The organism is Mycolicibacterium holsaticum DSM 44478 = JCM 12374, assembly GCF_019645835.1.
Taxonomy (GTDB): Bacteria; Actinomycetota; Actinomycetes; order Mycobacteriales; family Mycobacteriaceae; genus Mycobacterium; species Mycobacterium holsaticum.
This window is the reverse complement of record NZ_CP080998.1, coordinates 1,134,915-1,249,723: the sequence shown is the minus strand read 5'-3', so window position 1 is coordinate 1,249,723 and position 114,809 is coordinate 1,134,915. Positions and strand designations below refer to the sequence as shown.

The 114,809-nt window shown below is 66.2% G+C and carries 104 protein-coding genes and 1 tRNA gene (2 of these 105 cut by a window edge); 51 read left to right on the top strand and 54 right to left on the bottom strand.

Annotation, left to right across the window (positions count from 1 at the left end):
• Together K3U96_RS06060 and K3U96_RS06055 are read right to left on the bottom strand one after the other, a co-directional pair.
• On the bottom strand, positions 1–1,423 hold the 5' portion of the coding sequence (locus K3U96_RS06060; RefSeq protein ID WP_230982381.1) for a penicillin-binding transpeptidase domain-containing protein. It extends 305 nt beyond the left edge of the window; only the first 1,423 of its 1,728 coding nucleotides appear in the window; the start codon lies at positions 1,421–1,423; the stop codon falls past the left edge of the window.
• A gap of 85 nt (positions 1,424–1,508) precedes the next feature.
• Positions 1,509–2,522 (bottom strand): 4-hydroxy-3-methylbut-2-enyl diphosphate reductase, encoded by a 1,014-nt coding sequence (locus K3U96_RS06055; protein ID WP_220692402.1) that lies wholly within the window; start codon positions 2,520–2,522, stop codon positions 1,509–1,511.
• A 66-nt stretch (positions 2,523–2,588) separates the two neighbouring features.
• Between K3U96_RS06055 and K3U96_RS06050 the strand changes: the two genes are divergently transcribed.
• The 4 genes from K3U96_RS06050 to K3U96_RS06035 all read left to right on the top strand — a co-directional run bounded on the left by K3U96_RS06050 (position 2,589) and on the right by K3U96_RS06035 (position 5,789).
• Positions 2,589–3,149, top strand: coding sequence for a lipid droplet-associated protein (locus K3U96_RS06050; protein ID WP_069407326.1), 561 nt, complete (start codon positions 2,589–2,591; stop codon positions 3,147–3,149).
• 39 nt (positions 3,150–3,188) lie between these two features.
• On the top strand, positions 3,189–4,427 hold the full coding sequence (gene xseA, locus K3U96_RS06045) for an exodeoxyribonuclease VII large subunit (RefSeq protein WP_220692401.1): 1,239 nt from the start codon (positions 3,189–3,191) through the stop codon (positions 4,425–4,427).
• Positions 4,427–4,639 (top strand): exodeoxyribonuclease VII small subunit, encoded by a 213-nt coding sequence (locus K3U96_RS06040; protein ID WP_220692400.1) that lies wholly within the window; start codon positions 4,427–4,429, stop codon positions 4,637–4,639. The genes xseA and K3U96_RS06040 overlap by 1 nt, the downstream gene beginning before the upstream one ends.
• 64 nt (positions 4,640–4,703) lie before the next feature.
• Positions 4,704–5,789 carry a 3-beta-hydroxysteroid dehydrogenase gene (locus K3U96_RS06035; protein ID WP_220692399.1) on the top strand — a complete coding sequence of 362 codons (1,086 nt, stop codon included), beginning with the start codon at positions 4,704–4,706 and terminating at the stop codon, positions 5,787–5,789.
• A 60-nt stretch (positions 5,790–5,849) separates the two neighbouring features.
• Here K3U96_RS06035 and K3U96_RS06030 read toward each other — a convergent pair whose 3' ends face one another.
• Positions 5,850–7,493, bottom strand: a complete 1,644-nt coding sequence (locus K3U96_RS06030; RefSeq protein ID WP_220692398.1) for a fatty acyl-AMP ligase — start codon at positions 7,491–7,493, stop codon at positions 5,850–5,852.
• Positions 7,490–7,969, bottom strand: a complete 480-nt coding sequence (locus tag K3U96_RS06025) for a DUF5994 family protein (RefSeq protein WP_220692397.1) — start codon at positions 7,967–7,969, stop codon at positions 7,490–7,492. Before K3U96_RS06025 ends, K3U96_RS06030 begins: the two co-directional genes overlap by 4 nt.
• A gap of 244 nt (positions 7,970–8,213) precedes the next feature.
• Between K3U96_RS06025 and K3U96_RS06020 the strand changes: the two genes are divergently transcribed.
• The 4 genes from K3U96_RS06020 to K3U96_RS06005 all read left to right on the top strand — a co-directional run bounded on the left by K3U96_RS06020 (position 8,214) and on the right by K3U96_RS06005 (position 12,812).
• Positions 8,214–9,755: an arylsulfatase gene (locus K3U96_RS06020; protein ID WP_220692396.1), complete on the top strand. Its 1,542-nt coding sequence runs from the start codon at positions 8,214–8,216 to the stop codon at positions 9,753–9,755.
• Positions 9,756–10,649, top strand: coding sequence for an HAD family hydrolase (locus tag K3U96_RS06015; RefSeq protein WP_220692395.1), 894 nt, complete (start codon positions 9,756–9,758; stop codon positions 10,647–10,649). It abuts the gene before it with no gap.
• A 69-nt stretch (positions 10,650–10,718) separates the two neighbouring features.
• Positions 10,719–11,600 (top strand): formylglycine-generating enzyme family protein, encoded by an 882-nt coding sequence (locus K3U96_RS06010; RefSeq protein ID WP_220692394.1) that lies wholly within the window; start codon positions 10,719–10,721, stop codon positions 11,598–11,600.
• Positions 11,601–11,765: 165 nt separating this feature from the next.
• A complete protein-coding gene (locus tag K3U96_RS06005; RefSeq protein ID WP_220692393.1) occupies positions 11,766–12,812 on the top strand; it encodes an NAD(P)-dependent alcohol dehydrogenase in 1,047 nt (348 codons plus the stop codon).
• A 13-nt stretch (positions 12,813–12,825) separates the two neighbouring features.
• Here the strand turns inward: K3U96_RS06005 and K3U96_RS06000 are convergent, their stop codons facing one another.
• A complete protein-coding gene (locus tag K3U96_RS06000) occupies positions 12,826–13,290 on the bottom strand; it encodes an SRPBCC family protein (RefSeq protein WP_220692392.1) in 465 nt (154 codons plus the stop codon).
• 64 nt (positions 13,291–13,354) lie between these two features.
• On the opposite strand from K3U96_RS06000, the gene K3U96_RS05995 reads away from it, so the two are divergent.
• Genes K3U96_RS05995 through K3U96_RS05985 form a run of 3 tightly spaced genes read left to right on the top strand, consistent with a single transcriptional unit; the run spans position 13,355 to position 16,167 of the window.
• Positions 13,355–14,134, top strand: a complete 780-nt coding sequence (locus K3U96_RS05995) for an SDR family NAD(P)-dependent oxidoreductase (RefSeq protein ID WP_069406095.1) — start codon at positions 13,355–13,357, stop codon at positions 14,132–14,134.
• Positions 14,131–14,946, top strand: coding sequence for an SDR family NAD(P)-dependent oxidoreductase (locus K3U96_RS05990; RefSeq protein ID WP_220692391.1), 816 nt, complete (start codon positions 14,131–14,133; stop codon positions 14,944–14,946). The genes K3U96_RS05995 and K3U96_RS05990 overlap by 4 nt, the downstream gene beginning before the upstream one ends.
• A 48-nt stretch (positions 14,947–14,994) precedes the next feature.
• The gene (locus K3U96_RS05985; protein ID WP_220692390.1) at positions 14,995–16,167 is read left to right on the top strand and encodes an AI-2E family transporter; all 1,173 of its coding nucleotides are present in this window, start codon (positions 14,995–14,997) and stop codon (positions 16,165–16,167) included.
• Here the strand turns inward: K3U96_RS05985 and K3U96_RS05980 are convergent.
• Together K3U96_RS05980 and K3U96_RS05975 are read right to left on the bottom strand one after the other, a co-directional pair.
• Entirely contained in the window at positions 16,148–16,960 is an 813-nt protein-coding gene (locus K3U96_RS05980; RefSeq protein WP_220692389.1) for a dienelactone hydrolase family protein, read from the bottom strand. The genes K3U96_RS05985 and K3U96_RS05980 overlap by 20 nt on opposite strands.
• Before the next feature lie 13 nt (positions 16,961–16,973).
• Positions 16,974–17,621: a DUF4245 domain-containing protein gene (locus K3U96_RS05975; RefSeq protein WP_220692388.1), complete on the bottom strand. Its 648-nt coding sequence runs from the start codon at positions 17,619–17,621 to the stop codon at positions 16,974–16,976.
• A gap of 55 nt (positions 17,622–17,676) precedes the next feature.
• Between K3U96_RS05975 and glpX the strand changes: the two genes are divergently transcribed.
• Together glpX and K3U96_RS05965 are read left to right on the top strand one after the other, a co-directional pair.
• Complete coding sequence (gene glpX / locus K3U96_RS05970) at positions 17,677–18,705, top strand: class II fructose-bisphosphatase (RefSeq protein WP_069406090.1); 1,029 nt, start codon at positions 17,677–17,679, stop codon at positions 18,703–18,705.
• A gap of 23 nt (positions 18,706–18,728) precedes the next feature.
• Positions 18,729–20,141, top strand: coding sequence for a class II fumarate hydratase (locus K3U96_RS05965; RefSeq protein WP_220692387.1), 1,413 nt, complete (start codon positions 18,729–18,731; stop codon positions 20,139–20,141).
• A 13-nt stretch (positions 20,142–20,154) separates the two neighbouring features.
• On the opposite strand, the gene K3U96_RS05960 is transcribed toward K3U96_RS05965, so the two are convergent.
• Positions 20,155–20,349: an excalibur calcium-binding domain-containing protein gene (locus K3U96_RS05960; RefSeq protein ID WP_230982380.1), complete on the bottom strand. Its 195-nt coding sequence runs from the start codon at positions 20,347–20,349 to the stop codon at positions 20,155–20,157.
• 212 nt (positions 20,350–20,561) lie between these two features.
• Between K3U96_RS05960 and K3U96_RS05955 the strand changes: the two genes are divergently transcribed.
• The gene (locus K3U96_RS05955; RefSeq protein ID WP_220692386.1) at positions 20,562–21,446 is read left to right on the top strand and encodes a universal stress protein; all 885 of its coding nucleotides are present in this window, start codon (positions 20,562–20,564) and stop codon (positions 21,444–21,446) included.
• A gap of 11 nt (positions 21,447–21,457) precedes the next feature.
• Positions 21,458–22,345: a universal stress protein gene (locus tag K3U96_RS05950; protein ID WP_220692385.1), complete on the top strand. Its 888-nt coding sequence runs from the start codon at positions 21,458–21,460 to the stop codon at positions 22,343–22,345.
• A 117-nt stretch (positions 22,346–22,462) separates the two neighbouring features.
• Here the strand turns inward: K3U96_RS05950 and fdxA are convergent, their stop codons facing one another.
• Together fdxA and K3U96_RS05940 are read right to left on the bottom strand one after the other, a co-directional pair.
• On the bottom strand, positions 22,463–22,825 hold the full coding sequence (gene fdxA, locus K3U96_RS05945; protein ID WP_069403938.1) for a ferredoxin: 363 nt from the start codon (positions 22,823–22,825) through the stop codon (positions 22,463–22,465).
• 71 nt (positions 22,826–22,896) lie between these two features.
• The gene (locus tag K3U96_RS05940) at positions 22,897–24,366 is read right to left on the bottom strand and encodes a bifunctional aminoglycoside phosphotransferase/ATP-binding protein (RefSeq protein WP_220692384.1); all 1,470 of its coding nucleotides are present in this window, start codon (positions 24,364–24,366) and stop codon (positions 22,897–22,899) included.
• Positions 24,367–24,499: 133 nt separating this feature from the next.
• On the opposite strand from K3U96_RS05940, the gene K3U96_RS05935 reads away from it, so the two are divergent.
• On the top strand, positions 24,500–25,495 hold the full coding sequence (locus K3U96_RS05935; protein WP_220692383.1) for an Acg family FMN-binding oxidoreductase: 996 nt from the start codon (positions 24,500–24,502) through the stop codon (positions 25,493–25,495).
• 11 nt (positions 25,496–25,506) lie between these two features.
• Here K3U96_RS05935 and K3U96_RS05930 read toward each other — a convergent pair whose 3' ends face one another.
• Positions 25,507–26,388 carry a universal stress protein gene (locus K3U96_RS05930; RefSeq protein ID WP_220692382.1) on the bottom strand — a complete coding sequence of 294 codons (882 nt, stop codon included), beginning with the start codon at positions 26,386–26,388 and terminating at the stop codon, positions 25,507–25,509.
• Positions 26,389–26,612: 224 nt separating this feature from the next.
• On the opposite strand from K3U96_RS05930, the gene K3U96_RS05925 reads away from it, so the two are divergent.
• From K3U96_RS05925 to K3U96_RS05915, 3 genes are all read left to right on the top strand, one after another.
• The gene (locus K3U96_RS05925) at positions 26,613–29,372 is read left to right on the top strand and encodes an AAA family ATPase (protein ID WP_220692381.1); all 2,760 of its coding nucleotides are present in this window, start codon (positions 26,613–26,615) and stop codon (positions 29,370–29,372) included.
• Between the two features lie 30 nt (positions 29,373–29,402).
• Positions 29,403–32,189 carry a helix-turn-helix transcriptional regulator gene (locus K3U96_RS05920; RefSeq protein WP_220692380.1) on the top strand — a complete coding sequence of 929 codons (2,787 nt, stop codon included), beginning with the start codon at positions 29,403–29,405 and terminating at the stop codon, positions 32,187–32,189.
• 79 nt (positions 32,190–32,268) lie between these two features.
• Positions 32,269–32,475: a hypothetical protein gene (locus K3U96_RS05915; RefSeq protein WP_069403904.1), complete on the top strand. Its 207-nt coding sequence runs from the start codon at positions 32,269–32,271 to the stop codon at positions 32,473–32,475.
• 51 nt (positions 32,476–32,526) lie between these two features.
• Here K3U96_RS05915 and phoH2 read toward each other — a convergent pair whose 3' ends face one another.
• From phoH2 to K3U96_RS05895, 4 genes are all read right to left on the bottom strand, one after another.
• On the bottom strand, positions 32,527–33,840 hold the full coding sequence (gene phoH2, locus K3U96_RS05910; protein WP_220692379.1) for an RNA 5'-3' helicase PhoH2: 1,314 nt from the start codon (positions 33,838–33,840) through the stop codon (positions 32,527–32,529).
• 191 nt (positions 33,841–34,031) lie between these two features.
• Positions 34,032–34,859, bottom strand: a complete 828-nt coding sequence (locus K3U96_RS05905) for an acyl-ACP desaturase (protein ID WP_220692378.1) — start codon at positions 34,857–34,859, stop codon at positions 34,032–34,034.
• Between the two features lie 137 nt (positions 34,860–34,996).
• Entirely contained in the window at positions 34,997–36,475 is a 1,479-nt protein-coding gene (locus tag K3U96_RS05900; protein WP_220692377.1) for a glycine hydroxymethyltransferase, read from the bottom strand.
• Positions 36,476–36,580: 105 nt separating this feature from the next.
• Positions 36,581–37,786 (bottom strand): DUF885 domain-containing protein, encoded by a 1,206-nt coding sequence (locus K3U96_RS05895; RefSeq protein WP_220692376.1) that lies wholly within the window; start codon positions 37,784–37,786, stop codon positions 36,581–36,583.
• Positions 37,787–37,816: 30 nt separating this feature from the next.
• Here K3U96_RS05895 and coaA point away from each other — a divergent pair, with 30 nt between their 5' ends.
• Entirely contained in the window at positions 37,817–38,755 is a 939-nt protein-coding gene (coaA, locus tag K3U96_RS05890) for a type I pantothenate kinase (RefSeq protein WP_069403908.1), read from the top strand.
• 21 nt (positions 38,756–38,776) lie between these two features.
• Here coaA and K3U96_RS05885 read toward each other — a convergent pair whose 3' ends face one another.
• The 4 genes from K3U96_RS05885 to K3U96_RS05870 form a co-directional block, all read right to left on the bottom strand.
• Positions 38,777–39,187, bottom strand: a complete 411-nt coding sequence (locus K3U96_RS05885) for a hypothetical protein (protein WP_205870945.1) — start codon at positions 39,185–39,187, stop codon at positions 38,777–38,779.
• 80 nt (positions 39,188–39,267) lie between these two features.
• A complete protein-coding gene (locus K3U96_RS05880; protein WP_220692375.1) occupies positions 39,268–39,714 on the bottom strand; it encodes a hypothetical protein in 447 nt (148 codons plus the stop codon).
• An 84-nt stretch (positions 39,715–39,798) separates the two neighbouring features.
• On the bottom strand, positions 39,799–41,151 hold the full coding sequence (locus K3U96_RS05875) for a hypothetical protein (RefSeq protein WP_220692374.1): 1,353 nt from the start codon (positions 41,149–41,151) through the stop codon (positions 39,799–39,801).
• A gap of 14 nt (positions 41,152–41,165) precedes the next feature.
• Positions 41,166–41,954 carry a (2Z,6E)-farnesyl diphosphate synthase gene (locus tag K3U96_RS05870; RefSeq protein ID WP_069403910.1) on the bottom strand — a complete coding sequence of 263 codons (789 nt, stop codon included), beginning with the start codon at positions 41,952–41,954 and terminating at the stop codon, positions 41,166–41,168.
• 57 nt (positions 41,955–42,011) lie between these two features.
• Here K3U96_RS05870 and trhA point away from each other — a divergent pair, with 57 nt between their 5' ends.
• Positions 42,012–42,773, top strand: a complete 762-nt coding sequence (trhA, locus tag K3U96_RS05865) for a PAQR family membrane homeostasis protein TrhA (RefSeq protein ID WP_230982379.1) — start codon at positions 42,012–42,014, stop codon at positions 42,771–42,773.
• On the opposite strand, the gene K3U96_RS05860 is transcribed toward trhA, so the two are convergent.
• The 4 genes from K3U96_RS05860 to mca are packed head-to-tail and all read right to left on the bottom strand — an operon-like array spanning position 42,770 to position 46,340.
• Positions 42,770–43,141 carry a nuclear transport factor 2 family protein gene (locus K3U96_RS05860; protein ID WP_069403912.1) on the bottom strand — a complete coding sequence of 124 codons (372 nt, stop codon included), beginning with the start codon at positions 43,139–43,141 and terminating at the stop codon, positions 42,770–42,772. The genes trhA and K3U96_RS05860 overlap by 4 nt on opposite strands.
• Before the next feature lie 10 nt (positions 43,142–43,151).
• Entirely contained in the window at positions 43,152–45,155 is a 2,004-nt protein-coding gene (locus K3U96_RS05855) for a thioredoxin domain-containing protein (RefSeq protein WP_220692373.1), read from the bottom strand.
• Between the two features lie 46 nt (positions 45,156–45,201).
• Positions 45,202–45,474 (bottom strand): hypothetical protein, encoded by a 273-nt coding sequence (locus K3U96_RS05850; protein ID WP_220692372.1) that lies wholly within the window; start codon positions 45,472–45,474, stop codon positions 45,202–45,204.
• A complete protein-coding gene (mca, locus tag K3U96_RS05845; RefSeq protein WP_069403915.1) occupies positions 45,471–46,340 on the bottom strand; it encodes a mycothiol conjugate amidase Mca in 870 nt (289 codons plus the stop codon). Before mca ends, K3U96_RS05850 begins: the two co-directional genes overlap by 4 nt.
• 127 nt (positions 46,341–46,467) lie before the next feature.
• Here mca and K3U96_RS05840 point away from each other — a divergent pair, with 127 nt between their 5' ends.
• The 3 genes from K3U96_RS05840 to K3U96_RS05830 all read left to right on the top strand — a co-directional run bounded on the left by K3U96_RS05840 (position 46,468) and on the right by K3U96_RS05830 (position 48,304).
• Positions 46,468–46,890 (top strand): DUF4307 domain-containing protein, encoded by a 423-nt coding sequence (locus K3U96_RS05840; RefSeq protein WP_069403916.1) that lies wholly within the window; start codon positions 46,468–46,470, stop codon positions 46,888–46,890.
• Positions 46,891–47,120: 230 nt separating this feature from the next.
• The gene (gene greA / locus K3U96_RS05835; RefSeq protein WP_069403917.1) at positions 47,121–47,615 is read left to right on the top strand and encodes a transcription elongation factor GreA; all 495 of its coding nucleotides are present in this window, start codon (positions 47,121–47,123) and stop codon (positions 47,613–47,615) included.
• Between the two features lie 35 nt (positions 47,616–47,650).
• Entirely contained in the window at positions 47,651–48,304 is a 654-nt protein-coding gene (locus tag K3U96_RS05830; protein WP_220692371.1) for a GOLPH3/VPS74 family protein, read from the top strand.
• Here K3U96_RS05830 and K3U96_RS05825 read toward each other — a convergent pair.
• Positions 48,301–49,464, bottom strand: coding sequence for a cystathionine gamma-synthase (locus tag K3U96_RS05825; RefSeq protein ID WP_220692370.1), 1,164 nt, complete (start codon positions 49,462–49,464; stop codon positions 48,301–48,303). The genes K3U96_RS05830 and K3U96_RS05825 overlap by 4 nt on opposite strands.
• Before the next feature lie 56 nt (positions 49,465–49,520).
• Between K3U96_RS05825 and K3U96_RS05820 the strand changes: the two genes are divergently transcribed.
• On the top strand, positions 49,521–50,693 hold the full coding sequence (locus K3U96_RS05820; protein WP_220692369.1) for an acyl-CoA dehydrogenase family protein: 1,173 nt from the start codon (positions 49,521–49,523) through the stop codon (positions 50,691–50,693).
• 6 nt (positions 50,694–50,699) lie between these two features.
• On the opposite strand, the gene K3U96_RS05815 is transcribed toward K3U96_RS05820, so the two are convergent.
• The 4 genes from K3U96_RS05815 to K3U96_RS05800 form a co-directional block, all read right to left on the bottom strand.
• Entirely contained in the window at positions 50,700–51,752 is a 1,053-nt protein-coding gene (locus tag K3U96_RS05815) for a DUF2189 domain-containing protein (RefSeq protein ID WP_220692368.1), read from the bottom strand.
• Positions 51,753–51,782: 30 nt separating this feature from the next.
• A complete protein-coding gene (locus tag K3U96_RS05810) occupies positions 51,783–52,367 on the bottom strand; it encodes an Rv1078 family RDD domain-containing protein (RefSeq protein ID WP_220692367.1) in 585 nt (194 codons plus the stop codon).
• Between the two features lie 104 nt (positions 52,368–52,471).
• Positions 52,472–53,866 (bottom strand): cystathionine beta-synthase, encoded by a 1,395-nt coding sequence (locus K3U96_RS05805; RefSeq protein ID WP_069403923.1) that lies wholly within the window; start codon positions 53,864–53,866, stop codon positions 52,472–52,474.
• Positions 53,867–53,907: 41 nt separating this feature from the next.
• Entirely contained in the window at positions 53,908–54,969 is a 1,062-nt protein-coding gene (locus tag K3U96_RS05800; RefSeq protein WP_220692366.1) for an alpha/beta hydrolase, read from the bottom strand.
• Between the two features lie 197 nt (positions 54,970–55,166).
• Here K3U96_RS05800 and K3U96_RS05795 point away from each other — a divergent pair, with 197 nt between their 5' ends.
• Positions 55,167–56,135, top strand: coding sequence for an SGNH/GDSL hydrolase family protein (locus K3U96_RS05795; protein WP_220692365.1), 969 nt, complete (start codon positions 55,167–55,169; stop codon positions 56,133–56,135).
• Between the two features lie 44 nt (positions 56,136–56,179).
• Positions 56,180–57,397: an acetyl-CoA C-acetyltransferase gene (locus tag K3U96_RS05790; RefSeq protein ID WP_220692364.1), complete on the top strand. Its 1,218-nt coding sequence runs from the start codon at positions 56,180–56,182 to the stop codon at positions 57,395–57,397.
• Positions 57,398–57,444: 47 nt separating this feature from the next.
• On the opposite strand, the gene K3U96_RS05785 is transcribed toward K3U96_RS05790, so the two are convergent.
• Both K3U96_RS05785 and K3U96_RS05780 read right to left on the bottom strand, forming a co-directional pair.
• Entirely contained in the window at positions 57,445–58,308 is an 864-nt protein-coding gene (locus K3U96_RS05785) for a type IV toxin-antitoxin system AbiEi family antitoxin (RefSeq protein WP_220693409.1), read from the bottom strand.
• Positions 58,309–58,447: 139 nt separating this feature from the next.
• Entirely contained in the window at positions 58,448–59,296 is an 849-nt protein-coding gene (locus K3U96_RS05780) for a Bax inhibitor-1/YccA family protein (RefSeq protein WP_220692363.1), read from the bottom strand.
• A gap of 156 nt (positions 59,297–59,452) precedes the next feature.
• Here K3U96_RS05780 and K3U96_RS05775 point away from each other — a divergent pair, with 156 nt between their 5' ends.
• Genes K3U96_RS05775 through K3U96_RS05765 form a run of 3 tightly spaced genes read left to right on the top strand, consistent with a single transcriptional unit; the run spans position 59,453 to position 62,985 of the window.
• Entirely contained in the window at positions 59,453–60,499 is a 1,047-nt protein-coding gene (locus K3U96_RS05775; protein ID WP_220692362.1) for an enoyl-CoA hydratase/isomerase family protein, read from the top strand.
• Positions 60,496–61,269 carry an enoyl-CoA hydratase gene (locus K3U96_RS05770; RefSeq protein WP_220692361.1) on the top strand — a complete coding sequence of 258 codons (774 nt, stop codon included), beginning with the start codon at positions 60,496–60,498 and terminating at the stop codon, positions 61,267–61,269. The genes K3U96_RS05775 and K3U96_RS05770 overlap by 4 nt, the downstream gene beginning before the upstream one ends.
• 9 nt (positions 61,270–61,278) lie before the next feature.
• Entirely contained in the window at positions 61,279–62,985 is a 1,707-nt protein-coding gene (locus K3U96_RS05765; protein WP_220692360.1) for an alpha/beta hydrolase, read from the top strand.
• On the opposite strand, the gene K3U96_RS05760 is transcribed toward K3U96_RS05765, so the two are convergent.
• A complete protein-coding gene (locus K3U96_RS05760; protein ID WP_220692359.1) occupies positions 62,982–63,365 on the bottom strand; it encodes a rhodanese-like domain-containing protein in 384 nt (127 codons plus the stop codon). The two genes, K3U96_RS05765 and K3U96_RS05760, sit on opposite strands and share 4 nt — an antisense overlap.
• The gene (locus tag K3U96_RS05755) at positions 63,362–63,898 is read right to left on the bottom strand and encodes a cysteine dioxygenase (protein WP_220692358.1); all 537 of its coding nucleotides are present in this window, start codon (positions 63,896–63,898) and stop codon (positions 63,362–63,364) included. The genes K3U96_RS05760 and K3U96_RS05755 overlap by 4 nt, the downstream gene beginning before the upstream one ends.
• A gap of 73 nt (positions 63,899–63,971) precedes the next feature.
• Here K3U96_RS05755 and K3U96_RS05750 point away from each other — a divergent pair, with 73 nt between their 5' ends.
• From K3U96_RS05750 to K3U96_RS05735, 4 genes are all read left to right on the top strand, one after another.
• Complete coding sequence (locus tag K3U96_RS05750; protein ID WP_220692357.1) at positions 63,972–64,187, top strand: hypothetical protein; 216 nt, start codon at positions 63,972–63,974, stop codon at positions 64,185–64,187.
• A 349-nt stretch (positions 64,188–64,536) separates the two neighbouring features.
• The gene (locus K3U96_RS27035) at positions 64,537–66,261 is read left to right on the top strand and encodes a hypothetical protein (RefSeq protein ID WP_268928470.1); all 1,725 of its coding nucleotides are present in this window, start codon (positions 64,537–64,539) and stop codon (positions 66,259–66,261) included.
• A 21-nt stretch (positions 66,262–66,282) separates the two neighbouring features.
• Entirely contained in the window at positions 66,283–66,717 is a 435-nt protein-coding gene (lpqV, locus tag K3U96_RS05740; RefSeq protein ID WP_220692356.1) for a lipoprotein LpqV, read from the top strand.
• A 26-nt stretch (positions 66,718–66,743) separates the two neighbouring features.
• Positions 66,744–67,694: a patatin-like phospholipase family protein gene (locus K3U96_RS05735; protein ID WP_220692355.1), complete on the top strand. Its 951-nt coding sequence runs from the start codon at positions 66,744–66,746 to the stop codon at positions 67,692–67,694.
• A gap of 1 nt (position 67,695) precedes the next feature.
• Here K3U96_RS05735 and K3U96_RS05730 read toward each other — a convergent pair whose 3' ends face one another.
• Entirely contained in the window at positions 67,696–68,574 is an 879-nt protein-coding gene (locus K3U96_RS05730) for a patatin-like phospholipase family protein (RefSeq protein WP_069407196.1), read from the bottom strand.
• A 130-nt stretch (positions 68,575–68,704) separates the two neighbouring features.
• Between K3U96_RS05730 and K3U96_RS05725 the strand changes: the two genes are divergently transcribed.
• Positions 68,705–69,943: an MFS transporter gene (locus tag K3U96_RS05725; protein ID WP_220692354.1), complete on the top strand. Its 1,239-nt coding sequence runs from the start codon at positions 68,705–68,707 to the stop codon at positions 69,941–69,943.
• 5 nt (positions 69,944–69,948) lie between these two features.
• On the opposite strand, the gene K3U96_RS05720 is transcribed toward K3U96_RS05725, so the two are convergent.
• Positions 69,949–70,998, bottom strand: coding sequence for an NAD(P)H-dependent amine dehydrogenase family protein (locus K3U96_RS05720; RefSeq protein ID WP_220692353.1), 1,050 nt, complete (start codon positions 70,996–70,998; stop codon positions 69,949–69,951).
• A gap of 160 nt (positions 70,999–71,158) precedes the next feature.
• Between K3U96_RS05720 and K3U96_RS05715 the strand changes: the two genes are divergently transcribed.
• Together K3U96_RS05715 and K3U96_RS05710 are read left to right on the top strand one after the other, a co-directional pair.
• Positions 71,159–72,349, top strand: a complete 1,191-nt coding sequence (locus tag K3U96_RS05715) for a lipid-transfer protein (RefSeq protein ID WP_220692352.1) — start codon at positions 71,159–71,161, stop codon at positions 72,347–72,349.
• 18 nt (positions 72,350–72,367) lie between these two features.
• Positions 72,368–72,682, top strand: a complete 315-nt coding sequence (locus tag K3U96_RS05710; RefSeq protein ID WP_069406264.1) for a hypothetical protein — start codon at positions 72,368–72,370, stop codon at positions 72,680–72,682.
• A gap of 13 nt (positions 72,683–72,695) precedes the next feature.
• Here K3U96_RS05710 and K3U96_RS05705 read toward each other — a convergent pair whose 3' ends face one another.
• The 3 genes from K3U96_RS05705 to K3U96_RS05695 form a co-directional block, all read right to left on the bottom strand.
• Entirely contained in the window at positions 72,696–73,706 is a 1,011-nt protein-coding gene (locus K3U96_RS05705; RefSeq protein ID WP_230982378.1) for an MmpL3/TtfA transport complex stabilizer, read from the bottom strand.
• A 443-nt stretch (positions 73,707–74,149) separates the two neighbouring features.
• Positions 74,150–74,611, bottom strand: a complete 462-nt coding sequence (locus K3U96_RS05700) for an ATP-binding protein (RefSeq protein WP_220692351.1) — start codon at positions 74,609–74,611, stop codon at positions 74,150–74,152.
• A 32-nt stretch (positions 74,612–74,643) separates the two neighbouring features.
• Positions 74,644–74,991: an STAS domain-containing protein gene (locus K3U96_RS05695; RefSeq protein WP_069406267.1), complete on the bottom strand. Its 348-nt coding sequence runs from the start codon at positions 74,989–74,991 to the stop codon at positions 74,644–74,646.
• A 250-nt stretch (positions 74,992–75,241) separates the two neighbouring features.
• Between K3U96_RS05695 and K3U96_RS05690 the strand changes: the two genes are divergently transcribed.
• The gene (locus tag K3U96_RS05690; RefSeq protein ID WP_230982377.1) at positions 75,242–75,649 is read left to right on the top strand and encodes a hypothetical protein; all 408 of its coding nucleotides are present in this window, start codon (positions 75,242–75,244) and stop codon (positions 75,647–75,649) included.
• Between the two features lie 108 nt (positions 75,650–75,757).
• Here K3U96_RS05690 and K3U96_RS05685 read toward each other — a convergent pair whose 3' ends face one another.
• Positions 75,758–75,985, bottom strand: coding sequence for a hypothetical protein (locus K3U96_RS05685; protein WP_220692350.1), 228 nt, complete (start codon positions 75,983–75,985; stop codon positions 75,758–75,760).
• Between the two features lie 91 nt (positions 75,986–76,076).
• Here K3U96_RS05685 and K3U96_RS27030 point away from each other — a divergent pair, with 91 nt between their 5' ends.
• On the top strand, positions 76,077–77,909 hold the full coding sequence (locus K3U96_RS27030; protein WP_268928469.1) for a PE family protein: 1,833 nt from the start codon (positions 76,077–76,079) through the stop codon (positions 77,907–77,909).
• Between the two features lie 102 nt (positions 77,910–78,011).
• On the opposite strand, the gene K3U96_RS05675 is transcribed toward K3U96_RS27030, so the two are convergent.
• The 3 genes from K3U96_RS05675 to K3U96_RS05665 all read right to left on the bottom strand — a co-directional run bounded on the left by K3U96_RS05675 (position 78,012) and on the right by K3U96_RS05665 (position 80,746).
• Positions 78,012–78,236 (bottom strand): DUF732 domain-containing protein, encoded by a 225-nt coding sequence (locus K3U96_RS05675; protein WP_230982376.1) that lies wholly within the window; start codon positions 78,234–78,236, stop codon positions 78,012–78,014.
• 410 nt (positions 78,237–78,646) lie between these two features.
• On the bottom strand, positions 78,647–78,898 hold the full coding sequence (locus K3U96_RS05670; RefSeq protein ID WP_220692349.1) for a hypothetical protein: 252 nt from the start codon (positions 78,896–78,898) through the stop codon (positions 78,647–78,649).
• Between the two features lie 45 nt (positions 78,899–78,943).
• Positions 78,944–80,746, bottom strand: coding sequence for a molybdopterin-dependent oxidoreductase (locus K3U96_RS05665; protein WP_220692348.1), 1,803 nt, complete (start codon positions 80,744–80,746; stop codon positions 78,944–78,946).
• A 304-nt stretch (positions 80,747–81,050) separates the two neighbouring features.
• On the opposite strand from K3U96_RS05665, the gene K3U96_RS05660 reads away from it, so the two are divergent.
• Complete coding sequence (locus K3U96_RS05660; RefSeq protein ID WP_220692347.1) at positions 81,051–82,442, top strand: HNH endonuclease signature motif containing protein; 1,392 nt, start codon at positions 81,051–81,053, stop codon at positions 82,440–82,442.
• A 164-nt stretch (positions 82,443–82,606) separates the two neighbouring features.
• Entirely contained in the window at positions 82,607–83,464 is an 858-nt protein-coding gene (locus K3U96_RS05655) for a class II glutamine amidotransferase (RefSeq protein ID WP_220693408.1), read from the top strand.
• A gap of 37 nt (positions 83,465–83,501) precedes the next feature.
• Here the strand turns inward: K3U96_RS05655 and K3U96_RS05650 are convergent, their stop codons facing one another.
• The 3 genes from K3U96_RS05650 to K3U96_RS05640 all read right to left on the bottom strand — a co-directional run bounded on the left by K3U96_RS05650 (position 83,502) and on the right by K3U96_RS05640 (position 87,312).
• On the bottom strand, positions 83,502–85,235 hold the full coding sequence (locus tag K3U96_RS05650; protein ID WP_220692346.1) for a M4 family metallopeptidase: 1,734 nt from the start codon (positions 85,233–85,235) through the stop codon (positions 83,502–83,504).
• Between the two features lie 216 nt (positions 85,236–85,451).
• Entirely contained in the window at positions 85,452–86,066 is a 615-nt protein-coding gene (locus K3U96_RS05645) for a TetR/AcrR family transcriptional regulator (RefSeq protein WP_220692345.1), read from the bottom strand.
• The gene (locus K3U96_RS05640; protein WP_220693407.1) at positions 86,059–87,312 is read right to left on the bottom strand and encodes a cytochrome P450; all 1,254 of its coding nucleotides are present in this window, start codon (positions 87,310–87,312) and stop codon (positions 86,059–86,061) included. Before K3U96_RS05640 ends, K3U96_RS05645 begins: the two co-directional genes overlap by 8 nt.
• A gap of 401 nt (positions 87,313–87,713) precedes the next feature.
• On the opposite strand from K3U96_RS05640, the gene K3U96_RS05635 reads away from it, so the two are divergent.
• On the top strand, positions 87,714–88,976 hold the full coding sequence (locus K3U96_RS05635) for an amidohydrolase (RefSeq protein WP_220692344.1): 1,263 nt from the start codon (positions 87,714–87,716) through the stop codon (positions 88,974–88,976).
• Between the two features lie 159 nt (positions 88,977–89,135).
• On the opposite strand, the gene K3U96_RS26845 is transcribed toward K3U96_RS05635, so the two are convergent.
• Positions 89,136–89,279 (bottom strand): acyl-CoA dehydrogenase family protein, encoded by a 144-nt coding sequence (locus K3U96_RS26845; protein WP_230982375.1) that lies wholly within the window; start codon positions 89,277–89,279, stop codon positions 89,136–89,138.
• Between the two features lie 649 nt (positions 89,280–89,928).
• Here K3U96_RS26845 and K3U96_RS05625 point away from each other — a divergent pair.
• A complete protein-coding gene (locus K3U96_RS05625; protein ID WP_230982374.1) occupies positions 89,929–91,167 on the top strand; it encodes an autoinducer 2 ABC transporter substrate-binding protein in 1,239 nt (412 codons plus the stop codon).
• Between the two features lie 312 nt (positions 91,168–91,479).
• Here the strand turns inward: K3U96_RS05625 and K3U96_RS05620 are convergent, their stop codons facing one another.
• Both K3U96_RS05620 and K3U96_RS05615 read right to left on the bottom strand, forming a co-directional pair.
• Complete coding sequence (locus tag K3U96_RS05620; protein ID WP_220692343.1) at positions 91,480–91,989, bottom strand: GNAT family N-acetyltransferase; 510 nt, start codon at positions 91,987–91,989, stop codon at positions 91,480–91,482.
• Between the two features lie 26 nt (positions 91,990–92,015).
• Entirely contained in the window at positions 92,016–94,352 is a 2,337-nt protein-coding gene (locus K3U96_RS05615) for a P-loop ATPase, Sll1717 family (RefSeq protein WP_220692342.1), read from the bottom strand.
• Positions 94,353–94,691: 339 nt separating this feature from the next.
• On the opposite strand from K3U96_RS05615, the gene K3U96_RS05610 reads away from it, so the two are divergent.
• From K3U96_RS05610 to K3U96_RS05600, 3 genes are all read left to right on the top strand, one after another.
• Positions 94,692–97,439 (top strand): AAA family ATPase, encoded by a 2,748-nt coding sequence (locus K3U96_RS05610; RefSeq protein WP_220692341.1) that lies wholly within the window; start codon positions 94,692–94,694, stop codon positions 97,437–97,439.
• Positions 97,440–97,561: 122 nt separating this feature from the next.
• Positions 97,562–98,650 carry a hypothetical protein gene (locus K3U96_RS05605; protein WP_220692340.1) on the top strand — a complete coding sequence of 363 codons (1,089 nt, stop codon included), beginning with the start codon at positions 97,562–97,564 and terminating at the stop codon, positions 98,648–98,650.
• A 27-nt stretch (positions 98,651–98,677) separates the two neighbouring features.
• Entirely contained in the window at positions 98,678–98,890 is a 213-nt protein-coding gene (locus tag K3U96_RS05600) for a helix-turn-helix domain-containing protein (RefSeq protein WP_350355535.1), read from the top strand.
• Between the two features lie 60 nt (positions 98,891–98,950).
• Here K3U96_RS05600 and K3U96_RS05595 read toward each other — a convergent pair whose 3' ends face one another.
• The 3 genes from K3U96_RS05595 to K3U96_RS05585 all read right to left on the bottom strand — a co-directional run bounded on the left by K3U96_RS05595 (position 98,951) and on the right by K3U96_RS05585 (position 102,047).
• Positions 98,951–100,228, bottom strand: coding sequence for a DUF3631 domain-containing protein (locus K3U96_RS05595; RefSeq protein WP_220692339.1), 1,278 nt, complete (start codon positions 100,226–100,228; stop codon positions 98,951–98,953).
• A gap of 380 nt (positions 100,229–100,608) precedes the next feature.
• A complete protein-coding gene (locus K3U96_RS05590) occupies positions 100,609–101,550 on the bottom strand; it encodes a tyrosine-type recombinase/integrase (protein WP_230982373.1) in 942 nt (313 codons plus the stop codon).
• A 423-nt stretch (positions 101,551–101,973) separates the two neighbouring features.
• Positions 101,974–102,047 (bottom strand) — tRNA-Leu (locus K3U96_RS05585).
• 135 nt (positions 102,048–102,182) lie between these two features.
• Here K3U96_RS05585 and K3U96_RS05580 point away from each other — a divergent pair.
• Positions 102,183–104,696 carry an ATP-binding protein gene (locus tag K3U96_RS05580; protein WP_220692337.1) on the top strand — a complete coding sequence of 838 codons (2,514 nt, stop codon included), beginning with the start codon at positions 102,183–102,185 and terminating at the stop codon, positions 104,694–104,696.
• Positions 104,697–104,718: 22 nt separating this feature from the next.
• Here the strand turns inward: K3U96_RS05580 and K3U96_RS05575 are convergent, their stop codons facing one another.
• Positions 104,719–105,198 carry a DUF309 domain-containing protein gene (locus tag K3U96_RS05575; RefSeq protein WP_220692336.1) on the bottom strand — a complete coding sequence of 160 codons (480 nt, stop codon included), beginning with the start codon at positions 105,196–105,198 and terminating at the stop codon, positions 104,719–104,721.
• Between the two features lie 55 nt (positions 105,199–105,253).
• A complete protein-coding gene (locus tag K3U96_RS05570) occupies positions 105,254–106,117 on the bottom strand; it encodes an alpha/beta fold hydrolase (RefSeq protein ID WP_220692335.1) in 864 nt (287 codons plus the stop codon).
• 40 nt (positions 106,118–106,157) lie between these two features.
• Here K3U96_RS05570 and K3U96_RS05565 point away from each other — a divergent pair, with 40 nt between their 5' ends.
• A complete protein-coding gene (locus K3U96_RS05565; protein WP_220692334.1) occupies positions 106,158–108,029 on the top strand; it encodes a propionyl-CoA synthetase in 1,872 nt (623 codons plus the stop codon).
• 84 nt (positions 108,030–108,113) lie between these two features.
• Positions 108,114–109,646 (top strand): GMC family oxidoreductase, encoded by a 1,533-nt coding sequence (locus tag K3U96_RS05560; protein WP_220692333.1) that lies wholly within the window; start codon positions 108,114–108,116, stop codon positions 109,644–109,646.
• Between the two features lie 28 nt (positions 109,647–109,674).
• Here K3U96_RS05560 and K3U96_RS05555 read toward each other — a convergent pair whose 3' ends face one another.
• Positions 109,675–111,210: a class I adenylate-forming enzyme family protein gene (locus K3U96_RS05555; protein WP_069405733.1), complete on the bottom strand. Its 1,536-nt coding sequence runs from the start codon at positions 111,208–111,210 to the stop codon at positions 109,675–109,677.
• A 15-nt stretch (positions 111,211–111,225) separates the two neighbouring features.
• Positions 111,226–112,059, bottom strand: a complete 834-nt coding sequence (locus K3U96_RS05550) for a fumarylacetoacetate hydrolase family protein (protein WP_220692332.1) — start codon at positions 112,057–112,059, stop codon at positions 111,226–111,228.
• 54 nt (positions 112,060–112,113) lie between these two features.
• Here K3U96_RS05550 and K3U96_RS05545 point away from each other — a divergent pair, with 54 nt between their 5' ends.
• Together K3U96_RS05545 and K3U96_RS05540 are read left to right on the top strand one after the other, a co-directional pair.
• Complete coding sequence (locus K3U96_RS05545; protein ID WP_220692331.1) at positions 112,114–113,724, top strand: aldehyde dehydrogenase family protein; 1,611 nt, start codon at positions 112,114–112,116, stop codon at positions 113,722–113,724.
• Positions 113,724–114,809: the 5' portion of a hydantoinase/oxoprolinase family protein gene (locus tag K3U96_RS05540; RefSeq protein ID WP_220692330.1), read on the top strand. The gene runs 957 nt beyond the window's last position; only the first 1,086 of its 2,043 coding nucleotides appear in the window; its start codon is at positions 113,724–113,726; its stop codon lies off the right edge, out of view. The genes K3U96_RS05545 and K3U96_RS05540 overlap by 1 nt, the downstream gene beginning before the upstream one ends.

Here is a 114,809-nt window from a genome sequence, read left to right as displayed (position 1 = left end):
GCGCCGGCACCGAGCCTTTCGCCAGCGAGGCGGCCACCAGGGCCATGCCGAACGGGGACGCGGTGACCTGCCCCTGACCGATGCCTTCCTCGACGCGCAACGCCGCGGTGTCGGCGACGGGCACCTTGCCGGTGACCGTCGTCATACCCGGGGCCGTGAAGTCGATGCCCAGACCCAGCTGCTCTGCGGCCTTCGTCAACGCATCCGGGGGCAGGTTCACCGCCAGCCGGCCCATCGTGGTGTTGCAGGACCGCGCGAACGCGGTGTGCAACGGCACCTGTCCGAGGTCGAAGTTGTCGTCGTTGGGGATCTGGCGGCCTTCGATGTTCTCGGTGCCCGGACAGGCGACGACGCTGTCCGGGCTCACCTGGCCGGCCTGCAGCGCGGCCGAGACGGTGACGGTCTTGAACGTCGAGCCGGGCGGGTAAAGCCCGGTCAGCGCGATGGGGCCCTGCGCGTCGGCGGCCGCGTTCTGCGCGACGGCCAGCAGGTCGCCGGTCGACGGCTGGATCGCCACGATCGCCGCCGGGGTCTGCAGGCCTGCCAGCGCCTGCTCCCCCGCGCGCAGCATGCCGATGTCCAGGGTGCTGCTGATGTCGCCGACGGGTGCCGGGTCCTGTCCGCCGACCCGGCGCACGCCCGCGCTGGTCTGCGCGTTCACCGCCCATCCGGCGGCGGCGTCGGTGCGTTGCTGCCACAGGTCAGCCAGCCCGGACAGCGCCGGCGAGGTCAGCGTCTTGTCGGTGGCCAGCAGCCGGGTCTGCGGGGCCAGCGTGACGTTCGACAGTGCGGACAGTTGCGCCTCGATCGGCGCGAAATCCTCCTGGCGCAACGTGATTGCGGTGATCGGTCGGCCACCGGCCTCGTTCAGGTCGTGTTGCAGCGACTGCGCGGTGATCCCGGGCGCGAGCGGGTTCAGCAGCGCGGCCAACGCCCCCAGGTCCGCGGCCGGTGACACGTTGACCAGCGTGACGACATGCTGGGTCAACAGCTCCGCGCCGGTGCGGTCGAGCACGCGCGCGGCGGGATCCGGGGTGAGCGTGCTGTAGGACAGCGGCCCGGCGTCAAGACCGGGCGCGACGGTGGCCGGGGCCCAGTCAATCGTCCATTTGTCACCCGACTCGGCGGCGGTGCCGTTCGTGGTGTAGCTCCACTGGGTCTGGCCGTCTCGGAACTTCCACGTCGTGTCGAGGGTGAACGTCGCGCCGCCGTCTTCGCGGCGCTCCGCGGATTGGGCCTGGACCTGCACGTCGGTGCCCAGGCTGGCGAACAGCTCCCCCAGCGCGCGTGAGGCCTGCGTCGGGTCGGTGGTGAGCGCCGCGGCCGCCGACGCGTCACCTCGGGAGAGGGCCTCGGCGAACGCGTTGACCGTGTCGGTCAGCCGGTCCTGGGCATTCGAGCAGCCGGCGAAGGTGAGCGCCACCACCACTGCTGCGGCGAGCAGACGTGTACACCCCCTAAACAGGGCAATTTTGGGGGATTTCACGTCTGTTGGGCGAAAAAAGGGGTCAGGTGCGCGCGGGCCGGATCTCGCGAGGAAGGGCGAACACCAGCGTCTCGTTGGCCGTCGTGACCGGTTGCACGGTGTCGTAGCCGTACTCGGCGAGCCGCTCCAGCACACCGCGCACCAGCACCTCGGGCACCGAGGCACCGGAGGTCACCCCGATCGTCGTCACCCCGTCGAGCCAGGCGGGATCGACGTCGTCGGCGTAGTCGACCAAGTGGGCGGCCGCCGAACCGGCCCCCAGGGCGACCTCGACCAACCGCACGGAGTTCGACGAGTTGCGCGACCCGACAACGATGACCAGCTGGCATTCCGGCGCCATGGCCTTCACCGCGACCTGGCGGTTCTGGGTGGCGTAGCAGATGTCGTCGCTGGGCGGATCCTGGAGCTTGGGGAAGCGCTCGCGCAGCCGCTGCACGGTCTCCATCGTCTCGTCGACCGACAGCGTGGTCTGCGACAGCCAGATCACCTTGTCCTCGTCGCGCACGGTCACCTGGTCGACCGCGTCGGGCCCGTCGACCAACTGCACGTGGTCGGGTGCCTCACCCGCGGTGCCGATGACCTCTTCGTGGCCTTCGTGACCGATGAGCAGGATGTCGTAGTCGTCGCGGGCGAACCGCTTGGCCTCGTTGTGCACCTTGGTGACCAGCGGGCAGGTGGCGTCGATGACCTTGAGGTCGCGCTCTTTGGCGTTGACGTGCACGGTCGGTGCGACGCCGTGTGCGGAGAACACCACGATGGCGCCCTCGGGCACCTCGTCGGTCTCGTCGACGAACACCGCGCCGGCCTTGGCGAGCGTGTCGACGACGTGGCGGTTGTGCACGATCTCGTGGCGCACGTAAACCGGTGCGCCGTGCTTTTCCAGCGCGCGCTCCACGGTCTCCACGGCACGGTCTACACCGGCGCAGTAACCTCGCGGCTCGGCGAGCAACACCCGTTTGCCGGTCACGCCGCCCGGCACCGGGCCTGCTGCCGTCTGGCTGACGCCCGGAATCCCCATGTCAATTGTCGGCGGCATGGCACCCAGGGTACGCATCGGCAGCCTTCCCCGACCAGCGCAGCTGCCAGCCGTAGGCTGGGGCCCATGGCAACTGCACCGTATGGGGTCCGTCTGCTCGTTGGGGCAGCGGTCACCGCCATCGAGGAAACCCGCAAGCTTCCGCAGACCATCCTGATGTATCCGATGACGGTCGCCAGTCAGGTCGCGCACCTTGTGATGAAGATGCAGCAGGACGTGGCCGACCTTGTCATCAAGGGTGACGAGACCCTTGAGGCGATGTTCCCGCCGAAGGATGAGCAACCGGAGTGGGCGACGTTCGACGAGGACCTTGAGGATGCGCCGGCGGCGGGCACCGACGGCGAGCGCCGCACCGAGGGCCGGTTTGCGCTGTTCAGCGGCGGCGAACCGGACACGTCCGAGCGCGAGGCCGCGGTCAACAACTCGTCGGTGGCGACCGCCGAGGCGCCCGAGATCGTCACCGAGCTCGATTACGAGTCGTTGACGCTGGCCCAGCTGCGCGCCCGGTTGGCGTCGCTGCGGGTGGCCGACCTGGAGGCCCTGCTGGCCTACGAGGAGGCCACCAAGGCGCGCGCCCCGTTCCAGACACTGCTGGCCAACAGGATCACCCGCGCGACCGCCAAGTGAGCACGTGAACGTTCGGCAGACTGCAGCGGGCCGGCGGCGATGACCGACGCCGAGCCGGGCAAATCGCCCGACAACCCCTGGCCGGTGCGTGCGGTGGCCACCCGGGTCGCGAAGTACATCGACCGGCTGGGCACGGTGTGGGTGGAGGGCCAGATCGCCCAGCTGAACGTCCGTCCCACCGTGGTGTTCATCATGCTGCGCGATCCGGCCGCCGACATGTCGCTGTCGGTGGTCTGCCCGCGCGACCTGGTGGCCAACGCCCCGGTGAAGCTGACCGAGGGCGTGCAGGTGGTGATGCACGGCAAGCCGCAGTTCCACACCGGCCGCGGCACGTTCTCGTTGCGGGTCAGCGAGATCCGGGCGGTCGGCCTCGGCGAGCTGCTCGAGCGCATCGAACGCCTCCGCAAGCTGCTGGAGGCCGAAGGGCTCTTCGACCCGCGCCTCAAGCGCCCGCTGCCGTTTCTGCCGAACACCGTCGGGTTGATCACCGGACGTGCGTCGGCCGCTGAGCACGACGTGGTGTCCGTAGCGCAAAACCGTTGGCCTGCAGTGCGCTTCGCGATCCGCAACACCGCAGTGCAGGGACCCAACACCGTTCCCCAGATCGTCGATGCGTTACGTGAGCTCGACGCGGATCCCGGCGTCGACGTGATCGTGATCGCCCGCGGCGGCGGTGACATCGATGCGCTGCTGCCGTTCTACGACGAGACGCTGTGCCGGGAGATCGCCAAGTGCACGACGCCGGTGGTGAGCGCGATCGGCCACGAACCCGACAACCCGATATGCGACCTGGTGGCCGATCTGCGCGCCGCCACCCCCACCGACGCGGCCAAGCGCATCGTGCCCGACGCCGCCGCCGAGCAGGCGCTCATCACCGATCTGTGCCGGCGTGGCGGGCGCGCGCTGCGCAACTGGGTGCACCGCGAACAGCACACGCTGGACCAGTTGCGCAGCCGCCCGGTGCTGGCCCAGCCGCTGGCCGCGCTCAGCGCCCGCGCCGACGAGGTGCACCGCGCCCGCACCGCCGCCCGACGCGACATCACCCGGCTGATCAATGTGGAGAGCGACCGCATCGGGCACCTGTCGGCGCGCCTGTCCACACTGGGGCCGGCGGCGACGCTGGCGCGTGGTTACGCCGTCGTGCAGACCATGCCCGACGGGCAGGTGCTGCGCACGACGGCCGACGCGCCGGCCGGTGCCCGGTTGCGGGTGCGCGTGGCAGACGGCGCGATATCGGCGGTCAGCGACGGTCCAGAAGGTCCGGAAGGGACGGATTAGTGAAGCCCATTAGTGAGCTGGGGTACGAGGAAGCCCGCGATGAACTGATCGCCGTCGTGCAGCAACTCGAGCAGGGCGGCCTGGACCTCGATGCGTCGCTGAAGCTATGGGAGCGAGGCGAAGAACTCGCTAAACGCTGCGAAGAGCACTTAGCTGGAGCCCGCCAGCGGGTAGCCGACGCACTGGCCGCCCAGGACCAAGAAGAAAGTTGAGAATTCAAGCGTTCTGCCCAAAAGGGCTCGAAACTGTAACACGTTTCAGTTAGTCTCTTGCGCTATGGGCGATGCAAATCTGACCACCGAACTCGGCCGCGTGCTCGTCACTGGCGGGTCGGGGTTCGTCGGCGCCAACCTGGTGACCGAACTACTCAGCCGGGGACACCAGGTGCGATCGTTTGATCGCGCACCGTCGCCGCTGACCCCCCATCCGCATCTGGAGGTGCTCGAGGGCGACATCTGCGACCCCGACACCGTGACGGCGGCGGTGGCCGGTGTCGACACCGTCTTCCACACCGCCGCGATCATCGACCTGATGGGCGGAGCGTCGGTCACCCCGGAGTACCGGCAGCGCAGCTTCGCGGTGAACGTGCACGGTACGGAGAACCTCGTGCGCGCGGCCCAGGCCGCCGGGGTGAAGCGCTTCGTCTACACCGCGTCGAACAGCGTGGTGATGGGCGGCAAGAGGCTCTCCGGCGCAGACGAAACCCTGCCCTACACCGAACGGTTCAACGACCTCTACACCGAGACCAAGGTCGTCGCCGAGAAGTTCGTATTGACCCAGAACGGCGTCGGCGGTCTGCTCACGTGTTCAATCCGGCCCAGCGGGATCTGGGGACGCGGCGACCAGACCATGTTCCGCAAGGTGTTCGAAAGCGTGCTGGCCGGTCACGTCAAGGTGCTGGTCGGCGGCAAGAACGTCAAGCTGGATAACTCCTACGTACACAACCTGATTCACGGTTTCATCCTGGCGGCCCAGCACCTGGTCCCCGGTGGAACGGCGCCGGGTCAGGCGTACTTCGTCAACGACGGGGAGCCGGTCAACATGTTCGAGTTCTCCCGGCCGGTGGTGGAGGCCTGCGGCGAGCGCTACCCCAGAATCCGGGTCCCCGGTCGGCTGGTGTGGTTGGCGATGACGGGGTGGCAGTGGCTGCACTTCCGGTTCGGGCTGCCCAAGCCGATGATCGAACCCCTTGGCGTGGAACGTCTCTACCTCGACAACTACTTCTCGATCGCCAAGGCCGAGCGCGACCTGGGCTACCGCCCGCTGTTCACCACGGCGCAGGCGATGACCGACTGCCTGCCCTACTACGTCGACCTGTTCAACCAGATGAAAACCGGGGCACCCCAGCGCGTCTCGGCGTAACCCGTCGCGCGCCGAACGTGAACTCATTCACGACATCTCGGCGATTTTTCGAGCACAAGCTCACGTTGGACGCCCGACGAGGGACAGCGCGTGGGCCCGCCGCAGCTTGCCCGACGGTGTCTTGGGGATGGTGCCCGGACCGAGCACCGCGACGTTGCGCGGGCGCATGTCGACCTCGGCGAACACCTCGTGGGCGACCTGATTCTGAATGCGTCGCACGTCGCTACCGTCCTCGAACGCGTTGGACTCCACCGCGACCGCGAAGCCTTCCCGCGAGTGGCCGGCGTCAAGGCGAACCGCGACGGCGCAACCCGGTCGCACACCCTCGACGCGGCAGGCCGCCCGTTCGACGTCGGTCGGATAGATGTTGCGGCCCGCCATGATGATGACGTCTTTGAGCCGGCCGCACACGACGATGCGGCCGTGCTCCGTCACGTAGCCCAGATCCCCGGTGTCATACCAGCCCTGCTCGTCCTGGGCCGGAATGAAACCACCCGCGGTGATGTAGCCCGGTGTGACCGATTCGCCGCGTACCTGGATCACGCCGACGCCACGGGTCGGCAGGAGATTGTCGAATTCGTCGACGATCCTGGCCTCCAGGCCGTCCAGCAACGGGCCGAGCACCGCCAGACGCCGGGTGTGCCCCTTCGTCGCCGGTATCGCGCGGTGCAGCACGGAAAGTAGGTCGGCGTCGACCTCGTCCACCATCAAGCCGGCGCCGCACTCGGAAAACGACACGGCCACAGTGGTTTCCGCCATCCCGTAGGCGGGCAGGATCGCTTCGGGCCGCAGCCCGAACGGCGCTCCGGCTTCGCACAGGTCCTCGACGTCGGCGGGTTCGACCTGCTCGGCGCCCGAGAGCGCCCACCGCAGCGAGGACAGGTCGAACTCGCCGGGTTTGGCCTGCCGACGTAGCCGCTTGGCGAACATCGAGTAGGCGAAGTTCGGCGCGGCGGTCATGGTGCCCTGGTACTTGTCGATGAGCCTGGCCCACAGCAAGGTGTCCCGAAGGAAGTCCATCGGGGTCACCTTGACCAACTCGGCGCCGAAGTACATCGGCACCACGAGGAAACCGGTCATGCCCATGTCGTGGAACAGCGGCAGCCAGCTGACGATGACGTCGGTGTCCAAGTCGTATTCGGCGCCGACGAACATCGCCTCGGCATTGGCGACCAGGTTGCGGTGGGTGATCTGCACGGCCCTCGGCGATCCGGTCGAGCCGGACGTCAGCTGCAACAGCGCGATATCGTCCTCGCCCGCGTCCAACGGGTCGATCTCCTCGCCGGCCAGCAGTTCGGCGATGGTCACGACGGTAAATCCGCTGTCAGCCAGCACCGGAGCGGCCGCCAGGAACGGTTCGGAGACGACGACGATCTTGGCGTCGATGACGTCGACCACCGCATGCGTTTCCGAGGCCCACAGCACCAGATCGGTACGCGGCGTCGGTTGGTGCAGCATCGTCAGATGGGCGCCGCGCATCCAGACGGCCTGCGCGGTCGGCGCAATCTCCACCGGAGCGCCTGCCAGCACCGCTACGGCGTCGCCATGCCCCACCCCCAGCGCGGCGAGGCCACCGGCGATACGGCGTGCGCGCTGGTGAACCTGCTGCCACGTGTGCCGGACCGGCGCAAACGGTTCCCCGGTGACCAGGCCCTTGGTACTGGTTCGGGCGTTGGCGTACATCGTGTCGCAGAATCTGCTCACCGCTCCTCCTGGAGCGAATTCACCGTATCGACGCCGGGAGCGACATTGGAGATGTCATCGGTCAACTGTCTGAGCATGTCGGCGCTCATCGGCCCGTTGGCATCAGCGACCGCGCGGAACAGGCGGCCGACTACGTCTTTGCGGCTCGAGGGCGCCACCACGTAGAGCACGGCGTCGCGGGAATGAGTGCCCATCAAATAGATCGTCTCGGGCGCGACCAGCGCATAAGGGTCCACCGAAACCTGGGTGTTACCCCGAATGATTCGCGACGGAGCATGCGGCCAGACCGTCGGGTCGTAGACCACGCGGTGCACCGTTCCGATCAGCCGCGAAAGCACGGTGACCAGATCGGGGAGAACTTTTCGCAGGTCGGTGCAAGTGGGCCACCAGAGTCCGTCCACCGCGCCCGTCTGCGTGCCACGGTCGCACAACGCCAACCGGGCCGGGCTGGAACTTTGGGAAGCGATATGCACCATCGGCGGTGCTCCCGTCAGCTAGCGATGTGATCGCAGACGGAAACCAACAGACGGAGACGCGACAAACCTACGATTTATCGAGGATAGCCCACTCACCGCCCGATGCCAGCACCCCACACCGCACGATCTTGTATTTGCTATTCACCAAGCGCGCCAACGCCTTCTCAGAAGTGCGCCATTCAGGCCGCGCGAGCGCGGAATGCTCGTAGCATCGACCGTGGTGCGACGAAGTCAAGGAGCCGATATGCCCAACGACAAGCCGAACATTCTGGTCATCTGGGGCGACGACATCGGCATCACCAACCTGAGTTGTTACAGCGATGGTCTGATGGGCTATCGGACACCCAACATCGACCGTATTGCCAACGAGGGCATGCGCTTCACCGACGCTTACGGCGAGCAAAGCTGCACTGCCGGCCGGGCATCGTTCATCACTGGCCAAAGTGTGTACCGCACCGGTCTGAGCAAGGTCGGTTTCCCCGGAGCTGACGTGGGGTTGCAGGCCGGCGATCCCACGATCGCGGAGTGCCTCAAACCGCTCGGCTATGCGACGGGTCAGTTCGGCAAGAACCATCTCGGCGACCTCAACAAGTATTTGCCGACGGCGCACGGCTTCGACGAGTTCTTCGGAAACCTGTACCACCTCAACGTGGAGGAGGAACCGGAGCTGCCGGATTATCCGAAGCGCGAGCAGTTCCCGATCTTGGCAGAGATGCAGCGGCCGCGCGGCGTGATCCGGTCGTGGGCAATCGACGAGGTGTCCACCGAGCCAGACGATCCGAAATTCGGTCCGATCGGCAAGCAGCGCATCGAGGACACCGGTCCGCTGACCAAGAAGCGGATGGAAACCATCGACGACGAGACCACCGATGCCTGCGTCGACTTCATCAAACGACAGGCAGAGAGCAGCACGCCGTTCTTCGTGTGGATGAACACGACAAGCATGCACCTGCGCACCCACACCAAGCCGGAATCACTTGGGCAGGCGGGTGTTTGGCAGTCGCCGTATCACGACACGATGATCGACCACGATAAGCATGTCGGGCGGTTGCTCGACCTGCTCGACGAACTCGGCATCGCCGAGGACACCATCGTCGTCTACTCGACCGACAACGGGCCGCATGCCAACACCTGGCCCGACGGTGCGACGACGCCGTTCCGTAGCGAGAAGAACACCAACTGGGAGGGCGCCTTCCGAATTCCGGAGATGGTCCGCTGGCCGGGAAAGATTCCCGCCGGGGTGGTGTCCAACGAAATCATCCAGCACCACGACTGGTTCCCGACATTCCTCGCCGCGGCGGGTGAACCCGACATCGCCGAGAAGCTCAAGAAAGGCCACCCGATCGGCGACAAGACTTACAAGGTTCACCTCGACGCGTTCAACCTGTTGCCCTACCTGACCGGCGAGGTCGACGACAGCCCGCGAAAGGGCTTCATCTACTTCTCTGACGACTGCGATGTCCTCGGGTTCCGGTTCCACAACTGGAAGGTGGTGTTCGCCGAACAGCGCTGCCAGGGCACGTTGCAGATCTGGCTGGAACCCTTCACGCCGCTTCGGGCGCCGAAGATCTTCAACCTTCGCACCGATCCCTTCGAACGCGCAGACATCACCTCCAATACGTACTACGACTGGTGGCTCGACCACGACTACATCGCGTTCTATGCCAGCGGCATCGTGACGCAGTTCCTGGAGACGTTCAAGGAATTCCCACCGCGCCAAGAGGCCGCATCGTTCACGATCAACCATGCCGTGGCCAAACTGCAGGACTTCCTGGCGAAGGACTAGATGCTCGAGCGCTGGAACGACGGACCGACGAAGGCCGCGATCGTAGACTTCGTCGGCCGTGTCACCACTGAAAGCAGCCCGGAATACGTAGCCCCGCACGAACGTATCGCGGTGTTCGACAATGACGGCACGCTGTGGTGTGAGAAGCCTACCTACATTCAGCTTGATTTCCTGGTGCGCAGGCTGGCCGAACAGGCGACCGCAGACGCTGCCCTGAAGACCAGACAGCCCTATCAGGCAGCCGTCGGAGGCGACCTGGCGTGGTTCGGCGACGCGGTCACCAACCACTACAACGGGGACGACTCACAGCTGAAAATACTGGCGGCAGGCATACTTTCGGCGTACTCGGGGCTGACGGTCGACGAGCACGCCGAACGGGTGCTGGCCTTCTTCGCCGACGCAAGCCACCCCACGCTGGGTAGGCCCTACACCGCTTGCGGTTACCTGCCGATGGTCGACCTGCTGCGCTATCTCGAAGGCAACGGCTTCACCAACTACATCGCCTCCGGCGGCGGCCGGGACTTCATGCGGCCGGTGACGGCGCAGATGTACGGCATCCCGCCCGAACGCGTCATCGGTAGCTCGGTGGGTCTGGACTTCGCCGACGGCGAGCTGCGCACCACATCGCGACCCGAGTTCCTCGACGACGGACCGGTCAAGCCGGTGCGAATCTGGGGACGCATCGGGCGTAGACCGATTTTGGCCGCGGGCAACTCCAACGGCGACATCGAGATGCTGGAGTTCACCAAGGGCTTGCGACTGTTGGTGCTGCATGACGACGCCGACCGGGAATTCGCGTACACGGCAGGTGCGGAGAAGTCGCTGGATCGGGCGGCCAGCGACGACTGGACCGTCGTCAGCATGCGCAACGACTGGACAACGGTGTTCCCCTAGTGCGCATTCGGACCGGCCAACCGGACGTACGCTCCGGAATTCGCGATCTGAGTGCACACCAGAGATCCGATGACGCCTGACGACCTCGTTTGGATTGCACCTCAGACCGCGACGCTGGGATCCGATCGCCACTACCCCGAGGAGGGTCCGCCGCGGCCCGTTACCGTCGACGGGTTCTGGATGACGTCCACCCCGGTCACCAACGCTCAGTTCGCCGAATTCGTGGCCGCCACAGGCTATGCCACGGTGGCCGAACGCCCGCTGGACCCCGCCGACTATCCGGGCGCACCGCCGGAGAACCTGCAGCCGGGCTCGATGGTGTTCACCAGGACGCCCGGGCCGGTCGACCTGCGCCACCTCAGCCAATGGTGGGCATGGACCCCCGGCGCTTCGTGGCGTCATCCCGTCGGTCCGCTGTCCTCGATTGACAAGCGCGCACACCACCCCGTCGTGCACGTCGCGTACGCGGATGCGGAAGCGTATGCGGCGTGGGCGGACTTGGCGCTGCCCACCGAGGCGGAATGGGAGGTCGCCGCACGCGGTGGGCTCAAAGCTGCCGAGTACACCTGGGGAAACCAGCCCGAGCAGCCCGGGCGACCCTTGGCCAACTACTGGCACGGCGATTTCCCGTGGCGCCCCGACAAGGGATACGGCCGCACCACGCCCGTCGGATCTTTTCCTTCGAACGACTACGGGCTGTTCGACATGGCGGGAAACGTCTGGGAGTGGACCACCGACTGGTACACCGATTCGCGAACAACCCAATCCTGCTGCGCCGAAGACAGTTACGACGCTGCGCAGCCGCAGTTCAAGGTGCCCCGAAAGGTCGTAAAGGGCGGCTCGTTTCTCTGCGCGGACAACTACTGCCTGCGCTACCGTCCCGCGGCCCGGCGGCCGCAGCCGGTGGATACCGGCATGAGCCACATCGGCTTTCGGTGCATCAGGCGTTAGCGGCCATGGGTCGGGATCCATTGCCGGGCGAGCGCGACTGGATCGAGGCGATGAAGCAAAAGCACTCCGCTGTAAGGAAAGCCTCGAAAGGCCACGCTTCACTGGTCATCTGCCTAATGTTGCAAACGGACGAAACGTTGCCGGAACTCACGAGCGAGGTGCACCATGAAGGCATTGCGGCTGACGGGCTGGAAGACAGAGCCCGAACTCGTCGAGGTGCCGAAGCCGACCCCGGGGCCGGGTCAGGTCGTCGTCAAGGTCGGCGGCGCCGGGGCCTGTCACTCCGACCTGCACCTCATGCACGATTTCGACGACGGCATGATGCCGTGGCAGTTGCCGTTCACGCTGGGTCACGAGAACGCGGGTTGGGTCGACGCGGTCGGTGACGGCGTCACCACGGTCAGCGAGGGCGACGCGGTCGCGGTGTACGGCGCGTGGGGCTGCGGCAAGTGCGAGCGATGCCGGCACGGCGTGGAGAACTATTGCGAGGACCCGGCCGCGGCTCCGGTCATCAGCGGCGGTGGCGGACTTGGCCTCGACGGCGGGATGGCCGAATACCTGCTGGTGCCCTCCGCGCGGCTTCTGGTTCGGCTTCCCGACGGCCTCGACCCGGCGACGGCCGCACCGCTCACGGACGCCGGCCTCACCCCGTACCACGCGATCCGCCGGTCGTGGCCGAAGATGACGCCGACGTCGACCGTCGTCGTCATCGGCGTCGGAGGTCTTGGCCATATGGCGCTGCAGTTGGCGAAGGCGACGACGGCGGCCAAGATCATCGCCGTCGACAACCGCACCGAGGCCCTCGATCTCGCGGCGCGCATGGGCGCCGACCACACCGTGATGTCGGATGCCGCAGCGGCCGACGCGATCAGAGACCTCACCGCCGGCCGCGGGGCGGACGTATTGCTGGACTTCGTCGGCGCCGAAGCGACGATCGAGCTCTCGCGCGCGGCCGCCCGACCGCTCGGCGATGTCACGATCGTCGGCATTGCCGGCGGCTCCGTGCCGTTCTCGTTCTTCTCCCAGCCCTACGAGGTCAGCATGCAGACCACCTATTGGGGGACTCGCCGCGAGCTCGTCGAGCTGCTCGAGCTGGCGGCCAGAGGATGTGTGCACGTCGAAACCACCCGGTACTCACTCGACGACGCATTGCGCGCGTATCACGATCTGCGCGACGGAGACGTCCGCGGTCGCGCCGTTATCATTCCGTGAGAAACGCTGCGGCTCAGCGTGTCTCGGCGGCCGCCTTGATCGCCGCGAGCGTCGCGGGGATACCGGTGCGCGCGGCGTCACGGCGCTTCTCGATCTCGCCGTCGGCCTGATCACCGAAGCGCTCGTGGAAGCCGGCGATACCCTTCGGCAGGAACTCCCAGGACTCGGTCAGCCGGGTGCCGCCGTCCTCGGGGACGAACGTGTAACCCCACCGCACCCAGCCGTCGTTGACCTCCCATGCGAACTCGCGGCCGGGATCGGCGGCCACCACCTGCGAGCGGGTCTCCCACGTGCGCTCGGAGGTCTCGTTGCGACCGGTGAACCACGCGCCGACGCGTGGGCCCGCTCCCTCGTCCCACCAGCAGGCGCGGCAAACCGGACTCCACTGGCCCATCCGGGTGACATCCGACACCATCTCGTACAGCTCATCGGGCGCCACGGCCACCAGAACCGACTCCGACATCTTCAGACCAGTCATCGCTCGAGTGTGCCAAAGGGCTAGGTTGTAACACGTTCTACGTCACCGTCGAAGGGCCAACCGGATGGACAACAGTAGCGACCGCACCACCAGAAACGCGCTAGTCATCGGCGCGGCGTCCGGAATCGGGTGGGCGTCGGCGCGCGCGCTGGCCGCCGACGGCTGCCGGGTCACCATCGCCGACCGCAATCTCGACGGGGCCCGGGAGCGGGCTGTCGAACTGGGCGCCCCGCACACCGCGGAGCCCGTCGAGGTCACCGACGAAGCGTCCGTGCAGGCGCTGTTCGACCGGACCGGCCCGCTCGACGTCGTCGTCAACTGCGCGGGCTTCTCCAACGTCGGGCTGATCACCGACATGGCCGTCGAGGACTTCCGCGCCGTCATCGACGTCTGCCTCAACGGCGCGTTCATCGTCGCCAAATACGCCGGGCGTACGCTGCGCGACGGCGGGGTGCTGGTGTCGATCAGCTCGCTGAACGGCCGTCAGCCCGCCATCGGGATGAGCGCCTACTGCGCCGCCAAGGCCGGCCTTTCGATGCTCACGCAGGTCGCCGCGCTCGAACTGGGCCCGCGCGGCATCCGGGTCAACGCCGTGGCCCCCGGGTTCGTGCACACCCCGCTGACCGCACCGGCGGCCGCGATACCCGGCGTCGTCGAGGACTACGTGGAGAACACCGCCCTGGGCCGCGCAGGCACGCCCGACGACATCGCCGAAGCGGTGCGCTACCTCTGCTCGCCGGCGTCGTCCTGGCTGACCGGCGAGGTGCTCGACCTCAACGGCGGCGCCCACATGAAGCGGTACCCGGATGTGATGGGCCACGTGATGAAGCTTGCCGCGCAATGACATTCGACGGCAAGCAGGCGATCGTCACCGGCGCCGGATCGGGGATCGGCGCGGCACTGTGCCGCGCGTTGGTGCGAGCCGGCGCCCACGTGGTGTGCACCGACATCGACGGCGACGCAGCCGAACGCACGGCCGCGGCGCTGGGGGCGCAGGCGCGTTCGTCGCGCCTCGACGTCACCGACGCGGCCGCGGTGCAGGCCGCCGTCGACCAGGTCGTCGACCGCGCCGGCCGGCTGGATCTGATGTTCAACAACGCCGGAATCGTGTGGGGCGGTGACACCGAACTGCTCACCTTGGATCAGTGGAACGCGATCATCGACGTCAACATCCGCGGGGTGGTGCACGGGGTCGCGGCGGCCTACCCGCTGATGGTGCGCCAGGGTCACGGCCACATCGTCAACACCGCGTCGATGGCGGGGTTGACCGCCGCCGGCCAGGTCACCAGCTATGTCATGTCCAAGCACGCGGTGGTCGGGTTGTCGCTGGCGTTGCGCTCGGAGGCCGCCGCGCGCGGCGTCGGCGTCCTGGCCGTCTGCCCGGCCGCGGTGGAGACCCCGATCCTCGACAAGGGCGCGATCGGCGGGTTCGTCGGCCGCGACTACTTCCTGCAGGCTCAGGGCGGCAAGCCCTATGACGCCGACCGGTTGGCCCGCGACATCCTGCGCGCGGTGCAGCAGAACAAGCCGCTGTTGGTGAAACCTCGTGTCGCCCATGCCCAGTGGCTGTTGGCGCGGTTGGCGCCGGGTCTGATGAACCGGATGTCGATGCGGTTCATCGCCACGCAGCGGGCACGGCAACGCGCCGGAACATGACGCGATAGCCGGTGGGCACCGATAGCTGCCCGTAGTCTGAGTGCGCCGATGACCGAGGAATTCAGCACCACCCAGAGACGCGCCCTGGCCGTCGTCACGGTGATCGCCGTGCTCGTCGGGGCGTACTTCCTGCGTGGGTTTTTCGTGCTGATCGTGGTGGCCGCCGTGTTCGCCTACCTGTTCACCCCGCTCTACGAGCGCCTGCAGCGACGGCTCAGCACCGGGATGTCGGCGGCCGTCACGCTGCTGGCGGCGGTGCTGATGGTCGCCGTTCCGATCGCCGGGATCGTGTTCCTGGCGATCGTGCAGATCACCCACATGGTCAACGCGGTGAGCGGATGGGTCGCACAGACCGACATGTCCACGTTGGGTGACCGCAGCCTGCAGTTGATCAACGAATTACTTTCGCGGATACCGTTTCTGAACATCAACGTCACCGCTGACAGCCTGCGTCAGGCAATCGTCACGGTGTCCCAGCGCGTCGGCGAATGGCTGCTGCAGGTGCTGCAGGGCGCGGCGGGCAGCGTGGTCACCGCGATCGCGGCGATGATCATCTTCCTGTACGTGTTCATCTCGATGCTGGTCAACCGCGAGAAGATCCGCACCCTGATCGCCCAACTCAACCCGTTGGGCGAGGAGATCACCGACCTGTACCTGGCGAAGACGGGTGCGATGGTTCGCGGAACGGTCAAGGGGCAGTTCGTCATCGCGCTGTGCCAGGGTGTCTCCGGTGCGATCTCCATCTATATCGCCGGCTTCCACGACGGCTTCTTCATCTTCGCGATCCTGTTGACCGCCCTTTCGGTGATCCCGCTCGGCGGTGGCATCGTCACGATCCCGTTCGGGATCGCAATGATGTTCTTCGGCAACATCATCGGCGGGGCGTTCGTGGTGATCTTCCACCTGGTGGTGGTCACCAACATCGACAACTTTCTGCGCCCGATCCTGGTGCCCAAACAGGCCCGGCTCGACCCGGCGCTCATGCTGCTGGCGGTGTTCTCCGGCATCGCGCTGTGGGGGTTCTGGGGCATCGTCATCGGCCCGGTGCTGATGATCATCATCGTCACCACGATCAGCGTCTACCTGTCGGTCTACAAAGGTGTGCCGATCGCCCAACCCGACGACGACGACGTCGAAAAGCCGCGGCGGCCCAAGCTGTTGACTCGGCTGGTGAACCGCATCCGCCCGGCGCAGAAACCGGCTAAGTCAGCCGCTGGATGAGGAACTCCACGACGCGCTTGCGCGCCTCGTAGGCCGGGTGTCCGTCGACCTCGCGGACCTCCCCGGTGAGCACTGAATGCGCCATCTTGGCAAAGCCGTGCTCGTTGCCCTTCTTCGAGTCGATCTCGATGACCTCGAACGCATCGCCCAGCCGCGCCTTGAGGGCCGTGAACCGCTCCCCCGGAACCAACGGATCCTCGCTGAACCGCAGCCCCATCGCGCACAGCCCGTCGGTGGCCGCACGCTGCTCGACGATTCTGAGCTCAGCCTCCGACAAGCCCGGATCGCGTCGCTGTTTGGGGGTCAGCGGCAACGGCAGCGACGGCTGGCTCAGCACCGGCGCCAGCACGCTGTCGTCGACCGCCGCGGCCAGCGCGAAACCACCCGTGAAGCACTGCCCGATCACCCCGACGCCCTTACCCGGGGTCTTCTCGTTGAGGTCGCGGGCCAACGCACGAAGGTAGTGGGCTACCGGGCGGTCGGCGTTGGTGGCGAACGCGGCGAACTCGCGTGCCACACATCCGCGCAGCAGCACGGGCACCATGCCGGGCCGTATCGCCGCGGCCCCTGGCGTGCCGAACAGCGACGGGGCGGCCACCGTGAACCCGTTGTCCACCAGATGGTTCCCCAGCGCCAACACCCCGGGGTGCAGCCCCGGCATCTCGGGGATCAGCACCACACCGGGCCCCTGGCCCTTGCGGTAGACGTCGTAGGTCAATCCGGCCGCGGAGAACGGCGCGGCGCTCCAGCCGGCCAGATCGGCTTCCGGGGCAACGTCGCCTGCGGCGGTCATGGCGTGTCCTCCGTCACTTGGTCGGCAACGGCGCCGCGGTCTGCGTCGCCGTCGCCAGCGTACGGAACTCGTCTTCGCTGCCTGCGCCGGTTATCGCGATCTGGGCCGGTCCGGTCGGACCAGACAGCCGCGTGGTCCAGATCGGTTCGGCGGGCTGATTCTCGCCGTCGCCGCCGTCGTACACCACCCAGGTGACGCCGTTGACATCCTCGACACCGGTCGGGTGGGCGTCGGTGTTGATCGAGGTGACCAGTTTGGCCTCGTCGGCATTGCTCTGCGTGAGGCTGAGGTACATACCGCTGGGCGCCAGATAGCCGACGACCGAGCTGACGGCGCGTGCGGGCTGAGCGGTCACCGGGTCGGTGCGGCCGGCTTCGATGCCCTTGCGGCTACCGGAGTTCGACTGCCAACCCTCGGGTAGCTGCGGCAGCCGGATCGGGATGTGCAGCGCGTCGGCGTCGGCCTGCAGGGCCGCGGGGGCGTCATAGGACGGGGCGGGTCCGGCGCCGGGCCCGCCGGCCTGGAACGAACACATGCCCAGCACCCCGGCCAGCACGATGCAGGCCAGCACCAACGGCGCGATCGACCAGAACATGTCGCGACCGCCCTGCAGAAGCCGGGGCTTCGCGGGTTTGGGCGCCGGTGGCGGCTGCGTACTCATAGCCGCCAGTATCCCAGCTGCCACAGAACGACCCGATGATGGGACAATCTGGCCCATGACGCCCGCTCGTGGAGAAGCCCCGGACCGAAATCTTGCCCTTGAGCTCGTCCGAGTAACCGAAGCAGGGGCCATGGCGGCGGGCCGCTGGGTCGGCCGCGGCGACAAGGAGGGCGGCGACGGTGCCGCCGTCGACGCCATGCGTGAGCTGGTCAACTCGGTCTCGATGCGCGGTGTGGTGGTGATCGGTGAGGGCGAGAAGGACAACGCACCGATGCTCTACAACGGCGAGGAGGTCGGCAACGGCGACGGCCCGGAGTGCGACTTCGCCGTCGACCCCATCGACGGCACCACGCTGATGAGCAAGGGCCTGGCCAACGCGATCTCGGTGCTGGCGGTCTCCGAGCGCGGCACGATGTTCGATCCGTCGGCGGTGTTCTACATGAACAAGATCGCCGTCGGCCCGGACGCGGTGGACGCCATCGACATCACCGCCCCGATCGGGGAGAACATCCGCCGGGTCGCCAAGGCCAAGAACGTCTCGGTATCGGACCTGACCGTGTGCATCCTGGACCGGCCCCGCCACCAACAGCTGATCGCCGATGTGCGCGACGCGGGCGCCCGCTGCCGGCTGATCTCCGACGGTGACGTCGCCGGCGCCATCTCGACGTGCCGCGCTACCACCAGCACCGACATGCTCGCCGGGATCGGCGGCACCCCGGAGGGCATCATCGCCGCCGCGGCGATCCGCTGCATGGGCGGGGCGATCCAGGGTCAGTTGGCGCCGCGCGACGACGAGGAACGGCAGAAGGCCCTCGACCGCGGCTATGACCTCGACCAGGTGCTGAGCACCGAGGACCTGGTGTCCGGCGACAACATCTTCTTCGCCGCCACCGGCGTCACCGACGGCGACCTGCTCAAGGGCGTGCACTTCTACAGCGGCGGCTGCACCACGCAGTCGATCGTGATGCGGTCGAAGTCCGGAACGGTTCGCATGGTGGAGGCCTATCACCGGCTGTCCAAGCTCAACGAGTACTCCGCCATCAACTTCACCGGCGACGCCACCGCCATCCGACCGCTGCCATAACAATCAAGAGCGAGGAACACCAGATGAGCGTCGAGAACGACGTCGAATACCGCATCGAGCACGACACCATGGGCGAGGTCCGGGTGCCCGTCAACGCGCTGTGGCGCGCACAGACCCAGCGCGCGGTGGAGAACTTCCCGATCTCGGGGCGCGGCCTGGAACGCACCCAGATCCGCGCGCTCGGCCTGCTCAAGGGCGCCTGCGCGCAGGTGAACAAGGACCTCGGGCTGCTCGACCCGGAGAAGGCCGACGCGATCATCGCCGCTGCCGGTGAAATCGCCGATGGTCGCCATGACGACCAGTTCCCCATCGACGTGTTCCAAACCGGCTCTGGCACAAGCTCGAACATGAACACCAACGAGGTGATCGCCGGCATCGCCGCGCGCAACGGCGTAACCGTCCACCCCAACGACGACGTGAACATGTCGCAGTCGTCCAACGACACCTTCCCCACGGCCACCCACATCGCCGCCACCGAAGCCGCTGTGCGCCACCTCATCCCAGCGCTGGAGGTGCTGCACGAGTCGCTGGCCGGTAAGGCGCGGCAGTGGCGCACCGTGGTCAAGTCCGGCCGCACGCACCTGATGGATGCCGTGCCGGTGACGCTGGGCCAGGAGTTCAGCGGGTACGCGCGCCAGATCGAGGCCGGCATCGAACGGGTCAAGGCCACCCTGCCCAGGCTGGGTGAGCTGGCGATCGGCGGCACCGCCGTCGGCACCGGGCTCAACGCGCCCGACGACTTCGACGTACGCGTCGTCGCGGTGCTGACCGAGCAGACCGGCCTGGCCGAACTGCAGGTCGCCGCCAACCATTTCGAGGCTCAGGCCGCGCGCGACGGGCTGGTCGAGGCGTCTGGTGCGCTGCGCACCATCGCGATCTCGCTGACCAAGATCGCCAACGACATCCGGTGGATGGGCTCGGGTCCGCTCACCGGTCTCGGCGAGCTTGCTCTGCCGGATCTGCAGCCGGGCAGCTCGATCATGCCTGGCAAGGTCAACCCCGTCATCCCCGAGGCCGTCACCCAGGTGGCCGCCCAGGTGATCGGCAACGACGCCGCGATCGCCTTCGGTGGTGCATCCGGCGCGTTCGAGCTCAACGTGTACATCCCGATGATGGCGCGCAACCTGCTCGAGTCGTTCAAGATCCTGACCAACTCCACAAAGTTGTTCGCCGAGAGGTGCATCGACGGCCTGGTCGCCAACGAGGACCGGCTGCGCGAGCTGGCCGAGTCGTCGCCGTCCATCGTGACGCCGCTGAACTCGGCGATCGGTTACGAGGAGGCCGCCGCAGTGGCCAAGCAGGCGCTCAAGGAGAAGAAGACGATCCGGCAGACGGTCATCGACCGCGGACTGATCGGCGACAAGCTCTCACTCGACGAGCTCGACAAGAGACTCGACGTGCTGGCAATGGCCAAGGTCAAAGACGGCGACCAGTAACCGGGTCCGACGGTCAGCTTTCGCAGCCGACACCGTCGCGGTCACGGTCCAGGTGCGGCCCGTACTTGTCGCTGCTGGACGGAATGTTGGTGTCTCCGTTGGCGCGTGCCTCACTGCAGTTCTTGTAGGGGGCGGCCGATGAGATCGGCGCGGTGACCACGCCCATGCCCGTCACCAACAGCGCTGCGGCGAATGCCATACGAACCATATTTGCTCCTTCGTCGAAAGGCTCGGAGCCGTTTGCACTTGCTCAGTCGACGAATTGTATGCGGATCCGCAAGAAATATTTACCCAAACGACAATTTTAGAGGGTGGGCCGGACCTCGTCTGTTCCCGCGCGTGTGACCAATGGCCCTGCACAGTCCACCCCCACCCGCATAGGGTTGGTGACGACGTGGGACCGAGTCAAGGGGTAGCGATATGTCGGAGTCGATCACCAAGTACGGCATCCTGGTGGCCGTTGACGGTTCCCCGGAATCGGAGGCTGCCGTGCGGTGGGCGGCGCGCGAGGCCGCGATGCACGGCAGGCAGGTCACGTTGATGCACGTCATCGCCCCCGTCGAGGTGACGTGGCCCGTCACGTACCTGCAGTCGAGCTTTGACGAATGGCAGGAGGAGAACGGCGCGCAGGTCATCGAGCAGGCGCGGAAGACTTTTCAGGAAAGCGTGGGCGCCGCCGACGCGCCCGCGGTGCACACCACCGTCGAGCACGGGCCGATCGCGTCGACGCTCGTCACGGCGACCGCTGACGCGTGGATGGTCGTCGCGGGCACGCGCGGCATGGGCGTGATCGGACGCGCGCTGTTGGGTTCGATCAGCAACGGTCTGCTTCACTACGCGCACTGCCCGGTTGCGATCGTCCCCACCGACGAAGCCCAAAACCCTGATCCCGCAGCACCTGTGCTGCTCGGCATCGATGGATCACCGGCCTCCGACGGGGCCACCTCGCTGGCGTTCGACGAAGCATCACGCCGAGGCGTGGAGCTGATCGCCCTGCACGCATGGAGCGACAACCGGGTGTTTCCGCTCGTCGGAGTGGACTGGCAGAAGTACGAAGAAGAAGGCCACGAAGTGCTCGCCGAGCGCCTGGCGGGGTGGCAGGAGCAGTACCCGGACGTGCGGGTGAAGCGCCGTCTGGTCGCTGACCAACCGGCACACTGGTTACTCGACGAGTCCAGCCAGGCTCAGCTAGTCGTGGTGGGCAGTCGCGGCCGCGGCGGCTTCAAGGGCATGCTGTTGGGTTCGGTCGCGACCAAAGTTGCCCAAGGGGCGAAAGCTCCGGTCATCGTCGTGCGGGAAAGCTAGCGGGTCGCCGAATGTCCGATAGCACAGGGCCGGTGGTTGTCGGGGTCGACGGCTCAGATGAGGCGACGACCGCCGCGATCTGGGCTGGCGTCATCGCCGAGAAGTTCGACGCGCCGCTGCACATCGTGCACGCCACACCCGACACCGGCCGACTTTTCTCCGACGCCGCTGCCGCGATCCGCGCATCGCTGATCGCCGAACAGCAGAAGTCGGCCGAGGCCACCCTCGAATCGGTCCAGAAGGCGGTGCGGACGCGAACCGGCAAGCTGACCATCACCGCCGAGCGGTTCGACGAATCCGCATCGAAGGTGTTGACCGACCTCAGCCAGGACGCCCGCCTCGTCGTCCTTGGCAGCAAGGAGGTATCCCCCAGCGCTGCCCTGTTACTCGGTTCGACAACCGTTGCGGTGACCACACATTCATCGTGTCCCGTCGTCACCTGGCGCGGCGGGATCACCGCGCCCACGGACCAGCCCATCGTCCTGGGCGTTGACGGTGAACAGACCGGCACCGCCGCGTTCCGCAACGCGTTCGAGTTCGCCGACCGATTCGGCGTACCGGTGCACGCGATCAACGCGTGGCCGGGGCGGCGCGTGCTCGGCGGGATCGAGATCCCGGCGTTGATCGACTGGGGAGCCGTCGAGGCTGCGCAATGGCAATACGTGATGGGTTCGGTGGAGCCGTGGAGTGAGAAGTACCCCGCTGTCGAGGTCAGGTACTTCATCGAGACGGCGGGGGCCGGCCAGGCCCTGCTGCGCCACGCCGCCGAAGCCCAGTTGGTGGTCGTCGGCAACCGGGGACGCGGACTGCTCGCGGGCGCGTTGTTGGGTTCGACGAGCCTGAACCTGCTGCACCACAGCCCGATTCCGGTGATGGTGTGTCACAACGCGAACCCGTGACAATTCACTCGTGGTGCGGCTCGACCAACCGCCGACCGGTCACCTTCTCGGCGCGAACCCGCCGCATGCACTGTTCGCGGCCCGGGATGTCGAGCGCACGCCGGCCAGACGTCGCTATCACCCAATCGGCTGCGCGGCAGCCGCTTTGGGCGGCATGGCGGCGATCAACGGGGTGTCCACCCCGACCGGGCCCAATCGGGCGGCCCCACCCGGGCAGCCCAGCGGAGCGTCACGGCCCGGCAGCGTTTCGGTGAAGAACGCGGCGTTGTCGGCCAGATGCCGGAGCTGGTCATCGGGCAGATCGGTCTCGTAGTAGATCGCATCTGCCTCGCAGGCCAGCTTGCAGGCGCCGCAGTCCACACATTCGTCCGGGTTGATGTAGAGCACCCTGGCGCCTTCATAGATGCAATCCGCCGGACACTCCTGGACGCAGGCCTTGTGCATCACATCCACACATGCCGCACTGATCACATAGGTCATGGTGGTGAGGCTACGCACGGATAGCGGCGCGATCGCCGGCCGAAGGCCATCGAATCGAGGGACCAAGGTCCCTACTCGACGGGCGCCGATTCATAGACGATCCTGCTGGCCTCGGCCACGGAATCGGTCAGCGGGCGGCCGGTGTCGATGCGGTGGGCGTCAGGCCAGGCATCGTCGGGCTGCGCGAGGCGGGCAGCGATCTCGGGGGTGGCATCCGAGGTCGTCGGGCCGCGGTTCTGCACCCTGACGGCAGCATCGCGCACCGGGATACTGCAGCTGAGTTCGACGACGGGCACCAGTGTTTCGGCTGCCAGCCCGCGGACGCGTTCGCGTTGGTGCGCATCGCGCCACGTCGCGTCGAGGATCACCGATTCTCCGCCGACGAGGTGGTCGCGGGCGCGCTGCAGGACGGCGTCATAGACGGCGGCGACGTTCTGCGCGCTGTAGAGCCCGGACTCGGGTTCACCGGCGGCTCCGGAGATCACCCCGGCGGCCTGCAGTTCACGACGCACATCGTCGGTCGAGATCACCTGGGCGCCGAGTTGTTCGGCGAGCGCACGCGACAGCGTCGTTTTACCGGTTCCGGGTCCGCCGCCGACCATGACCAGCCGGACAGTGCAGGCCCGCAAGTGCTCCAGCGCGATGTCCAGGTGGCGCTGGGCGTCGGCGGAGGCTTCGTCGTGCCCCTGGGCCACCCGGACGCAATCGACCTTGGCGCGCACCACCGCCCGGTAGGCGACGTAGAAGTCGGTCAGTGTCGGCGGCGCCGTCTCGCCGGCGGCGCGGCGGTACTGCGCCAGAAAGAACGCCGCCAGGTCGTCGCGGCCGAGGTATTCCAGATCCATCGCGAGGAAAGCGACGTCGTCTATGCCGTCGACATAGCGCAACCGGTCGTCGAATTCGAGACAGTCCAGCAGCACCGGCCCATCGGGCGTGCAGAAGATGTCGTCGGTGAGCAGATCGGCGTGTCCGTCGACGATGCGGCGTTCGGCGATGCGCTTGGCGAAAAGCGCCGAGCGGCCCGAGATGAACTGCGCGGCAAGGCGCCACACGTCATCGATGGCCTCGCGGGCCAGGATCCCCTGATGGTGGAGCTCGTCGATGTTGTCACGCCAGCGCGCCGCGACGGCGTCGGCTGTCGCGGCGGCATCGATCGACTCGCCGCGCGCGGCGCGGGCGTGAAACGACGCCAACGTCTCGGCGATCGACACCAGGTGCGCTTGCACCGGGCTGCCGTCCTTCACCAACGACGTCAGCCGGTAGATGTCCGGATAACGGCGCATGACGATCACCGGCTCGGGTGCATCACCCGCGACGCCGCTGAAATACGCCAAACCCAGATAGCTCTGGGGCGCCAGCCGACTGTTCAGCTCGATTTCGTGTGCGCAGGCCCGCTCCCGAAGCTGGGGCGTGCTGAAGTCGAGGAAATCGGTGACCACGGCCTTCTTCGCCTTGTAGGCCCTGTCCCCGAGCAGCATCACCAGCCCGGTGTGGGTCTCGTGCACTTCGGCGGACAGATTGCCCGGTGTCGTCCAAGCCATGCACTCATCTTGCAGGTCGCACGTGGCCCCGCGCAGCGGCCGTCCGGCTCTGCTCGCTGAGGCCCAAAGGCCCTAGCGCCGAACGCCCATCCCCGGTAAGACTGGGGGCCGGACCTGGTAAGTGGAGGTCGAGATGACACACCCCGCGGTGGACCCCGCCGCGATCGCGAATGCCGTACGGCTCGCCTGCCGTGCGCCGTCGTTGCACAACAGCCAACCGTGGCGTTGGGTGGTCGGCGACAACGAACTTGCGCTGTTCGCCGATGCCTCGCGCAACGTGCGCAGCACCGACGAGTCCGGCCGCGAGACGCTGCTGGGGTGCGGCGTGGTGCTCGACCACCTCCGTGTCGCCATGGCCGCCGCGGGATGGGTGGCCACCGTCACCCGATTTCCGGACCCGAAGAACCATCTGCACCTGGCGACGATCGACTTTCGCCCGATGGACTTCGTGACCGAGGGTCATCGCCGTCGCGCCAACGCCATCCTGCTGCGGCGCACCGACCGCCTGCCCTTCGCCGCACCGCCGGATTGGGAATCCCTTGAGTCGCATCTGCGCACCGTGGTGGACTCCGAGGCGGTGCGCCTGGACGTGATCGACGACGATCTGCGCCCGCAGCTGGCCGCGGCGTCAAGGCTCACCGAAGATCTGCGCCAGCACGACACGTCCTATCACGCGGAGTTGAATTGGTGGACAACCGGTTTCGAAGCCACCGAGGGTATCCCGCACAGCTCGTTGACGTCGGCATCAGAGCGCGACCGCGTGGATGTCGCCCGGCTGTTCCCCGTTACGCACCACCGTGATCGGCGCGAAGGCGTCGGCCGGGACCGCGCGAAGATCCTGGTGCTGTCGACATACGACGAGGCCCGCGAGAGCGTGCTGCGATGCGGCGAGCGGCTGTCCGCCGTACTGCTCGAGGCCACCATGGCCGGCATGGCCACCTGCACGTTGACCCACATCACCGAGCATCCTGAGAGCGGACAGGTGCTCAGCGAGCTGATCGGTCAGGACGCCACACCGCAGGCCCTCGTCCGCATCGGGCTGGCACCGTCGATCGAAGACGTGCCGCCGCCGACGCCGCGACGACCGCTCGACGAAGTGCTGGAATTTCGGCAGCGCAACGACAACTGAGTCGACTCACGTCACGACGACCGCGCGACGATCACCGGCATGGACGCGGATTCGGCAACCGCCGCGGCCACCGAACCCAGCAGCATTCCCGCGAAGCCACCCCGGCCGTGGCTGCCCACCACCACCAGTTGCGCCGATTCGGCCTGCTTGACCAGTTGCCGTGCTGGCTGATCCCGCACGACGACCCGACGCACGCGCACGTCGGGATAGCGTTGCTGCCAACCCGCCAACCGCTCTGCCAGCGTCTGTTCTGCCAGGTCCTCACGGGTGGCTGACCAATCGTCCGCGGGTAACTCGAACGTCGTGTTGTCCATCCAGGCATGCACCGCAACGAGTTCGACACCGCGCCGCGATGCCTGTTCGAACGCGATCTCGGTGGCCAGCTCCGACGCCGGCGAGCCGTCGATCCCGACAACCACCGGTGCCTGCGTGACGGGACACGACATCATCGGATCCTCGTCGTGGATGACGGCCACCGGGCAATGCGCGCGATGCACGAGTCCCCAGCTGATCGACCCCAGCAGCCGGCGTGCGATCGAGCCGAGCCCGCGACATCCGACCACGATGAGCTCGGCGTCCTTGGAAAATTCGACAAGCGAGGGCAGCACGGCGCCACCGAGCACCTGCGTGTGCAGATCCAGGCGGTCGGTCGCCCGCTGCGCCACCTCACGGGCATCGCGCAACCACCCGTCGGCTTGGCTCTCGTAGAGCCGACCGATCTGGGCAGGCATAGGCACTTCCGGCCACATCGTCATGGTCGGTATGACATGCACCAGAGTGAGTGCGACCTTGCGTCCCTGCGCCTCTCGGGCCGCCCAGTCCACCGCGACCCTGGCCGCAGGTGACCCGTCGACACCGACCACGATGCCGCGCCCGGCAATGGAATCCGACATCGAATTGCTCCTCACTCGGTTGCGATGGACCGACGATATGGCGCCACCAGGCGATGACGCTGGAGGCTTTGGTCACCGGTGAGGCGGACCTATGGCAGCCCGACGCCCTGGGCCGGCCGCAAGCGGTGCGGGGTTCGATGGTCGCGATCGGCGGAATGTCGATAAGCTCAACCAGCACAACAACAACAGGAATGCTCACCCGTAACCGTCGAGAGTCAGCCCGAATGCCCGCGTATCTGGCACACCGACCCGCCGAGGAGGCGGCGGTGGCGGAGTTCCTGGACTGCGCGGGCAGCGCACCGTCGGCGCTGTTGATCGAGGGCGATGCCGGCATCGGCAAGACCACCCTGTGGATGGCGGCGTGCGAGCGCGCGCGGCGCCGCGGATTCCGGGTGCTCTCGACCCGCGCCACCGAGGCGGAGTCGGTGCTGGCCCATACCGCCCTGGCCGACCTTCTCGCGAACGTGGATCCGACGACCTGGTCATACCTGCCCGGCCCGCAGCGCGCCGCGGTGGCTCACATCCTGTCGCGGACAGAAGACTCCCCTGCGGCCACCGACCAGCGCGCGGTCGCGGCGGCGTTCCTGTCGATCATCGAACGGTTGAGCGAGGACGGCCCGCTGCTCCTGGCCGTCGACGACCTGCCGTGGCTGGACCCCTCCAGCGCGTACGTGATCGCATACACCGCGCGGCGGCTGACCGGCCCGGTGGGGCTGGTCACCACGATCCGCACCGAGCCCGGCGACGGCGACGGCGCATCCTGGCTGCATCTGCCCCGCCCCGACGCGATACGCCGGGTCACGTTGCGGCCCTTGTCGGCTCGCGCAATCCATCACGTGCTGTCGGAAAGTGTCGAACCGCCGCTGTCACGCTCGACGATCACCCGTATTCACCGGGCCTCAGGCGGAAACCCGTTCTATGCCATCGAATTGGCCCGCACCTTCGGCGACGACGCCGGCACCGAACTTCCCGAAACGTTGGCAGAGCTGATGCGGGTCAGGCTCGGCGGTCTCGATCCGGCCACCCACGACGCGCTGCTTGCCGTCGCCGCGATGGCCACGCCGACCGTCGAACGGGTGATCGCCGTGTCCGACGTCGACCGCGACCGGGTGATCAAGCTGCTCGAGGCCGCCGAACAGCAGGACATCGTCGCCATCGAGGGCCACCGGATCCGGTTCGCCCACCCGCTGTTGGCAGCCGCGGTGTACTCCGACGCCTCACCGGCGCGGCGCCGCACGATGCATCGCCGGTTGGCCGACGTCGTCGTCGAACCCGAGCTGCACGCCCGGCACCTGGCCCTGGCGGCGACGACCGGCGACGCCGAGACGCTGCAGGCGCTCGACGACGCTGCCGCCTCCGCACACGCCCGCGGCGCGCCTGCGGCCGCCGCCGAACTGCTCAACCTGGCCATCGGGCTCGACGGCGATACCCACCAACGCCGAATCCTGTTGGCCAACCACATTTTCGATGCCGGTGATCCGGGACGTGCCCGCGCGCTGCTGGAGCAGACCATTGCCGACATGCAACCGGGCCCGCTGCGCGCGCAGGCCCGCCACGCGTTGGCGTTCGTGCGGTTCATGGACGACGGCTACCTCGAGGGCAGGCAGTTGCTGCAGCGGGCGCTGGACGAGGATGCGCCCGGCGGCCCGCTTCGGGCCGGGATCTTGACCGCGCTGGCATACGCGCTGTACATGACCGGCCAACCCGAGGCCGCATGGCGTCTCGGCGAAGAGGCGGTCTCCCACGCCGAACCACTCGGTGAACCCGGGCTGCTCAGCCAGGCTCTCGGGGTGCGCGCGACGCTGCAGTTCTTCGGCGGCGGCGGCATCGACGAGCCGAGCCTGCAACGAGCGCTCGAGTTGGAGGATCACGACTCGTTCATCCCCACCATGCTGCGCCCCAGCGTGGAACGCGCGCTGATCCTGTCCTGCAGCGGCGAACTGGACGCATCGTATGAGCAGCTGCGCACCATCGCGCGACGCTGCGTCGACAGGGGCGAGGAAGGCGAGCTGATCTTCGTCGACTTCTACGTCGTGGTGAACCGGCTCTGGCGCGGGGATTTCGTCGAGGCCAAGCGGCTGGCCCAGGACGTCACCGGGCTGGCCCGTCAACTCGGCGGTGAGTTCCCCACCATGCTCAGCCTGCTGCTCGCGGCATGGCTTGCCGTCTACGAGGGCGCCGAAGACGACGCCCGCCCCCTCATCGCCGAGACGATCGACGCCTGCAAGGTCAGCGGCACCGCGTGGCACGAGGACCAGGCCAACGCCGCGCTGGGCCTGCTGGAGCTCTCCCTCGGCAATTACGACGCTGCGGTCAACACGCTGGAGCCGCTGATGTCGCGGCACGCACCGGACTCCACGGAGATGTCGGCGGCGGCCTATCTGCCCGACGCGGTGGAGGCACTCGTCGAATTGGGTCGGGTGACCGAGGCCGAAGAGTTCGTCGTGGATCTCGAACGGAACGGACACCGGCTCGACCGGGCCTGGATGCTCGCCATGGGCGCGCGCTGCCGGGCGCTGGTGGAGGCCGCACACGCCGACCTGGACGCGGCGCTGGCCGCCGCACATCAGGCGATGGAATACCACGACCGGCTGCCGATGCGCTTCGAGCGGGCGCGAACCCAGCTCGTGCTCGGCACGCTGCAGGCCCGCAAGCGACAGCACGGTGCTTCGGCGACGCTGCGCGAGGCGCTCACGGCGTTCGAGCAGCTCGGCACCCCGTTGTGGGCGGACCGTGCGCGCGACCAGTTGCGCCGCGCCGGCGCCGCGCCACAACAACGCCGTGACCTGACCGCCGTCGAGCGGCGGGTGGCCGAGTTGGCGGCGTCGGGAATGACGAACCGCGACGTGGCCGGCGCGCTGTCGCTGAGCGCCAAGACCGTGGAGGCCACGCTGGCCCGGGCGTATCGCAAGCTGGGCATCCGGTCACGCGCTGAGCTCGGGGCGTTGATGGCAGCTGCCGGCAATCACCCGAACAGCCGGTGATCCCCGCGGTTTGCTGACATTCTTTTTGGTATGGCCGGGGATCAGCTGGGAACCCATCCGACGCACAAGCGGACGATCGACGGGTTTCTGCAGTCCACCGCCGCCGGGCCTGCGGCGCTGCTGATCGAGGGCGAGGCCGGGATCGGCAAGACCACCCTCTGGTTGGCCACGCTGGAACAGGCCGCGGCGCGTGGGTTCCGGGTGCTGTCCGCCCGCGCGGCAGAAGCAGAATCGGTGCTCGCCTACACGGCACTGGCCGATCTGCTCGACGAGGTGGACGCAGGCACGTGGGCCGATCTGCCGGGTCCGCAGTTGCTCGCCGTCGATCAGGTCCTGCTGCGCGCCGACAACGACGCCGTGACCGACCAGCGGGCGGTGGCGGCGGCGTTCCTGTCGGTGATCGAACGACTCGGTGAGGACGGTCCGGTGTTGCTGGCGATCGACGACCTGCAGTGGCTGGACCCCTCCAGCATGCATGTCATCGCGTTCGCCGCGCGACGCCTCATGGGCCCGGCGGGCATCCTCGCCACCGTGCGCACCGAACCCGGCGACGGTACCGGTGCGGCATGGCTGCAGTTGCCCCGCCCGGAGGCGCTCAAGCGTATCCGGCTCAACCCGCTGAGCGTTTCGGACCTGCACGCCGCGGTGACGGCTCGGCTGCGAAAGTCGTTCTCCCGTCCCACGATCGGCCGGATCCACCAGGTTTCCGGCGGTAACCCGTTCTATGCGATCGAGTTGGCCCGCGCGATCGAGGACCGCCCGACGAGCATCGGGATGTCGCTGCCGCGCACACTGACCGACGTGGTGCGCAGCCGCATCGGCAACCTCGATCCCGACGTGCACGAGGCGCTGCTGGCCGCGTCGTGCATGGCGGCACCGACCGTCGAGTCGGTGTCGACCGCGACGGTCGCCGACGACGATCGGCTGGTCGAGTTGCTCGAAGTCGCTGAGAGCAAAGGTATTATCGCCATCGACGGCAACCGGATCCAGTTCGCGCACCCGCTGCTGGCCAGGGGGGTGTACAGCCAGGCCGCCCCCGGCAGCCGCCGTTCGATGCACCGGCGGCTCGCCGAGATCGTCGACGAACCCGAGCTGCGGGCCCGCCACCTCGCGCTGGCCGCCACCAGCGGCGACCAGGTCACCCTCGACGCGCTGGATCGGGCCGCGGAGTCGGCCCGGATGCGCGGTGCGCCGGCAGCCGCAGCCGAACTGGTGGACCTGGCCATCGGCCTCGGTGGTGACACCCCCGACCGCCGGCTTCGCAGCGCGCTGCACCATTTCGACGCCGGCGACCACCGCCGGGCGGCCACGGTGCTCGAAGAGACCGTCGATACCTTGCCGCCGGGCGATCAGCGCGCAGAGGCGTTGAGCCGCCTGGCCGTGGTGCGCCTTTACGGTGAGGGCTTCTTCGAGTCGGCCCGTCTGCTGCGCGATGCCCTCGACGACGTCGCCGCGGACAGCCCGCTGCGGGTCCAGCTGCTGATTACCTTGGCGTACTGCATGTTTCACAACAACCAGGTCGAGGAGGGTGTTCGAACGGCCGATCAGGCGGTGTCACATGCCGAACAGCTGAACCAGCCGCACCTGCTGAGCATGGCGTTGGGGATGCGTTCGATCCTGCGGTTCACCGCGGGCCTGGGCCTCGACGAGGAGTCCATCGGCCGTGCGCTGGAACTAGAGGACCAGGAAGCGTTGACACCGTTGGTGTTTCGGCCGACCGTGCAGAACGCCCTGCTGCTGCAGTGGACGAACCAGTTCGACGGCGCCGATGAGATTCTCGAGGCGATCCGCGTCCGGTGCGTGGAGAAGGGCGAGGAGGGTGAACACGTCTTCATCGCTCAGCACGCGGTGATGAACTCGCTGTGGCTCGGCGACCTCGTCAACGCCAACCTGCTCGCCGAGGACACCATGGAGTACGCGCGTCAGCTCGGTGGTAACACGCCGCGTTTCCTGGCGCAGAGCCTGCGCGCGCACCTGGCAGCATATGCAGGCCACGAAGCCGAGGCCCGGCAGGCGATCGCCGACGCCCTCGAAAGTGCCAGGCGCTCAGGGACTTCCCGGCTGTCGGAGCGGGTGCTTGGCGCATTGGCGTTTCTGGAACTGTCGCTAGGCAACTACGACGCCGCGCTCGCGGCGGTGGACCCGTTGCTGTCGGCGTTCGACCCGGAGGTCACACCGACGGAGCTGCCCAACGCGGCCTATCTGCCCGACGCGATCGAGGCGCTGGTGCATTCGGGGCGGCCAGCGCAGGCCGAACCGTTGATCGATGCGCTCGAACGTAACGGGCAGCGGCTGGACCGGCCGTGGATGCTTGCCGTCGGCGCACGCTCGCGCAGCATGTTGCTCGCGGCGCGCGGAGACCTCGACGCCGCCCACGCCGCCGCGCGGCGCGCGATGACCGCCCACGAACGGCTGCCGATGCCGTTCGAACGGGCCCGCACCCTTCTGGTGCTCGGCCAGGTCGAGCGCCGCCAGCGCAAGAAGGAGTCGGCGTCGACGCGGCTCCAGGAAGCCTTCGCCACCTTCGAGCGGCTCAACGCCCCGCTGTGGGCCGACCGGGCACGCTCGGAGTTGGTGCGGGCCAGCGTCGGACCCCGCCAGACCGGCCAGCTCACCCCGTCCGAGCAGCGGGTCGCCGAGCTTGCCGCCTCCGGGATGAAGAACCGCGACGTGGCCGCCGCGCTGTTCATCAGCCCAAAGACGGTCGAGGCGAACCTGGCCCGCGTCTACCGCAAGCTGGGCATCAAGTCGCGCGCCGAGCTGGGCCGCCACATCGGACGTCCCGGCAACGGTGCCGAGGCCCGTCCGCAGGCATAGGGAAACCCCCTATTCCCCAATGCGGCTCGACAAATTAGCGTCAAGGCGCTGGACCCTTCGAAGACCTTCAGGAGTACTGGTGCTCGCTGATCAAGCCGCCGCAATCCCGGCCTCCCAGAGCACTGCCCTGGTGACGACCGGCACCTGTCAGCCCGCACTGGCGACCGGGTTCGCGGCGTTGGGCCTGGCCGCGCTGCTGGACCTGCCGCGCGCCGACCGCCTCGACCGGGTGGTGGCGCTCGGTGGGGCTGCGGCCGCGGGCTGGTACCTGATGCGCTCTCGGTGACTTGTGGAGCGTCGACCGCGCTCACCGCGGCTGCGGCTCCACAAATCGCGGTCAGGGTAGGGCGCCGGGGCTGATCTCCTCGAGCATCTCGGTGACCAACGCCGCGATCGGTGAGCGCTCGCTGCGCAACAGCGTGATGTGCGCGAACAACGGGTGGCCCTTGAGCTTTTCGATCACCGCGGCCACCCCGTCATGGCGGCCCACCCGCAGGTTGTCGCGCTGTGCCACGTCGTGGGTGAGCACCACCCGCGAGCCGGTGCCCAGCCGCGACAACACCGTCAGCAGCACGTTGCGTTCCAGCGACTGGGCCTCGTCGACGATGACGAACGAATCGTGCAGCGACCGGCCCCGGATGTGGGTCAGCGGCAGCACCTCGAGCATGCCGCGGGCCAGCACCTCGTCGAGGACCGCGGGGCTGGCCAGCCCCTCGAGGGTGTCGAAGACGGCCTGCGCCCACGGGCCCATCTTCTCGCTCTCGCTGCCGGGCAGGTAGCCGAGATCCTGCCCGCCGACGGCGTACAGCGGCCGGAAGACCACCACCTTGCGGTGGGTGCGCCGCTCCAGCACCGCCTCCAGCCCCGCGCACAGCGCCAGCGCGGACTTGCCGGTACCCGCCTTGCCGCCGAGCGAGACGATGCCGATCGACTCGTCGAGCAGCAGGTCCAACGCCACGCGCTGTTCGGCCGAGCGGCCGCGCAGCCCGAACACCTCGCGATCGCCGCGGACCAACTGCACCCGCTTGTCCGCGTTGACCCGGCCCAGCGCGTGCGATGTGCCGCCGAGCAGCCGAAGCCCGGTGTGGCAGGGCAGATTACGGGCTGCCTCAAGATCGATCTCACCCTCGGCGAACAGCACGTCGACGTCTTCGGCGGTGACGTCGACCTCGTCCATGCCCGTCCAGCCGGAGGTGATGACGTCCTGGGCATGGTATTCGTCGGCGGACAACCCGACCGCGCCGGCCTTCACCCGCAGCGGGATGTCCTTGCTGACCAAGGTGACCAGTTTGCCTTCTGCGGCCAGGTTGGCCGCGCAGGTCAGGATGCGGGAGTCGTTGGAGTCGGTGCGGAAGCCCGCGGGCAGCACCGAAGGATCGCTGTGGTTGAGCTCGACGTGCAGCGTACCGCCTTGTGTGCCAACCGGAATCGGCTGATCGAGCCGACCGTGTTCGAGGCGCAGATCGTCGAACATCCGTAGTGCCTGGCGGGCGAACCAGCCGAGCTCGTGGTGATGTCGTTTGGCTTCCAGTTCGCTGATGACCACCAGCGGGACAACGACTTCGTGTTCGGCGAACCGGGTGGCCGCCCACGGATCGGACAGCAGCACAGAGGTGTCGAGCACATAGGTCCGCACGACCGAATCAGTCACGTAGCGCTCCTCGAGCCCGCGCGGCCCCACACGAACACGTCGGTGGACACTGCGGCACGAGGACCGGGGCCGGTCCTCTCGTTGAAGTAACGATAGGTACCGCCGGGATAGCACAGCACATCACTAGCCATCGAAAGCGACGCTACTCCCGTCGCGGCATCCACGCTGGGCAGGCGCGCCGGGGTGAACGGTTACGCGGTGGCGAACTGCTTGAGCCGCGGTTCATCTGCCAGACCCCACGCCGCGATCCGGTCGGTGACGACCTGGCGCAGCTGCTCGGGTCCGAAGATGCCCGCGTCGGCGACCTGCTGAACCTTGTCGGCGTACGCGTCGATGTCGCCGCCGACGACGCCGAGTTCGGCGGCACGGTTGGCGATGGCCTCGACGGTCTCGTCGCGGTGGGTGCTCAGCAGGTGCGAGACGAGGTTGGCGAAGAACTCCTCGTGGCGTTCCTCGTCCCTGGCGATCCGGCCGACCAGGTTCTTGAGCACCGGTTCGGTGATCTGCGCTTCGAGGTTGCGGCAGAACACCGCGTGCGCGCGCTCGAAGAACGCCATGAACACCAGCCGCTCGACCTGGCTGTAGGTGTCAGCGCGGTAGCCCTTCATCACGTGCTCGACGCGCACGTCCTCGTTGGCGGCCGGGTCGATCTCGCGGGTGACGACGAGGTAGTTGCGCAGCGCGATCGCGTGCAGGTGCTCCTCGGCGGTCCACCGGCCGATCCAGCGGCCCCACTTCTCCTCGAGGATGAAGCTGAAGACGAACTCGCGGTGGAAGCTGGCCAGGTTGTCCTTGGTGATCAGCAGGATTTCCAGCGCGTCGGTGACGGGTTTGGGCAGCGTCACCTGCGACGGGTCCCAGTCGCGTCCGCCCAGGAAGGCGAAGTTCTCGCCCTGCTCGAACGGCACGTAGTCGTGCGCGTACCAGAGGTCCTCGGAGTCGATGTGACGCCGTAACTCCTGCTGCACGACCGGTTCCAGCTCGGTGATCAGCGCATTAGGTACAGGTTTCTGTGCCATGAAAGTAACTGTAACCCTAGTTCACACATTTCTGAAAGTCGCCCCGCCGAAACGGACAGTTGGGCGGGAAAGTGCGAGTAAAACGCGACCAAACGTCGATCTCGGCGTTACTTGCGGGGGCAACCGGAGGCGCGAACCTACAGGGTCAGCCCGGGGTACAGCGGGTTGGCGTTCAGCAGTTCGGCGGCCGCCGCGTGCACCCGGTCGGCGGTGCCGTCGGCCAGTTTGTACTTGGCCTTGGAAATTCCGCCGGAGCCCGTCGAACTCGGCTCGGTGTTGGTCAGCACCTCGACCACAAGCTCAGCGACGCGGTCGAACTCTTCGGCACCGAACCCGCGGGTGGTCAACGCCGGGGTGCCGAACCGGATGCCGCTGGTGTACCAGGCGCCGTTGGGGTCGGCGGGTATCGAGTTGCGGTTGGTGACCACACCGGAATCCAGCAGCGCGGACTCGGCCTGGCGCCCGGTCAGCCCGAACGACGTCACGTCCAGCAGCACGATGTGGTTGTCGGTGCCGCCGGTGACCAGTCGGGCACCGCGCTTGAGGAATCCGTCGGCCAACGCCTTGGCGTTGTCGGCGACGCGCTGGGCGTAGGACTGGAACGCGGGTTGGCGCGCTTCGGCCAGCGCCACGGCCTTGGCGGCCATTACGTGAGAAAGGGGGCCGCCCAACACCATCGGGCATCCCTTGTCGACGGCGTCGGCGTACTCCGGTTGGGCCAGCACCAGACCGCCGCGGGGTCCGCGCAGCGACTTGTGCGTCGTCGTGGTGGTGACGTGGGCGTGCGGCACCGGGTCCTCGTCGCCGGTGAACACCTTGCCAGCGACCAGCCCGGCGAAGTGCGCCATGTCGACCATCAGCGTGGCGCCCACCTCGTCGGCGATCTCGCGCAGCTTGGCGAAGTTGACCCGCCGCGGATACGCCGAGTAGCCGCCGATCAGGATCAGCGGCTTGAATTCGCGCGCGGCGTCGGCCAGCGCGTCGTAGTCGAGCAGCCCGGTCTCGGGGTCGGTGCCGTAGCTGCGCTGGTGGAACATCTTGCCCGAGATGTTCGGCCGGAAACCGTGCGTGAGATGGCCGCCGGCGTCCAGCGACATGCCGAGCAGACGCTGGTTGCCCAGCTTGTTGCGCAGCGTTTCCCAGTCCGCCTCGGACAGGTCGTTGACGTGCTTGACGCCGAGCGCCGCCAGTTCGGGAGCTTCGACGCGGGTGGCCAGGATGGCCCAGAACGCGACCAGGTTGGCGTCGATTCCCGAGTGCGGCTGAGCGTATGCGTATGGCGCGCCGAACAGCTCGCGGGCATGCTCGGCGGCCACGGTTTCGACGGTGTCGACGTTCTGGCAGCCCGCATAGAACCGGTGCCCGATGGTGCCCTCGGCGTACTTGTCGGACAGCCAACTGCCCATCGTCAGCAGTACCGCCGGCGACGCATAGTTCTCGCTGGCGATCAGCTTCAGTGAATCTCGTTGGTCGGCAAGCTCTTTGCGCGTCGCGGCGGCGATGCGGGGCTCGACGGACTCGATGACCTGCAGCGCTGCCCGGTAGGCCTGGCTGGCGGTCTCGGCGTACTCCGCACCGGGAGCAGCAGCGTAGGTGGTCGCAGGGTCTGCAGTCATGGGGTCCAGCCTAATGCCCGTGCGTTGAGTGCCGAGTGTGGGATTGACGCACGTCCCCGGCGCCCTCGGCGTGCCGGTAACCCACGTTCGCGCCGCGGGGGACGGCTAGGCCGCTCGTAACGCCGAGGGGATCAGCGGTTCGTCGAGCAGCGTGCCGAACCGCTCGGTCAGCCCGACGCCTGCCGGGCGGTCGTCGAGCCAGCCGCGCAGCAACCGGTAACCCTCGACATAGGTGCTGGTGTAGGCGCGCCACAGCGGCGACGACAGGAAACGCAGCATCTGGCGGGCCCGCTCGTCGTCGACCAGCAGCCATCGCTTGAGGAACGCGACGACGTCGTCGACATCGCGGTGCTCGTCGTGCAGCATCAGCGCCGCGTCCTGGCGCACATCAGCTAGCAGATGCCCAGCGTCCGACACCGCCAGGGCCCGCTCGCCGTCGAACCGCAGGCCGACGTCGGCGTAGATCTCGGCGGCCCAACTCCCCCACTGCGGCCCGACCGCCGCGTAGAGCGCCAGGTCGGCCAGGCCCTCGGCCATCAGGCATTGCGGGGTGTTGACCAGGAAAATCGTCTGCTCCTGCTGGCCCTTGCCCGCCACCAGACCGGCCTCCTTGCGGCAGTGCTCGGTGTGGTGGCCGGGATAGGACTCGTGGGCCACCAGCCGGGGCAGGTTGGCCATCTGCTGTTTGAGGTCGGCGTTGACGGCGACGGTGGAGCGGTAGTCGCCCAGGTAGTAGTTGAACCCCGACCACGGCTTGTCGGTCACCACCTCGTAGGTGATGGTTTCGGTGTCCGGCAGCGGGTAGGCGGCGCGCACCCGGTCCCGCAGCGCGCTGGAAAACGCATGGATGCACTCCTCGAGGCGTGCGGGCGGGATCTCCTCGCCGGCGCGGTAGGCGGCCATCCGCCCGGCCAGCGGGCCGTCCCCGCCCAGCGCCTCGTCGAGTTGGCGGTGCGCCTGCCGGTAGCGGTCCTCGTCGCCCTTGCCGATGTGCACGTCGAAGTACGCCGCGACCTCGTCGACGAACCCGACGTCCTCACCTGCGAATTTGCGTGCGGCGCAGGCGAGCGCGCGCAGGTGGGCGGCGACGAAATCCGCGCGCACCGGCTCCAGCCCGGCGGGCAGCTCGGCCAGCAGCCGTTCGGCCTGACGCGCCAGGTCAGCGGGGTCGGGCGGGGGTTCTGCGGCCACCGTGCGGCGCAGCTGCGGGTCGCCGGTGAACGCGTCGACGTACCCCTCTTCGATCCGGTCGAAGCGCAACCCGAGCAGCAGGTACTCCCGGACCAACGAAAATGAGGTGCTGGCGTCCATGGCCTCAACGTTAAATGCAACACTGAGCGCATGGCGCGGCTGAGCGAACCCAGCCCTTACGTGGAGTTCGACAGACGTCAGTGGCGTGCGCTGCGTATGTCGACGCCGTTGAAGCTCTCCGAGGACGAACTGCAGAAGTTGCGGGGTCTCGGCGAGAAGCTCGACCTGCTCGAGGTCGAGGAGGTCTACCTGCCGCTGGCGCGGCTGATCCATCTGCAGGTCGCCGCGCGGCAGCGGTTGTTCGAGGCCACCGCGGAGTTCCTCGGTGAACCGCAGCAGAACCCCGACCGTCCGGTGCCGTTCATCATCGGCGTGGCGGGCAGCGTCGCCGTCGGTAAATCCACCACCGCCCGTGTGCTGCAGGCACTTCTGGCCCGCTGGGAACACCATCCGCGCGTCGACCTGGTCACCACCGACGGGTTCCTCTACCCCAACTCCGAGCTGGTCCGGCGGAACCTGATGGGCCGCAAGGGTTTCCCGGAGAGCTACGACCGTCGGGCGCTGATGCGGTTCGTCACCTCGGTGAAGTCGGGCGCAGACAAGGTGTGCGCACCGGTCTACTCACATCTGCTGTACGACATCGTGCCGGGTGAAAAGCAGATCGTGCGCCATCCCGACATCCTCATCCTCGAGGGCCTCAACGTGTTGCAGACCGGGCCGACGTTGATGGTGTCGGATCTGTTCGACTTCTCGGTGTACGTCGACGCCCGCATCGAAGACATCGAACAGTGGTACATCGCACGGTTTCTCGGCCTGCGCACGACGGCGTTCGCCGATCCGGCCTCGCACTTCCACCACTACGCGACGCTGACCGACGACCAGGCGGTGTTCGCCGCCCGCGACATCTGGCATTCGATCAACCGGCCCAACCTGATCGAGAACATCCTGCCGACCCGGCCGCGGGCCACGCTGGTGTTGCGTAAGGACGCCGACCACTCAATCAACCGGCTGCGGCTGCGCAAGCTGTAACCGGTTGGCGGCCAGCATCATTCACGCCTTGATCCGCCGCCAGCCCTGGTACTGCAGCTCGGCGAACACCAGCGTGTACGCGCCGGTGGCAAGTGTCAGCACCACACCGAGCGTGGTCAGCGGGAACACGTCGACCAGCACCAGCACCACCGCGCCGACCGTGTACACCACGTTGGCGATGATCACCGCCATGCCTGGGCCACGCACCGACGGCAGCGCCGCGAGCCCGAGCACCGCCGCCCCGTAGACGATGAAGAACGCGCTCATCGCGTACTCGAACGCGGTGGTGGTGCCCGAGAGGTCGGCCAGCCAGCCGGCAAGCGGAACGCCCGCGATGCCTGCCAGCCCGGTGAGGGCCCCGTCGGCGCGCATGGCGAAGCGCAGCAACGAATCTGTGGAGTCGGAAAGTCTGGGTCGGGTGATGGCGGTCATCGCAGGGTTCCTTTCAGGTGATGGATGGGACCGTTCCGGAGCCGACGCCGCAACCTCTGACGACGGCGGCTCCGGACCAGTCATGGCAGGGCTGCGCCGAGGCGGCGCACCCCGAGGTACTGGGCGTAGGCGAAGACGACGGTGGCGGCGGTGAACGCGATCGTCGCGGCGGTGCCGAATTCGGTCAGCGGCAGCCAGCCCGCGATGAGCACGACGGCGACCGACACCGCGAACGCGGTGTTGCCGCCCAGCACGCCGAACCCGACGCGTCGCACGTCACGCAGACCGGCCAGGCCGAACAGCAGCGCGCCGTAGCCGACCAGCGCTGTCCCGCCGATCCACTCGGCGGTGGCCGACAGTCCGGCCAGCCGCGACAAGGGGTCGGAGGCCATGACGACGAGCAGGCCGAGCACACCGCACAGGGTGGCGTCGGCGCGCAGCGCGAAACGTAACAGGGCATCGCCCGCGGCGGCGTCGGCTCGGTCTGCCGAGCCGTCCCGGATCGGGCGGGTGGCGATTGCGGTCATGGCTTCGATGCTGCTTTCGCGGCACTGCCAGATCGACACCAGACGCTGCCAACTACTGCCAACCGCAGGTCAGCGTCCTGAGCCTCAGTCCTGGACGCTGACCAGGCTGCCGCGCAGATCGGCGGCGATCAGCCGGGCGGCGGCGTTCTGCCAGTTGTGCAGTGAGCGCTGCGGCACCTCGGTGACGAACCACTGCCAGGCCTGGCGCGCGACCGGGTCCAGGCCGGACGCGGTGGCGTTCTGCGCGTACGCCCGCACCCCGACGACGTACGGGAAGTACAGCGCGTTGTAGTGGCGCCATTGTTCGGTGGTGCCGAAGTCGCCGCCGTCGCGGGGTTTGAGCCGGGCGATGCGGTCGGCCAGCAGCGCCTTGAGTTCGTTGGCCCGCTCCAACGGTTGATCGGGCGCACCGCGGGCGGCGAGGCGGTCGTCGATGACCGGCAGCGCGGTCAGCGGGCTGGCCACCAGTTTGGACAGGTCCCCGTAGTGGCCGAGGGCGCGGCGGGTGAGGCGCACGAAGGCCTCGTCGTCGACGTCGTCGAGCGGGTTGGTGGACCGGCGCGGCAGCGCGCTCTCCGCGTCGCGCAGCGTGGCGCGATCGGCGCGCAACGCCGGCGAGCGCGAGAACGCCACCCGGTCCAGCACACCGGCCAGCGGATCGGCGAGCACGTTGATCGCGATCGCGATGCCCACGCTGGTGAACAGCAGCACGGTCAGCGCGGTGTCGTGGCCGGTCACCGCCAGCCCGATCAGCGCCTGACCGCCGAACAGCACCGCCACCACCGTCGTCGCCGCAAAGGAGCGCAGCATGTCGGCGCGCAACGCCTGGCCCTCGTCGAACGCGTCACCGATCGCGACCGCGACACCGAGCAGTGCCACGTCAAAACCGGTGCCCGCCAACGCCAGCCAGCTCGGCACCAGGCCCAGCGGGATGATCAGGATCGCGTTGCCCAGTGCGAAGAACAGCGTCGCGACGACGACGAAGCCCACCACCGGTCCGGGTTGTGACCGGCGCAGCACCGCGGTGACCATCGCGCCCAGCGAGGACACCGAGATCGCCGCGAACATCACCCAGTGCCCGGTGCGCAGCGGGCCCTCGACGCTGCCGGCCATCGCCGCGCCGACGAAGGCCGCCGCGGCCACCGCGGCCACCAGCGCGATCTCCCCCGCGCGGCTGCGCCAGGTTTCCCGGGGCCGAGACAGTTCGAGCAGGACGGCGAACCAGGCGATGCCCGGCACCGCGACAAGGTAGATCTCGATGCGGCCCAGCGTGTCCGAACCGCTGATCACCCGCACCGCGTCCAGCGCCACCACCAACCCGAAGCTGGTCAACCCGATCGCGGCCAGCACCAGAACGGGTTTACGCGGATCGCGGGCGAGCAGATACAACCCCAACCACCAGCTGAGCGCGAAGACCACCGCTGACAGCGCAGCCATGGCTCCAGTGTCCATCACATGCCGTAGCGGCGGTGGCGCGCGGTGTAATCCCGCAGCGCCCGAAGGAAGTCCACCCGCCGGAACGCCGGCCAGTACGCGTCGGTGAACCACATCTCCGAGTAGGCGCTCTGCCACAACAGGAACCCGGACAGCCGCTGCTCGCCCGAAGTGCGGATGACGAGGTCGGGATCGGGTTGCCCGGAGGTGTAGAGGTTTTCCGAGATCGCGTCGATGGTGACGGACTCGATCAGCTGTTCGCCGGTGGCGCCGTTGACCAGTTCCTTGCCGAGCAGTTGGCGCACGGCGTCGACGATCTCGCGGCGCCCGCCGTAGCCGACGGCCAGGTTGACGTGGAACGAGCCGGCCGATTGCGTGGACTCCACGGCGTCGCGCAGCCGACGGGCCGGCTCCTCGCCGATCAACTCGAGGTCGCCGACGGTGCGCACGGTCCACCGGTCGTCGGCCGCGCAGATCTCCTCGACGACGTCGGTGATGATCTCGATCAGCGACGACAGCTCGTCGGGATCGCGCTGCATGTTCTCCGTGGACAGCAGGTAGACGGTGGCCATTTCGACGCCGGCTTCGTGGCACCAGCGCAGCATTTCGGCGATCTTGCGGGCACCCATCCGGTAGCCGTAGCTGACGTCATCGTGACCAGCATCACGTGCCCACCTGCGGTTACCGTCGCACAGCACCGCGATATGGCGCGGCAGTTGGGATTTGGACCGCGCCAACTCGTGCCGCAACCGCATTTCGTAGAGCCGGTATGCCGGTTCTTTGAGCCGCGGAGGAATGAGGTCCACGAAGATCCAGACTACTGTGATGCTCGGAAACGCCCACGCCGATAGCGGAGGTGACGTATGACCGCCCCCCTGCATCGCTCCAGCGGCGACGTCGGCGCCACCGACGCCGACCTGCTACGAGCCTCGCAAGAGCCCGCAGAAGACCTGCCCGAGGCCTTTGTCGACGGGGTCGCCAATTTCATCGGCAGGCCGCGCGCCCGGGGCTGGATTCATGTCTACGGGGCCGTGGTGGCCGCCATCTGCGGTGCGACGCTGGTGGCGGTGTCATGGTCGGTGCAGTCCACGAGGGCAGGCGTTGCGACGCTGATCTACACGCTGACGATCGTGGCGATGTTCGCGGTCAGCGGCGCGTACCACCGGGTGACCTGGAAGTCGGCGACCGCGCGCAAGTGGATGAAGCGCCTCGATCACTCGATGATCTTCATCTTCATCGCGGGTAGCTACACCCCGTTCGCGCTGTTGGCGCTGCCGTCGGCCGACGGCATGGTGCTGTTCTGGATCGTGTGGGGCGGCGCGACCGCCGGTGTGCTGCTCAAGATGTTCTGGCCGTCGGCGCCGCGCTGGCTCGGGGTTCCGCTCTACATCCTGCTGGGCTGGGTGGCGGCCTGGTTCATCGGCCCGATCATGCACGGCGCCGGGGTGGCGGCGGTGGTCCTGTTGATCGTCGGCGGTGCGCTGTACAGCATCGGCGGCGTGCTCTACGCGCTGAAGTGGCCGAACCCGTGGCCGACGACGTTCGGCCACCACGAGTTCTTCCACGCCTGCACGGCCGTGGCCGCGATCTGCCACTACATCGCGATGTGGTTCGCCGTCTTCTAGAGCTGGGTGACGTTCTCCGGGGTCCAGTACGCCTTCATCGACGCGATCTTGCCCTCGTCGCTGAACGTCATGACGCTGATGATGTCGATGCGCATCCGGTTCTCGCCGAGGTCGACGGTCAGCGACCAGTAGAACGCCGCCTCGTTGCCGAGGGTGCGCAGCGTGACGACATCGCATACCGCGCTGACGTCGGCCACGCTCTCGTAGAAGCCGCGGATGGCCGCGCGGCCGATGTGCACCTCGCCGCCCACCGGATCCTCGACGGTCGCGTCGTCGGCGTACAACTCCGCGATATCGTCGGGCTTGCCCTGGGCGACCAGCTCCAGATAGCGGTTAACGGTCTTGGCGTTGTCTTCCGGGGTGGACATGCGCGGAAGGCTACACGGAGGCGTCGAGCGCGGCAGCGAGTTCCTGCGCGGTGCGGACCGGAAGGTCGCACACCCGCCCGCGGCACACATAGGCGGCGTCAGCGCCGTCGACGCGGTCCCGGTCGGCCAGCAGCGCCGAGGAGTTCACCGGGCCGCCCACCACGACGGCTCCCCCCGGCGCCAACCTGCGCGCCGCCGCGAGCAGCTCGGAGTCGTCCGGGTCGCAGGCCACCGCGATCTGCAGCGGTCCACGGACGGCGGCTTCCGCGACCGCCAGCCAGTGCCCGCCCGAACGGGGTGCACGCGTCAGGATCGGCGTGCACGAAGCGAGCGTCGCATCCGCTGCCGCCGCGTACTCCTCAACCCGGTCGGCAGCGACGAGATGTGCTGCCAACAGCAGCGCTTCGGCGATCAGCGAGGCTCCCGACGGGGTCGCGCCGTCGAGCGGATCGGCAGGGCGAACCATCAACGCCTCCGCGTCGTCGGCGCTGTCGAACCATCGGCCTGCGCGCTCGGGGTCGGCGAAATGGGCGAGCGCGACGTCGATCAGCGTCGTCGCGGTGTCCAGCCAGGACGCCTCCCCGGTCATCTGGTAAAGCGTCAGCAGCCCGGTGGCCAACGCGGCGTGGTCCTCCAGCACCGCTGCGGGTTCGCCGACGCGCCCGCCGAGGCTGGCCCGGCGCAACCGGCCGTCCACCAGGTGCAGGTCGACGACGGCGCGTGCGCATTGCGTTGCGGCGTCGAGTAACTCGGGGCGCTCCAAGGCGACGGCGGCCTCCGCGAGCGCTGTGATCGCCAGCCCGTTCCACGCCGTGACGACCTTGTCGTCGCGCGCGGGCTGCGGCCGGGTGAGCCGGGCGGCCAGCAGCACGGTGCGCACCCTGGTGAAGCGGTCGACGTCGTCGGGATCGCGCGGCAACTGCAGCACGGAACTGCCCGCCTCGAAGGTCCCCGCCTCGGTGACCTCGAAAACCTCTGCAGCCCAACGGGCATCGTCCTCACCGAGCACCTCGCGCAGCTGCGCGGGCGTCCATACGTAGGTCAGGCCCTCGACGCCGTCGGCGTCGGCGTCCAGCGACGAGGTGAACATGCCGTCAGCGCCCAGCTCGTCGATGATGAACCTGGCGGTCTCGTGGGTTACCTTGCGCGCCAACGGATCAGACGTGCGACGGGCCCAATGCGCGTACACCCGCAGCAGCTGGGCGTTGTCATAGAGCATCTTCTCGAAATGCGGCACCACCCAGGACGCGTCGACGCTGTAGCGGGCGAACCCGCCCGCCAGTTGGTCGTAGATGCCGCCGCGGGCCATCGCCATGCAGGTGCGCCGCACCGCCTCCATCGGCAGGATGTCACCGGTGCGTTCATGGTTGCGCAGCAACGCCTCCAACAGCGCGGACGGCGGAAACTTCGGCGCGACCACCTGATTGGAGACGAAACCGCCCCGTTCGACGTCCTCGTCGCGCAACGCGGAGGCCACCGCGTGATCGCACAGCGCGGGTTGCACCGGCGGCCCGCCGGTCGCCAGCCCCGACGTCATCGACCGCAGCTCGTCGGTGATCCGGTCGGAGGCCTGCTCGACCTCACCGCGCCGGGTCCGCCAGGTGTCGGAGACGGCCTGCAGCAGTTGCAGGAAACTCGGCTTGGGGTAGTAGGTGCCGCAGAAGAACGGGCGGCCGTCGGGGGTGAGAAAACACGTCATCGGCCAGCCGCCCTGCCCGGTCAGCGCGACGGTGGCGTTCATGTAGATCGCGTCCAGGTCGGGCCGCTCCTCGCGGTCCACCTTGATGCACACGAACCCGTCGTTCATCGCCGCGGCGACCTGCTCGTCCTCGAACGACTCGTGTGCCATCACGTGACACCAGTGGCAGGCGGCATAGCCGACCGACAGCAGGATCGGCACATCGCGCGCGGCGGCTTGCGCCAACGCCTCGGGGGTCCACTGCCGCCAGTGCACCGGGTTGTCGGCGTGCTGACGCAGGTACGGACTGGTGGCCGAAGCGAGTTGATTCGTCACTCTTTCGACCGTAGTCCGCGCGACACCGGTCAAGCAGCGGCCGAACTCAGGCCCGATCTTCGGGGTCGGTGACCGAAGGTTGCGCCCCCTCGTCCTCGCCGGACGACGGCTCAGGCTGGGCTTCCTCGGTGTCGAACGACTTGGGCAGCTTGCGCAGATGCCGGTTCATCGACCAGACCAGCAGGAACGTGCCGATCAACAGCAGCACGATGACCAGCAACCCGAACGGGCTGGCCTTGCCGAAGTCCGGGCCGGGCTGGTTGGGCTGCTGCTGGGCCAGCACGATCAGGTTCACGCCGAGCGCGACGACGTCGTTCATCGATCCTCGATTCCGGCGAACAGGTCGGTTTCTGGCAGCGAGACCGGTACCCGCGAGCGGGCCAGCTCGTACTCCTCTGTGGGCCAGAGCCGTTGCTGCCATTCGATGGGCGCACGGAAGAAGTCACCGTTCGGGTCGATCTGCGTGGCGTGGGCGCGCAGCGCGTCGTCACGCTGGGCGAAGTACTTGGCGCACTCCACCTGGGTGGTCACCCGTTTGGCGAAGATGTCGTGGTCGGGGTCCCAGTGTTTGAGCCACTTCTCGAACGGTCCCTGCTGCCCGTGCTTGGCGAACTCGTCCTGCAGCAACTGCATGCGCTGACGCAGGAAACCGTGGGTGTAGTAGAGCTTCTTGACCTCCCACGGGTCACCGGCGTCGGGGTAGAGCCGGTGGTCGGCGGCGGCTTCGTAGGCGGCCACCGACACCTGGTGGCAGCGGATGTGGTCGGGATGGGGATAGCCGCCGTTTTCGTCGTACGTGGTCATCACGTGCGGGCGGAACTCACGCACCACGCGCACCAACGCCTCGGCCGGCTGCTCGAGCGGGATCGCGCCCAGGCAGCCGTCGGGCAGCGGCGGTGGCGGGTCACCCTCCGGCAGGCCGGAGTCGACGAAGCCCAGCCAGTGGTGTTCGACGCCGAGGATCTGGGCGGCCTTGGCCATCTCGTCGCGGCGGATCTCGGCCATCCGGCCGTGCACCTCGGGCAGGTCCATGGCCGGGTTGAGGATGTCGCCGCGCTCACCGCCGGTGAGGGTCACCACCAGGACCCGCACGCCTTGGTCGACGTAGCGGGCCATCGTCGCCGCGCCCTTGCTGGACTCGTCGTCCGGGTGGGCGTGCACGGCCATCAACCGCAGTTCGCTCAACCTGTTCTGCCTTATCTAACGTCTGTCCGGCCGACCCGGGTCGGCCCTTGTCGAGACATATCAACCATTCGACACGCCCTATAGTTCCAGTTCTGTAGAACCACCGACCGACGGGCATGCAAAACAGATGATCGAACGTCCCGCCGAACGCTACGGCCGCCAGCGGTTGTCACGGCGCCAACGTCGATGGATCGTTGCGGGGCTGACGGTGGCGACGCTGCTGGCCGGGGTTGGGCTCGCGGTGATCGCTTTTCAGCGGTTCGCGAGCGAAGACGTCAAGGGCGAGATGGGCAGCTTCGAGCTCATCGACGACTCGAGCGTCTCGGTCACGATCAGCGTCACCCGCAAGGATCCGTCACAGCCCGTGGTCTGCATCGTGCGCGCCCGCTCGATCGACGGCAGCGAGACCGGCCGCCGAGAAGTGCTGGTGGCGCCCTCGACGCACACCACCGTGCAGGTGACGGCGATCGTCAAGGCCAGCCAGCGACCCGTCGTCGGCGACGTCTACGGTTGCGGTACCGACGTACCCTCTTACCTGGTGGGGTCCTAGCCAACCGGGGTCTGCGCGCCGAACAGCGAACGACGAAAGCACGAAGATCGGCGGTGTTTGCGGTGCTATCATGGTCGGATACACGGTTCCTGCTGGGACCGTGTATTGCTGCTTTTAGCGCGGGCATCAAAAACGGCGACAGCGGCAATACATAAAGACCATCCCGGCGCCGTGACACAAACCAGCTACGAAGATTAAGCGCGAAGCAACAACGACAGGAGCGCGAGGACATGACCGACACACAGGTCAGTTGGCTGACCCAGGAGGCATACGACCGGTTGAAGGTGGAACTGGATCAGCTGATCGCCAATCGCCCCGTCATCGCCGCCGAGATCAACGATCGCCGGGAAGAAGGCGACCTGCGCGAGAACGGCGGCTACCACGCCGCACGCGAGGAGCAGGGCCAGCAGGAGGCCCGCATCCGCCAGCTGCAGGAGCTGCTGAACAACGCCAAGGTCGGTGAGGCGCCCAAGCAGTCCGGCGTCGCCCTGCCCGGTTCGGTGGTCAAGGTGTACTACGACGACGACAAGGACGACACCGAGACGTTCCTGATCGCCACCCGCCAGGAAGGCGTCAGCGACGGCAAGCTCGAGGTGTACTCGCCGAAGTCGCCGCTGGGTGAGGCGCTGATCGAGGCGAAGGTCGGCGAGAGCCGCACCTACACGGTGCCGAACGGAAACACCGTCAAGGTCACCCTGGTCAGCGCCGAGCCGTACCAGTCCTGACGCGCGCGGCGCTGCGCCGCGGTTAGAGTCCGCACATGGCGCAGATCGCCGAGGACCTGTTTCTGCTGCTGCTCGACAACGCGTCCGCCCAGCCCAATCTCGAACGGCACCGCCGTGAGCGGGTACTGGCGGCCGCGGTGCTGCTGGATCTGGCGTACGCGTGCCGGATCCGTCCGGCGATGGTGGGCGAACCGGTCGAGCCGGGTCGGCTGATTGCCCTTGCGGCGACCCCCGCTGCTCCCGATCCCGTCGCGGACCCGGCGTTTCAGCTGCTGCGACGACGGCCGCTTCGTCCCGCAACGGCTGTCAAGCGCCTGTCGCGCCACGCGGAGGCGGGTGTCTGCGGATACCTCGAGCAGACCGCCCAACTCCGGCGAATCGCCGTGGGGCACAGGGAATCCGCCTGGCTACCGACAAGCCGGGAGCGGGTGGGCCACGCGCGTTCGGCGCTGCTCGCGGCGCTGTTCGACCGCAATCCGCCCGCGCCGGCGACCGCCGCGATCGTTTCGCTGTTGCACGCCGTCGACGGGCTGGGCGCCCTGTTGAGCCTGAACGACCGCGGCTGGCGCTGGGTGCATGCCCGGGCCGCTGAAATCGCCAGCGGCAGCTGGGTCGACGAGTATCCCACCGCATTGCCCGAGGTGAACCTGGCCGTCACCACGTCGGCGGTGCGGCACGCACTGGGTTAACGGACTGTACTCAGCGCCTGCTCCAGATCGGCGAGCAGGTCGGCGACGTCCTCGATGCCGACCGACAGCCGCACCAGGTCGTCGGGCACCTCCAACTGCGAACCCGCGGTCGACGCGTGCGTCATCGCACCGGGGTGCTCGATCAACGACTCGACACCGCCGAGTGACTCGGCCAGAATGAAAACCTCTGTGCGCGAGCACAAGTCGCGGGCTGCCTGGGCGCCCCCGCGCAGCCGCACCGAGATCATGCCGCCGAACCCGCTCATCTGCTTGGCCGCGACGTCGTGGCCGGGGTGGCTGGGCAGGCCGGGATAGAGCACGGTTTCGATGGCGGGGTGCCCGTCGAGGAACTCGGCGACGACGGCGGCGTTCTCGCTGTGCCGCTGCATGCGCACCACCAGCGTCTTGAGCCCGCGCAACGTGAGGTAGGCGTCGAACGGGCCGGGCACCGCCCCCGCACCGTTCTGCAGGAACGCGAACGCCGTGTCGAGTTCCTCGTCGTTGGTCAGCAGCGCGCCACCGACGACATCGGAGTGCCCGCCGATGTACTTGGTGGTGGAGTGCAGCACGATGTCGGCGCCCAGCGGCAACGGCTGCTGCAGCGCCGGTGAGGCAAACGTATTGTCCACCAGCACTTTGATATTCGAGGTGGCGGCGAGCTGGGCGATGGCGCCGATGTCGGCGATGGACAGCAACGGGTTGGTCGGCGTCTCGACCAGGATCATCCTGGTCTTGTCGGTGATCGCCGCCTTCACCGCCTCGAGGTCGGCCAGCGAGACCGCGGTGTAGCCGATGCCCCAGTGGGTGAACACCTTGTCGATCAGCCGGAAGGTGCCGCCGTAGGCGTCGTCGGGGATCACGATGTGATCGCCTGGCCGCAGCACGGCGCGCAGGGCGCAGTCGGTGGCGGCCATCCCGGAGCCGAAGGCCCGGCCGTAGGCGGCCTGCTCGACGGCGGCCAGCGCCGCCTCCAGCGCCGAGCGGGTCGGGTTGCCGGTGCGCGCGTACTCGAATCCGCCGCGCAACCCGCCGACACCGTCCTGGGCGAACGTCGAACTGGCATAGATCGGCGGGTTGACGGCGCCGGTTGCCCGGTCGGGGCGAAAGCCCGCGTGGATGGCCTTGGTGGCCAAGCCCTGGAATTTGTGCTGCTCAGTCATCACTGATCAGCCTAGCGAGCGCGCTGGCGCCCACCGTCGCGGTGTAGACAAGAACGATGAGCACTACCGCCCGCATCGACGACCTTCTCGACCTCGATTCGCTGCTGACGCCCGAGGACACCGAGTTGCGCCAGACCGTGCGCAGGTTCGGCGAGCAGCATGTCCGTCCGAACATCGCCGAGTGGTTTGACACCGGTGAGGTCCCGGTCCGGGCGTTGGCCGCCGACCTGGGCAAGCTCGGTCTGCTGGGCATGCATCTGACGGGTTACGGCTGCGGCGGCTCGACCGCCACCGCCTATGGGCTGGTGTGTCAGGAGCTGGAGGCCCTCGACAGCGGGCTGCGCAGCCTGGTGTCGGTGCAGGGGTCGTTGGCGATGTTCGCGATTCACCGGTGGGGCAGCGAGGACCAGCGCGGCCAGTGGTTGCCCGCGATGGCCAGCGGCGAGGCGATCGGCTGCTTCGGTCTGACAGAGCCCGACTTCGGGTCCAACCCGGCGGGGATGCGCACCACCGCCAAACGCGACGGATCGGACTGGGTTCTCAACGGCGCGAAGATGTGGATCACCAACGGCTCGGTGGCCGATGTGGCGATCGTGTGGGCGCGCGCCGAGGAAGGGATCGTGGGCTTCGTCGTGCCCACCGATACACCGGGGTTCTCGGCCACCGACATGACCCGAAAGATGTCGTTGCGCGCCTCGGTGACCTCCGAACTGCATCTGGACGACGTGCGGCTACCGGCCGATGCCAAACTGCCCGACGCCCGCGGGCTGTCGGGTCCGCTGAGCTGCTTGTCGGAGGCCCGGTTCGGCATCGTGTTCGGCAGCGTCGGCGCCGCGCGGGACTGCCTGCAGACCACGCTGGACTACGTCGGCGCCCGCGCCGTGTTCGACAAACCGCTGTCGGCCTATCAGCTGACCCAGGCCAAGATCGCCGACATGGCCGTCGAGCTGTCCAAGGCCCAGCTGCTGGCGCTGCACCTGGGCCGGCTCAAAGACCAGGGCACGATCCGTCCCGAGCAGATCAGCGTCGGCAAGCTCAACAACGTCCGAGAGGCGCTCAAGATCGCACGGCAGTGCCGAACGTTGCTGGGCGCCAACGGAATCACGTTGGAGTATCCGGTGATCCGGCACGCCAACAACCTCGAGTCGGTGCTGACCTACGAGGGCACCTCCGAGGTGCACCAGTTGGTCATCGGAGAGGCGCTGACCGGCGTCAGCGCCTTCCGATGAACGTCCCTACCGCGGCGGCAGCGGCTGCGGGTTGAGGTCTGCGACCTGGCCGCCGCTGAGCTTGCGGTAGGCGTAGACCTCGATGAGGATCGCCAGCGGGACGGCGACGAGCAGCCCGACGCCGCACAGCAATGCACCGACGACCGCGATGACCAACATCACCAGCCAGGTCAGCAGCGCAGGCGCGAAGTTCTCCTTGACGATGTTGAAGCTGGTCTTGATCGAGTCGATCGGGGCGAGGTTGCGATCGAGCAACGCGACGATCGTGAACATCAGGAAGATGGAAACGATCAGACCCGGGATGACGCATAGGAACATCCCGATCGAGGTCAGGATTCCGACGATCAGGCCCGCGATGACGACGTTGCCGACGTTTCGCGGCCGGAAGAACGATCCGATCGACACCTGCTGGCCGTTGGCGATGTCCAGCACACCCCCGATGTAGGCCGACTGGATCGCCGCGCCGACGATCAACAGCACCAGCCAGCCGATGAGCGACACGATGATGGAGCCGGGGCTGTCCAGGCTGTAGGAGAACGCGAAGCTGCCGTCGTCGGAGGCGTAGCTCGTGGTGTCACCGTCGTTGAGGGCTCCGCCCAGCAGGTTGAAGATCGCCTGCAACACGATGATGACCAGACCCCACACCAGCGTCGCGACGAGGAAGGGGACCGCGTTGTTGCTGAACTTGTTCCATGCCCAGGAGAACGCGTCGCCGATGCTGTAGGCCGGCGCGCCACCGAAACCCGGTCCGCCCGGGGGCGGGTAGCCACCACCCGGCGGCGGGTAGCCGCCCTGGGGTGGCGGGTAGCCGCCTTGCGGCGGCGGTGGCGGATAACCGGGCGCGCCACCGGACGGCGGTGGCGGGTAACCACCCGGGGGCGGTGGCGGCGGATATCCGCCGGGTGGCGGCGGCGGAGGGTAGCCCCCTCCTCCGCCGGGTGGCGGCGGCGGAGGGTAGCCGCCTCCTCCGCCGGGTGGCGGCGGTGGTGGGTAGCCCCCTCCGCCGGGAGGTGGTGGCGGGGGATAGTTGCCGGGAGGTGGTGGCGGTTGATCGCTCATTGCTGCCTTCCAGTGTGTGTTCGTCGACGGTTAGAGCGGTAAACAGATGGTACCGATGATCTTGTCGACCAACGTCTGTCTCTTCGCATCCCATAGGGGGAACAGGACTGCGATGAGCCAGAGCGGCCCGCATGCCAAGTATGCGACGAGATAGATGAACTCGCGCAGCACCGACAACCCGAAACCCATTGGCTGCCCGGTCTTTTCGGCGACCACCTTGAATTTCAGGATGGATTTTCCGATGCTCGACCCGGTGCGGCCCTGGCGGTAGCCGAGGTTCCAGACCGCATAGGCCAACGCGACCAGCACCGCGACCGCCACCGACGCCTGCCCGAGCGTGGACGCGCCGGTGGCGCAGAACTCACCGAGTTCGTACTCGGAAATGTCGGTGATGCAGGCGGTCTCGCGGGTGCCCGCCAACATCGCGAACCCGATCGCCAGGATGATCGTGAACGGGATGTAGTCGATGATCCATGCCAGCACGCGGGTAAACCAGGGCGTGTAAGCCTCTTTCGGCAACACCGGGATCCCTGCCGGATATCGGCCGGCTTGCTGCTGCCCCTCCGGCGGTGGTGGTGCCGGATAGTCCCCGGGCGCGGGTGGTTGATCGGTCACGGAAGACCTCCCCAGCGGTGCTCCAGGCGACAACAAGCGTGCTTACATTACCGGAGCAATCGCCGATAGCAGCGATTTCCGGCGGGAAGCCGGGGGCCGGTTGGTCAGCGTCGGGCGTCGCCGTCGGACAGGAAGCCGAGGAGGTCGTGCCGGGTCAGCACCCCGACGGGTTTACCCTCCTCGACCACCATCACCGCGTCGCATTCGCGCAGCGTCTTCGCCGCGTTCGTGACGATTTCACCGGAGCCGACCAGCGGGAGCGGCGGGCTCATGTGCTTGGCGACGGCGTCGGCCAGCTTGGCGCGGCCCTCGAACACCGCCGAAAGCAGTTCCCTCTCCGAGACGCTGCCTGCCACCTCACCGGCCATCACCGGAGGTTCGGCGCCCACGACCGGCATCTGCGACACCCCGTACTCGCGCAGGATGTTGATCGCGTCGCGCACCGTCTCCGACGGATGGGTGTGCACCAGGTCGGGCAGCGCACCCGATTTGCCTCGCAGCACATCGCCCACCGTCGATTCCTCGACCGACCCGTCCAGCCTGCTGCGCAGGAAACCGTAGGACGACATCCATTCGTCGTTGAAAATCTTTGACAGATAACCTCTTCCGCCGTCGGGGAGCAGGACGACGACCAGCGAGTCGGGGCCGGCCTCCTCGGCCACCTTGATCGCGGCCACCACCGCCATCCCGCACGAACCGCCGACGAGCATCGCTTCCTCGCGGGCCAGCCGCCGGGTCATCTCGAACGAATCGGCGTCGGAGACCGCGATGATCTCGTCCGGCACGGCGGGGTCGTAGGCCGCGGGCCAGAAGTCCTCGCCGACGCCCTCGACCAGATAAGGCCTGCCGGTGCCGCCCGAGTAAACCGAACCTTCAGGGTCGACGCCGACGACGCGCACCTTGCCGTCGGACACCTCCTTGAGGTAGCGGCCCGCCCCGGTGATGGTGCCGCCGGTGCCGACGCCCGCGACGAAATGGGTGACCTTGCCTTCGGTGTCCGCCCACACCTCCGGCCCGGTGGTCTCGTAGTGGCTGGCCGGACCCATCGGGTTGGAGTACTGATCGGGCTTCCACGCACCCTCGATCTCCTCGACCAGGCGATTGGAGACGCTGTAGTAGCTGTCGGGGTGGTCCGGCGGCACGGCGGTCGGGCACACGACGACGTCGGCGCCGTACGCGCGCAGCACGTTCTGCTTGTCCTCGCTGACCTTGTCGGGGCACACGAAGATGCACTTGTAGCCGCGCTGCTGGGCGACCAGTGCGAGTCCCACGCCGGTGTTGCCCGACGTCGGCTCCACGATGGTGCCCCCGGGCTTGAGCTCCCCGCTGGCCTCGGCGGCGTCGATCATCTTGATCGCGATGCGGTCCTTGGAGCTGGCACCCGGGTTGAGGTACTCGACCTTGGCGGCCACCGTGCCCGCCCCCGGCGGCACCACGGAGTTCAGCTGTACCAGAGGGGTATTGCCGATGAGCTCACTGATGTGCCTGGCGATCCGCATGACACCATCGTGTCAGGCGGCTTCCCGGGTCGCCAGGCGGCTTACCAGGTGGCCTCGCGAATGTAGTCGCCGATCTGGCGCAACGACCGCGTCGCTTCGGAGACGATCGGCGAGGCGAGCTGGAAGACGTGCATCTGACCAGGCCAGATGCGGACCTCGACCGGTACACCGGCGGCCGCCAGCCGACGCGCGGCCTTGCGGGCGTCGCTGACCAACACTTCCGAGCCCGACACATGGATCAACGTGCGCGGCAGACCCGGCTCGATGTGGTCCAGCGGTTCGTAGACCTCTTCGGACCGGCCGTCCTTGCTGTGGCGTCGCGCGGCTTCCTCGACCAGGTCGACAAGAGCGTAGAACGCCCGCGGCGGGAACATGGCGTCGCTGCGGATGTTTGGATGGTGCGCCCGGGTCTCGTTGTCGATCTCGAACAGCGGCGACATCGTCACCATCGCTGCGGGCACCTCACCGTGCGGGCCCTCTTCTTGAAGCCGCTCGGCCAGTGTGAGCGCCAGGTATCCGCCCGCGGAGTCGCCGGCGAGCACGATCTGGTCGGCCTCGTAGCCCTTTTCGCGCAGCCACTTGTAGGCGTCGTAACAGTCGTCGACGGCCATGCCCACCGAGTGCTTGGGAATCATCCGGTAGTTGACGACGAGCACCGGGCAGTCAGCAAACCCCGACAACGCACCGACCAGGCGGCCGTGTGAGTTGACGCCGCAGGTGAGGAACGCCCCACCGTGCATGTAGAGGATGACGGCGCGCTTACCGTCGGCGGGCAGCACGCCCGGTGCGCGCACCAGTTGCGCGGTGCAGTTCGGCAAAGAGATCGTCGCCCGGATCGTGCCGGGTGCGGGTCGCATCACCCGCGAGACGAAGTCCACCAAACCCCATGGCCAGGGCAACCGCGGAGCGTAGCTCCCGATAGCTAGAGTCGGCCGGATAGTTAGCAGAGCCGCGAGCGCGGTGACCCGGCCTGCCAGGCTGGGGCCGTCCTCCACGAACTCGACGGGCGCCCCGTCACTGACCGGAAACTTGCGCGGTTTTCGCCCTTTAGCAGGCATGACACCAGCGCTGTGCGCCCTGGCGACCTTACTGGGTGCCGTCATCGCCACCACTTCCCTACGCCAATGTAGTTCCGGGTGCCGCCTCTTTACTGAGCGTGGCCCGTCACCTTAGCTTGACACTCTATAAGCAGTTCAACAATCAACGAGTCATATTCGATACCGGAGTTGATACCGCAATGTGACACGAGATTGCCTGCCGCCACGCGGATAACCGCAAAAGTCGCACTTAAACTCAATGTGTGGGCAATCACGCACCCCACCGGACCAAGACCCTCGCCCTGACGGCCGCGGCAGCGCTGGCCTCGACGGGTTCGGTTTACCTGGGCGCCCGCAATCTGCTGAGCGAACAGGCGGCCCAGACCCGCCGTGTGATTCCCAAGGCGTGGGACATCCCGCCGCGCGCCGACGGCGTGTACACCGCGGGCGGCGGCCCCGTCGAACGCTGGCACCGAGACGTGCCGGTCGACCTGCATCTGATGGTCTTCGGTGACTCCACCGCCACCGGCTACGGCTGCACCGAAGCCGACGAGGTGCCCGGCGTGCTGCTTGCCCGCGAGCTCGCCGAGGTCTCGGGCAAGCGAATCCGGTTGAGCACCAAAGCCATCGTGGGCGCCACCTCCAAGGGATTGTCGGGCCAGATTGACGCGATGTTCGTCGCCGGTCCCCCGCCGGACGCCGCGGTGATCATGATCGGGGCCAACGACGTCACCGCGCTGAACGGCATCGGGCCGTCGGCCCGACGGCTGGCGCATGCGGTCCGCCGGCTGCGGGCCAGCGGAGCCGTCGTCGTCGTCGGCACCTGCCCGGACTTCGGCGTGATCAGCGCGATCCCCCAACCGCTGCGGATGGTGGCACGCAGCTGTGGGCTGCGCCTGGCTCGCGCGCAGGCCGCCGCCGTGCGGGCAGCCGACGGGGTGCCGGTGCCGTTTTCCGATCTGTTGGCGCCGGATTTCCGCCAGACCCCCGAACTGCTCTTCTCACCCGACATGTTTCATCCGTCGGCGGCCGGCTATGCCCTGGCCGCCAAGCAGTTGTTCCCGGCGTTGTGTAATGCGTTGGGTGACTGGCTCGGTGGCGCGGTGCCAGAGTTGCCGTGGCAGCCACGCGCGGACGACGGCGCGACGCTCGTCGCGCGGGTCGGCAGCTTGAGCCGGCTGTGGCGGCGTTCGACTGGGGTCCCCGCGCCCATCGTGGCCCGCGCGGGCTAGGTTCTCTGTAGTTCTGTGGGATCTAGCCGTCAGATGGAGTAGCCATGCCTGAAGCCGTCATTGTCTCGACCGCGCGGTCGCCGATCGGCCGTGCCGCCAAAGGTTCGCTGGTCGATATGCGGCCAGACGACCTCGCCGCGCAGATGGTGCGCGCCGCGCTCGACAAGGTGCCTGCGCTCGACCCGCACGACATCGACGACCTGATGATGGGATGCGGACAACCCGCGGGCGAGGCGGGCTTCAACATCGCTCGTAGCGTTGCCGTGCAACTGGGCTACGACTTCCTGCCCGGCACCACGGTCAACCGGTACTGCTCGTCGTCGCTGCAGACCAGCCGGATGGCGTTCCACGCGATCAAAGCCGGCGAGGGCAACGCATTCATTTCCGCTGGGGTGGAGACGGTTTCGCGGTTTCCGAAGGGTACGTCCGACGGTTGGCCGGACAGCAAGAACCCGGTGTTCGCCGACGCGATGAGCCGCTCGGACCAGGCCGCCGCGGGCGCCGACGAATGGCATGACCCGCGCGAGGACGGCTCGCTGCCCGACGTGTACATCGCGATGGGGCAGACCGCCGAGAACGTCGCGCTGTTCACCGGCATCAGCCGCGAGGACCAGGACCACTGGGGGGTGCGCAGCCAGAACCGCGCCGAAGAGGCCATCAACAGCGGCTTTTTCGACCGCGAGATCGTGCCGGTGACGCTGCCCGACGGGACGACGGTCAGCAAGGACGACGGCCCACGCGCGGGCACCACCTACGAGAAGCTCAGCCAGCTCAAGCCGGTGTTCCGGCCTAACGGCACCGTGACCGCCGGCAACGCGTGCCCGTTGAACGACGGCGCCGCCGCGGTGGTCATCATGTCGGACACCAAGGCGCGCGAGTTGGGGCTGACGCCGCTGGCGCGCATCGTGTCCACGGGGGTCAGCGGCCTCTCGCCGGAAATCATGGGGCTCGGCCCTATCGAGGCGTCGAAGAAGGCGCTGGCCAACGCGGGCATGACGATCAACGACATCGACCTGTACGAGATCAACGAGGCGTTCGCCGTGCAGGTACTGGGCTCCGCGCGTGAACTCGGGATGGACGAGGACAAGCTCAACGTCTCCGGCGGCGCGATCGCGCTGGGCCATCCGTTCGGCATGACGGGTGCGCGGATCACCGCCACGCTGTTGAACAACCTGACGACCTACGACAAGACGTTCGGGCTGGAGACGATGTGCGTCGGCGGCGGTCAGGGCATGGCGATGGTGATCGAGCGGCTTTCCTAGCTCGATTCGGGCGCTAGTGTGCGCTCAGATCGCGAATCAAGCGCATTTCAGGCGGTTCCGCGATCTGAACGCACACTAGACGGCCACGCCCGGCGCACGCGGTTCACGATATCGCCCGGGCGGTCTCCTGCGACGACGCGAATGTGGGTCCAGCCGCGGTACCTGACGAACTCGGAGCGCACGATTCCCTTCCGGAAGCTGCGGCGTTCGCGGTGGTGGTCACCGTCGTACTCGACGGCGATCATCACGTCCTCCCACCCCATGTCGAGGAAGTAGCACGGGTCACCGAAATCGTCGTACACCGGAATCTGGGTTCGCGGCCTCGGAAAGCCCGCTCTGATGAGCAGCAGCCGCAGCCAGGTCTCACGTGGCGACTCCGACCCAGAGTCCGAAAGCTCCAGCGCCCAACGCAATTGCGGTAAGCCCGGTGATCCGGTGTGTCGCCGCGCAAGGCGTTCTACGGCCTTTCGGTCGAACCGGGTCACGTTGCCGAGGGCGTCCAGGCGAGCCACCGCCTCGTCACCTCTCCGGATGCGGCCGAGGTCGAACGCGGTTCGCGCCGGCGTCGTCACCGGTATCCCGGTCAGCAGTTGGTGTTCGCCGGGCCGAAGCCGGTCCCTGCGGGTGATGATCCCATCGGGTGGTCGTGCGTTGGCCCAGATCAATTCCACCGGGATGTCGTCGGCGATCCACCGCGCACCGTGTAGCGCGGATGCGGTCAAACCCGCAACCACGCCCCGGCGGCGCGTCCATAGCCAGGCGCCTGCGGTCCGCTGCGCCAAAGTCGGCGAACTGCCGATGGGCACGTAGACATCCGGAAAGAGTGCCCGATAGCGCGTGCGCAACTGGTGCTTGTTGGCGATTACGCCATCGCGAAGCGCCTCACTGCCCACGAACGGCCAGTCGGGTATCGGCACAACTCCACGATCGCCGCTGGCCGGCGTCGCGGCTGGCGTCAGATCGCAAACCTGTGGATGGATTGCGATATGTGCACAGAGTCAACGCACAAAAAAGCCCGACACCGTGGTGTCGGGCTTTTTTGTTGGGCAACTAGTCGCTGTTGAAGTAGCTGAGCAGACGCAGGATCTCGATGTACAGCCAGACCAGCGTGACGGTCAGGCCCAGCGCGATACCCCACGCGGCCTTCTCCGGTGCACCCGCACGCACCATCTGGTCAGCGGCATCGAAGTCGATCAGGAACGAGAACGCCGCCAGACCGATGCACAGCAGGGAGAAGCCGATGGCGAGCATGCCACCGTCGCGCAGGCCCAGGCCGGCACCGCCGCCCACACCGAAGACGGCGAGGACGAGGTTGAGCAGCATCAGCGCCAGCACGCCGAACAGGCCGGCGACGATCATGCGGGTGAACTTCGGCGTCACGCGGATGGCGCCGGTCTTGTAGACGACCAACATGCCGAAGAACACCCCGAGCGTGCCGACGATCGCCTGCGCGATCATTCCCACCCCGCCGACCGACATGACGTTGGCGATGATGAACGAGATCGCGCCGAGGAACAGACCCTCCAGCGCGGCGTAGGTCAACACGATCGCCGGGTTGTCCTGCTTGCGCCCGAACGTCGCGACGAGCACGAGCGCCAACCCGCCAAGGCCGCCCACCAGGGCGAACGGCATCGCCAGCCCCAGGTTCTGGGACACCAGGAAGTACGAGACGACTCCGACGGCGGTCAGCAGGGCCAGCGTGATGCCGGTCCGGGTGACGACGTCATCGATGGTCAGCGGGCGCGCGACACCGGCCTGCTGCTGTGGGGGGTACTGCGTCGTATAGGGGTCCGCGTGTACCGCCGCCGCACCGTAGCCGGCGGCTCCGGTACCGAATTGCGCATATCCGCCCTGTTGCTTGGGCAGCGAACGAAATACCGGGTTGCTGGTTTCCCGCACCGTCGGTTCCTCTCCTGTGAAAAGTGGTTCGACAGAGTTGGCGAACACACAAGTAACGATCACGGCCAGGCGTCGGTTCCCGAATTGCCGGGCCATTCACAGAAAAACCTTACCCGGCGCTGCCCCAGCTCGGGCGACGATCTAAATTGCATATCCGTGGGCGAAAACGAGGATGTCCTAGTAACTGTTGACCGCGGTGTCGGCCTGATCACGCTCAACCGGCCCAAGGCGATCAACTCGCTGAACCACCACATGGTCACCGTGATGGCGCAGGTGCTGACCCGGTGGGAAGGCGACGACGCGGTCCGCGCGGTGGTGGTCGACGGCGCCGGGGAGCGCGGCCTGTGCGCGGGCGGCGACATCGTGGCTATCTACCACAGCGCCATCGCCGACGGCCCCGAAAAAGGCGCCGAAGCGCGGCAGTTCTGGTACGACGAGTATCTGCTCAACGCCCACATCGGGCGCTTCGGCAAGCCGTACGTCGCGCTGATGGACGGCATCGTGATGGGCGGCGGCGTCGGGATCAGCGCACACGGACGTGTCCGGATCGCCACCGACACCACGAAGATGGCGATGCCCGAAGTCGGCATCGGTTTCATCCCCGACGTGGGCGGCACCTGGATTCTGTCGCGGGCACCCGGCCGACTCGGCCTGCACGCCGCGCTGACCGGCGTCACGTTCAACGGCGCCGACGCGATCGCGATGGGCTTCGCTGACCACTACGTCCCCCACGACAAGCTGCCGTCCTTCAAGGACACGCTGCTGCGCGAGGGCATCGACGCCGCGCTGGCCGCCCACGTGTCCGACCCGCCCGCCAGTGCGCTTGCCGCACAACGCGGCTGGATCGACGAATGCTATGCCGGGGAGACCGCCACCGATATCGTCGCCGCGCTGCGCAGCCACGGCGGGCCCGCCGTCGAGGCCGCCGACCTCATCGAAGGCCGCTCCCCGATCTCGGTGTCGGTGGCACTGGAAGCGGTCCGCCGGGCCGCCAAACTCGGCACACTGGAAGACGTGCTGCGCCAGGAGTACCGGACCTCGTGCGCGTCGCTGCGCAGCCACGATCTCGTCGAGGGCATCCGCGCCCAGGTCATCGACAAGGACCGCAACCCGAAATGGTCGCCGGCGTCGCTGGCGGCCGTCACCCCCGCCGACGTCGAAGCCTATTTCGCGCCGGCCGATCGTGAACTGGAGTTCTCATGAGCTACGAGACCATTCTGGTCACCCGTGATGACCGCGTCGGCACCATCACGCTGAACCGGCCGAAGGCGCTCAACGCGCTCAACAGCCAGGTGATGCACGAAGTCACCACTGCCGCAGCAGAATTCGACACCGATCCGGGCATCGGCGCGATCGTTCTCACCGGTAACGAGAAGGCGTTCGCGGCGGGCGCCGACATCAAGGAGATGGCCAGCCTGACGTTTGCCGACGTCTTCGCCAGCGACTTCTTCGCCGCGTGGGGCAAGTTCGCCGCGACGCGCACACCGACGATCGCCGCGGTGGCCGGTTACGCGCTGGGCGGTGGATGTGAGCTGGCGATGATGTGCGACGTGCTGATCGCCGCCGACTCCGCCAAGTTCGGTCAGCCCGAGATCAAGCTCGGTGTGCTGCCGGGAATGGGCGGCTCGCAGCGGCTGACCCGCGCCATCGGCAAGGCCAAGGCCATGGACCTGATCCTGACCGGCCGCAACATGGAGGCCGAGGAGGCCGAGCGCGCCGGGTTGGTGTCGCGCGTGGTGCCCGCTGACACGCTGCTCGACGAGGCGAACGCGGTGGCCAAGACCATCGCCGGGATGTCGCTTTCGGCGTCGCGGATGGCCAAGGAGGCCGTCAACCGCGCGTTCGAGAGCACCCTCGCCGAAGGACTCCTCTACGAACGCAGGCTTTTCCACTCCGCGTTCGCCACCGACGACCAGACCGAAGGCATGAACGCGTTCACCGAGAAACGCCCCCCGAACTTCACCCACCGCTAATCTGCCTGGGTGACAGATACCCGCGACGCAGCCGCGGACGCCGACCAGCAGCAGGTGACGCCGGACGAGCCGGCCCGCAAGCCGTGGTGGGAGCGCCACTACACATTCACCGGAACCGCGCTGGGCCTGGTGTTCATCTGGTTCTCGTTGACGCCGTCGTTGTTGCCGCGCGGGCCGCTGTTTCAGGGTCTTGTCAGCGGGGCGGCGGGAGCCACCGGCTATGGCATCGGGGTGTTCGTGGTCTGGCTGGTGCGGTACATGGGCTCCAAGGACAGCAGCCCGCCCGCGCCACGGCTGGCCTGGATCGGGCTGGTGGTCGTCGGAATCGTCGGCCAGGTTCTGATGATCATCTACTTCCATGTCTGGCAGGACGAGGTCCGCGATCTCGTCGGGGTGCCGCGGATGGGGTTCTGGGACCATCCACTGACCGCCGTGCTGTCGATCGTCGTGCTGTTCATGCTCGTCGAGATCGGCCAGCTGATCGGCAGGTTGGTGCGCTTCCTGGTTCGGCAACTCAATCGCTTCGCGCCGCCGCGGGTTTCGGCGGTCGTGGTGGTGGCTCTGTTGGTGGCGTTGAGCATTGCCCTGCTCAACGGCGTGGTGGTGCGCTTCGCGATGAGCACCATCAACAAGACGTTCTCGGCGGTCAACGACGAGACCGACCCTGACTTCGCGGCGCCGACGTCGACGTTGCGATCCGGCGGACCCCAGTCGTTGGACAGCTGGGAGTCGTTGGGGCATCAAGGCCGGGTATTCGTATCGTCGGGCCCGACGGTCGAACAGCTCACCGAGTTCAACGGGGCGCCGGCGACCGAACCGATCCGCGCCTACGCCGGGTTGCACTCCGCGGACGGCATCAAGGCCACCGCCCAGCTGGCGGCCGAAGAGTTGAGGCGCACAGGCGGACTGGACCGTGCAGTGGTCGCCGTCGCCACCACCACCGGCACCGGCTGGATCAACGACGCCGAGGCTTCCGCGCTGGAGTACATGTACAACGGTGACACCGCGATCGTGTCCATGCAGTACTCGTTCCTGCCCAGTTGGCTGTCGTTTCTGGTGGACAAGGAGAACGCCCGCCAGGCCGGGCAGGCGCTGTTCGAGGCCGTCGACGGGTTGATCCGCGAGATGCCCGAGGCGCAGCGCCCGAAGCTGGTGGTGTTCGGCGAGAGCCTCGGCTCGTTCGGTGGTGAGGCGCCCTTCCTTGCCCTCAACAACCTCATCGCCCGCACCGACGGCGCGCTGTTCTCGGGCCCGACGTTCAACAACACCATCTGGAACCAGCTCACCAGGGAGCGCGATCCGGGGTCACCGATGTGGCTGCCGATCTACGACGACGGTGAGAACGTCCGGTTCTCGGCCAGGGCGGAAGACCTCGCCAGGCCCGACGCGCCTTGGGGCGCACCGCGTGTCGTGTACCTGCAGCACGCCTCCGACCCCATCGCCTGGTGGAACCCGGATCTGCTGTTCGCCGAACCGGATTGGCTGCGCGAGCCCAAAGGTTACGACGTATCGGGGCGCATGCAGTGGATCCCGATCGTGACGTTCCTTCAGGTGTCGGCGGATATGGCCGTCGCCGTCGATGTGCCCGACGGGCACGGCCACGTCTACGTCAGGGACGTCGCGAACGCGTGGGCGGCCATCCTGGAACCGCCGGGATGGACGGCGGAGAAGACCGAGAAACTGCGTCCGCTGTTGAGCAGCAACGAAAGCACCTAGACCGGAACGTTTTCGGCCTTCAACGCCTGATATCCGCCGATCACGTCGGTGGCGCGGTGCAACCCGAGGTCCTGTAGCGCCGCGGCGGCCAGGCTCGAGGTGTACCCCTGCGAGCACAACACCACCCACTCCACGTCGTCGTCGACGGCCCGCGGCAGCCTTGCGTCGCTGGTCGGATCGCAACGCCACTCCAGCACGTTGCGCTCGATCACCAGCGCGGCGGCGACGTCACCCTCCAGGTCCCGCTGGGCCTGCGGGCGGATGTCCACCAGCACCGCCCCCCGTGCCAGCGCGGCGGGCACCTCCCGCGCGGGCAGTCGCCGCAGCCGGGCGCGGGCGTCGGCGAGTATCCGGTCGATGCGGCTCGATGTCACGTTCATCCCTCCGGGCCGTCGGTGAGCTCGGTACGCCTGCGGCGCAGCGTGTTCCGATGCGTCACGTCGTAGTACGACATCGCGGTCAGGGGCGGCGAATAGGCGTGCACGCTCAACGTGGGGGCCGACGCGTCACGATCTGGCGCCCACACCACGTCGTGCACCCAGCCAAGGGGGAACGCCGCCTGATCACCCGCGGACAACCGACGGTGCCGCAGCGCCGAACCGTCCCAACGGGTTTCGCGCAGCGCGCCGGACACCACGGTCAGCGCACCCAGCGAGCCGCCGTGGTCGTGCAACTCAGTTGAGCGGTCCGGCACCCAGCTGATCAACCAGATGTCGAGTTCGTCATCGCCGTGCAGTCGGGTGAACCAGCGTTCGTCGCGCGGCGGCCCGCTGGCTGCCAGCAGCCCGTCATGGTGGCCGCTGAGCACCTCGTCGGCGGCACGGTCGGTGGCCTGCAGCAGATCGGGAAGCCGCAGCCGGGTGGGCGCGGAGACGGCGGGCGCTGTCGACGGCAGCACTGCAGAGGTATGCATGAGAACTCCAGAGGTGACGAGGCATGGGGGGCGACGGCGTCAAGCCGCGCAACACCACTGCGATCCGGTCGTCATGTCGGCCAGTGTGGCACCCAATCCGGCGCGCGGCGACGGCCCGGCGCCCGCGCCGCCGACGCTGAAGACAAACCCACTGTTCAAGGCGCTCGATGCGGCGGTTCGGCCAAAACTCACCGTGAGCAGAACCTCGGCGGACCGCGCGACCAGCCGGGTACGCGGCAATCGTCTCGTTTGCGCATCGTCCGTATTGACGTTGCTGGCCGACTTTTAGTATTCATCTTGAGCGTCAATTACTGGGAGAAATTGCCCGTCTTGATCGCTGCGCGGCGTGTCATACCGGTGATGCCGACCATAACCAGACCTCGATGGCGTCCAGATTTGCGAGCTGACCACATATCAGCACAAATTGCTGGCGCTTGGTTTGCTACTGATCCCAGCCCCTGCTGCCCGATCCAGCCGAAGGGAAAACTCGAACTAGCCCGGCAGGCGATTTTGTCGAACATCCGAGTCGCTAGGAAAAGTCCTCGAAATTGTGCTAATCATATGTTGCTCACTGTTAGCAGTTGATTAGCCATGACATCCGAGGGCTTCCTCACCACCCGAAGGGATCGACACTGCCGATGGCCAAGCACACGCGCTCCGGACATGCCAAGGACAAGACGTCGCTGTTCAGAGCCGCTGCCTTGACCAGCGGTGTGCTGGTGGCCGCCGGCGGGGGCGCCGTCGCCGGGCCGTCGACCGCGGCCGCGGAGACCTCGGCGCCGTCGTCGACGCAGACCGTCAGCGATTCGCTGTTCGGCTTCGGCGCGTTCGTGCCGTCGATCCTCGGGCTCACGCCGCAAGGCGGCACCCCCTACTCGCCCGATCTGTACGAAAACCCCGACAGCAGGGTGATGTTCGGCTGGACCAGGTACCTGCCGCCGTCACCGGTGGCGCCGTCGGGCAACGCCAACACGCCCCTGTTCGACTGGACGGCCGTGATCCCCAAACCCCCAGCGGCCAACAATCCGCTGTTCGGCTGGACCATGTCCGTGCCGGGCGCCGACGGCTTGTCCGGCGGTAACGGGTCCGCGTCGGGCACGCCGTTCGCCGGAAGCCTCGCCGGAGGCAAAGCCGTGTTCCAGAACGTGGCGGTGGCGATGAGCTCGGCGTTCCAGACCGGCTTCAAGACGCTGTTTCACAACGGCACCGAGCCCGGCGAGAACGGCGGCCTGCTGATCGGCAACGGCGCCGACGGCGGCCCCGGTCAGAACGGCGGTCGAGGCGGGCTGCTCTTCGGCAGCGGCGGCAACGGCGGTGCCGGCGTCGCGGGCGTCAACAACGGCAGGGGCGGAAACGGCGGCAGCGCCGGCCTGTGGGGCGACGGCGGCGCAGGCGGTGCGGGCGCCAGCATCACCACCGCAGACGGTGACGTCATCGCAGGCGACGGTGGAAACGGCGGAAACTCCGGGCTTTTCCACGGCAACGCCGGCGTCGGCGGCGCAGGCGGGGACGCCGCCAGCGTGTCCGGTAACGCTCAGGGCGGCCGAGGTGGTCACGGCGGCAACAACACATGGCTGGGCAGCGCAGGGCTCGGCGGCGAGGGTGGCAGCGCCACCAGCGACAGCGGCACCGCGACCGGCGGCGCGGGCGGTGACGGCGGCAATGCCGGGTGGCTGTTCGGCTGGGCGGGCGGCGGCGGCGCAGGCGGCGCGGCCACCAGCAACACCAACACCGCCACGGGTGGTGACGGCGGCAGCGGCGGCAACATCGGCATCGAAGGTGCCGGCGGCACCGGCGGCGACGGCGGCGCAGCGCAGACCAACGAGGGCACCGCGACCGGAGGTGACGGCGGCGACGGCGGCAGTTCGTTCTTCAACGGCACCGCGGGCGACGGCGGCACCGGCGGTGACGCGCAGGCCGGGACCGGTACGGCCACTGGCGGCGACGGCGGCGACGCGGGTTCCGGCGGGATCGACGGCCAGGGCGGCGACGGCGGCGACGGCGGCAACGCCGAAGTCGACGAGGGCGAAGCCAACGGCGGCAACGGCGGCAGGGGCGGCAGCAGCGGCCTGATGCAGGACGGCGGCGACGGCGGCGACGGCGGCGACGGCACCGCGGGCACGGGCACCGGTAACGGCGGCAACGGCGGGACCGGCGGATCGACCAGTTGGGCCAACGGATACCAGGGCGGCAGGGGCGGTGACGGCGGCGACGGCACCGCGACCACCGGCGTCGGCAACGGCGGTGACGGCGGCAACGGTGGTCGTGACGGTCTGGGCGCCGCCGACGGCCCTGGCGGATCGGGCGGCACCGGCTCCGGTTCCGATGGCGGCAACGACGGCTCCGACGGGGCCGACGGGTAGCGATTGCATAGATTGGCGGGCATGCGCTCGCACTTTCGGCAGGCCTTCGCGGTGACCTCGGTGATCGTCGGCCTCGGTATCGTCACGGCCTGTTCCTCGGGCACCGAGCCCGAGCCCACGTCGTCACCGACGTCCACGCCCTCGGCCAGGTCCGAAACCCCGACGGCCGCGCCCGGCTCCGTGGCGGTCTCCCCCGGCGGCGTGACCACGGCCGTCGGCGCACCTGCCGACTCGACCGAGGACGAGTACTACAAGGCGTGCACCGCCGCGCGGGAGTGGATGGAGCAGCAGGGCGGCGACCCGCAGCAGCAGATCGAGCCGTACCTGGGCATGCTGCAGTCGTCGGATTCGGCCGGCCCCGGCACCTACGGCACCCCGTGGTCACAGTTGGACCCGCCGCGGCAGGCCGCCGTCATCGTCGCGGCCCGCGCCGCCGCCGACGCCCTCTGTAGCTGAGCCTGCCGAAGCGGGACAATGGCGGGATGGCTGACAAGCGTGTCGCGCTGTCACTCGGCAGCGGGGGTGCGCGCGGATACGCCCACATCGGTGTCATCGGCGAACTGCAGGAGCGCGGCTACGACATCGTCGGGATCGCCGGTTCGTCGATGGGTGCGCTCGTCGGCGGGCTGCAAGCGGCCGACAAACTCGAGCAGTTCGCCGAATGGGCCCGGGGGCTGACCCAGGGCGCGGTGCTGCGGCTGTTGGATCCTTCGATCACCGCCGCCGGTGTGCTGCGGGCCACCAAGATCCTCGACGCCGTGCGCGACATCCTCGGTGACGTCCGCATCGAAGACCTTCCGATCCCCTACACGGCGGTCACGACGGATCTGATCGCGGGCAAGTCGGTGTGGCTGCAGCGCGGTCCGGTCGACGCGGCGATCCGGGCGTCGATCGCGATTCCCGGTGTAATCGCACCGCATGTGCTCGACGGCCGACTGCTCGCCGACGGCGGAATCCTCGACCCGCTTCCGATGGCGCCGATCGCCGCCGTCAACGCCGACCTCACGATCGCAGTGTCGTTGGCGGGCAGTGAATCCGGCGGTTCCGACGACGTGGCCGACGCCGGGCCCAGGACCACCGAGTTCCTGGCCAAGATGTGGCGCAGCACGGCGTCGCTGTTCGACACCAGCGCGGTGCGGAGCCGCGCGGGATCCGACACCGACGACAGCGACGCGGAACTGATCGACGCGACCAAGGAAGCGGCGGTGCCCAAACTCGGCAGCTTCGAGGTGATGAACCGCACCATCGACATCGCCCAGGCGGCGCTGGCCCGCCATCAGCTGGCCAACTATCCGCCCGACCTGCTGATCGAAGTGCCGCGCAGCGCGTGCCGCAGCCTGGAATTCCACCGTGCCGCCGAGGTGATCGAGGTCGGCCGAACGTTGGCCGCCGCCGCGCTCGACGAGCTCGAAACCCGTTCGGCCGAAGACTGATTCAGCGTGCCAGGAAGTCGGCCACGTCGGCGGCCACCCGCCTGCCCTGCCGCCGGCCCGCCGAAGCGGACGGTATCCGGCATCGTGGATCGAGCGGGTCCTTGCCGAACGCCGTCAACGCCTCGTCGTCGGCGAACACCGCGAACGTCTTTCCGTCGAACGCGTTGATCTCCTCGAACGTGTTGACGCCGAACGGTGCCGGCGTGAACTCACCCTGCGGGACCAGAACCACCGCGACGTCGCAATCGGCGGCCAGCGCCATGTTCACCGAGCTGCCGACGCCGCCGTCCATGAAGCGGCGGTTGCCGATCGTCACCGGTGGCCACACCGCAGGCACCGCGCAGCTGGCGGCGACCGCGTCGACCAGCTCGACCCCCGACGTCCGCTCGAATGCCACCAGATCGCCGGTGGCGATGTCGATCGCGCTGATGCGCAGTTGTCGGTCCGGCCAGTCGTGGCTGGGCAGCCGGTGGGCGATCACCTCTCGACGGACGGGTTCGGCCACCGTCGGCGTCGACGCCGCGATGGCGCCGATCCGTTGCAGCTTCTCGGCTTTGGTGCCGGGCTGGGTCACCGCGGTGAGGAACAGCTCGGTGATGTCGTCGATACCTGCGCTCGGGGTGAGCTCGGCCGACGTCGCAGATGTCTGCCGTTCGTACAAGGCCTCCAGGCTCAATCCGCTGGACAGCTGCGCGGCGACGGTCGAGCCCGCCGAGGTGCCGACCAGCACATCCGAATCGACCAGCGCCCTGGCGGTCTCCGGTGACTCGTCGGCGATACCGGTCAGAATTCCGGTCTCCCAGGCGATACCGGCCAGCCCACCGCCGGCCAGCACCAACGCCCGCTTCGTCACAGACGGCGAGTGTGCCAGATTTACCATCGAGAAAGCTAACAATGGATAGTTTGCGCGCACACGGATAACTTCACGTAATTCAGGTAATTGCGACAGTGCAATCTTTCATTTCGCTTCGCGGATAGGCCAACGGTAGTATGTTTTGCGCAGATTTCGTATGTCTGCTGATGGTGACTTACAGCCGCCCGCCGACCGTTACGGGGTTCTGCTAACGCAGGGAACTTTTTACACGACCGGCATGCAGCTGGCGAATATCGCAGTTGTGCTGCCGTTTATCTGTGCCGAGTACGGAAATTTGTGGGCTGCGGCGTTGGTGTTCCCCGCCTACTGCATCGGCGCGATTCTCGGGAACTCAATGTCGCCGTTTGTTCTTGAACGCTCACGGCACCAGAGACATCTCGTTCTGGCGGGAACCTCCCTGGCCATGGCGGCATTGTTGGTGATCAATGGATTGGCGGCTGTGACGGGATTGGGAATCGCTCCGATATTTCTGGCCACGTCGGTGACGCTCGGCGTTGCCAGCGGACTAGCAAGGATCGCTTTCTCTGATGTGCTTTCCAGCAAATTAAACGAAATTCGTCGGGGCGATCTCATACTGAACCAAAGCGCCGTCGGGGCGGTGGTAGCCATTGTGGCCGTGGTATTGGTGTTACCGATTCTGGAAAGCAAGGACCCACTCGCGGGCCACGTCGACCTGCTGTGGCTGGGCACCGCGGGATTGGTGGCCGCCGCGGTCGCCGGGGTCTACATCGGGCCCATCCATTCGCATTCGGCGCGGGCGGTGCGGCGTTTACGCGACGTTTATCGGGAAGGTGTCGCCATCGCGCGTAGCCACCATTGGTTTCGCCGCTACGTCGCCGTCCAACTGTTGTTCGTGCCGATCGCCCTTAGCACGACGTTCTACAGCCTGTACACGGCCGAAGATCATGCCGACGAGAGCGGAACCCTGCACATCCTGGTGATCGCCACCAGCGCGGGCCTGATCGTCGGAGCGATTCTGTGGGGCTTCGTGCACCGCACCAGGTTCGCGGCGCGCGGCATGCTGGTCGCCAGCGCACTGGTCAGTTCGAGCGCAGCGGTGCTCTGCATCGTGGGCGAAGCAATCGAATCCTGGTCCGACCCGTGGGTACACGGCGTCGTCATCCTGATGGCGACGGTGGCCAACCAGGCCATCGTCGCCGCCGCGACCACGTGGATCAACATCTTCGCCGCCGAACACGAGCGCGCGACCCTGTTGGGGTTCTCCGCGGTCCTTGTCGCCGTCGCCACCGCCGGACTCGGCGTCGCACTGGGCGGAATCGCCCACAATTCGTCGGCGATCTGGCCCGTCGTGGTCTTGCTGCTGATGAACGTGATCGCGTTGCCCGCCGCGCTGCACGCGCCGATGCGCGCGTAACTCGGTCAACCCAGGTGCGGGGCCGCCCTACCGCTGATCAGCGGAAGGTCCAGATAGGTCGCGATGCCGGGAGCGGCCGCGCACACCGCAGGGATGGAGTTCACGCAGTGCGCGGCGGTGCCCACGACGCCGTATTCCGGTCCCTGACCGCCGACCTCGGACTGAAAACCCTTGATGCTCACGGTGATATCGGGGTTACCCCGCACCTCGATCTCGTAGCGCTGACCTTCGGGGCCGAAGGTCCACGCCGGGTCGAGGTTGTCCTCACCCATCAGCCAGTTCACCGTGATCCGCACGACGGGTTCCCCGTCGACCAGCGCCTCCCAGTGGAACCTACGGCCTGCGACCTGTCCCGGCTCGATCTCGCCGATCGGCGACGGGATCGGCGCCGTGGCGACCGCGATCTCCTGTGTCGAGCGGACTTTCGGTTCGGCGCGGAACCCCATCTTGTCGACGCACATCTTGACCGCCTGGATGAAGCCGCCGTCGAGCAGCTTCTGCATCGGGCCGCTGAGCGCTTTGTCCGGTACCTCGCCGAAACCCATCACATGGCGGACCACGTCCGGCGCCTCATAGGTGCGCAGATCCGAGAACTCTTCGGCCCGAACAAATGTCACGCCCGTCGACATGATCGAGAACATCAGTGGAAACTTCTCGCTGATGCCGCCTGGTGCGATGCCGGTGCCGTGCAGCGTCGCGTTGCCCTCCAGCGCCGCGGCAAGCAACGGCGCGGCCTGCCGTTCACTCGGGTAGACCCAGCCGACGGGGGTCACCACATTCTTGCCGGACCGCAACAGCGCGGCCACCTCGTCCGGATTGGGCAGCAACGGGGTATAGACGACCGCGTCGGCGTCCAGCGCGAGGATGTCGTCGATGCTGTCGGTGGCCGTCACGCCCAGCGGTTCGGCGCCGATGAGCTCGCCGACATCCTTGCCGGCCTTGTCCGGTGAGTGCACCCAGCAGCCGGCGAGTTCGAGGTCGGGGTGTTCGAGTACCCCCTTGATGGCCGCGACGCCGACCCCTCCGGTGGCCCATTGCACGACCCGAAACCCCATATCGCCTCCTGAGAAAACTAGAACACGTTCTACTCTTTGTACCCCTCTACCCCGCCGAGCAGACGCAAACTCGCACTATTCGTGCCGGGAATGGACGACTCTGCGTCTGCTCGTGGCATTAGGGTTGACCCGGACTTCGCCGCAGTGAAAGGAACACGAAATGCCAAACAAGGTCTACGTCGTCGGCGTCGGGATGACGAAGTTCGAGAAGCCCGGCCGCCGCGAGGGCTGGGACTACCCGCAGATGGCCAAGGAGTCCGGCACCAAGGCACTCGAGGACGCCGGCATCGACTACTCCGAAGTCCAGCAGGGGTTTGTCGGCTACGTCACGGGCGACTCGACGTCGGGCAACCGCGCGCTCTACGAGCTCGGCATGACCGGTATTCCGATCGTCAACGTCAACAACAACTGTTCGACGGGTTCCACCGCGCTGTTCCTCGCCGCGCAGACCATCCGCGGCGGGCTCGCCGACTGTGCGATCGCGCTCGGCTTCGAGAAGATGCAGCCCGGATCGTTGAAGGGCGGCCACGATGACCGCGAGTCGCCGATGGGCAAGCATGTCGCGGCGATGGCCGAGATCGACGAGTTCGCGTTTCCGGTGGCGCCGTGGATGTTCGGCGCGGCCGGCCGTGAGCACATGCGTCAATATGGCAGCACCGCCGAACATTTCGCGAAGATCGGGCTGAAGAACCACAAGCATTCGGTGAACAACCCGTACGCCCAGTTCCAGGAGGAGTACACCCTCGAGGACATTCTGGCGGCGAAGATGATCTCCGACCCGCTGACCAAGCTGCAGTGCTCCCCCACCTCCGACGGTTCGGGTGCGGCGATCGTGGCCAGCGAGGCGTTCGTCGACAAGCACAACCTGGCCGGCCAGGCCGTGGAGATCGTCGGCCAGGCGATGACCACCGATTTCCAGTCGTCCTTCGACGGCACCGCCAAGAACCTCATCGGCTACGACATGAACGTGCAAGCCGCACAGCAGGTTTACGAGCAGTCCGGGCTCGGGCCTGCCGACTTCCAGGTGATCGAGCTACACGACTGCTTCTCGGCCAACGAGTTGCTGCTCTACGAGGCGCTGGGGCTGTGCGCTGAAGGCGAGGCGCCGAAGCTGATCGACAACAACGACACCACCTACGGCGGGCGCTGGGTCGTCAACCCGTCCGGCGGGCTGATCTCCAAGGGCCATCCGCTCGGGGCGACGGGGCTGGCGCAGTGCTCCGAGTTGACGTGGCAACTGCGCGGTACCGCCGACAAGCGTCAGGTCGAGGGTGTCACCGCCGCGCTGCAGCACAACATCGGGCTCGGCGGCGCGGCGGTCGTGACCGCGTATCAGCGCGCCGAGCGCTGATGAGGGATCATTGACCCCATGCGGACCACTTGGACCATCGCCGGGGCGGCGGCCGTCGCGTACGCAGCGATCGCCGCGCCGGCCGGGATCGCGGTAGCCGATGACGGCGAGTCGGCGCAGGAAGTGATCAACAAGCTGCAGGACAAGGGCTACAACGTCACCATCGACAAGATCGGCACGGCCCCGATGTCGGAGTGCGTGGTCACCAGCGTGCGTAACCCGCAGCAGTTCACCCAGTTGATGCCGCTGCTCGGGGGCAGAAACGACGGCGTGCTCTTTCCGGTGACGATCAGCCAACCGATCTCGGTCTCGCTGGACTGCCGCCGCCACTAGGGATTTCGGTGTACTAGACGGCGGCCGGCTCCAACTCGGGGACGTCGGGGATCACGATCGGATCGGTCGCCACGAAGTCCGCGTACATCAGCGGTGTGGCCGTGGCCACCTTGTAGACGGTGATGGCGCCGGTGTAGTCGGCGACGTGCAGACGACCCCCGCCTGCGCCCACCGCGACGCTCGACGGCCGGGAACCCACCGTGATCGTGTCGATGACCTTGTGGGTGAGCGTGCACAGCACCTCGACCCGGTCGTAGTCGACGACGTACGCGCGGGTCCTGTCCGCGCCCATGGCCAGTTGGGTCGGTGCGCCGCCGAGTTGGACGGTCCCGGTGATCCTGCCGGTCGCCATGGGGATCACATGCACGACGCCGCCGCGGGCACGATCCGATGTCAGCACGTACGCGGCACCGTCGGCGACGGCGATGTCACGGATCGGTGCGCCGATCTGCACCGCGCGGTCGACGCGCGCGGTCTCCACGTTGACGACGACGAGCGCGCTGCCTCGGGCGTCGGTGGTGCCCACGTACAGGCGCTTACCGGCGGCGTCGACCTCGACCGCGTCGATACCGATGCCCGCACCCGTGGCGATCTCGATGGTGCCCATGCGCTCTGCGGGCACGTCGATGACGGCGACGTCGGCGTAGCCGTCACCGGTGCGACCGGCAAACACCCGCTTGCCGTCGGGGCTGACGGTCAGCGCCGTGACGCTGAAAGCGAGGTCGTAGGTAGCAATGACGCTCTTGGCCGTGAGATCGACCACCGCGACCTCGTCATGGGTCCACGATGAGGTGCTGACGTAGGCGCGGTCGTCGGCGACGGCCACCGCGACCGGTTCGCCCGGCACCGCGATGATGCTCTCCACGGCCAGCGTGGCCGCGTTGAGCACCGCAATGCTGTCGTCGCCGTAGTTGGCGACCACGATCGCGCCGTCGGCCACGGCGATATCGCCGATCGGCCCGCGGCGCACGTCGACACACCCTGCCGCGCTGACGCCCGGGTCGGCGTGAACATCTTCTTTCACTTCTGAACCAGAAGTTTTCGCCCGTCTCAGGGGCGCGGCAATGTTAGCCATTTTCATTCGGTACCTCCGCCGGTATGGCGTTCACCGGCCCTAGATTGCAAGTCTTTCTACGCCTTTGGCGCAATTTCACATGAGTCTAGCGACGAATACCGACACGTTATTTCGTCGCGCCCGCCGATCGGTGTCTATGCGCCGAAAGCTCTCAGACACTGCTTAGAAAACTCTTCGTTACCCATTCGTTACCCTTCAGCGGCTTTCGGCAATGCCGCCTTAACGTGCGGTTTTGCCGCTGCCGTAAACGATTCGCGGGCAGGCCACGATCGGGCGCCCTCAGAGTTCCCGATCCAAAAGTGAGCGGCAAATCACAACGACATGCCGGGAGATGCGTTCGTGCTCAAGCGCTATCGCAGCGCTGCCGCGTGACGCGCATCACCGCGAAGTCATCAGAAGGACGGCGTGCAGGCGTTCTCGATGAGCAAACCGCAGTCGTCGAACTGCAACCGCACCTGGGTGCCGGTCGGCTGCTTGGAGATCGTCGTGCGGTCAGCGAGCGCCTGCATCAACGGGATACCGCGGCCACGGGTGTTCGGGCGCGACTCGGGGTCGACGTAGCGCCAGCTACCGTGATCGGAGACCACCACCTCGAGCTCGTGGTCAGCGGCGTTGTGGCGGGCACACATGGTCATCGTGCCGCTGCGCCCACGGTAGGCGAATTCCGCCGCGTTGGTCAGCGCCTCGTTGACGGCCAGGACGACATCGTTGAACCGGACCGGGTCGAGCGTGAAATGCCTGCGCAGCCAACCCGAAAGCTCGGACCTGAACTGCGCGACATTTCGCGCATCAGCAGTGTCGTTTCGGATCAGGCTGGCATCCATCGCGCCCGCGGAGTAATTCGACTCGGTCATCGTGCCAACTGATTACCCGGTGGCACCAGAAATCAAGCGGCAAAGTTCTCGAGAGCTACCTCGACCGAGGAGTACAGATCGATCAGGTCAGCGATACCGGTGATCTTGAGCGGCCGGCTGGTCGCGGGTCCGTCGGCGACGACGGCGAACCGTATGTCGGTGCCGTCGACGCGGTTGTGGGCTTCCATCAACACCTGCATCCCGGCCGACCCCAAGAAGTCCACCTGGGTGAGGTCGACGATCAAGCCGGCAGGATCTTTGCCCAAGGCCGCGTCCACGGCGTCCTTCAGCTGCGGAGCCGTGAGCATGTCGAGGTCACCGGACGCGGCGACCACCGCCACCCGTCCGACCCAGTTCTCGGTACAAAGCTGTCCGTCCAAGCCTCACCTCTTGCTTCAGGTGCCCAAAAGCAACCTCAATCTACGTCGCAAGGCTGCAGTCTGAACCCGCCGCTAGAGTATCGACTGCGTCAAATCCACGCAGCGACGGCACCGAATTACCTTGCCCAGACCGCAGGATAACCGGCATTTCGGCAGGTCTCGGACCCGTCGGCGCAGTAAGTCGAGCGTCCTCGCGGTGTACGCGATACTGTCGGCATACCTGCAGCCCCCGAATGAAGGGTGATCAACGATGGGTTCCATCTCTCTGTCGGTGCGACGAGTGATCATCGCCGGCGGCTTCGCGATCGCCGCGGCGGCACCGGTTGTCGGGGTGACGCTCGCCAGTCCGGTGATTTCGCCTTCACATCTCGCCGACTGCCCCACCGGTGAGGAGCAGGACCTCTACAGCGGCCAGTGCACTCCTTATCTGGTGCCCAACTCACCGGACGCCGCCCCGGCTGCCCCCGCCGCGGCCCCGGCTCCCGCCGCCGACACCACCGGCGCGAGCCCGAGCCTGTGCCCGCCCGGTGTCAGCGGCAGCGAATGCGGTGGCTCGACCGGAGGCGAGGCGAGCGCGCCGCAGCCGAGGATGCCCGCGGCGGTTCCACCACAGGAACCCGAACAAGAACTGGCCGAGGTCGTCACACCCGATTACTGACGCCGCGGTAAACCTTTACCCCGTGTCCTGAGCGGATTCGGATCTACTTTCGGCGCAACTTTTGCAAGTCTTGCCCGCCGCGGATCCTGCGGTGGGACACTCTCCTTGTCAGCCGAGTTCGTGGCTTGCGCTGGGAGGTCCGGCGATGAGCTTTTCGCCGCACAAATCCATGGCGACTGTCGTGATGGCAGCCGGAGTTCTGGCTGTACCCCACACCGCTTCTGTTGACCACCCGCCACCGGTGTATCCGGTCAGATCGCTCAGCTCGGCCACCGCGATCGCCGCCACGGGCGCCATTGCCCCGATGACCCCCAACCGCCTCGTCAGCGCGGTCATCCGCGGACCGACGCGTATCGACGAACACCCGGATACGTTCGCCCCGCTGATCTTTACCTCCGCACTCCACCCGTCCGTCGATTCTGATGACATGAAACCGTCGCTGACGCGACTCGACGTGTTCGGTCCCCGTCAGCACGCCGGTTTGATCGGAACCGGCGGCGCGCCTTCACGATCGGGCGGAACGGCCACCGTGCTACTCGCCCCCTCAACCACCAACGTCGCAACCGACTTCATCGCGTTCTTCATCGGCGACGGTGACGAGCCGGGCGAAAACGCCGGCCTGCTCATCGGCAACGGCGCCGACGGGGTGTTACCCGGCCAGGCCGGCGGGCGCGGTGGTCTGTTGTTCGGTAACGGCGGAAACGGCGGTCCCGGTGGTCGCGGTGGAGACGCCGGCCTCATCGGCAACGGCGGCGACGGCGGCAACGGTGTCGACGATATTCAATTGACGGGCAACGCATCTGGCGGCCCCGGTGGCGACGGTGGTCGCGGTGGCCTGCTGCTCGGCAACGGCGGAGCAGGCGGTCGAGGGGGTAACGCCGAAGGTGGGGATAACGCCACCGGCGGAACAGGCGGTGCCGGAGGAGGCGCAGGACTGTTCGGCCGCGCCGGGGACGGCGGCGCAGGGGGGACGGCGAAGACGGCCGACGACAACGGTGTCGCTCAAGGCGGGGCCGGCGGCAACGGCGGCAACGTGCTCGGGATCGGCGCCGCAGGCGATGGCGGAGCCGGTGGTAATGCGGACTCCCTCGATCTGCACTCGGCAGGCACCACCGCGGGTGCCGGCGGTGACGGCGGGTCCGTCGGGCTCATCGGCCGCGGCGGCAACGGAGGCGCAGGCGGAACCGCACACGGGTTCGAGTCAACCGCCGCCGGTGGTGGCGGCGACGGCGGCGACGGCGGCTTCCTCATCGGTGGCGGCGGTACCGGTGGGGCTGGCGGCGACGCGACGAGCGGTCGCGGCGACGCGACGGGCGGTGCCGGCGGCGACGGCGGCGAAGCCGGCTTGCTCGGCGACGCGGGTGCGGGCGGCGTTGGCGGTGATGCGCATTCGCAGTTCACCGATCAGGGCACCGCAGGTGACGGCGGCGACGGCGGCAGCGCCAAGCTCATCGGAAACGGTGGCGCTGGCGGTGACGGCGGTACTGCACTAGGACAGAACGGCAGCGACGCCTCGGGCGGAATCGGTGGTGACGGCGGCAACGGCGGCCTGTTGACCGGTGATGGCGCCGTCGGCGGCAACGGCGGTGCCGCAGAAGGCTTTCGGGCCGTCACGGGCGGTGGCGGCGGTGACGGCGGCAGCGCCGGGCTCAACGGCGACGGGGGCGACGGCGGGGCAGGCGGCACGGCCAAGACGACCGGCGACAACAGCGACGCGATCGCAGGTGCGGGCGGCAACGGCGGAAGCGTCGCCGGCGTCGGTGATTCCGGCGACGGCGGGGCGGGTGGCGGCGCGAGCGCACTGGACCTGCACAGCATCAACACCCAGGGCGGCGACGGCGGTGCAGGCGGCAGCACCGGCGTCAGCGGCGCGGGCGGTGATGGCGGCGCGGGCGGCGCGGCCACCGGTTTCCTCAACACCATCGGCGGGGACGGCGGCGACGGCGGCAACGGCGGCGCGCTCAACGGCGACGGAGGTACCGGCGGCACAGCAGGTACCGCCACTGCCGACGGCGGGCTCAGCACCGCCGACGGAGGCAATGGCGGCGACGGCGGCAACGGCGGCGTGCTGTCGGCGGGAGGCGACGGCGGTGACGGCGGCTCGGCGCTCGGCACCGCACCCGACCGCTCGGGCGGCGACGGCGGGGACGGTGGCAACGGCGGCGTCGGCGGAGGCGGTGACGGCGGCGATGGCGGTTCGCCCGGCGGCGCGGGCGGCAGCGGGGGAAGTCCGGGCGGAAGCGACGGCGCCGACGGCTGATCCGCTACTTGAGATACGGATCGAGCAGCGTCGCCAGCACGGGCAGAATCCGTGACCGCATGCCGCACCCTTCGTTGGATCCAGCTGTCCCCAGGGACAGCGTCAGCTGTCATTGACGACGGATTCGTACTGGGGGCAGAACGCGGCCGTCGCCGCGCCGATGAGCATGCCCGCGTCGTGGGGATCCAGATGCTCGGAGAGCGAGGCGATCTCGCTCTCCAACGTGGCCCCGTTGGCCCAATCCGAGCACACGCCTTGTCCGGCGGCGACCTTGTTCTCGGGGGTGGCTCCCGGCCAGGTGACGCCCGCCTCGTCGAGAACCTCCAAGAACGTATCCTCCGGCTCGGCAACCGCGATAGGTGCGCACAGGAGCGCGGATGCCGTTATTCCGGCAAGCACTAAACCAGCGGATTTTGCATTCATTGTGGTTTCTTTCTCGAAGAAGGGTGAGATCGCAAATCTTCACACGGCCGTCATAGTCCCGCGCTATTTTTCGCGAAATGAGTCTCGGAGATATTTCACCCTGGCTGGACAACCAGACTTCCCGGCCAGCAGTGCATACCCAGCGAGAACACCGCGACGGCGCTCTCTTCTTTGCAGCCAAAACCACATAGACATTGCGTTTGCAAAAAACTTTCTCAGATTGACCCGGCTTAATTGTCCGTCAGCGTCCGTTAAATAGCCTATTTGTCCGGACGCCAATATTTGTTTTGTGGGCGTTTGTTTCCCGCTGGAAGTTACAGAATCCAGGGGAAGAACCCATACATCGGGAAGTTGTCGACAAACGGCGGAGCGTCGTTGATCTGGGCGTTTCCCGGCGATACGCACACGCTGCTGGCCCTGGTCGACGTGCACGTCATCGGTGCCGGTTCGATCTGCTGGTGGGCCACCGGTTGGGCCGTCGTCTGCGCGGCCTGCGCGACCGGCGCCAACGCGATGGAGAGAGCACCCGCCGCAACGGCCAGCCCTGCAATTGGCTTGAACATCATCTCATTACCTCCTGACCTCAATCCTCCGACCTTGTTGTGACGCAACTAGATCGGCATCCGGTATCCGAAGTACTCGTGGTCTTCGTTGTATCCACCGTGGCCCCAGCCGACGTCCTTGAAACTCTCGACGAATTCGATGCCCTCGATCCACTTGACCTGTTTGAAGCCGAGCTCGAGTTCGTTGCGCAGACGTAGCGGCGCGCCGTGCGCGTCGGACAGCGGTTCACCGTTCATCTCATAGGCCAGCAAGGCCATGGGTTCGCGCATGTGCTCGATGCGGTGGCAGTCGTAGTACCGACCGGTGTCGGGTTCGGCCCCGTTGCCGAAGGAGTAGAACACCACCCATCGCGCTGTCGGAAGTGGCCGAACGATATCGATGATGTCGCGCATGCGGACACCTGACCATTTGGCGACGCCCGACCAGCCCTGGATGCAGTAGTGCTGGGTGATCTGTTCGTGTTTGGGCAGCGCCAGAAGTTGGCTGTAGGACAGCTCCACCGGGTTCTCGACCAGGCCTGTGATGCGCAGTGCGTATTGGGACCAATCGGTGGTCCGCAGCCGTTGCCACTGCTCGGAGTCCGGTGGCCGGCCATTGGCCCAGTGGTAGGGCGTGATGTCCTTCTCGCGGTACGAGGCCTTGGGATGTGCGCGTTCCATCCATGCTTTGGCCCACCCGACGACGAATCGGCCGGTGTGCTGGACGACCCTCGGGTAGCGAAGTGTCACCGGGGTGGCGATCAGCCAAAGGACGGTCAACACCAGTGCGGCCACCGCGAAAATGACGAGGCCCCAATAGGACTGGGTGTCGGTGCCCAACGTCATGTGGTTGAGGTTTCCGACGGCACCGGTGAGGAACACCATCGCGACGTGGCTCGCGATGAAGATCAGCATCCAGATCAGCACGGTGAAGTGGATGGTCCGCGCGACCTGGCGGTTCAGCGGACCACGTCCCGTCCCGAATCGCGCCGCGACGGCCGGGGCCTGTAGCAGGCCGGTCACGAGCGCCAGCGGCGCGGCGATGAACACCGTGATGAAGTAGGCCAGCAGTTGCAGACCGTTGTATTCGGCCCAGCCCTCGTTGGCCGGAAAGTTCAGCGACGCATATTGAATGGCCGTCGACACGGCGTTGGGAAACACCGCCCACGACTGCGGCACCAGCCGGTGCCACTGGTCGGTGGCGAAGAGCAGCACGTAAAAGATGACCCCGTTGACCAGCCACAGCAGGTCGAAACTGAAATGCCACCAGCGGGCCAGTCCGATCGAGTGACGAAGCCCCGGAATCCCCAGCTGCTTTGGCAGGGACACCGCGTCGTCCTTTGACGTCCACAATCGTGTTGGGTCGTTCTTGTCCGTGCGGTCGGCGGGCACCGGACGGCTCATCCGGAACCACTCCGTCCCCGGGCGACAGCCCGAGTTCAGGTACAGCCGTGGATGATCGGCCAGTATCTGCAGGCCCGATCGGATGATGAACATCATGAAGACGATGTTGAAGAAGTGCTGCCAGCGCAGCCACGCGGGGAACCCGGTATCGACCGGCGTGGCGTAGCTCGCTGAGGTCCCCGGGTAGCGCGCGATGAAGCTCTGCACCCAGCCGAACGTCCGCAGTTGCTGCGCGATCGCGACGACGATGACGAGTCCAACGATCCCGAGCGCGATGAGCCAAAGGATGCTGACCCACCTGCGGCCGATCCGCACCGATGGCACCTGTGCCGGTACCTGGGGAATGCCGCCGGCGAACTCGGCGACGTCGACGCGCTGCTCGAAAACCCCTTTGGGCTCATGGTGATCCAGCAGGGTGTGCAATGGCGTCGCCGATGAGCGACGGTGAACCTTCGGTGCGATTGTCACGTGTTTTCCTCCATAGGACAGGTGGCGGTGGCTTCGCTGGTGAGGTCAACCCCGCACACTTCCGTCCAATACCCGCTGGCTGGACCGTCCCTGGCGACTAGCTGTAGGCACGCTGAGAACGGCTTACGGCGGCGTCGAATATGAAGCCTGACCTGCGGCGAACGGTTGATGTGACGTTGCACATACCGCAGGCTTCGATGACCGGGCCCGTGGTCTCGACCGAGCCGAAATCACTTGTGTCACTTTGCTTTCTTCCGTCTCAACCCGACGAGTTTTGTCGGTGTATCGAACTAGTGTTCGAAATATGAGTTCGGGTGCGACGTCGGATCGGGAGACCATCGTGGCGGCTTTCGCTGCGCTCGACTCCGCCTTCGATTCGGTGCTCGGGCTGCAGTTCGACGTGATGACGGACGCCGAGAAGTTAGCGCTGACGGTCCGGCTGGAACGCAACATGCGCCGCGCGCCGGCTGTCGGGCATCGGTTGCTCAATGCGCTGGCGGCTGAAGCCGACCCGCGCGCGTTGGGTGGCACGTCGTTGGCCGACGTACTGTCCACCACGCTGCGGATCTCGAAGAAGGCTGCGAACCAGCGCATCAAGGATGCCGGCCGGCTCGGCCCGCGACACGCCTTGACCGGGGAGCCGCTGGATCCGAAGCTACCCAACGTCGCGGCCGCACAGCAGCGTGGCGAGGTCGGCGACGAGCACGTGCGTGTCATCACCAAGTTCTTCGACAAGCTGCCGTCGTACATCCCCGCCGACCTGTGCGACGAGATGGAGGCGCATCTCGCCGACCTGGCAAGCGGGCTCGGGCCGGAGCAGCTACGCAAATCCGCCGAGAAGTTGGCCTATCTGGCAAACCAGGACGGTGACCCGCCCACCGACGACGAACGGGCCCGTAAGCGCGAGTTCAACATCCACGAGCAGGATCGGGATGGGATGAGCAGGGTCAGCGGCTATCTGGACCCGGAGGCACGCGCGATTCTCGAGGCGGGCTTCGCCAAGTACGCCGCGCCCGGCATGTGCAATCCCGACGATGAGACGCCGTGCGTTGAGGGTGAGCCCGATGCCGACGCGAAGGCTGCCGATCTGCGTTCGGCCGGCCAACGCCGCCACGATGCGCTCAAAGCGCTGGGCCGCGCGATGCTGGCGTCGGGTCAGCTGGGGCAGCACAACGGTTTACCGGCCACCATTATCGTGTCCACCACGCTGCAAGAGCTCGAGTCCGGGGCCGGCCACGCCGTCACCGCGGGCGGCTCGCTGCTGCCGATGAGCGATCTGATCCGGCTGGCCAGCCACGCGTATCACTATCTGGTGGTGTTCGACAAGCACACCCAAGAGGCGCTATACCTGGGCCGCACCAAGCGATTTGCATCGCCGGGCCAGCGAATTGTGCTGCACGCCAAGGACCGCGGGTGTTCGCGTCCGGGATGCACCGTGCCCGGATACTGGTGCCAGGTTCACCATGTGGACGGCTGGGCCGCCGATGACGGGCACACCGACGTCGACAAACTCACCTTCGCTTGTGGCCCCGACAACCGACTCGTCGAAACCGGCAACTGGACCACCCGCAAGCGTGCAGACGGCCGCACCGAGTGGATCCCGCCACCGCATCTCGACACCGGCCAACGCCGCGTCAACGACTATCACTTCCCAGCGAGATACCTGCTGCCCGACGATGACGACGACGTCCCGTAGCTCTCGCGGTCCCGCGGCCGCCAGGTCCCGGTCGCGGCCGAGCCGCCGCTGGGCGTAGCAAGACAGCGTCCGGTGGGCTTTACCGCCGGTCCGCAATCGGGGTAAGACGGACGGCATGACTGATCCGTACGTCTGTGCGCGACGACGGCGCGGGCGCTGATCCGATGTGTCGTCTGTTCGGGCTGCACGCCGGTCACTCCATCGCCGCGACTTTCTGGTTGCTCGATGCGCCGGACAGCCTGGCCGCGCAGAGCAGGCGCAATCCCGACGGCACCGGTCTGGGAGTTTTCGGGGCCGACGGCGACCCGGTCATCCGCAAGCAGCCGATCGCCGCATGGCGCGACCTTGCCTTCGCGACCGAAGCCCGCGAGATGTCGGGTACGACGTTCATCGCTCACGTCCGTTACGCCACCACCGGGCCCGCCGAGGAGGCGAACACCCATCCGTTTCTTCAGGACGGACGGATCTTCGCGCACAACGGTGTCGTAGCGGGCCTCGACATCCTCGACGCTCGCCTCAGCGAGCTCGGCGCCGCGGACTTGGTGCGCGGCGACACCGATTCCGAGCGGGTCTTCGCATTGATCACGGCGTACACCCGAGGCCGCGGCGGCGACGTGGGCGCAGGCTTGGTGCAGGCGCTGCGCTGGCTGCGTGAACACCTACCCATCTACGCGGTCAACATATTGCTGGCCACCTCCACGGACCTGTGGGCGTTGCGATACCCCGACACCCACGAGCTCTACCTGCTCGACCGCACCGACGGCGGTCACGGTGAATTCGCCATGCGCAGCAAGAGAATCAGGGCGCACAGTGCGCATCTGGATGACGCGCCGTCGGTGGTCTTCGCCAGCGAGCCGATGGACGAAGGGCGTTGGCAACTCCTGGATTCTGGCGAGTTGGTCCATGTGGGCGTCGACCTGAAAATCACCCGCCGCACGGCATTTCCCGATCCCCCACTGCACCAGCTCACACGAGCCGATCTCGGTCCGAGCGCGGTCGCCGCACAACACCCGACATCCTGACGCTGCGGCGTCGACGTTCGTCGCTGCGCTTGGAACGCTAGACCGCAATCAAGCCGGTATTCACCCCGATGATGCCGACGTCGTCGAAGGCGTCGACGATGGCCTGCTGCTCGGAGTCGGTGAGGCCGATATCGCGCGCGGCGGTCAGCACGGCCGCGCGGGCCTGGCGGAAGGACGCACCGGGCGTCAACCCGTACAGCGACTGGTAGAACACCTGCGCCCAGACGTCATCCGACACGTCGGCAGTGCGCGCGTCGGTCATCATGCGGTAGGCGGCGTGACTGAAGATCGTGCTGTTGCGGTGTTCTCGGGCCGAGGTGTTGAACTGGCTGTAGTGCGCGAACCCGTTCAGCGACGCCGGGTCGGCCATGTTCCGGATCGCGCATCGGGTGCCGGCGCGCGGCGACGAACAGCCGTAGTCCTCGGCGATCAGCCAGCGCTGCTCGTCTTGTTTGCCTTCGATCAAGCTGCCCAGGATGTCGGCGTAAGCCTCCTCGAGGGCTCGGGACTCGACGTCCTGCCCCAGGATGCGTCCGTGCTGGCCGACCACCACCTTGTCGATCACCGCGTGGGTGAATTCGTGCCCGACGATATCCAGAGCCGCCTCGAAATCATGGCCGAACACGAAGATCTCTTCGCCGCGATACCAGTAGGCGTTGTTCAAGACATCCGAGACCACGGTGACCCCGATCGGGGCGGCTGCGCCGTCGTACGACGGGTATCCCAGCGTCGAGTCGTAATACGTGTAGACGACCACCATGTTGGCTTGCGCTGACACCGCCGATGGATCCCATTGCCCGCCGGCCACCCGGATCACGAACTCACCGGGTGGGTCGATCGGGTACTGCAGTCCGTCGGACCCGGCAGCAGTCACGGCGGTGTAGATCGAGATGCCGCGTTTCGGGTCCACGAGGAACCAGGTGTCGAGTTCTTCGCTGTAGCCCACGACGATCTCGCGCGGTGCGCCCAGCAGGTCGTTGGCTTGTTCGGTTGTCACGGTGATCAGCGTGGTCACATATGTCGTCGTGACGGTGGTGGCCGAGAAGCCCGCCCGCTCCAGCACATTGGCGACGCCGGTTTCGATGCGCCGGTACAGTCCCCACACCGCGTCCAGTACCGGCACCAGCGGATTGGGCGCGGGTCCGGTGGCTTTGGGGTCGAACCCGAACAGGCCCAGCACCCCGAGCACCACGCTGCGCACGGGGTTGGGTTTGACCTCGCGGTGGGTGATGACATCCAGAACCAGCACGTGGGTCTCGTCGGCCGGGACGGCGTCGGCGACGAACGCCTGCGGCAGCGACGTCACGCTGACGTCGGGCGCCGTCATCTCGGCGGGCTCGTCGACAACCGGTCTGAACAACGCTGCGGTGTCGACGGCCGATGCGGCTGGCAAGAACGCGGAATAGGTCTGCAGCCGTGAGGTATCGGGAACCTGCTCGGTGCCATCGTGTCGGTCGGCGACCGTCGGGGCTGCATCCTGGGGAGCGTCATCGGTGACGGGGTCGACCTCGGGATCGGCGATCTCGTCGGCGGTGTCCGCATCGATGACTGCATCGGTGACCTCTGGGTCGGTCTCCAGAAGCGACGGATCGGGTTCGGCCGGCTCCGGTTCGGGCTCCGCGGATTCCGCGTCGAGGTCGGCCTCGATATCTGGTTCGGACGTCGCGTCCTGAGCCGGAGCAGACGCGGTGGCGGCTGATTCGCTGGGCGAGTCCGGCTCAGTCGTCGAGCGATCGTGGCCGGACGGCGCGCTGACGGTATCGGACGACACCTGCGGTGCTGCAAGAGCAACTCCCTGACCAACCGTCAGTGCTGCGCTAAAACCGACCGTGGCTGCGGCATAACGCAGCCAGTTCGTACTGTTCCTTGTGGCCAACGCCTTCTACGCCCCCGAACCCCCTCGTCGGATCGGCGACGCCATCTTTGCTTCGGCCGATCGCCAGCAAAGACAGTAGCACCGCAACGGCGCGCCGCGCGGTTTTTCGCCTCAGAGCGCCAGAGACGCCATCCGTGGATAGAGGATCGCTGGCCCGAGCCAGCGCCCAATAAAGCGCCGTAGTGCGATTTCGTTGCGCTGCTGTCCCGGATCCGTCAGGAAGGACTGCACAGTGCGCAACGTCATTTCGGCAAGCTCGCCGAGGGCGGCGGCGTCGAAGCCGTGCAGCTGCCAATCGACGTCGAGGCGGTGAAAGACCGACAAGCAGAATGCGATTGCGGTGTCGGAGGTCAGCGAGATGACATCTTCGCCGTCTCGTCGCGGGGTCAGCAGGCTTTCCAGCTGTGGGTCTCCGGTGAGGTTCTCGACTGCGAACGCAACGCATTCGACGACTGCCGTAACCGGATCCCTGAGTCCACGTACGTGTTCTGCGACCTGGTCGATGAACCCGCCGAAAGCACGCATCGCGCTGGCGATGAGCAGCGCTTCAGCATTCGGGAAGTAGCGGTACACCGTCTGGCGAGTGACCCCGAGTTTTCTGGCGACGTCGGCAAGGCGTATCGCTGCTCCGTGCTCGGCCACCACCTCGTCGACCGCATCGAGAATGCGAGCGATTGCTTCCTCGTCCGAGGCCGGGGTGGAGCCGGCCCAGCCGCGGCTACGCATCCGCCGTCACGAGACTTTCGGCGTCAAACTCGATCTCGAGTGTGGTGGGGCCGGTCATTCCCAGCAGCGATTTCCACGGGGCGGAACCGACGCGACGGGGCGCAGAAAGGCGTCGGGTGAGAACGGCCAGGGCATCCGCCAATTCCCGACGCGCGAGGTTGGCTCCCAAGCAGTAGTGCGCGCCGCCGCCGAAGGTCAGAATTGGGGGCAGGTCCTGACGCGCGATGTCGAATCGGTCGGGGTCGTCGTAGATCGCTGGATCACGGTTGGCCGCAAAGGTATTCACCACGATAAGGGTGCCTTCAGAGAACGTGTAGCCGCCGAATTCGACGTCCTCGGTGGCGACGCGCGGCGCGATACAGACCGCCGGTGAATGACGCATGGTTTCCTCGACGGCCTGCATCGCCAGCTCTGGTTGGCTTCCCAGCTTCGCCCATTGATCCGGATGCTCGCAGAGCACCTGCACCGAGGCGGCCAGCTGGTTTCGCGTCGTATCCGTACCGGCCATCAAGAAGCCGGCCGCCAGCATGCGGAGTTCGTCGAGATTCAGCCGGTCGCCGTCGCTTTCGGCGCGGATGAGCTCAGAAAGCAGATCATCGGTCAGGTTGTCACGGCGGGCGGCGACCATATCGTCGACGTACGCGTCGAGTTCGCCCCACGATCGGAGGATCTCGGCTTCATCGAAGGTGGCGTCGGGTTGGAAATTGAAGGCTTTGAAGATCTCGTCGGTCCACTGCGCGAACAGCTGCCAGTCCTCGCGGGGCGCGCCGAGCAGCGCGCAGATGATCGGGGTGGGGTATGGCCGCGCAATGTCGGGTACGACGTCGCAGCGTCCGGCGTCGATCACCCGATCGATCAGGCCGTTGACCACGTCCTGGATCGTGTCCTGCAGGCGCGCTGTCGCGCGCGGAGTGAAGGCCCTTGACACCAGTTTGCGTAGGCGAGTGTGAGGTGGGCCGTCGAGACCTAGGAGGCTATTCGCCATCTTGTCGTACAGCGGTCCTGAAGTGACGCCTTGCGCTGCCAGCGTGATGCCGGGCGGCATCCTCAACCTGTTGTCGCGCAGAATATCTCGAGCCAACTCGTAGGACAGGATTTCCGGGCCGAGGGGCCCGATGGCGATCGGTGCGCGCGATTGCGCGGTTCGGACATCGTTGAGGATGTCGTGCGGGGTGGCAGTGAAATCGTAGGTGAACGTGGGGAGGCCGGCGTCGAGAACATTGGGAGCGGCACTGCGGGTGTTCATCGATGTCTCGACTTTCGTTGACGCCCAGACGCCTTGCGTGCGGACATATATACCGGAACTGTATGACCAACGCTCCATAGCGGTCAATACAAGAGTGCGAACCCGCTGTTCGGAAGATGACACGTTCGCCAGGGCCATACGTCTTATGCTTAAACGTTCACACCCGTGTTCCGACGGACCCTGCTCGATGTAATCGCCTTCGTTCCACAGCCGGCATTCCGGCGGTCGATAATGTGTTGCACCCTCCGAGCGTCTGCCGGGGCTTTCGCTGATCTGTCCGCGATCGGGCATCCCAAGGACCGCCGCATTGTTTCGGCCCTCCTCGCGGAGGTATCCCCCTAGCACATCGCCCGCGGCCCGCGGGTGGCCGACCTCCTGGAGTGCACACCGTGAGCACATCGATGACCACCACGGAAGCCGTGCTTGCTGGCCTGCCTGAAATCCGGACCTGGCAGGAGGACTGCTACCGGGATCTGCACGCGCACCCAGAGCTGTCCCACCAGGAGTTCACCACCGCCCGCGCAGTCGCTGAGCGTCTGCGCTCCCTCGATTACCAGGTGCACGAGGGCATCGGCGGCACTGGAGTGGTCGCAGTGCTCGACAACGGGTCGGGTCCCACGGTGCTGCTGCGCGCGGATATGGATGCCTTGCCGGTTCGAGAAGCCACCGGGCTGGAGTACGCCAGCGTGGTGCGAGCCAACGACGCCGAAGGCAACGAGGTTCCGGTGATGCACGCGTGCGGTCACGACCTGCACGTGACCGCGCTTCTAGGTGCGGCGCAACTGCTTGCCGACGGGCGCGGTCACTGGCACGGCACGGTGGTCGCGTTGTTCCAGCCCGCCGAGGAGACGGCCGACGGCGCGCGAAGCATGGTCGACGACGGGTTGGCCGCGATTGTGCCGCGGGTCGACGTCGCGCTCGCACAGCACGTATTCCCTCTACCCGCCGGCACCGTCAGTACCCATGCGGGGCCGTTCCTGGCCAGCGCGGACAGTATGCGCATCACGGTCCACGGCCGCGGCGCGCACGGATCCATGCCGCAGTCCTCGGTGGACCCGGTGGTGCTTGCCGCCATGATCGTCGTGCGATTACAGACCATCGTCTCGCGCGAAGTTGCACCCGTTGACTCCGCCGTGGTGACCGTCGGCAGCATCGCGTCCGGGAGCAAGAGCAACGTCATACCGGATTCTGCGCTGCTGCAGTTGAACATTCGGACCTACAGTGATCAGACCCGCACCGCCGTCCTCGCCGCGATCCAGCGGATCGTGACCGCCGAATGCATGGCCTCCGGGTCGCCTAAGGATCCGGAGTTCGAGCTGTTCGACCGGTTCCCCCCGACCATCAACGACGTCGCGACCACAACTCGGGTTCGGGAAGCCTTCACCTCGTTCTTCGGCGACCGGTGCTGGGAAGTACCGCAGGGCACCGGAAGTGAGGACTTCGGCGAGATCCCGTCGGCTCTCGGCGTGCCGTACACCTATTGGGGGATCGGTGGCATCGACGCGACGATCTACCAGCAGGCCGTCGACAGCGGTCGGGTGCAACAGGACATCCCGGTAAACCACTCGCCACACTTCGCCCCCGTCATCCAGCCCACTCTCGACACCGGCACCCAGACGCTCGTGGTGGCCGCGATGGCCTGGCTGGCCCCGACACCCACCTGATCACCTACGTCTCCGACGACTCGCACGGCCGGCCCATCGTCGTGTCGGGCACCGGGAGTTCGTCGACGCCCTGCGGGCCGGCGACTCGATCGACACCTGTGCGCGCTGACCCGGCTCAGCCGCAGTGTTCCGCGTGGTACCAGCACCGGGCCCCCACCGTCACAGCGGATCGCCCGATGAGTTCCTTATGATCTCGCTGGTGCCTGCGCAGATCTTCTGCGCCCGCGCTGCGGCGCACATCTCGGAGATCGGGTATTGCATCATGTAGCCGTAGCCGCCGCAGAACTGCACGCAGCGATCCACGATCTGGCACTGCTCTCGGCGCCCCACAATTTGGCCATCGATGCGGTCGCGGCGCTCAGGTGCCGTCCGGGTAGCGCTGAATGCAGTTATCCTTCAGTGTCCTCCCGACCAGCACCTTGGCCTTCCACTCGGCGAGCTCGAACGCGGACGGCGGTGGTGCGGACGGCCTGCAGATCGGAGCCGGTGGTCATCGTCAAGATGCCGGCAAACCCCGGCCGGCACGGCATACAGCTCACCCAACTACCCAGCTTTGGGCCATCGCCGCTCTTCCACGGTGCCCCCACTGGGACTCGAACCCAGACTGTGCGGATTTTAAGTGAAGAGGACCGGCGTTCGGCGACTAGGCGAAATGGGTTCGCCGAAGTGCCATATCGACTGTAAGACAGAGATTTGGGCGTTGCCAGTACGGCTCTTGATGATGCACCGAAATATAGGCGACGCAGCGAACCCCCTCCCGCGGAAATCGAAGATTGCGTAAAAACGCTGATCATCCGGTCAAGCTGCGACTAGACGCCAGCTAACACATATGACGCTCTTAACTGAGTTATGCAATCCGCGGCTACCGCGGCCGTCGAGTCTGGCGAGGCGAGCTGTCCGGTTCGCGGCGGCGACGTGTGCGCCCACTTCCTCCAGGGTCAAGTTCAGCTTCGTGCTCTTCCAACTCATCGGCGTCGATCACATCGTCGAGTTCATTGAGCGAACGGCAACGGTAGCGAGGGAGGGGAAGCTCGCGACTTTGTCGATGCGCTATCGCCGCAGAGATCAACTGCTGATGTCGCCCCAAACCGGAAGATGGCCCAATCCCCCCCTAACCGGGACCAAGTGGACGAGTCTGGATTTCTCAGCCCCGCCCGGCCATGGAATGGAGTCATCAATGCGACGCAGGCGAACTGCCCTTCTCAGCGCGGTAGGCGTGACCGCGACGCTGATTGCCGGGGCGACCAGCATCGCCGGCGCGTCTCCGGACCCGAAGGACATGACGATGGTGAACGTCGTCAAGATCGAAGGAATCCCCTGGTTCGATCGGATGGCCGTGGGCGACCAGAACTTCGCGAAACGCACCGGCGTCCAGACGAGCCAGGAGGGCGGCGACGACACCAGCCCGGAGAAGCAGGTTCAGATCGTGGCGGACCTGATCCCGCGTCGCCCGACCGCCATCACCGTGGTGCCCAACTCACCGGAGTCGCTGGAGGACGTCCTGGGTCAGGCCCGCGCCCAGGGCATCAAAGTCGTCTCGCACGAAGCCACCGGAATCCAGAACGTCGACGTCGACATCGAGGCCTTCGACAACGCAGCCTTCGGTAGGCAGATCGTCCAGAGCCTCGCCCAATGCATGGGTGGGCAGGGAAGCTACGTCCAGTTCGTCCAGAGCCTGGCCGCGAAGACTCACATGCAGTGGGTGAACGCCGCATACGACATGCAGGTCGCCGAGTTCCCCGGCATGACCCGCGTAGAAGGCCCGATCGAAAGCTTCAACAACGAGCAGACCGCCTACGAGAACGCCAAGACAGTTCTGTCGAAGTACCCGAATATCAAGGGCTTTCAGGGGTCGGGCAGCACCGATACACCGGGCATCGCACGTGCCGTGCGGGAGGCGGGGTTGGCGAACGAGATCTGCGTGATGGGTACGGCGGTACCCGCCGTGGCAGCCAAGTACCTCGCCGACGGAGCGATCGACAGGATCTTCTTTTGGGATCCGGCGATGGCAGGCGAAGCGGCGCTTCAGATCGCGCTGATGCTCGCACAGGGACGACCGATCGAGGCCGGCACCAATCTGAACGTCCCCGGCTACGAGTCGCTGACCAAGCTCGACGGCTACGACAACGTCTTCGTCGGGAACGCCGCACTGGAAGCGGACGCCAGAACCGTCTCTCAGTACCCTTTCTGAGTCGGACACTCGATCACGTCGGCGACGCTTTCCGCTACGAAGACCTCTCCCCGTGCCCCCAGTCGGACTCGAACCGACACTGGACGGATTTTAAGAGTGCTCTACTTGGTGAATTGTAGTTAGCGGTACGCAACGGTTCGGATCGAGAATATTGGCCTGCGCTGCGTAAATACGTATGAATAAGTGTGGTTGTTGTTGGCCGCTGTCGAGTGCTCTGCGGACTGCGTGCGGACTGTGGACTGATCGCTTGTACTCTTCCGGCGCCTCAGCGAGTTCAGCAGTCATACGGTTATGGATAGTCGTCCGAAGTCCTCACGAACCGTTGATGTCGCGGATGTACCGGTTTGTCGGCAAGTCTTCGGCGCCGGGAATTGGATAGCTGCCAGTTTCGCCGGTGAAGCGAAACCCAGACGCCTCCCAGAAGCGGCATCCTCTCTGATTATCCGTAGCACACTCCAACGAGACAGTTGTGTACTCCTGGTAACCGAGTACCTCGTGGAGCAAGCGTGGGCCGATCCCGTCACCTTGCCTGTCACGTGCGATATAGAGAGCATCGATTTCGACGTGGCCGATACCTAACGTCCTGCTGCCGAATATCGCTACGCCGACCGGCGTGCCCGCAGACTCTGCCAACAGCATTGTGCGCCCGATATCCATCAAGCGGCGATATTCGTGCATCCACGTGATCGGGTCGAGCTCGTCAAGATAATTCTGAGGTACCATCCCCGCGTAGCAGTCTCTCCATGCCTCTATGTGCATCATTGCAACGCGGTAAAGGTCCGTCAGCTCAGGTTTCCGAATCACCAGGTCATCCGGGATCATCCCTTAACTGTATCGAATTTCGTTGATTAGATCTGCTCGACGCCCAAGAACGCTTCAAAGGCCGGATGTATCATTAATTTCCGCTCGGCCTCCTCAGACTGCAACCTTGCGGCTTTGGTCGTGGCTAACTTCATCTCGGTACCGATTTCAGGGAATACGAATTCTTCCGGGGCTATTTCTACGCCAAAAAATGACATTGAAATTAACTTCGAGATCAACGGCGGGACCTGCTCAGTGGTGAAACCGCCGTAGCGAATAATCATTTCGGTGCGATCTGCGTAGGTTCCGATAGAGGGTGCACCGATAAAGCTCAGTAACACATCTTCCATCTGAGGAATCGTGACACCATTTTCCACCAGCAGGGCCTCGTAGGCATACTGCGAATATGTCGCTTTGGCAGATAGGAAGTCCTCCGATTCGACGCGATCATGTCCACGATCAACTGCATGTGCAACGGCGGCATTGGAAATAAAGACCAAATCGCGTGGGCGAGGCAAGATAACTCGGAGAATGTAATCAGCAGTTGCTTCTCCGTCCACAGAATCACAGAACACCTCGGACCATAGCCTGTCAGGCGACGGAGAGCTGGTGGACAATAGAAATCGAGATTCAAGCACATGTCGCAGCGTGGCTCTGTCTCTCCAGGTAACATTTGAGATCGGCAATTTGTCAGGTTCCCTAGCCGCGTCTCGCAGGTAGGCGTAGATGTCGCTCCTCAAAAATATTGCAACGGTGAGTTTGATCGACTCCCGCCAGTAATCTTCCCGTTGAAAGTCGAGCACTATCTGACCGCGTGCTGTCAGTAGGCCAAGGATAAACCTCGCCATTACCGAGAAGTTAGCGCTTCGTTCCCAACCTTTATCCAGGTTGTCTACAAACACAGCGACCCTGCTGCGGTCCTTTAATGCGATACCCAATCGTGACCGGAGAACAGCTAGCGCCCTAGTGTGGAATGCCTCGTTGATCAAATTTCTTTTCGAGTCGTCAGACTGCTCAGGTAGTGCACTCAGTAAGGCATCGAGGGCCTGCTCGAGGCGTACGGACATTTCAGCACGCACGACGAATGGGGCTTCTTGCACGTAGTCGAGGAACGATTGTTCATCCGCAGAGTAAGGCACGTATTGGCTTCGTTGCTCAAGCCGCTGAAGCACCGCGTTTGCAATCTCAGTCTGGATTACGAACCGCCATAAGGCATCAAAGAAGTAGTCATGTTGGAAAGCCGGCAGGCGCTCAATGACTGCCAGCATCGCTGGAAATTCGAAGCCGGGCGGCTTGATCAAGATTACGAGATTGGTCTTATTTCCGGCCAAGTGATCGAAAGCCTGTATCGCGTTCGCCGTCTTGCCGGTGCCTCTATGGCCAATGAAAATGCTGTCCCGAGCAGCAACTACTTCATGGTAACCGGACGTCTCGACGAAGTAATCCGGCAACTCAGTGCGCTCGTTCTCGGCTACGTGCTCGCCGAAACGCAAGCCTGCTAGCTTACTTCGCAGTGACACCCGCGGTGTCTTCCAACTCGCACGATCTAGCTCGAGGGAGCCGAGCCACTCACGTGCATCCTCTAGGCATTCCTCCGCGGTTTCATAAATGTGCAGAAGACCCTCGTAATCGAAAGGAGGTGCGTACGTATCTTCAGCTAGCATCAAAATGGGTATTTCTAGGCCCATCGCTACACCGGCAATGAACGCGTGTCGGTTGTTGTATAGGTCGGCACGTTTACGGTTTTGACCGGCGTAACTGACTATAACGCCGGCTGCAGCACTCATCTGCCTTACGAACCAGGTTAAAGGGACTAAACTTGTTTCAGACGGATCGGCGACGATAATTTTTTCGCCTCGGCTCTGCCTAGCCTCCATCATATTGTTCAAACGATTCGACGCCTCGAAAGGTTGAAAAGTTGTGCAGTACAGTACTGAGTCTCGAGGTGTTTCTTGCTCAGGTAGGGCCGGTTCAATTATCTGGTCATACAACGCCTGCAGATTGCTAATAGGGTCAAGCGAATCAAATTTTCCTACCAGTTCGTCGCTGTTCTGATAAGCGGTGTAGCCCACTTCGCGGAGTAAAGCGAAGTCACGCCAGTCACTTTGCGCACGAGCGTCTGTAGCATCCATGGTCAACCAGACCGGTTTACCTCGACCAATTGCGTATCCAGCTTCGAAAAGAACATTCGGATTCGGTGCGGTTATATCGAAAACGCACATGGCGGCGCTGTCAATTGCTTCGAGAATTGCCGAGATGACTATGGTGCCTTCCACGTTGAGGCTTTCCCACGTCAAAGCGGCTACGACACCAGCGCTGTTGAGTTTCTTAGCGGTTGCCCTCAAGACGTCCGCCTGCCCCCTGGGCTTCTCGGGATACCCCATGAATACAGTTGACTTCATATTCCCCCTCGCCCGAAGTGATGCATGCAACAGTCTGCAATCTTCTCAGATTCCGTCGCGGCGGTAGTCGTCTCCCGAGAGTGTTTTCAGCAGGCATCACAGCCTCAGCTAAGGAGACGGTTCGCTGGAAAAATGGGAACTAGGGGGATGCGGCGCTGTTGCTTGAGTGTCCGGCAAAGATCCGCAAGGGGTACTCCCCCAGGCAAAGTAGTGCCGCGTCGTAGGTGTGACATGGACATGTCTGCTGCGCCACATCTGTTCCATAGAAGAAGTCGCCATGACACAGAGCTGGAGAGACGCGTGCTGCGTTAACGTCGACCCATGGAGGAGGACAGGGGAATCACTTCAGAAGCGGCCCGAGATTGGTGGCGCACTTCAGTCACGCGTGAGGGCGTCCTCGAAGCGATTCGGCAGCTTAGGGACGGAGATCGTCAAGCTACTCTCCGTGAGCACGGCTTCCGCGAAGCTCGGGACTATGTCGTGGTCTACGAAGGCGACGAATACCCGTCAAAGGCGTTGTATGGAATTGCCTACGACATCGAGCATCCGCACGAGACGCCTCTCAGTCAGCGGGGATTGTCCGGAGGGGCAGAGGTGTGTCGACGCCTCCGAGATTTGGGTTTCGAGATCCGGAGCTTGAGAGCAGACGACAACACGACCTCGACGCTTAGTACTGGCGTTCATGTCTGGCTAGTGCGGGCTGGACGTGACGGCGAGCAGGAGAAACTCGCTCTCGAGGAGGGGGTGGCCGTCGTCGGGTGGTCCGAACTGGGGTCCCTCGACGGCGTCATCGACCGTGACCAGCTCAAGGCACGCATCGAAAGCGCATACAACGAACATCGACCCGCGAGCCTTGCTAGCCAGGCAACCCAGATCATGCGGTTCCGTCATGAGATCAAAGTCGGCGACCTCGTTGTGCTGCCGCTGAAGTCAAATCCCGGCCACGTGGCGGTCGGAAGGGCAGCTGGGGAATACAGGTACCGCACCGACGGGGCTTTCGCTGAGGACGTTGCAGCCAGAAACACTTTGCCCGTCGAGTGGCTCGCAACCGCGATTCCTTATGAACGATTCGACCCCGACCTTCGGGACTCGTTCGGCCAACAAGGCACTGTCAGCGAGATTACGAAACCTAATGCGGCGCAACGAATTATTGACGTACTTGGCGGCGCAGACGCATCGGCCGTTGACCTCGTCCTCAAGTGGAGCGTCGGCTTCCGCCCAGACACTATCGAACGTCATGAAGAGGTCGCAGAGCAGCATGGCTCGGTTTGGTGGGGGCGGCGAAGCAAGACATCAGACGCAACCGGACTCTCATCCGAGTGGCTCCAGAAGCTGCATGCCCAACTCGCTGCCGGTAGTGACACATTTGTCTACCTTTACAGCCGCGACGGCGGAACCTGGCGCACCCGTCTACTCGACATCACAACAGACCCAAGCGAAATCGATCATGACCTCGTCCCCAATTACTACGATCCCTCTGAGTTCCATAGCCTTTGGGTGAAGTTGAGCGAGTTTCAGAAGATTGATCCCTCCGAGCTCACCGAAGGTTACGTTCTTGCTCGATCAGGAGAGCCCGTCACTTTGGGTGGGCTAGGGAATCAGACGCCTCTCATCGTGCGGAAGCAGAGCGGATCCACGACTGGCCGCTACTTCATTCTGAACCAAGGCGAGGTAAAGACAGACGGCACCAATCCATACGATGACGTCGAAGGCCAGCGCTACCACTGGACTCGAAACTCTTCCGGGTCATGGAAAGTGCTGTCGAATTCACCTGGTGCGCAGTTTATTTACTACCGGACAGGGGCAGCATCCGATGGTACGTCGCAGAGCTACTTTGGTCACGGCCGGATCGCTTCAATAGACCAGCCTTCACCCGACGACTTCGTCGCCAAAATTGAAGAGTACGTTCCGTTCGATCACCCAATCGGCTTTCGAGACGGACCCTCCAGGAACGCTCAGACGTCGATCCAACAGATCAGCCGCCAGCAGTTCGACCAACTGCTCAAATCAGGTGGTGGCGCAGAAGCTTCCGGGGAGTTGACGTTGGAGAGCGTCCGCGAGGCAGCCGTGAAAGCAAATCTGACCCTTGATGAACAGATCTATGTACAACTCCTTGCGGCAATTCTCAGCGGAAAGCACGTGATCCTGACGGGTCCGCCTGGCACCGCCAAAACGACCCTCGCTCAGGCCGTTGCGGCGGCGGCCCACAAGGTCGGCATGTGTTCTGGGTTCATGCCCACGACGGCAACTGCCGATTGGACCACGTACGAGACGATCGGTGGGCTGCGCCCAACAGGACCAGACACGCTCGACTTTGAAGAGGGACACTTCCTTCAAGCGATTCGAAAGAAAGAATGGCTCCTTATCGATGAACTGAACCGTGCGCACTTCGACCGTGCTTTTGGCCAGCTCTTCACAGTGCTCTCCGGCCAGCCTGTAGTCCTTCCATATTCCCGCCCCGAGGCAAAGGGCAAACCCCTCGTTCTCGTTCCAGAGGGAGTTGCAAGCCCACGGCCAGATGCCGATGTGCTCGAGATCCCACAGTCCTGGCGAATCATCGCCACGATGAACGTATTTGACAAATCATTGCTTTTCGAGATGTCGTTCGCACTGATGCGCCGGTTCGCGTTCATTGAGGTCGCATCTCCGAACACGTCGGTCTTCGAAGCTTTGATCGACCGGGAGGCTGCAGCCGAGCCGAGGCCAGCGGCGCTCGCCAAACGGCTTCTGATCCTACGGGAACTGAAGGACGTCGGGCCGGCTGTGTTCATGGATCTTGCCAAGTTCCTCCGCGAACGGCTTGCATTGGCTGAGGCGGATGACGGCCAACTTATCTTCGAAGGCTTCTATAGCTATCTCCTACCTCAGTTCGAGGGAATTGATGCCGCGACCGGTGACTCGCTGTATGCAAGACTCGCACCATTAATGGGTAGCGCCGACCGTAGGAGACGACTACGGCAGACGTTGAATGCCGTTCTTGGTTTGGAACTTTCGGAGGGCCATACCCAACATCTCCAGGATCTCGAGGATTCTTATGAGGAAGATGTCTTCGAGCAGCCAGGCTCGTGAAGTCTCTGGCTTGGAGTCGTGAGGAGGTCATCTCTAGGCTTCGCCGCGACATCTGGCGCTACATCACCCAAGCTTCAACTCAGGAAACGGATCTCCTACTCTGGGCCGGAACGCTCCTACAGATGCCTTCTTCTGAGGTCCGCTATCTCGCCCAGTTGCAATTCATCCTCAGCGAGCCAGTGGGGCGACTACTCGAACAGATGCCTTCACTTGTCCGACGGCTTTCGACGACGACCGCTACCGAAGTCGAGACTAGTGCCGAACGAGTCCGCGGTGCGATCAGATGGAGCGAAACATTTTCCTATAGGGCAGCGACAGGTATTCCGCACATCTTCGTCACCGCCCCAAGCCACCGGGCGTACAACACAGCTGAGAACCAGGTGCTCGCGTTCGCGTTGTTTGCGATCGCCGAGTTTGGTAAGCGGACTGGGTGGCACAAGGGGACCATGGAAGGACCGGCTGCTCTCGTACGTACGAGAGTCGCTGAAGCAACGCGTTGGCTGCAGGCCCGCCAACTGATCGACCTTCCACGTCATCAACCCACACCCGTGACCATAAGCCGCGTGCGTACGGGCAGAGGACGCCTGCGCTATCAGGCTGCTGTCGACGTAGTTGAGCTGTATCAGCGCTATATCGCTCGACTGGATCGCAGTGCGATTCGAGAGGCCGTTGAGAACGATGCTCTCATCGCAAGCCGAGACAGCGTCCTCCTCGAGTTGCACTGCGCCTTTGACGCGATCCGGGCTCTCCGACAACATGGTTGGCAGGCATCAACTACTGGACTTCTCAAGCCGCCCTTGATTTTCCGTGCGAATCGTGGCGACGCCACATTGCAGATGACGTATCAGTCCGCACCAACTGGGCTCACGGCCGGTTCTTTGTATCGGGAAGCGCAAAGGGCGCATCACTTCACGAGCAAGGGGGGTCTCATTCCTGATCTCGTAATAGAGGTGGAAAAGGACGGGAGCAGCCGTTGGTTGATGATCGAGGTCAAGGGAGGTATTAAGCGGTCGGTGGCCGACTCTGCTCGTGCCGCTGCCCTGGACTTGCTCGCCTATAGGCGTGCTTTCGCACCGGCTCTCGATCTACAAGACGAACCTTACGGATTGGGCTACGCATGGGGCGAAGACCTCAAGCCGGTTGTTAATAGCGAGGTTACGTTCTGTACACCCGACACACTTACCGAATCGCTGGCTGCACTACTGGCGTAACCGGTCTTCAAAAGACAGTCGGTAAAGATGAAAGTTGAATGCCCACATTGCGATATGGCACACACGCGTAATCAGTACATCAGCTTGTCCTGCGGGGCGGCGTACCTCTCGATCAGCACGAAGACCTTGAGACGGTTCATCGCCGATCAAAGGGTCGTTGCGTATCGTGTCGGCCGAATGTGGCGGGTGCGGATCGCGGACTTAGATGGCATGGCAAAGCCCACAAATCGATTCTGGTGACGACGGATGTTGACCAATCCGGTCAGGCAGTTGCCCCTTCTTGCGAAGTAAGAGCACGGTTCATCGTGGGTTGTACTTTCCGCTGCGGATGATTGCTTCGCCGTGATGCGCCTCGCATAATCCGTCCCGCCACGAGCGCTTAGTGCAACTTGGGGCCGAGCACACGGATCGCAATGAACGTTGGTCCGCTTCAAGAGGTGCTTTCAGTACCCCCCTCGAGTCGTCGACCTGTGTTGTAGCTTCTGTAGCGCTTGTAGCGGCTACGGGAAAAGCGTCCACATAGCGGTCCCATGGGTCGGCGAGATCGTCAGCGTCATATCCCTTTTTGACCGTGTCGCCTCGGCGATGATCTCGTGACCGGACCCCGTACGCCTTAAGCTCTCGGGCCAAATCTCTATCATTCAACGGTGAGCCGGTGAGGTGGAAGTGAGCCCAACGAGATTCGGGCAACCTGCCCAGCGATTCAAGGATATCGCGGGTGTACATGAAATCCCGATCGCCGAACACTGTCCGAAGATCACGTAGTAGCTGCACGCCGACCGTGTCCGGATCTTCCTGCGAGGCAGAAACGAATGCCCTTGCGGCAGCACGGGCACGCTTGGACCACGTTTCCCCAGCCAGGTCGGCGACGGCCAGAAGTGGCTCCCACGTATCTGCCTTACGGTCCTCTATTCCTCTGGGCAGCTCCGGGTAGGGATTAATGAAGACTTTTGCCTGTGTCGACCATTCGTCGATCTTCCTACCTAACGTTGCTCCGTCTGGGCCATTCGTTCGCCGACGCCAAGGCTCGACTTTTTCACCTTTGGCCCTGCGGCGCATGCGGATTAAGACAGCACGAGAGGTGATCGTGTCGGGCAATTCATGCAGTCCGGCCAGTGCAACCGCACAGTAAGACTCCCGCTCCTGAGTCGTGATTGTGTTGTTGACCGTAACGCACCGCCCCGACGTTCCGCCTGGCCTATAACCCGAGTTCAAGAAGGCCCGAAGCTCCTCGTTGCCCTTCGCGTTCGGACCGAAAACAGCGTCAATCTCGTCAAACAGAATCGTCGGGAGACCGCTTGGGTCAGCCACTTTCCGGTAGATATATGCGGGGGTGGCATTGACAGAGAAGAGCGGCCGGGGTACTAGTGCCTCGGTCACTTCCAGAGCCCTTGTCTTTCCGCTCTCCTTCTCGGGCGACATGAAGGCTAGTCGCGGCGTGTTGTCCCACAAGTCCATGAACCACGTATGCACGATCCAGAGGACATGAGCAACGCGGGCATGGTCGGAAGGATAGGCCACGAACCTCGCTAGGTACGACTCTATTTCGTCGAGGAGCTGGGCGGTCGTAACTTTCATATCCGCTACATCCGCAACATCCGCAACACCCCTGGTCAAGGCCATCTCTGCCGCAGCGGGAGAACCGGGCATAGCCGACTGTTGGAGACTCACAGTTCGCCTCCGCGTTGCGTTTTCATCTTCTGGTCATCCGCCCATGCTTCAAGGTCAGTCAAGTCATACACAACGTGCCTCGGAGTTAGGGCATACGACCGCGGGCCACGATCGCCCTGATATCGGAACCATCGCAGTGTGGCCGCTGGTATTCCCAGAAAGTCAGCTGCCTGTTGGGTGTTGAGCCGGGTCGTTGATGGCCGGTCCGTGGATTTCGTGGTCATAGCGAGAACAGTGATGAACGTTTGTTCGACTAAAACTCACGAGCTGACCAGCGCAAATGAGTATCACGAGACGGAAGTACCCGAGGTAACAGCAGTGTCCATCGCGGCGGCCAACGTGTCGAAGTCGTCCGGCAGCATATGGGAGTAGACATTCATCGTTGTTGTCGCGTTGCGGTGCCCTAGGAGCTTCTGCACTGTTACCACAGAAGCGCCCGACGCTAAGGCTAGAGATCCGGCGGTGTGCCGCAACGTCTTTGGGGTGACGCCTGCAAGCCCGGCAGTGGCAGCAGCTTGGTCGAATCGCCAGCGGAACCATCCCAACGTCATGGGTCCGCCATCGTCACCAGGGAATAAGTATCGGGTTGGCTCTCTGTTTTGGATCTCTTCGGCCAAGGCGTCGACCAACGTTTGCGTCAGTATCGGCACGACCCGCACCTGGTGTGTCTTAGTGTCTCCCTCTACGTGTCCCTTGCCGGTCACGCGGGTGACAGAACGAGCGATACGTATGCGCCGTCGGGCCAAGTCCACATCGCCCACACGTAGTGCGGCCATCTCCCCAAATCGCGTTCCGCAGTACGCCAGCAGGTAAACCATGGTGCGGATGACAGGCGCCGCTTCCGCCAGTTGGCGCACTTGCTCATGCGTCAGGGCGATGTCTTCTTGGGTTGATTTCCTAGGCAGTTCGACGCCATCGGCTGGGTTGGCAGCTATGTAGCGTGCCCGCACCGCGTAACTAAGTACCTGGTCGACAACCTGGAACGCTTGTATTACACGTGCCGGTGACAGGCCTTTTCCCGCTGTGGCCTCGACTGGACGGTGGCGGGCAGCCGGGTTGGTGGCCAACCATGACACCCATGCCTGAAGCCCGGCATGGTCGAAGTCTCTCAACTTGATGTCTCCCCATCTGGGCAAGACGACCACGTCAAGCAAACTGCGATAGCCCGCGAGAGTCTTCGGTTTCAGCTTCTGGCTGCCCTCCCGATTCCCGAACCACTCTTCCGCCACAACTCGGAACGTCACAGCAGTGCCCCGAGGATCGGCATAGGCCCCGGTATTGATCGCTATGGATACCTGATTGATATGGGCCTGAGCCTGTGCCTTACGGTCGAATGCCTTTGTGCGCTCCCGACCTTCGTAGTCGACCCATCGAGCGAGCCAGCGCTTACCCCGGCCATGTCGAAGCGTCGTAACGAGCCGGCCGCCGTCACCGTGCCTCGGGTCGGTACACCACGAGCCCGGACCTTCTTGATCTGCCGGCCAAGGCACTTTCTCGCCCCGTCGCGGAGGACGATGCCACCGATCCTCGACGCCTGCCCGCATCCCACGCTTCATAGCATCAATGCTACCGCTGCGGACTGACTGCGGACTGCGTGTTTCGTCCGCGGACGGCCCCCCACTCAATACGGGACCTGAACAGGACGTATCCGGTGCCCCCAGTGAGACTCGAACTCACACTGTGCGGATTTTAAGTCCGCTGCCTCTGCCAATTGGGCTATGGGGGCTACGCCGTCGCACAGCGACGGTACCTGGCGGTGAACCGACGGGCATCAACGGATATCACCGCTGTGAGCTGGGATGACCCAATCCGGGCGTCGGAGACGGTACCCGGCTCCCGATCCATCAGGGAAAATGCCGTTATGGGCATTTTGAGCCGAAACCGTGGGGACCTGCGCATCTACCTCGGCGCTGCGCCCGGCGTCGGCAAGACCTACTCGATGCTGGCCGAGGCGCACCGGCGCCTCGAGCGCGGCACCGACGTGGTCGCGGCCGTCATCCAGACCCACGGCCGCCGCAGGACCGCCCAGCGGCTCGCCGGCATCGAGGTGGTCCCTCCCCAGTTCATCGAGCATGACGGCGAGCGCTATCCCGAACTCGACGTGGCCGCGGTCCTGGAGCGACGGCCCAAGGTGGTGCTCGTCGACGACCTCGCCCATACCAACGCTCCCGGAAGCAAGAACGCCGAACGCTGGCAGGACGTCGAGGAGTTGCTCAACGCGGGCATCACGGTGATCACCACCGTCGGCGTCGAGAACCTGGAGAGCCTCGCCGATGTTGCCGGCCAGATCACCGGCGTCGAACCAAAGGAACGCATCCCCGACGAGATCGTCCGCGCCGCCGACCAGATCGAGCTGGTGGACATCACCCCACAAGCGTTGCAGCGCAGGCTCGCTCACGGAAACATCTACCCGCCAGAGCATGTCGACGCGGCGATGTCCAACTACTTCCGCGTCGAGAACCTCACCGCGTTACGCCAATTGGCGCTGCTGTGGCTGGCCGACCAGGTCGACGCCGCACTGTCCAAGTACCGCTCCGACAAGAAGATCCCCGAAACCTGGGCCCCCCGCGAACGGGTGGTGGTCGGTGTCACCGGTGGACCCGAGTCAGAAACCCTGGTGCGCCGCGCATCTCGAATCGCCTCCAGGTCGGGCGCGGAACTCAAGGTCGTGCACGTCGTCCAGGGCGAGGGCCTCACCGGGATCTCATCACAGCAGCGGAAGGCCGTGCGCGACCTCGCCGTCAGCCTCGGCGCCACGATGCACACCGTCGTCGCCGGTGACGTCGCCTCGGCGCTGCTCGACTTCGCCCGCGACGCCAACGCCAGCCAACTGGTCATCGGAAGCACCCGGCGGTCGCGATTGGCTCGCATCTTCGAGGAGGGCGTCGGCGAGAACGTGGTGCGCCAGTCAGGCACCATAGACGTCCACATGGTCACCCACGAGGACGCCGGGGCAGGCACCTCGGGGTCACGTAACGCGCCTTGGCGGCGCCGCGTGACGTCCTGGCTTGCCGCCGTGGCGATTCCGGTCGCGATCTGGGCGGGTACCGCGTTCTTGCCCGACGGGCTTCTCGGGGTCGGTGGTCAGGGCGCGTTGTTCTTCACCGGCGTGCTCGCCGTCGCATTCCTTGGCGGACTCGTTCCCGCGGTGGTGTCGGCAGTGCTGTCCGGGCTGCTGCTCAGCTACTTCTCCGTCGCGCCGGTGAACACCTTCGCCTTTGACGATACCGACAGTGGGGTCACCGTCGGGGTGCTGATGCTCGTCGCCATCTTGGCGGCCGGTCTCGTCGACCACTCCGTCAACCGCGCCCGGGAAGCTCGCCGGTCGTCGCAGGACGCCGAACTGCTCTCGCTGTTCGCCGATTCGGTGCTGCGCGACACCGACATCGACGTATTGCTTGGCCGCATCCGCGAAACCTACTTCCAACGCGCCGTGAGCATGGTTCACATCCCCACCGGCGACGTCGTCGCCGAAGTGGGTAAGGACCCGTGCACCGACATCGATGACGCCGACACCGCGGTCGACATCGGCGACGACGAATACTGCATGCTGCTGGCCGGCCCGCCGCTCACCACCCGCGAACGCCGGGTGATCAGCACCGTCGCCAACCACGCCGTCGATCTCGTGAAACGCCGGGAATCAGCCGAAAACGCCAGCAGGACCGGCGCCGTCGTCGCCGTCGACGGACTGTGGCGCTCACTGTCGTCATCGGTGGCCCACGGCCTGCGCACTCCGCTGGCAGCGGTCAAGACGGCGGTGCCCTCCGTCCGCGGCGGTGACGTCGACTTCCCGGCGCAGGACACCGCCGATTTACTGGCCACCGGCGAGGAGTCGGTCGATCAGCTCATGGCCGTCGTCGGCAACCTGCTCGACTCGTCCCGCCTTGCCGCCGGGGTGATCCGCCCCGAGTCTCGGCGTATCGAACTGGAGGAGGCCGTCCAACGCTCACTGCTCGGGATGACCACGGGCAACACCGATTTCACCCGGCGTGGTGTCGAGCGGGTAAAGGCGACCGTCGACGGCGCAGCGGTGCTCGCCGACGGTCCCCTGCTCGAGCGCGTGCTGGCCAACGTGATCGACAATTCGCTGCGCTACGCTCCCGACAGCATGGTCCGGGTGACCGCGGGCAAGGTGGGCAACCGGATGCGCATCGCCGTCGTCGACGAAGGCCCGGGCATCCCACGAGGAACCGAAGAACAGATCTTCGCGCCGTTCCAGCGGTTCGCCGACGGCGTCGGTATCGGTGTCGGCCTTGGTCTTTCGGTCGCGCGCAGGTTCGTCGAGGCGATGGGCGGGACGATTTCCGCTTCGGACACCCCCGGCGGCGGCCTGACCGTCGAAATCGACCTGCCCGCCGCGCCGAAGGAAAGCTAGCCAGACACCCGAGCGCACGACCTCACGTTCGGCCGCCGAGACGGGGCCGTAGCCGCTCGACCGCGATGTCGGCGCCATGCTCCAGATCGTCGATCAGCGCTCGGGCGTGGGTGATCAGCCCGTCGGCGTCGATGCCGTGCGGGGCGGGCTCGGGCCGGTCAGCCAGCCGCTCAGCCGCACGGCTCAGCACGGTCGCCGCGCCGACGGTGTTGCCCCGCTGGATGTGGGTGATGCCGACCGCAAGCTGCGCCAAGCCCTGCCACATGTCGCGTTCGTCGTCGGGCGCGTTCTTCCACGCCGCCTCCAGCACCTCGTGGGCGTTGAACGCGAGCCCGTCGTCCAGCAGCTGTTGTGCGTATGTCAGGGAGTCCGACGGCGACAACTGCAGGTCGTCGGGGATGCGCGGCACCCCGTCGCTGCCGTGCGGCAGCGGCCTGCCGAGCGCATCGCGGGGCCGGCTGCTGCGCGCCTTGCCCGACTCGTCGCGATCCCGGTCTGCCACCCGTCCTCCTGTCGTTCGAGGATATGCCGGCCGACGTCCCGCACCGGCCCTGCGGCTACGAACGCGCCGTCTCGTCCGCCAACGCAATCAGCCTCGCCCGAACGAGGTCTGGCCGCTCGTCGACGATGAAATGGCTCGCATCGACGGTCTCCAACGTGTAATCGTCGGCGTTGGCCGTTTCCTGCGCCGCGAACGCAACGGGCACCGCGATGTCCCCCAGCCCGAACAGGCACCGGATCGGTACGGTCGCACGCGGTGGTGCGGGCCCACGCGCGGCCGCGGGTAGTTCCCGAAGCAAGAACGTCCGGTAGGTATCTCGGGCGGTCCTGGCCACCACGGGATCGCGGAACCGGTCGGCGTAGATGCGGGCGGTCTCCCGGTCGAGATGGGAGAACAACGCGAAGGCGCGCTCGAGAAACGGCGTGCGGCGCTGCAACGGCACGCCGACCGTGGCCACCAGCACCTGGTACCAGAACCGCCACAGTTGAGGCACCACCAATCGCGGCGACACCCACGGATGGGCCATGTTCATCACGAGATAGCCGTCGAAACGCTCCGGCGCGCTCAGCAGTATCCGATAGCCGACGAAACCGCCCCAGTCGTGGCCCACCAACAGCACCCGATCCAGCCCGAGCGCGTCCATCAGCGCAAGCACGTCGTCGGCGACGTCGTCCTTGGCCCACCGGTGCGGCGCGGGTCCCGACCAGCCGTAACCGGGCAGGTCAGGCGCGATGACCCGCATTCCCGGCGGCGGGTCGGCCAGCAGGTCGCGGTACACCCAATGGTGTTGCGGCCAACCGTGCAGCGCCAGGACCGGGCGGCCGTCTGGCGCGCCTGCCTCGGTGACATGGAACCGCACCCCGCGGGCGTCGACGAACGATCGACGTACGCCGTCGATTTGTGGCGGTTGTGCAGGCATAACGCGACTATAGGAAGGTCTTGCGCGCTACCGTGCCGGTATGGCCGGATACCGGGAGCTGTGCGACGCCAGTCTCCGCGATCCCGCGGCGTTCTGGGCGGACGCCGCGCGGGAGGTGACGTGGACGCGCGAGCCACAACAGATCCTCGACGACTCCAACCCGCCGTTCTACCGCTGGTTTCCCGACGGTGAACTCAACACGTGCGCCAACGCGCTCGACCGCCACGTCGAAGGCGGCCGCGGCGATCAACCCGCGCTGATCTACGACTCCCCCGTGACCGGGACCCAGCAGACCTACACCTACCGTGAACTCCATTCGGCCACAGCGCGTTTCGCTGGTGTGCTGCAGCAGTTGGGCGTGCGCAAGGGCGACTGCGTCGTGATCTACCTGCCGATGGTGCCCGAAGCCGCGATCGCGATGCTGGCGTGCGCGCGGTTGGGCGCCATGCATTCGGTGGTGTTCGGCGGGTTCGCCGCGCACGAACTGGCCGCGCGCATCGACGACGCGCGCCCGGCGGTGATCGTGTCGGCGTCCTGCGGCATCGAACCGAGCCGCATCGTCGACTACAAACCGATGCTCGATGCGGCGCTGGAGATGGCTGAACATCCTGCGCAGACGTGCGTCATCCTGCAGCGCGAGCAGCAGCGGTGTGACATGGTCGCCGGTCGCGATCTGGACTGGCACGAGCTGATGTCCACCGCACAGCCCGTCGACCCCGTACCCGTGAAATCCACCGATCCGCTCTACGTGCTCTACACCTCGGGCACCACGGGCAAGCCGAAGGGCATCGTGCGCGACAACGGTGGACACGCGGTCGCGCTGCTGTGGAGCATGCGCCACATTTACGACACCCACCCCGGTGACGTCTACTGGGCCGCCTCGGACGTCGGTTGGGTGGTCGGGCATTCCTACATCGTCTACGGCCCGCTGATGCTCGGCGCGACGACGGTGTTGTACGAAGGCAAGCCCGTCGGCACCCCCGATGCCGGCGCGTTCTGGCGGGTGGCCGCCGAACATCGGGTCAAGGCGATGTTCACCGCGCCCACCGCGATCCGCGCCATCAAGAAAGAGGATCCCGACGGCCTGCACATCGGCAAGTACGATCTGTCGGCGCTGAAGTACCTGTTCCAGGCCGGGGAGCGACTCGACCCGGGCACCTATCACTGGGCGTCGGAGAAGCTGGGCCTGCCGGTGGTCGATCACTGGTGGCAGACCGAGACCGGCTGGTCCATCGCCGCCAACCCGATGGGTATCGAGCCGATGCCGATCAAGCCCGGCTCGGCGACGGTGACCATGCCCGGCTACGACGTCCGCATCCTGCGCACCGACGGCAGCGAGTGCGACGTCGGCGAGGAAGGCGCGATCTGCGTGCGGCTGCCGCTGCCGCCGGGAACCCTGCCGACGCTGTGGGGCGACGACGACCGCTACGTCGCGTCCTACCTTTCGGCGTTCTCCGGCTACTACCTCACCGGCGACGGCGGATATGTCGACGAGGACGGCTACCTGTTCGTGCTCGGACGCACCGACGACGTGATCAACGTTGCCGGACACCGCCTTTCGACGGGTTCGCTCGAGGCGGTGCTGGCTGCGCATCCGGCCGTGGCCGAGTGCGTCGTCATCGGCGTCGCCGACGAGATCAAGGGCCAGGTGCCGCGCGGGTTCGTCGTGCTCAAGGCCGGCGCTCCCACCGACCGGCTGGCTGACGAACTGGTCGCGGCCGTGCGCGACAACATCGGCGCCGTCGCGTGTTTCAGGACCGTCGACGTCGTGCCTGCCCTGCCCAAGACCCGGTCCGGCAAGATCCTGCGCAAGACGATGCGCGGCATCGCCGACGGTCGCGAGGAGCCGGTGCCGTCGACCATCGAGGATCCCGCCGTGCTCGACGCGCTGAAGCCGATCCTGCAGCGCTGAGCCCGTTGACCGAGTACACCGTACGCCTATAACATCGGCACATCCGGGGACGGCATACCCCGGCTGATTCGGACGGTGAATTTCATGGCGTCGTTTGACTATGTCGTCGTAGGCGCGGGCTCGGCGGGATGCGTGCTGGCGTACCGGCTATCCGAGAATTCCGATGCGTCGGTGCTGGTGCTGGAAGCCGGCAGCGATGACGACCTCGCCAGCGTGAAAGACCCGACGCGATGGCTGGAGACCCTCGGCTCCGAGATCGACTGGTGCTATTCGACGGTGCCGCAGCCGTTCGCAGCGGGGCGGATGATCGCCTGGCCCCGCGGCAGAGTCCTCGGCGGCTCGAGCTCGATGAACTCGATGGTGCACATGCGCGGCATCCCGGCCGATTACGACAGATGGGCAGAGCTCGGAAATACCGGATGGCATTACTCGAATGTGTTGCCGGCGTTTCGGGCCATGGAGGATTACCCGTGCGGCGACCCGGCCCACCGCGGCGTCGGCGGTCCGCTGAAGGTGACGATTCCGCAACGGCGCAACCCGCATTCCGAAGCTGCCGTGGCGGGGCTTGTCGATGCCGGGTATCCGTTCATCGACGACTTCAACGGTGGAAACGTGATGGGTGTCGGATGGAACCAGCTCACCGTCGAGAAAGGTCGCCGATGCAGCGCAGCCTCGGCGTTTCTGCGGCCGGCTCTCCAACGCCCTAACCTCACAGTGCGGGCGAACTCCCGCGTCTTGCGCCTGGCGGTGAACCGGCGAGGTCGAGTCACCGCCGTCGAATACGAGCGGTGTGGACGACATGAAGTCGTCGGCGTGGACGCCGAAGTGATCGTCGCCGCGGGCGCAATCGAATCGCCGAAGGCCCTGCTCCTCTCGGGTATTGGGCCTGCGGACACGCTACGCGGCCTCGGCATCGCGCCCGTGGTGGACCTGCCCGGGGTCGGTGAGAACCTCCACGACCACCCAGGGGTACCGATCACCTGGACATCCCGACAGGCCATTCCCGCGGGCCCGAACCAACACAGTGAAGTCGGCCTGTTCTGCAACTCAGATACCACCGCACCTGGCGTTCAGTTCGGGATCCTCAACGTCCCGATACCGGGGGTGGACGCACAGCCCGGCTCGGCTTTCTCGTTCTATCCGAGCCTGCTGAAGCCGCGAAGCCGCGGGCGCGTCACGCTGAAAACCGCCGATCCGGTGGACAACCCACTCATCGACCCCGGGTATCTGGCCGACGATTCCGACGTCGACGGGCTGGTCGAAGCCATCCGGCTGTCCAGAGAACTGGCTGCCAGCAGGGGCCTGCGGCACTGGACCGGTTCCGAACTGGCGCCGGGACCACAGGTGAGCGACAACAAGGATTTGCGCGCATATGTCCGCCAGCACGTGAACACCTGGTTTCACCCGGTCGGGACCTGCAAGATGGGGACAGACAGCGACCCCGATTCCGTTGTCGACGCGCACCTACGCGTCAGAGGGCTGAGTAATCTTCGCGTCGCCGACGCCTCTGTCATGCCGGAAGTGACGTCGGGCAACACCAATGCCCCGACGTTGATGATCGCCTGGCGGGCAGCGGATTTGATCCTGAACCTGCCGTCGACGAGCTTCCGTACCTGAGGCTGACCGTCGGCCGCACTTTGAACACCTAGATGAGACGCGTTCGGCCCGCCCAGTATTCGTCCCGCAACACCCGCTTGAGCACCTTGCCCACGGCTGACCGCGGAAGCTCACGGAAGATGACTTCCTTCGGGCTCTGCACAGCGCCGAACCGCTCACGGCACAGTCCGATCAGCTCCGCCGCTTCGACCGAGCAGCCCTCTTTGAGTTCGACGACGGCGGTCACCCGCTCGCCCCACTTCTCGTCGGGCAACCCGATCACCGCGCAATCCTGGACGGCGGGATGGCCCCAGATGACCTGTTCGATCGCACCGGGGTAGACATTGAAACCGCCGGAGACGATGACGTCTCGCTTGCGGTCGACCAGGTAGACATACCCGTCCTCATCCAGGAAGCCGACATCGCCGGTCGCGTGCCAGTCCCCTGGACGTCGCACCGCGCGGGTTTCCTCCGGCGCGCGGTGATACCCCTTCATCTGCAACGAACTGCGCACCACGATCTCACCACGCTCACCCCGGGGCATCAGGCCACCGTCGTCACCCATCACGGCGACATTGGCGACCAGCGACGGGCGTCCACAGCTTGCCAGGCGCTTGTGCAGATCCGGGTTGGCCGCAGCGGCTGCATGCTCGTCCGGGGCGAAAAATGTGCAGAGCATCGGGACCTCGGTCTGCCCGTATACCTGGGTCATCACCGGACCGAACACGCAAAGCGCTTCGATCAGCTTGTCGACCGACATCGGCGCGGCGCCATAGAGGAAATAGCGCAGGCTTGACACGTCGGCAGTGCGGACCGCCGGGTCGGCGAGCAGGCTGTAGATCGCGGTGGGCGGTAGGAATAGTCGCGTAACACGGTTGCGTTCGATCGACTCGAGGATTTCGGCCGCCACCACCCCACGATGGACGACGTTGGTCCCGCCCGTGCTCAGTACCGGCAGGATCATCGTTCCGGCCGCATGCGTGAGGGGCGCTGCGACGAGGTGAACCGGGCGATGCTCGGGCATATGTGTGTTGAACGCATGAATCATCGTTTCGAAGGCTCGGTGTGGCACTTCCACGGCCTTTGACCGGCCGGTGGTACCTCCGGTGCCGAAGTAGCCGGCGATCGCCTCAGGATCCAGTGGCGGCAGGTCCACCCGCGAACCCCGTGGACACAGCCAGTCATCTATCTCCTCGATGACCACGGTGCGCTCGAGTGTGCCCACGACCGAACGGCACTCGGCAGCGACGTCGGCCATGGTCTTCGAATGGAAAAGCATCCGAGCGCCCACCAGCTCGAGGAAAGCGGCGAGGTCATGCGGAGTCGACCTTGCGTTCAGGGCGACCCACGAACAGCCCGCCCGCAGTACGCCGAGCACGCAGGGAAACAGTGCCGGCGTGTTGGGGCTCAGCACCGCGACGGGCGCATTGGCTCCGAACCCATCGCGGTGAAGAGCCGCCGCGACACGATGGGTGAACGACTCGACCTCAGCGTAAGTCAACGCGCCAGTTCCGTCCGGAGCGACGAAGGCGACGTTGTTCGGGTTCAGTTGCGCACCCCGGTCGAAGAATTCGATGATCTGCATGTCGTTCGCCTCGGATCAGCCGGCTGCGGCCACGCACATGTTGACCTGCTGTCCGAGCCCGGCGATCGTGGACTGCATGACTCGTCCGGGAGTGAGGAACTCAGGCGGTTGACACGCAGCGCCGACACCCGCCGGGGTGCCGGTGGCGATCAGGTCGCCCGGTACCAAGGTGATGAACGAGCTGATGTAGGACACGATTTCGGCGACGGAGAACAGCATTCTTCCCGTGTTCGAGTCTTGCTTCACCTCGCCGTCCACCGCGCAAGTGATCCTGAGGTCGCCCGGGTCTGCGACCTCGTCGGGCGTCACCAGGTACGGGCCGACGGGCGTCGCCGCCTCGAAGGCCTTGCCCTGCAGGAACTGTGATGTTCTCAGCTGCCAGTCGCGCATGCTGACATCGTTGACGATGGTGTAGCCGGCCACCGCGGACAACGCCTCTTTCGCGTCGGCATGACGGATCTCCGCGCCGATGACGACGCCGAGTTCGACTTCCCAATCGACTGCCTGGGAGTTGGCGGGCAGCACGATGACATCACCGCTTCCGATGAGGCTGCGGCTGTACTTCGCGAACAGCGTGGGAAACTGCGGAACGTCGAGTCCGACCTCGTCCAGATGGTCCTGGTAGTTCGCACCCACGCATAGCACTTTCTCGGGATGAGGTATCAGCGTGGCGAATTCGGCGTGCCTCAGCGGTATCGAATGCTCACCACCGTCAGCCGCGCGCGCAGCCCACCCCGGCCCCGACGCCAGTAGGTCTCCGACATCGGCGAACGGCAGCAGCGTGACCTCATCGCCTGTCACGCGTCCCGCCGCGGTGGCCCCGTTCACCTTCAGTGTGGCTAGTCGCATCCCCGCTCCTTTCCCGATGGGTAGTGGATCGCTCGCGCGGGTATGGATTCGGTGTTGACCGAGCGCACCCACCGGCGTAGGTTAAGCGTACAGTGTACTCTCATGGTGAATCAAGCGTGTTCACCAACCAGCCACGGAGGAGGCGGCATGACGCTCGCGGGCCAGACCAGACAGGCGCCAAGCGGCGGCAGTTCCGATGCGACGCTTGCAGCTTCGGATCACACCGCTATCGAATCGCTGACCCGTCTATTCGACGCGCAGCACGCCTCTTTCCGGCAATCAGGACCGCCGTCGCTCACCGAACGTCAGAAGCATCTCGGTGCGCTCGCCGCGATGGTGATGAACAACCGCAGCCGCATCCAAGAGGCGATGGTCGCCGACTTCGCCGTGCATCCCGAAGAACTCACGGTCATGACCGAGGTTCTCGCGGTGGCGGGGCAGGCGAGCTACATCAGCCAACAACTGCCCCTGTGGGCCGCTTCGCAGGAACGGTATGTGGATCCCACACTGTTCGGTTCGGCTCGATCGGAGATCCGGTACCAGCCCAAGGGGGTGTTGGGCGTCATGGGTCCGTGGAACCTGCCGTTCGCGCTCACGCTCGGGCCGGCCGCGGACATGCTCGGTGCGGGCAATCGCGTGATCATCAAACCGTCGGAAGTAGCGCCGGCATGTGCGGAGTTGCTGCGGGACATGGTTACCGCCACATTCGACTCCGACCGGATGGCGGTTGTCTGCGGTGGCCTGGAGCTGGCGAAAGCCTTTCCCGCCCTGCCATGGGGGCACCTGGTGTACACCGGTAACTCCACGGTGGGAAGGCAAGTCGCGGCAACGGCCGCCCAGAACCTCGTACCCTTGACACTCGAACTGGGCGGCAAGAACCCGGCGATCGTCCACACCGACCGCGTGACCGACGACACGGTGCGTCACATCCTCGGCAACAAGCTCGTCAAGAACGGCCAAATCTGTATCGCCCCGGACTACTGCCTCGTCCCCCGCGATCAGGTCACCGAATTCGTCGAGCGCTCAATGAGCTACCTGCAATCTACCGTCCCGTCCTACTCGGAGTCCCCCGACTGTGTCGGCATCGTCAACGAGCACCACCTGCAACGGCTGGTGAGTCTTACCGAAGAGGCGCATGCCCGCGGGTGCCGGGTGCTCACCTTCCCCGCCGATGGCGGCGTCGCCGTCGGCACCCGGCAGATGCCGGTGTCGTTGATCATCGATCCGCCCGACGACCTCGCGGTCATGCAAGAAGAGATCTTCGGTCCGATACTGCCCGTCAAGCCATACGATTCCGTCGACGAAGCCATCGCCTACGTGAACTCGGGTCCCCCGCCCCTCGGGCTGTATGTCTTCGCCACCGACACCTCGGTCGTCGACCACATCCTGAACCGGACGACGTCTGGGGGCTTGTGTGTCAACGCATGCACCATCCAGGGCGCGATCCCTTCGCTCGGCTTCGGCGGTGCCGGGCACAGCGGGTACGGCAGGCACCGCGGCGTCGAGGGTTTCCGTGAGTTTTCCCATCAGCGGGCGGTGGTCACCCGAGGCGAGGGTGATCTCATCCACGCCTTCTTTCCACCGTATTCAGGCCTGGCCCGGTCCGTCGTGGCCGCGGCGCTCGACACGCCACCCAGTGACGCCGACACCTCGAAGGAGAATTGATGCCAATCAGGGCAGCGGTCGACATCGGCGGGACCTTCACCGACGTCGTCGCCTTCGACGACGAAACCGGACAGATGATCCTCGGTAAGTCGCTGAGCACACCGCGCGACCTCATCGAGGGGATCGTCGAGGCGGTCGGCACCGCCGGGGTCGCCGTCACCGACATCGGTCACCTCGTGCACGGCAGCACGATCGTCGTCAACGCACTCATCGAGCGACACGGCGCACGAACGGCTTTGGTGACCACCGCCGGGTTCCGCGATGTCTACGAGATCGGCCGGATCAACCGCCCCGACGCATTCAACCTGTCGTTCACCAAGCACCGCCCGCTGGTGACCCGAGACATGATCTTCGAAGTCGCAGAACGGCTGCGAGCAGACGGCACGGTCACGACGCCACTCGATGAGCAGGGCGTGCGGGCGGTGGCCAGGGAACTCGCCGGGCGCGACATCGAAGCCGTCGCCGTGATCCTGCTCCACGCCTACCGAAACCCCGTTCACGAACAACGCGTCGGTGAGATCCTGCGTGAGGAACTGCCGGGACGGTACGTGACGCTATCGCATGAAATCACCCGCGAGTACCGCGAGTACGAACGCACCTCGACTGTCGCGGCGAACGCATTCGTCGGCCCGTTGGTGAGCGACTATCTCGGGCGGATGGCCGACCGGATACAGGTACCGCTGGCCATCATGCAATCCAACGGCGGTGTGTCCGACGTGTCCACCGCCGCCCGGCAATGCGTGCAGATGCTCGAATCAGGCCCCGCGGGGGGCGTCGTGGGCACCATCGCACTGTGCGAGGCGCTGGGGTACCGCGATGCCATCGCATTCGACATGGGCGGCACGACAGCCAAATCCGCGGTGATCCGCGATCTGACGTTCCCGTTGGCCAGCGACTACTACCTCGGCGGCTATCTGACCGGGCTGCCGATCCGCATTCCCTGCCTGGACATCGTCGAGGTCGGCACAGGTGGCGGGAGCGTCGCCTGGCTGGACACCGCAGGCGGAATTCACGTCGGGCCGCGCAGCGCCGGCGCCGACCCCGGCCCGGCCTGTTACGGACGCGGCGGCACGCATCCCACGATC

Coding starts and splice junctions, on each gene's coding strand:
- K3U96_RS06055 (WP_220692402.1), bottom strand. CDS start 2,522: ATGCCGCCGACAATTGACATGGGGATTCCGGGCGTCAGCCAGACGGCA.
- K3U96_RS06050 (WP_069407326.1), top strand. CDS start 2,589: ATGGCAACTGCACCGTATGGGGTCCGTCTGCTCGTTGGGGCAGCGGTC.
- xseA (WP_220692401.1), top strand. CDS start 3,189: ATGACCGACGCCGAGCCGGGCAAATCGCCCGACAACCCCTGGCCGGTG.
- K3U96_RS06035 (WP_220692399.1), top strand. CDS start 4,704: ATGGGCGATGCAAATCTGACCACCGAACTCGGCCGCGTGCTCGTCACT.
- K3U96_RS06025 (WP_220692397.1), bottom strand. CDS start 7,969: ATGGTGCATATCGCTTCCCAAAGTTCCAGCCCGGCCCGGTTGGCGTTG.
- K3U96_RS06020 (WP_220692396.1), top strand. CDS start 8,214: ATGCCCAACGACAAGCCGAACATTCTGGTCATCTGGGGCGACGACATC.
- K3U96_RS06015 (WP_220692395.1), top strand. CDS start 9,756: ATGCTCGAGCGCTGGAACGACGGACCGACGAAGGCCGCGATCGTAGAC.
- K3U96_RS06010 (WP_220692394.1), top strand. CDS start 10,719: ATGACGCCTGACGACCTCGTTTGGATTGCACCTCAGACCGCGACGCTG.
- K3U96_RS06005 (WP_220692393.1), top strand. CDS start 11,766: ATGAAGGCATTGCGGCTGACGGGCTGGAAGACAGAGCCCGAACTCGTC.
- K3U96_RS06000 (WP_220692392.1), bottom strand. CDS start 13,290: ATGACTGGTCTGAAGATGTCGGAGTCGGTTCTGGTGGCCGTGGCGCCC.
- K3U96_RS05995 (WP_069406095.1), top strand. CDS start 13,355: ATGGACAACAGTAGCGACCGCACCACCAGAAACGCGCTAGTCATCGGC.
- K3U96_RS05990 (WP_220692391.1), top strand. CDS start 14,131: ATGACATTCGACGGCAAGCAGGCGATCGTCACCGGCGCCGGATCGGGG.
- K3U96_RS05985 (WP_220692390.1), top strand. CDS start 14,995: ATGACCGAGGAATTCAGCACCACCCAGAGACGCGCCCTGGCCGTCGTC.
- K3U96_RS05980 (WP_220692389.1), bottom strand. CDS start 16,960: ATGACCGCCGCAGGCGACGTTGCCCCGGAAGCCGATCTGGCCGGCTGG.
- K3U96_RS05975 (WP_220692388.1), bottom strand. CDS start 17,621: ATGAGTACGCAGCCGCCACCGGCGCCCAAACCCGCGAAGCCCCGGCTT.
- glpX (WP_069406090.1), top strand. CDS start 17,677: ATGACGCCCGCTCGTGGAGAAGCCCCGGACCGAAATCTTGCCCTTGAG.
- K3U96_RS05965 (WP_220692387.1), top strand. CDS start 18,729: ATGAGCGTCGAGAACGACGTCGAATACCGCATCGAGCACGACACCATG.
- K3U96_RS05960 (WP_230982380.1), bottom strand. CDS start 20,349: ATGGTTCGTATGGCATTCGCCGCAGCGCTGTTGGTGACGGGCATGGGC.
- K3U96_RS05955 (WP_220692386.1), top strand. CDS start 20,562: ATGTCGGAGTCGATCACCAAGTACGGCATCCTGGTGGCCGTTGACGGT.
- K3U96_RS05950 (WP_220692385.1), top strand. CDS start 21,458: ATGTCCGATAGCACAGGGCCGGTGGTTGTCGGGGTCGACGGCTCAGAT.
- fdxA (WP_069403938.1), bottom strand. CDS start 22,825: ATGACCTATGTGATCAGTGCGGCATGTGTGGATGTGATGCACAAGGCC.
- K3U96_RS05940 (WP_220692384.1), bottom strand. CDS start 24,366: ATGGCTTGGACGACACCGGGCAATCTGTCCGCCGAAGTGCACGAGACC.
- K3U96_RS05935 (WP_220692383.1), top strand. CDS start 24,500: ATGACACACCCCGCGGTGGACCCCGCCGCGATCGCGAATGCCGTACGG.
- K3U96_RS05930 (WP_220692382.1), bottom strand. CDS start 26,388: ATGTCGGATTCCATTGCCGGGCGCGGCATCGTGGTCGGTGTCGACGGG.
- K3U96_RS05925 (WP_220692381.1), top strand. CDS start 26,613: ATGCCCGCGTATCTGGCACACCGACCCGCCGAGGAGGCGGCGGTGGCG.
- K3U96_RS05920 (WP_220692380.1), top strand. CDS start 29,403: ATGGCCGGGGATCAGCTGGGAACCCATCCGACGCACAAGCGGACGATC.
- K3U96_RS05905 (WP_220692378.1), bottom strand. CDS start 34,859: ATGGCACAGAAACCTGTACCTAATGCGCTGATCACCGAGCTGGAACCG.
- K3U96_RS05900 (WP_220692377.1), bottom strand. CDS start 36,475: ATGACTGCAGACCCTGCGACCACCTACGCTGCTGCTCCCGGTGCGGAG.
- K3U96_RS05895 (WP_220692376.1), bottom strand. CDS start 37,786: ATGGACGCCAGCACCTCATTTTCGTTGGTCCGGGAGTACCTGCTGCTC.
- coaA (WP_069403908.1), top strand. CDS start 37,817: ATGGCGCGGCTGAGCGAACCCAGCCCTTACGTGGAGTTCGACAGACGT.
- K3U96_RS05885 (WP_205870945.1), bottom strand. CDS start 39,187: ATGACCGCCATCACCCGACCCAGACTTTCCGACTCCACAGATTCGTTG.
- K3U96_RS05880 (WP_220692375.1), bottom strand. CDS start 39,714: ATGACCGCAATCGCCACCCGCCCGATCCGGGACGGCTCGGCAGACCGA.
- K3U96_RS05875 (WP_220692374.1), bottom strand. CDS start 41,151: ATGGCTGCGCTGTCAGCGGTGGTCTTCGCGCTCAGCTGGTGGTTGGGG.
- trhA (WP_230982379.1), top strand. CDS start 42,012: ATGACCGCCCCCCTGCATCGCTCCAGCGGCGACGTCGGCGCCACCGAC.
- K3U96_RS05860 (WP_069403912.1), bottom strand. CDS start 43,141: ATGTCCACCCCGGAAGACAACGCCAAGACCGTTAACCGCTATCTGGAG.
- K3U96_RS05850 (WP_220692372.1), bottom strand. CDS start 45,474: ATGAACGACGTCGTCGCGCTCGGCGTGAACCTGATCGTGCTGGCCCAG.
- K3U96_RS05840 (WP_069403916.1), top strand. CDS start 46,468: ATGATCGAACGTCCCGCCGAACGCTACGGCCGCCAGCGGTTGTCACGG.
- greA (WP_069403917.1), top strand. CDS start 47,121: ATGACCGACACACAGGTCAGTTGGCTGACCCAGGAGGCATACGACCGG.
- K3U96_RS05830 (WP_220692371.1), top strand. CDS start 47,651: ATGGCGCAGATCGCCGAGGACCTGTTTCTGCTGCTGCTCGACAACGCG.
- K3U96_RS05825 (WP_220692370.1), bottom strand. CDS start 49,464: ATGACTGAGCAGCACAAATTCCAGGGCTTGGCCACCAAGGCCATCCAC.
- K3U96_RS05820 (WP_220692369.1), top strand. CDS start 49,521: ATGAGCACTACCGCCCGCATCGACGACCTTCTCGACCTCGATTCGCTG.
- K3U96_RS05815 (WP_220692368.1), bottom strand. CDS start 51,752: ATGAGCGATCAACCGCCACCACCTCCCGGCAACTATCCCCCGCCACCA.
- K3U96_RS05805 (WP_069403923.1), bottom strand. CDS start 53,866: ATGCGGATCGCCAGGCACATCAGTGAGCTCATCGGCAATACCCCTCTG.
- K3U96_RS05800 (WP_220692366.1), bottom strand. CDS start 54,969: ATGACGGCACCCAGTAAGGTCGCCAGGGCGCACAGCGCTGGTGTCATG.
- K3U96_RS05790 (WP_220692364.1), top strand. CDS start 56,180: ATGCCTGAAGCCGTCATTGTCTCGACCGCGCGGTCGCCGATCGGCCGT.
- K3U96_RS05770 (WP_220692361.1), top strand. CDS start 60,496: ATGAGCTACGAGACCATTCTGGTCACCCGTGATGACCGCGTCGGCACC.
- K3U96_RS05760 (WP_220692359.1), bottom strand. CDS start 63,365: ATGAACGTGACATCGAGCCGCATCGACCGGATACTCGCCGACGCCCGC.
- K3U96_RS05755 (WP_220692358.1), bottom strand. CDS start 63,898: ATGCATACCTCTGCAGTGCTGCCGTCGACAGCGCCCGCCGTCTCCGCG.
- K3U96_RS05750 (WP_220692357.1), top strand. CDS start 63,972: ATGTCGGCCAGTGTGGCACCCAATCCGGCGCGCGGCGACGGCCCGGCG.
- K3U96_RS27035 (WP_268928470.1), top strand. CDS start 64,537: ATGGCCAAGCACACGCGCTCCGGACATGCCAAGGACAAGACGTCGCTG.
- lpqV (WP_220692356.1), top strand. CDS start 66,283: ATGCGCTCGCACTTTCGGCAGGCCTTCGCGGTGACCTCGGTGATCGTC.
- K3U96_RS05735 (WP_220692355.1), top strand. CDS start 66,744: ATGGCTGACAAGCGTGTCGCGCTGTCACTCGGCAGCGGGGGTGCGCGC.
- K3U96_RS05730 (WP_069407196.1), bottom strand. CDS start 68,574: ATGGTAAATCTGGCACACTCGCCGTCTGTGACGAAGCGGGCGTTGGTG.
- K3U96_RS05725 (WP_220692354.1), top strand. CDS start 68,705: ATGTCTGCTGATGGTGACTTACAGCCGCCCGCCGACCGTTACGGGGTT.
- K3U96_RS05720 (WP_220692353.1), bottom strand. CDS start 70,998: ATGGGGTTTCGGGTCGTGCAATGGGCCACCGGAGGGGTCGGCGTCGCG.
- K3U96_RS05715 (WP_220692352.1), top strand. CDS start 71,159: ATGCCAAACAAGGTCTACGTCGTCGGCGTCGGGATGACGAAGTTCGAG.
- K3U96_RS05710 (WP_069406264.1), top strand. CDS start 72,368: ATGCGGACCACTTGGACCATCGCCGGGGCGGCGGCCGTCGCGTACGCA.
- K3U96_RS05700 (WP_220692351.1), bottom strand. CDS start 74,611: ATGACCGAGTCGAATTACTCCGCGGGCGCGATGGATGCCAGCCTGATC.
- K3U96_RS05690 (WP_230982377.1), top strand. CDS start 75,242: ATGGGTTCCATCTCTCTGTCGGTGCGACGAGTGATCATCGCCGGCGGC.
- K3U96_RS05685 (WP_220692350.1), bottom strand. CDS start 75,985: ATGACCGCGCTGACGAGGCGGTTGGGGGTCATCGGGGCAATGGCGCCC.
- K3U96_RS27030 (WP_268928469.1), top strand. CDS start 76,077: ATGAAACCGTCGCTGACGCGACTCGACGTGTTCGGTCCCCGTCAGCAC.
- K3U96_RS05670 (WP_220692349.1), bottom strand. CDS start 78,898: ATGATGTTCAAGCCAATTGCAGGGCTGGCCGTTGCGGCGGGTGCTCTC.
- K3U96_RS05660 (WP_220692347.1), top strand. CDS start 81,051: ATGAGTTCGGGTGCGACGTCGGATCGGGAGACCATCGTGGCGGCTTTC.
- K3U96_RS05655 (WP_220693408.1), top strand. CDS start 82,607: ATGTGTCGTCTGTTCGGGCTGCACGCCGGTCACTCCATCGCCGCGACT.
- K3U96_RS05645 (WP_220692345.1), bottom strand. CDS start 86,066: ATGCGTAGCCGCGGCTGGGCCGGCTCCACCCCGGCCTCGGACGAGGAA.
- K3U96_RS05640 (WP_220693407.1), bottom strand. CDS start 87,312: ATGAACACCCGCAGTGCCGCTCCCAATGTTCTCGACGCCGGCCTCCCC.
- K3U96_RS05635 (WP_220692344.1), top strand. CDS start 87,714: ATGACCACCACGGAAGCCGTGCTTGCTGGCCTGCCTGAAATCCGGACC.
- K3U96_RS05620 (WP_220692343.1), bottom strand. CDS start 91,989: ATGATCCCGGATGACCTGGTGATTCGGAAACCTGAGCTGACGGACCTT.
- K3U96_RS05615 (WP_220692342.1), bottom strand. CDS start 94,352: ATGGGGTATCCCGAGAAGCCCAGGGGGCAGGCGGACGTCTTGAGGGCA.
- K3U96_RS05610 (WP_220692341.1), top strand. CDS start 94,692: ATGGAGGAGGACAGGGGAATCACTTCAGAAGCGGCCCGAGATTGGTGG.
- K3U96_RS05605 (WP_220692340.1), top strand. CDS start 97,562: ATGCCTTCTTCTGAGGTCCGCTATCTCGCCCAGTTGCAATTCATCCTC.
- K3U96_RS05600 (WP_350355535.1), top strand. CDS start 98,678: ATGAAAGTTGAATGCCCACATTGCGATATGGCACACACGCGTAATCAG.
- K3U96_RS05595 (WP_220692339.1), bottom strand. CDS start 100,228: ATGAAAGTTACGACCGCCCAGCTCCTCGACGAAATAGAGTCGTACCTA.
- K3U96_RS05580 (WP_220692337.1), top strand. CDS start 102,183: ATGGGCATTTTGAGCCGAAACCGTGGGGACCTGCGCATCTACCTCGGC.
- K3U96_RS05570 (WP_220692335.1), bottom strand. CDS start 106,117: ATGCCTGCACAACCGCCACAAATCGACGGCGTACGTCGATCGTTCGTC.
- K3U96_RS05565 (WP_220692334.1), top strand. CDS start 106,158: ATGGCCGGATACCGGGAGCTGTGCGACGCCAGTCTCCGCGATCCCGCG.
- K3U96_RS05560 (WP_220692333.1), top strand. CDS start 108,114: ATGGCGTCGTTTGACTATGTCGTCGTAGGCGCGGGCTCGGCGGGATGC.
- K3U96_RS05555 (WP_069405733.1), bottom strand. CDS start 111,210: ATGCAGATCATCGAATTCTTCGACCGGGGTGCGCAACTGAACCCGAAC.
- K3U96_RS05550 (WP_220692332.1), bottom strand. CDS start 112,059: ATGCGACTAGCCACACTGAAGGTGAACGGGGCCACCGCGGCGGGACGC.